This window comes from Polaromonas sp. P2_G11 (genome assembly GCF_056403595.1).
The window spans coordinates 57,672-167,308 of sequence record NZ_JBFUFE010000005.1 but is presented as its reverse complement, the minus strand read 5'-3'; the positions used below and the strand labels follow the sequence as shown (position 1 = coordinate 167,308).

The window sequence follows — 109,637 nt, the reverse complement described above, 5'->3', positions numbered from 1 at the left end:
CGTTGATGAAGATTCGCTCAAGGCCCGCATCGGCAAGGCCATGCACCGCCTGCTGGAGTGGGGTGGTGCGTTGTCAGACCCTCAGATCAAGGCGGCGGCGCGCGAGTTTCGCCTGAGCCCTGCACAGGCAGCCGAGGCCGCCGGCCTGGCCGGGCGCATTCTGGCGGGTGAGGGCGCCTGGGCCTGGAGCCCGCAAGCCGTGGCCTGGCAAGGCAACGAAGTCGGCCTTGTCTACGCCGGGAAAGACTTGCGGCTGGACCGCCTGGTGCAGCGCAAGGACGCCGGCCACGAAGGCCACTGGTGGGTGCTCGACTACAAATCCGCCGTGGCGCCGGAGCTGCAGCCCGCGCTGGTGGCGCAGCTGCAGGACTACCGTGCGGCGGTGCAGCTGATTTACCCCGGCGCGCCGGTGAAAGCAGCTTTCCTGACGGGGCGGGGAACTGTTGTCGAGCTGGATTGATCTCACACAGCCCGCGCTCTACCCCATGTTATTCGCCGACCTGAAGAAAGAGACAACCATGTTCAAGCAACTTGCCGCCTCGCTAACCTTCCTGGCCGTCCTGCCACTGGCATGGGCCCAAACCCCGGCACCGACTAACCCCACGGTGCGCCTGCGCGCGACGATTGAAAAAGTCGATGCGACCAGCCTCACCATCAGGGAACGCAGCGGCGAAGTGATCACGCTGGTGCGCCCGGCCGAGATGGACGTGTCCGAGGTGTACCCGCTGTCGCTCGCCGACATCAAGCCCGGCAGCTACATCGGCACCGCCGGCATGCCGCAGCCCGACGGCAGCCAGCTGGCGCTGGAGGTGCTGGTGTTCCCCGAAGCAGCGCGCGGCGCCGGTGAAGGCCACCGCCCCTGGGATTTGCGGCCCGACAGCACCATGACCAACGCTACCGTGGCCGACCTGGCCGCGGCGCCAACGTCGGTGCCCGGCGGGCAAAAGCTCACGTTGCGCTACAAGGACGGCGAGAAAACCGTGATTGTTCCGCCGGATGTGCCGGTGGTGTCCTTCAAGCCCGGCAAGGCCGACGAAAACGCCTTGCTGGTGCCGGGTGCCAAGGTGATGATCACGGCGCAGGAAAAAGCCGGCAAGCCGACCGCGCTGCGTGTCATCGTCGGCCGCGATGGTTTTGCGCCGCCCATGTAATGCAATGCGCCGCGCAGGCCGGCAAGTGCGGCCTGTGATAATTGGCGCATGCCGCCAATCGGCGCCAAACCTGTACCTGGCCCCTGTTTTTAAGCGATTTAGCCCTGCAGGCCAATCGGATCGGGCGCAAGCAGCTATCAAAAACAGAGCAAACACATTCGCCTGCGAAGCGCTATCTTTGATGCCTTTCAGGAAAGCGGCTGCTGTTTGGCCTTGATTTCTCCCATCTCACCATACCTCGCCTCCGCGAGCAGACGGAACACCTTTTGAACGATTCAGCCTCTCCCGTGAAACCGCCGCCTGTCGGCCCCCTGCGTATTGCCGTCATAGGCGGCGGACCCGCCGGCCTGATGGCCGCCGAGGTGCTGGCCGCTGCCGGTGCGGCCGTGAAGGTCGAGGTGTACGACGCCATGCCTTCGGTGGGGCGCAAGTTTTTGCTGGCCGGCAAGGGCGGGCTCAACCTCACGCATTCCGAAGCACCCGAGGCTTTTCTGAGCCGCTATGGCGAGCGCGCTGCGCAGCTGACGCCGTTGCTGGCCGCGTTCGGCCCGGCCGAGCTGCGTGCCTGGGCTGAAGCGCTGGGCGTGGAAACCTTTATCGGCAGCTCGGGCCGCGTGTTCCCCAAAGACATGAAGGCTGCGCCGCTGCTGCGCGCGTGGCTGCACCGCCTTCGCCTGGCCGGCGTGCAGTTTTCCATGCGGCACCGCTGGCTGGGCTGGGCCGATGACGGCGCGCTGAAGTTCTCAACGCCCACCGGCGAGGTGCTGGCACACGCTGACGCCGTGGTGCTGGCTTTGGGCGGCGGCAGCTGGGCGCGGCTGGGCTCTGATGGTGCCTGGGCGCCGCTGCTGGCTGAGCGCGGCGTGGCGGTGGCACCGCTGCAGCCGTCCAACTGCGGCTTCGACGTGGCCGCACGCGCGGACAGTCCGGCGCAGCTTGAAGAGGCGGCAGCCGACGCCGGCGAGACCCGCCGCGAATTCCTGCAGGAACTCATAGGTAAAAGTCCACAGCCGCACATCGGCTGGACAGAGCATTTCGCCAGCCGTTTTGCCGGCCAGCCCTTCAAGTCCGTGGCCATCAGCTTCACCGATTCACATGGCCGCAGCTTCAGCCGCAAGGGCGAGTTTGTCGCCACTGCCACCGGTGTCGAAGGCAGCCTGATCTATGCCGCTTCCTCCTTGCTGCGTGACGAGATTGCTGAACACGGCAGCGCCACCTTCCTGCTCGATTTGCTGCCCGCCAAGACCGCCGAGCAGGTGCTGGTGGAGGTGCGCCACCCGCGCGGCTCACGCTCGCTGTCCAGTCACCTCAAGAGCCGCCTGAACCTGGATGGCATCAAGGCCGCGATGTTGTACGAACTGCTGGGCAAGGACGCGATTGCCGATCCGGTGCGCCTGGCCGCCGGCATCAAGGCGCTGCCGGTGCGCGTTACTGCGGCCAGGCCGATGGATGAAGCCATCAGCACCGCGGGCGGCGTGATGTTTGAGGGCCTGAGTGCACAGCTACAGCTGGGTGCTGCGGCTGCAGTGCCCCAGCCCGTGTTCTGCGCCGGTGAAATGCTGGACTGGGAAGCCCCCACGGGCGGCTATCTGCTCACGGCCTGCTTTGCTGGCGGGCGCGTTGCCGGGCAGGGCGTTTTGAGTCATTTTGGCCTGTAGACCAATAGGGTCGGGCGCAAGCAGCTATTGATTTTGTAGCATTTTTTTTGAACCATTCGCAGTTGCGCGAGAGGAGCCGCCATGATCGTCCGTTTTAACATCGACTCTTTTGACAAGACCCAGTACGAATACCGCGTGACCTACGAAGGTGAAGACCTGTTCGGGGACGCCGGGCTGGGCGGCATTGAAGAATGCATCATCGCCGCCACTGAAGGCCTGGGCCAGGACGCCGTGGCCGCAGAAGTCGCCTTCAGGGGCATCATCAGCGGCACCTACCCGCTGGCGTCACTGGCGCTCATGTCGGCACAAATCGCCATTCATGCCTTGCAGACCACCGAGGCGGTTGAAGAAGTGAGCCGGTAGTACCGAGGCCCACAAAAGCCCTGGAGGTGGACTTTGCCGGGGAACTTTCGTTTGTGCGGTAGCGCACATACCGGAGGGCCGTTAGTGCCTATACTTCGAAGACGGTGCGAGATCTCTGCCAGAGGCCCAACTCGAAGCCAGATCCGCCCCGGAGTGTCTCGATGGCCCATTCTTCCAACCCCAAAGACAACGAGCTGCTTGCCGCATTGCCGGAAGCAGAGTGGCAGCGCTGGCTGCCGCAACTGGAATGGGTCGACATGCCGCTGGGTCAGGTGCTTTATGAGTCGGGCACCACGCTGGACCATGTGTACTTTCCCACCACGGCCATCGTCTCGCTGCTTTATGTGATGGAAAACGGCTCTTCGGCCGAGATTGCAGTCGTCGGCCATGAAGGTGTCGTGGGCATTTCCCTCTTCATGGGCGGGGAGTCCACACCCAGCCGCGCCGTCGTGCAAAGCGCCGGCCAGGGTTTTCGCCTCAAGGCACAGGCCATCAAGGACGAGTTCAAGCGCGCGCCGGTGCTGCACCTGCTGCTGCGCTACACCCAGGCACTGATCACGCAGATGGCACAAACCGCGGTGTGCAACCGCCACCATTCGCTCGACCAGCAGCTGTGCCGCTGGCTGCTCCTCAGCCTTGACCGGTTGCAGAGCAATGAGCTGGTGATGACGCAGGAGCTGATCGCCAACATGCTGGGCGTGCGCCGCGAAGGCGTGACCGAAGGCGCGACCAAGCTGCAAAACCTCGGGCTGATCCGCTATTCGCGCGGCCGCATCACAGTGTTGGACCGCCCGGGCCTGGAGCAGCGCACCTGTGAGTGTTATGCCGTGGTCAAGAAAGAATACGACCGCTTGCTTCCCGAAAAACTCGCCTCCTAGCATTCCGGTGTGCGGCCTGTTGTGTGCTGTGTGCGCTGGCACACGGTGGCGTTGGCGACACGTCGTGCATACTGAGGCACCGAATTGAACTGACGACAGTAGCGCGGCCTTGTCCATGACCCGGCACTCCCCGGGGTCCGCCTACACCGGAGAGCCGCTTTGGCCCCTGTCGAAAACCACCTCATTGAGCTTCTCCCTCGCAAGGATCGCCTGCGCCTGCTCGCCGTCTGCGAGCCCGTCGAGCTGTCGCTAGCTGAAGTGCTGTGCGAACCCGGCAAACCCACACGTTACGTCTATTTCCCGGTCGAAAGCTTCATTTCCCTTGTGGCCCTGGTGGAAGGCAGCCCGGGGGTGGAGGTTGGCATGGTGGGGCGTGAAGGCATGCTGGGTGCGCAACTGGTGCTGGGCGTTGTCACCGCGCCGGTGCATGCGGTAGTGCAGGGCGCGGGGGCGTCCTGGCGGATCAGCACCGCCGTTTTCCGGCGCGAGCTGGCGCGCAGTGCTTCGTTGCAACGCGGCCTGAACCGCTACCTTTATGTCTTGATGGCGCAGCAGTCCGCATCAGCCGCCTGCCTTCGTTTTCACCTGACGAGCCAGCGCCTGGCCCGATGGCTGCTGATGAGTCAGGACCGCGCGCATTCCGACAATTTTCATGTGACGCACGAATTTCTGGCCTACATGCTGGGCATGCGCCGCGTCGGCATCACGTCGGCCGCCAGCGCGCTGCAGCGCGGTGGATTGATCGAATACCACCGTGGTGAATTGAAGGTTCTTGACCGCGGCGGCCTGGAAGCCGCGGCATGCAGCTGTTACGCGGCTGACCGGAAAACCTATACCCAATTGCTGCATTGAGGGGCGGCTTTGGGATGGCGGGGGCCTGTCTGTCAGGCAAAAGCATCGGTTTACCTGTTTCAGCTCAACTGCGGCCCGCGACACGGCCTGAAAACCTTTTGCGGCCGATGTGCGTTACCGCACGGACGGATCGCCTAGGGCCGCCTAGAAAGGAGCGTACGGCGATATTGCGAACCTTTGAAGGCGCAGCGCCCAACCGCTGTTGCAGCGCCATGCAACTCCTTTAGCGAGGGTTCTGAAATGATCCGGCTTGCTTCCTCACCCCCTCCCAATATCAGGCTGCTGGCGCGCTCGGCGCTGACCATGCTGAGCTCTCCTGAACTCATGAAGGAGTCCCGATGCGAGCTGCCCGCCACCAGTGCCGCTGCGCTGGATGTTCTGCGCGACTGGGCCAAAGGAGGCGGCGAGGGCGCTGACGACGCCCATCTCGCCTCGCTTCCCGAGCGGCAGCTCGAAGCGCTCACACCCGACCACCCGCTGGACATCGCGATCGCCGACTGGGACGCGCTGTTTGGCGCCGTCAAGGCCAGGCTCATGCTCAGCGTCGGTGAAAAACTCGCAGCAGCACCCAACTCGCAGGTCGGCGAGGCCGCGGAGCTGGTCCAGTCCACCGTGTTGGAGTGTGTGGGCGCCTTGCACCAGCTTCACCTGGCACTGACGCAGGAGCGCGGGCAGCGTGCTCATCCGGCAGTTCCAGGCGCGCAGGCCACCCAGCCTATGGCGCCAGGTTAACGCCGGGTTAGCGCCGGGCTAACTTCTCTGCCTGCTTTTTGGGATGTCCGTGAAGCCGTCAGGCCGGCTTTGACGCAACCGGCACGGGCTGAAAAGTTTCCAGGTGGGCGATGATCAGATCGGTCACCTCCATCCCGCTCAACGAACTCAACGCAAAAAACGCCACAGAGTCGGCATGGCCGGCCCGGGGATCGTAGTACTGCGACGGCACCTGCCGCAAATAACGCGCACGCGGCCTGCTGCCCTGTACGTCATACACCAGGGCGTCGTCGGCAATTCCTACTTGCAGCCCGTGAAGCGGGCCTCCTATGCAGGTCATCAGCATTGCATGGTTGTCTCCGTCAATGGACTGTATACGGATGGGGTGGCTGTGGCTATGGGCCGTCTGGCCTAGTGGTGGCTTTGTCGGCTGGATGGGCGGTGGCAAACCTAAAATGGTTCTGGCAGCCCAAGGCCGCATGTTCTTTGGGTCTTCCATGGCGAATTCCGGCCCAACCTTCAATCCATGAAACCCTATTCCATTCTCTTTGTCTGCATGGGCAACATCTGCCGCAGCCCCACAGCCCATGGCGTGTTCCAGCAGAAAGTCATGGATCGCGGGCTTGCCCATCAGATCCAGGTTGATTCAGCCGGCACGCACAACTACCACCCCGGCAACCCACCCGATGAGCGCTCGCAAGCCTACGCCGTCAAGCGCGGTTATGACCTATCCGGCCTCAGGGCCCGGCAGATTTCGGATTCAGATTTTGAGCGCCACGACTTGATTCTGGCCATGGACTGGGACAACCTGGCCTTGATTCAGGAGGAATGTCCCGCCGAACATCTCGGCAAGGTACGCAGGCTCACGGAGTTCTGTTTGAGGCATGACAGCCCGGTGGTGCCTGATCCTTACTACGGTGGCAAGGATGAGTTTGAGCATGTGCTGGATTTGGTTGAGGATGCTTGTGAAGGGCTGCTTCGGTATGTTGAAGGTCAGCTGAAGCTGGCGAATTGAGCGTGCGGTGGCTACTTTCATGTCGTTGCTCTTAGCCGGTTACGCCATGGTGCTTCTTTTGATAAAGATGTAACTTGTATTTGAAAAGGCGTTTCGATGTCCACCGAGTGCCCCAATATCTCCCAAACACTTGTCATCGGGGATGATCCAATCCTGCTCGCGGAGGTCTCTTGCGTGTTGGCAAAGCAGGGCTCTTATCTCCCAATTTTGGAGGGGCCACGTATGACTCGACCAGACGCAGATGGCGAGATAGTGCGTCGGAACAATGTGGCGGCCCGACTGCAACCGACTCGTATTGTTTTGGCAGGGCTCAGTGCCGAAGCATGCGATCAATTTGTTGGGCGATTTCCTGCTAAAAAGACGCTGAAAATCTCTTCTCTCGGAGAGTTGATCGCCGCAGGTGTTGTTAATGCTGTAGCTAAAAATCAAACCTTTACCTGGGGTCGGAACAACATTGGCGTAGGACTCTTGCTCGCACTACGGGCAAAAAAACTCATTACCTTCACTGATGATTCAACGCCCCAAAGTGTGGTCGCATCTCAATCCGGACATCTTGTGGTTTGTGAACAGGGTGACCAGTTGGCTCAAGTTATTGCTGCCAACTACGCGTTTTCCCTTGGCGCTGGTTTCTGCCTTATTCCCGAAATGAGCGAGGAAGAAACTGACGTCATTCTCGATCAGCTCTATGGGCTGTATGACCATCATGAAGAATCACCAACTGATGTTCTACAGGCGGTGCGTCAATCGCTGCGGTCTCACGCCGCAAATGTTTCTCTTGCTGGTATTCGCTCAATTACCTTCGTAACTCAAAAATTGCCTTGGGGGTTTGCTTTTCCAGAAGTTCCAACAACGCACCTTTTCGCATACCCCGATCTTGGGACGTGCATAGCGAGCGGACTTCAGGCTGAACAGCGCGGATCGCCCGGTATACGCGTCGCTATGCTAATAGACCCAGGCGAGGTGAATGCGGGAGAGATAGACGCCGCAGTGGATGCCCTGAGATCACGGTCAGTGTTTATACGAGGCGTTTGCAGTCGAGCTGCAACGGTCTATGAGGTAACGCGGGCGGTCGAGCTCTACCCATACGATCTTTTGCTTGTATCGACTCATTGCGGCGATGCGTCAGGTTGGAGATGGACCTACGAATACACTGACAGCGAAGGACGTGATCGCACGTTAGTGATCGATGTTGCTATCAGCGTTTCAGTAGTTCCCGGTAGTGAAAAGCTTGACGTCATGCAGTTCACGCGATTCGTGTCACTGGATGGGGTTGATTGGAATGATTCGGAGAAGAAGAAGTCGCTATACGTTGGGACTGCGATCAATGACTACATAGAGCGCACAAGAGATCCGGAGCGCCTGCAGCCAGTCAAGAAAGAACTAATTAATCGTGTTGTGGGTTCAGCTGCACTGAAAATGTCTGATGGAAATTTCATTGCCGTGCCTCGATCTCTAGCCAATTATGGCTGCCCGATTGTGCTAAATAACGCATGCGCATCCTGGCACAGACTTGCTGGAAACTTCGTCTTCGGAAACGCCAGAGCCTACGTAGGTACATTGTTTAGTGTGTCTGATGTTGAGGCGCAAGAGGTGATGACAAAGCTTATGGCGAAGTACTTTGGGCGACCCTTGGCTATCGCGCTTTGGCATGCGCAGAACGACGTTTACGGGGATAGCCCGCGTCGGCCGTACATCATTGTGGGTACGCATATGCAGCGACTTCGCGCTACTTCCTCGGACGCACCAGTTGATATTTATAAGCAACTTGTGACTGCCCGTGATCGGTGGAGGCGAGACCTAGAGAAAACAGGGCCAAGTGAAGAGCAAAGACATCTAACGGCTCGCGACTATGCGAGTTACCTCGATAAAGAGGCTAAAGGCGTGTACAAGCGTTGGATTGCACCGCGAGGAGAAGGTGTCTAGGTGTCCCGAAGATCATTTGGAACCAGGATTCTGACGCACCACCGGGAGCCCCGGAGGTTCAATCCTTCGACTTGAGCCATGTCTTTTCCTACTTCATAAATTAATGAAGTGGCACACTCAAGTGATACAAAACCGCAGCGGGAAGCCGCTCTAGGCATAAAACCCGCGAGAAGCGCGGATTTGAGATGAATAAGGTGACGAGCCTTGACCCCGGCACTGACTCCACAGTTAGGGCTGCTTGGTTCCCCACCTGACCCGGTTGGCCGCTTTACCATGCGGGAAGGCCCGTCACCCTCGATTGTAAGGGACTTGGGAATGACCCCTCTGGCATACCCCCATCAGTGAAAAGGGCACCGAGCGATCTATTCCAGCCGGGGCCGCGGGACTGGCTTTGCCAGACCGCAGGCGCAGCGGCCCCCTCGGGGGGCAGCGCATTACACGAAGTGAAAAGCGTGGGGGCCATATCCTAGAATGGGCGGATGTCCTATCTCGTTCTTGCCCGCAAATACCGTCCCAAAAATTTCTCGGAAATGGTGGGGCAGTCGCATGTGGTGCAGGCACTGGGCAATGCCCTTGCAACTCAGCGTTTGCACCATGCCTACCTTTTTACCGGCACGCGGGGCGTGGGCAAGACGACGATTTCGCGGATTCTGGCCAAGTCGCTCAATTGCGTGGGCCCGGACGGGCAGGGCGGCATCACGGCCACGCCCTGTGGTGTGTGCCAGGCCTGTACCGACATCGACAGCGGCCGTTTTGTCGACTACACCGAGCTGGACGCTGCGTCCAACCGCGGCGTCGATGAAATTGCGCAGTTGCTGGAGCAGGCTGTTTACAAACCTGTCGTCGGCCGTTTCAAGGTCTTCATGATCGACGAGGTGCACATGCTCACGAACACGGCGTTCAACGCCATGCTCAAGACGCTGGAGGAGCCTCCTGAATACCTGAAGTTTGTGCTGGCTACGACCGACCCGCAAAAAGTGCCGGCCACCGTACTGTCGCGTTGCCTGCAGTTCAACCTGCGGCCCATGGCGCCCGAGACGGTGCTGGAGCACCTGATACAAGTGCTGGGCGTTGAAAACGTTCCGGCCGAGCAGCAGGCGCTGCGCCTCTTGGCGCGTGCGGCGCGCGGCTCCATGCGTGACGCCCTGTCGCTGACGGACCAGGCCATTGCCTTTGGCTCTGGCAAGCTCGAAGAAGCCAGTGTGCGCACCATGCTGGGCAGCGTGGACCGCAGCTATGTCTACCGCCTGCTTGATGCCCTGGCGCGCGGCGACGGCAAAACCGTGGTCGAAACCTCCGAAGCGTTGCGGCTGAACGGCTTGAGCGCGGCTTCCACCCTGGAGGAAATGACGACGGTGCTGCAACGCATGGCGGTGTTGCAGGCCGTACCCGAGATGGGGGCGGGCGACGACGGAGCCGACCCGGATATCGCGGAGACGGCGCGGCTGGCCCAGGCGCTGCCCGCCGATGAAACGCAGCTGCTTTACAGCCTGTGCCTGCATGGCCGCGGTGAACTGGGCCTGGCGCCCGACGAATACGCGGGCCTGACCATGGTGCTGCTGCGCCTGCTGGCCTTCAAACCCTCGGCTTCGGCTACCACCCATGCGGGGGGTGCCGCCGAGCCCGGAAAAAAGCCCCAGCCTGAGGTGGCGCGGGCCCATGCGCCCGAGGCTTTGCCTGAACGGCGTGCGGCGCCGGCGCCTGCCGCTGCACGCGAACCTGCCCATGATGAGCCCGTGCCCGCTGCGCCGCGTGTTTCACAAGAACCACCCACCGCTCAAAATTTTGAGAAAAAACAGCCTGTAGCCCAGACGGAACGGGCGCAAGCAGCTATCAATTCAGTAGCGACTCCCGTGACGATGCCGGAGCGGCCAGTGCCGCAGCAGCGCCCGCAGCCGGGCATGCCAGCTGCTGCCGTCGCGCCTCTGGTGCCTGTTCCGCACGGCGAGGGCTGGAGCCAGACCGTCAACCAGCTGGTGGCCGCCGAGGCCGTGGCGGCACTGACGCGTGAACTGGGCCTGCAGTCTGAATTGCGCAGCCAGGCCGATGGGCTGTGGACGCTTCGGGTGGAGCGCGAGTCGCTGAACCAGGCGGCAGCGCGTGAAAAGCTGCAAGCCGCGCTGCAGGCGCATCTTGGCGACGCGGCCCTGCGGCTCGCGGTGGAAGTGGGGCCCGTCACCGACACCCCGGCGCGCCGCAATGCGGCGGCGCAAGCCGAGCGCCAGCGTGCGGCCGAAGAAATGATCCAGAACGACCCGTTTGTGCAGGACATGATTCGCGACTGGGGCGCCAAAATTGTCCCCGGCAGCATCCGGCCGCTGGCCGCGAAGTCGATATGATCAAAGGCAGGTTTTAAAACCAATTTCTGCCCCCAATTTCGACGCAATTTCAGACGCAAAGCACACCTCGATTTCAAGTTTTAAAGGAACTACCATGTTTAACAAAGGACAACTCGCGGGCCTCATGAAGCAGGCGCAGGCGATGCAGGACAACCTCAAGAAAGCCCAGGAAGAACTGGCATTTGTGGAAGTCACCGCTGAGGCCGGCGCCGGTCTGGTGAAGGTCACCATGACCTGCAAGCACGATGTCAAACGCGTTGAAATTGACCCCAGCCTGCTGACCGACGACAAGGACATGCTGGAAGACCTGGTAGCCGCTGCGTTCAACGCGGCCGTGCGCAAGGCCGAAGAAGTGAGCAACGAGAAAATGGGCAAGCTCACGGCCGGTATGCCCGGTCTGCCTGGCGGCATGAAGCTGCCCTTCTAAAGTTGTGAGCCCCCACGGTCGCTCACTGCGTGTAGCTCCCTGCCCCCCGAGGGGGCCGCTGCGCCTGCGGCCCGGCAAAGCCGGTTCCGCGGCCCCTGCTTGCGAAAGCGGGTACAACGCTCGGTCGCTGCTGCCACATGGCTGACTCCAACGCTCTCGAAGGCCTTACCCAGGCCTTGCGCAAGCTGCCGGGCGTGGGCGCCAAGTCGGCCGCGCGCATGGCTTTTCATTTGCTGCAGCACGACAAGCCCGGCGCGCTGCAGATTGCCCGTGCGCTGGAGCACGCCGTCAATAGCGTGCGGCATTGCACCTTGTGCAACACGCTGACGGAGCAGGAGGTTTGCACCACCTGCGCCAACCCGCAGCGTGACCGCAGCAAACTGTGCGTGGTCGAAACACCGGCCGACCAGGCTGCCCTTGAGCGCACGCTGGCCTACAAGGGCCTTTATTTTGTGCTCATGGGCAAGCTGAGTCCGCTTGACGGCATAGGCCCCAACGACATCGGCTTGCAAAAACTGTTTGACCGCGTGGTGCCCAAGAACGAGCGCGGCGAGGCATTGCCGCCTGCATCGCGCGAAGTGCAGGAAGTCATCCTGGCGACCAATTTCACGGCCGAAGGTGAAGCCACTGCACACGTGATTGCACAGGCGCTGAAAAGCCGCGGCGTCCAGGTGACGCGCCTGGCGCGCGGAGTGCCGGTGGGCAGCGAACTTGAATACGTAGACCTGGGCACCATTGCCCACGCGTTGGTGGACCGCAGGTGAGGGCGGTGTTTTTAGTTTTATCTTGACAGCTTCATGCCCGCAGCGGGCGACCATAACGAAAGGAACTCACCATGACATTCGCACGCTTCACCATTGCCTACTGGTGTGTTCTGATTGCGGCCCTGTTGCCCATTGTGTGTGCCGCCATTGCCAAATACGGCACGATGAGCACCCCGCGGCGTGATGGTGGATATGACAACCACAACCCGCGAGGCTGGCTGGCGCAGCAAACCGATTGGCGTGCCCGGGCCAACGCCGCGCAAGCCAACACATTCGAGGCGCTGCCCTTTTTCTTTGCAGCAGTCATCATTGCGCACGTCCTGCAGGCGGGGCAGACACGGCTGGACATCCTGGCATTGCTCTTTGTCGTGCTGCGCATTGCCTACATCATGATGTACATCGCTGACCTGGCCAAAGCCCGCTCTGCCATCTGGGCGTGTGCACTTTTTATCAATATCGTCATTCTTTTTTCCGGCTTTCGTTGACACATGCGTCGGGCGTGTGAAAGTTACCTCTGGTAACGCGATCACCTTCGGTAAAAACCCGCACGGGATGACCCCGATGCGGGTTTTTTTATGCCTCGATAAGCTTGTGACATCAAAAAAAGAGAGAGGCTTGCATGAATCGCCAACCCCTGATTTCCCGCCGGGCTTTTGCCGGTGGCACCGCACTGGCAGCAGCAACGCTGGCATTGCCGGCGCTTCGCGCGCAACCCAGGCTCGAGAAAACAAAAATTGCGTTGGCGGTCGGCGGCAAGGCGGCGTTCTATTACCTGCCTCTTACCATTTCAGAGCAACTGGGGTATTTCAAGGCCGAAGGCCTGGACATTGAAATCAGCGACTTTGCCGGTGGTGCACGCGCGCTGCAGGCCGTGGTGGGCGGTTCTGCCGACGTCTGTTCGGGTGCTTTCGAGCACACCATCAATCTTCAGTCCAAAAACCAGATGTTCCAGGCTTTTGTGCTGCAGGGCAGGGCGCCGCAAATTGCTTTTGGCGTGTCAACAAAAAACATGCCCAACTACAAAACGGTCGCAGACCTGAAGGGCAAGAGAATCGGTGTGTCTGCGCCGGGCTCGTCCACCAACATGATGGCCAACCTGGTACTTTCGCGCGCGGGGCTCAAGGCCGGCGACGTGAGCTTTATCGGAGTCGGCACTGCGGCGGGCGCGCTCACTGCGCTGCGTTCGGGGCAGATCGATGCCATGAGCAATACCGACCCGGTCATGACCATGCTCGAGCAAAAGGGCGAGGTGAAGATCATCAGCGATACGCGCACGCTCAAGGGCACGATCGAAGTTTTTGGCGGTTCCATGCCGGCGGCCTGCCTGTACGCCCCGATAGAGTTCGTCCAGAAAAATCCCAACACTTGCCAGGCACTGGCCAATGCGATCGTGCATGGGCTCAAATGGCTGCAGACTGCAGGCCCCGGTGACATCATCAAGACCGTGCCCGAGAGCTACCTGCTGGGTGACCGGGCGCTGTACCTTGCGTCATTCAACAAGGTGCGTGAGTCGATTTCGCTTGACGGCATCATTCCTGATGACGGCGCGCGCACGGCGCTCAAGGCACTGGCAAGCTTTGACCCCAGCATCAAGGCCGACAAGATCGACATCGCCAAGACCTATACCAACGAGTTTGCGCGCAAGGCCAAGGACCGATTCAAAGCTTGAGCCCCCACGCTTTTCACTTCGTGTAATGCGCTGCCCCCCCCGAGGGGGCCGCTGCGCCTGCGGTCTGGCAAAGCCAGTCCCGCGGCCCCGGCTGGTGAAGATAGAGGCCCTGCGCAAGCACCTTGCTGTAAGCTCCCGCCATGCCAGAACCCGACGACGCCTGTGCCCTGGAGCTGATCAACATCAGCTGCACCTTTCGCTCGCGCGACGATGCGGGCCAGCGTTATGCGGCGGTAAGCGACACCACCTTGCGCATACGGGCCGGTGAATTCGTTTCGGTTGTCGGGCCTACAGGTTGCGGTAAATCCACGTTACTCAATATTGGTGCCGGTTTGCTGGAGCCGTCTTCCGGTGAGGTTCGGGTGTTTGGCCAACCGCTGGGCGGCATCAACACCCGCGCCGGCTACATGTTCCAGACTGAAGCCTTAATGCCGTGGCGCAGCGCCATCGCCAATGTGATGATGGGCTTGCAATACCGTGGTGTTCCGGATACCGAGGCCCGCCGCCAGGCGCAGGACTGGCTTGAACGCGTGGGGCTGGGCGAGTTCGGCGACCGCTATCCGCACCAGCTTTCGGGCGGCATGCGCAAGCGCACCGCACTGGCCCAGGTGCTGGCGCTGGATCCCGACATCATCCTGATGGACGAACCTTTCAGTGCGCTTGACATTCAGACGCGCCAGCTCATGGAAAACGAGGTGCTGGACCTGTGGGCCGCAAAAAAGAAGGCCGTGCTGTTCATCACCCACGATCTTGACGAGGCCATTGCCATGAGCGACAGGGTGGTGGTGCTGTCGGCTGGACCCGGCACGCATCCCATCGGCGAATTTGCCATCGATCTGCCTCGTCCGCGCGATGTTGCCGAGGTACGCAGTCAGCCGCGGTTTGTCGAGCTGCATACGCAGATATGGAATGTGTTGCGCGATGAGGTCCTTAAAGGTTACGCGCAGCAACTGAAGAAAGCGGCTTGAGCATGTGGCACCGCCTCAAACCTTCAGAAAACAACCTGCGCGCCTGGCAGCTGGGCTTGTTGGTACTCGTGCTGTTGGGCTGGCACCTGGCTTCGCGCGACCAGAAAATTGCTTTTTTCCTGGGCGAGCCCATCAAGGTCGCCGGCAGGGTGTGGAGCTGGTTCATGCCTTTTGGTTTTGGTGAAAGCCGCATGTTCCCCGATGGCTTGCCGGGCAATGCCGACATCTACCTTCACCTGGGCACCACGTTGCTGGAAACCGTGCTGGCCTTCGGCATAGGCACCGTGCTGGGCCTGGCGTGCGGCCTGTGGCTTGCCCTGGCCCCTACAGCCAGCGCCATCCTGGACCCCTACATCAAGGCGGCCAATTCCATGCCCCGTGTGATCCTGGCACCCATTTTTGCGCTGTGGTTTGGCCTTGGCATCTGGAGCAAGGTGGCGCTGGCGGTCACGCTGGTGTTTTTCATCGTGTTCTTCAATGTTTACCAGGGCGTGAAAGAGGTCAGCCCGGTGGTGCTGGCGAATGCCCGCATGCTGGGCGCCAACCAGCGCCAGCTGCTGCGCACGGTGTACCTGCCAAGCGCGACCAGCTGGGTGTTTTCCAGCCTGCATACCTCTGTGGGCCTGGCGTTTGTCGGGGCCGTCGTGGGTGAATACCTGGGCTCTGCGCGCGGAGTGGGCTACCTGATTTTGCAGGCCGAGGGCACGTTTGACGTGAACACGGTGTTTGCCGGCATCGTGGTGCTGACGGCATTTGCCCTGGTGCTGGACGGCATTGTTGGCAAGCTGGAGAAGCGGCTCATGAAATGGCAGCCGCGCACTGGTGAGACAGAAAAACTCTGACGTTTTCCCTGTACCGCAACTCTTCCTGTCGTCCTACAGCCTGCGGCCGGGTGGCTCCTTAAAGTCGTGACTGCCTGCACCGCTTCTGCCATGCGCAGCAGCGGCAAGCCGGCTTCACTCCAAGGACACACCATGAATCTTTCACTCAGCATCGGCCCCATCGTGTCGCTCATCGCGGGGATCCTTATCCTGCTGATACCGCGGCTGCTCAATTACATCGTGGCGATTTACCTGATCGTTATCGGCTTGATCGGTTTGTTCGGCAGCGGTTCGTTCAAGCTGTAGCAGCAGCCCCGCAGCTGGTGACTGCTGGAGCGCGTGATCCGGAACGTCAACGTTTTTTGGACTTGACGACCGTCTTGGTATTGCTGCGTTTGGTCACTTTGGCGGAACTGCCGCGACTGCGGCTGGAGGCTGAGGCCTGGCTTTTTGAGGCATGGCTTTTGACCGGAAGAAAAACCACCACCTGATGGCCCAGCTTGAACGCGCTGGAAGTGCTGACATTGTTCCATTCGGCAACGCTGGCAACGCTCAGGCCGTAGCGCTTGGCAATGGTTGCAACCGACTCGCCCTTGCGGGCCTTGACGGTGGTGCGGCGTGTCACGACTTCAGGAGAAAACGAGACTTGCGCGGTATCTGCAACGTGGCTGGTAACGTCGTTTTCCACCTTGGCGGAACGCGGCACCAGCAAGGTCGAGCCTGCCTTGATGAGCATGCGCGGCGGTATGTTGTTGACGCTGCGCAGATCGGCCTCACTCATGCCAGTGCGGCGTGCTGCTTCGGCCGGGTTCATGGTGCTGGGCGCCGACCAGGCGGTCCAGCTGGCATATTGCCCCTGGGTGTAGGCCTCGAAGTTGCGCTGAAACACCGTGGCGTTGTCCCAGGGAAGCAGTATCTGGGGCGTTCCTGCTGCGATGATGACGGGGCGATGTGCTGAAGGGTTCAGTGCCTTGAAGTCTTCAATCTTGACGTCCGCAAGGCGTGCGGCCAGGGCTACATCAATGTCACGTGTGATCAGCACCTGCTGAAAATAAGGGTGGTTTTCGATCAGCGGCAATTCCGTGCGGAATGCCTGGGGATTGGCCACAATGTTTTTGACGGCCTGCAGCTTGGGCACGTAGAGCCTCGTTTCTGCCGGCATGTTCAGGTCGGTGTAGCTGGTGCCCAGCCCTGCTCTCTGGTTTTTGGCGATGGCGCGGCCCACGCTGCCCTCCCCCCAGTTGTAGGCCGCCAGCGCCAGATGCCAGTCGCCAAACATGCCATGCAGCTTTTGCAGGTAGTCCAGTGCCGCACGGGTGGAAGCCAGTACGTCGCGCCGGTCGTCGCGGAAAGCGTTTTGCTTCAGGTCGAAATATTTGCCGGTGGCCGGCATGAACTGCCACATGCCGGCGGCTTTGGCGCTGGAAACGGCCTGCGGGTTAAAAGCGCTTTCGATGAACGGCAGCAATGCCAGTTCCGTCGGCATCTGGCGGCGCTCAAGTTCTTCAACGATGTGAAAAAGGTATTTGCTGGAGCGCTCGGTCATGCGCTGGATATAGTCCGGCCGGCTGGCATACCACTGCTCGCGATCCGTCACCAGTTCGTTTTGCAGGTCGGGCATGGCGAAGCCGCGGCGAATACGGTCCCAAAGTTCCTTGGGAGGTTCCGTGGAGGCGATCTGGTAAGAGCCGATCTGACCTGGTGTGATGGCTTGAAGTGGGCCGCCCGGCACTTGCGGTTTGGCGGCGGGGCCTGTTCCTGTTGTGAGGACCGGGTCACCCGGCATGCCGGGTGGCTGTGTGGCGCAGCCCGCCAACAGTGTCGCCACAAGCAGAAACGCCAGCGGAACAATACGGAAATTGATGAGATTGGGAAGAGGGGATGCTGCAGTGGTTCGGTCGTGTGGCGTCATTTGAATTGGTTTTTCCACTGCCGGATGGCGGCAAATACGGTGTTGTCGTCGCGGGCCGACGCATCAAAGTGCCGGGCAGCCGCCATGATAGTGGGTTGGCGGGTCCGCAAGAAGGGGTTGATCAGCAATTCCTGGGCCACAGAGGTCGGCAAGGTTGGCTTTCCCTGGGCGCGAAGTGCAACGCATTGCGCCTGATATGCCGCCAGGTCGGCATTTTCTGGCTCGACTGCCACGGCAAAGCGGAGATTGCTGAGTGTGTATTCATGGGTACAACAGACGACGGTGTTGCCAGGCAACGCAGCCAGCTTGTCGAGCGAGGCCAGCATTTGCGCCGGTGTACCCTCGAATAAACGTCCGCAGCCTCCCGAGAACAGTGTGTCGCCGCAAAACAGCAGCGGCCTGCCGTTCACGGCAAGGCCATCCGGCGCCGGGCCGCCCCAAGCCGGATGAGCCCCCTCGGGGGGCAGCGCATCACGCGAAGCGGAAAGCGTGGGGGCAAGGTAATAGGCAATGTGACCTGCGGTATGCCCGGGCACGTCGATCACCTGGAAATCCAGGCCGAGGGCCGTGAGGCTGTCACCTCCATTGAGATGTGTGTAAGGCTGCGGAATGCGTTCGGTGGCAGGGCCCCAGACTTGGGCGCCCGTCGCTTCGCGCAGGGCATCGACACCGCCCGTGTGGTCGGGATGGTGATGCGTGACTAGAATCGACTCCAGTTGCAATGCGTGCTGCTCCAGGGTGCGCTGCACCGGCCCGGCATCTCCCGGGTCCACGACCAGGGCACGCCTGCCGTCATGCAACAACCAGAGGTAGTTGTCGTCGAAGGCAGGAATGGGAATCAAATACATACAGTGGTCTCAATGAGCTCTGAAATTATAGGTTTGACGGACTGGCTGAAGACCCCTCCCGGTGGTTATCTTCTGGACTGGGAACGCACGCATTTTGACCAGGCCGTCAGTGACGTGTTTGGTTACCACGCACTGCAATTGGGCCTGCCGGAGCTCGACGCCCTGCAAGCCAATCGCATGCCGCACAAATGGCTGGCACTGGATTCCCTGCCGCCGTCGTCTGAACCCGGAAAGTCCCCGGCTACAGATACGAGCGGCCGCACGGCCGCAAGTTCCCGGCGCGCGGCGCTCCTGACCGATGCAGGAGCACTTCCCTTCCCGGAGAACAGCCTGGACCTGGTGGTATTGCCGCATACGCTCGAACTCAGCAGCGACCCGCATGCCAGCCTGCGCGAGGTGAGCCGGGTGCTTGTTCCGGAAGGTCGGGTGGTCATCAGCGGCTTCAACCCGACCAGTTTGTGGGGGCTGCGCCAGCGCCGCGGCCACATCTACCAGCGCTGGGGGTATGACAACCTGTTTCTTCCCAAAACAGGCGAGTTCATCGGCTACTGGCGCCTTCGCGACTGGTTGAGGCTGCTGGACTTTGAGGTAGAGTCGGGGCGCTTCGGCTGCTACCGGCCGGCGCTCACAAGTCAGGCCTGGCTGGACCGGTTCGAGTGGATGGATGCGGCGGGCGAACGCTGGTGGCCTATTTTTGGCGCTGTTTATTTCCTCGCGGCGGTCAAGCGTGTACGTGGCGTCCGGTTGCTTGAGCCCGCCTGGAAGGCGCGAAGGGCGCCGGCAACGGCACCCGCCGCGATAGCCAACAAGGAGCTGCTCACCCGTTCATCCCGCTCACAGCCGCCTGCCTGATTTTCTTTAACCACCGGCTGCTCTTTGGAGCTTCCCGGGAGCATTTGTAACGCATGACCGACACACCAACAGGCACAACGCCACAACCACAACACGTCGTGATCTATACCGACGGCGCATGCAAGGGAAACCCCGGCCCCGGAGGTTGGGGGGCGCTGCTGGCAATGGGCGGCACCGAAAAAGAGCTATTTGGCGGCGAACTTGGCACTACCAACAACCGCATGGAGATGACTGCCGTCATCGAGGCGCTGGCGGCGCTGAAGCGGCCCTGCAGCGTGACGCTTTACCTGGACAGCGAATACGTGCGCAAGGGCATTACCGAGTGGATTCACGGCTGGAAAGCCCGGGGCTGGCGTACAGCGGCCAAGGCGCCGGTCAAGAATGTGGATCTCTGGCAGCGCCTGGACGCCCTGGTCGTCTCCAGCGGCCACAAGATCGACTGGCGTTGGGTCAAGGGGCATGCCGGCGACCCGGGCAACGAGCGTGCCGACGCACTGGCCAACAAAGGTGTGGAACGCGCGCTCGGCCGCTTGTAACAAAGACCTGGCTGGGAGTCTGAAGACGGGGCGGGAACGCGCGCGCAAAAACACGCACCAAGCAGCCAAGGCCCACGTAAAAATTGCAAGCCCCGGGCGCACCATAAGCGTACATAGCATCCGTGCCGTTTTGGTCGCCCAGGGCGTTTGGTAAAGCCGTTGTAAAGCTACCGCGCTTACCCTGTGCAAAGGCCAGAAAAAGGCTGCGCGCGCCATGGTGTCCTGCTACATTGGAAGTTTGTATCTCTTTGTATAACAAGTTTTCCTCCCCATGGCATCAAAAGCAATTTACACAGCGGTCGCGATAGCGGGCATTGCGGTCGCCTCGGGTGCTGCCTGGTGGGTGCAAAAACCCAAGGCGCAGGGCGGTGCGGCCGAGTCTTCGCCGGTTGCCTCGACGGGCCAGGGCGCCGGCAATGGCACCAACGGCGCCGCCGCCGGAAAACCGGTGACCGTGGAAGCCGCGAAGGTGGAACTCGCCAGATTGTCGGATGACACCTCGGCCGTGGGCAGCCTGCGTTCGCGCCGTGGCGTGGTCTTGCGGCCCGAGGTCAGCGGGCGCATCACCCAGCTCAATTTCACCGATGGCCAGCGTGTGCGCAAAGGCCAGGTTCTGGTGCAGTTCGACGACCAGTTGCCGTTGGCGCAGGTGCAGCAAAGCCAGGCCGAACTGTCGATCGCGCGGGCCAACCAGAAGCGCAACCAGGAACTGGTGGCGCAAAACTTCATCAGCCAGCGCTCGCTCGATGAAAGCGCCGCCAACCTGCAGGTGGCCGAGGCCAAGCTGTCGCTGGCCAAGGCCACTGCCGCGCGGCTGAAGATCGTCGCACCATTTGACGGCATTGCCGGCATCCGGCTCGTCAACGTGGGCGACTACCTGAAAGACGGCGCGGACATCGTCAACATCGAGGACATCGAGGCCATCTTTGTCGACTTCCGGCTGCCTGAACGCTTTCAGAGCAAGGTCAAGCGCGGCCAGACAGCTGTGCTCGACATCGATGCCTTGCCCGGACGCAAGTACAACGCGCAAATCCAGGCCATAGACCCGTTGATCGACGCCAATGGCCGCTCCATTGGGATCCGGGGCTGCATCGACAACCGCCAGCTGCAGCTGCGGCCCGGCATGTTCGCCCGGGTCAACACGGTGTTCGGCGTGCGCGAGAACGCGCGCGTGGTGCCGGAGGAAGCGATTGTTCCGCAGGGCGGCCGGCAGTTCGTCATCAAGCTGCTGGAAGGCCCGAACGAGCAGACCCGCACCACCAAGCGCGTCGAAGTCAAAGTCGGTCTGCGCAGCCCCGGCAAGGTCGAGATCCTCGAAGGCCTGGAGTCCGGCGACGTGGTGGTTGCGACCGGCCAGCAGCGCGTACAGCGTGACGGCACTGTGGTGGCAGTGGTGGACCTGGCCGCAAATGCTTCTGCCCGCGCGGGCAACGCAAAAGCGCCTGCCGCTGCCGGTACTGCGCCCGCGGCAGCTGCCGCAACGGCCCCTGCGGCTGAGGCCGCGCCGGCCAAAGCTGTGGCCGCCGCCGCGCCGCAAGCACCACCGGCCGGCCCCAACCCCTGTGGCGTCGTGGTATCGGAAGCCCCGGGGGGCCTGGTGCCGGTGCGTAGCGTGGCCCCAACCGAGCGCCGCCCGGCCGGCCCGCCAGCCCGCGATCCCACTTGAGCGGCAGCCGCGCCGTAGCCCCCACAGGCCCTTATGCAACTCGCTGAAGTTTCCATACGCCGCCCGGTCTTTGCCACCGTGCTGTCTTTGCTCATCGTTCTGGTCGGTGCGGTGAGCTTCAACCGCCTTTCGGTGCGTGAATATCCCAAGATCGATGAACCCGTTGTGACCGTGAGCGTGCGCTATGCAGGCGCATCCGCGGAGGTCATAGAAACGCAGGTGACCAAGCCGCTGGAAGATTCCATCGCAGGCATTGATGCTGTCGACGTCATCACCTCCATCAGCCGTGCCGACCAGGCGCAGATCAGCGTGCGTTTCAGGCTCGAAAAAGACGCTGACTCGGCTGCCGCCGAAGTACGCGACCGCACGTCGCGCGTGCGCAACCGGCTGCCTCAGGCGATTGAAGAGCCTGTGATCGCCAAGGTCGAGGCCGATGCCTTTCCGGTTATCCAGGTGGCTTTTTCCAGCGATTCACTGACGCCGCTACAGATCAACGACCTGGTCAACCGCATTGTCAAGCCGCGCCTGCAGACCGTGACCGGCGTGGCCGACGTGCGCGTCTTTGGCGAGCGCAAGTACGCCATGCGCGTCTGGCTGGACACCGACAAGCTCGCTTCCTACAAGCTGACCACGCAGGACGTGGAAGACGCCATCAGCCGCAGCAACCTGGAGCTGCCGGCCGGCCGCATCGAGTCCCAGCAGCGCGAATTCAGCGTGACCTCGCAGACTGACCTGGTCAGGCCCGCGCAGTTTCGCGAGATCGTCATCAAGAATGTGAACGGCTTTTCCGTCAAGGTGCGCGACGTCGCGCGCGTGGAGGAGGGCGCAGCCGACGAGCGCACGGCGGTCAGGCTCAACGGCCGCTCCGCTGTGGCAGTCGGCGTCATCCGCCAGGCAACGGCCAACCCGCTGGACCTGTCCAGGGGGGTGCGGGAGGCCTTTCCCAAGCTGAAGGCTGACCTGCCGTCCGACATGCTGATTGACGTCGCCAACGACAACTCGGTGTTCATCGACCGTTCCGTGAACAACGTGTACCACACCATCGCCGAGGCGATCGTGCTGGTGGCCCTGGTGATCTTTGTGTTCCTTCGCACCCTGCGCGCCTCCATCATCCCCATCGTCACCATCCCGGTGAGCCTGATCGGCACCTTCGGCATGATGGCGCTGGCGGGCTTCACCATCAACACGCTGACCCTGCTGGCGCTGGTGCTGGCTATCGGCCTGGTGGTGGACGATGCCATCGTGATGCTGGAAAACATCTTCCGGCACATTGAGGAAGGCATGGACCCGTTCTCGGCCGGCATCAAGGGCGCGCGTGAGATCGGCTTTGCCGTGGTCACCATGACGGCCACGCTGGTAGCCGTGTATGCGCCGCTGGCGTTTACGCCGGGCCGCACCGGGCGGCTCTTCGTGGAGTTTGCCCTGGCGCTGGCCGGTGCGGTGGTGGTGTCGGGCTTTGTGGCGCTGACGCTCACGCCCATGATGTGCACCCAGCTGCTCAAGCACAATCCCAAGCCCAATCGTTTTGACCGGTTCATGGAGCGGGCGTTGACGTCGATTTCCGACCGTTACGGCTCGGTGCTGCGTTGGGTCGTCACCACACGTTACGTACCCGCGGCGGAGGAAGGCGCTGCCGGCCGGCCCTCGCTTGCCCAGCGACTCAAAGGCATGGCCTTGCAGGCCCGCTGGATTGTCATCGGCGTGATGGTGCTCAGTGCCCTGGCCATTGCGCTGGTGTTCCCGAGCATGAAGCAGGAGCTTTCGCCCATTGAAGACCGCGGGGTGATTCTGGCCAACGTCAATGCCCCTGACGGCGCCACGCTGGACTACACCAACCGCTATGCCAGGGCGCTGGAAAAAATGGGTGAGCCCTTTCCCGAGTTCGACCGCATTTTTGCCAACGTGGGCAACCCGACGGTGGCGCAGGCCAGCGTGGTGTACCGCACTGTTGACTGGGACAAGCGTACGCGCTCCACCATCGACATGGCACGCGAGCTGCAGCCCAAATTCAATGCGCTGCCCGGCGTTACCGCCTTTCCGATCACGCCGCCGTCCCTTGGGCAGGGCTTTCGCGAACGGCCGCTCAATTTCGTGATCCAGACCTCCGACAGCTACCAGAACCTGAACACCGTGGTGCGCCAGATGCTGGAGGAGATCGCCAAAAACCCTGGCATCGTCTCGCCCGACGTAGACCTGCGGCTGAACAAGCCAGAACTGCGCATTGAGGTGGAGCGGGACAAGGCGGCCGACCTCGGCGTCAGCATCCAGGTTGTCGCAAAGGCCATCGAGACTCTGCTGGGCGGGCGCAACGTGACGCGCTACAAGCGCGATGCCGAGCAGTACGACGTGATCGTGCAGACCGAAGCCAGCGGCCGCACAACGCCTGAAGACATCGACCGCATTTATGTGCGGGGCCGCAACGACGCAATGATTCCGCTGTCGGCATTGGTCAAGGTGCGTGAAAGTGTTTCCCCGCGCGAGTTGAACCATTTCGGCCAGCGTCGCTCGGTGTCCATCACGGCCAGCCTTGCGGGCGACTATTCGCTGGGCGAAGCGCTCAAGTTCATGGACCAGACCGCCGCCAAGGTGCTCAAGACCGGCTACAGCACCGACCTGAACGGCACCTCGCGCGAGTTCAGAAACTCGCAGGGCGCCCTGGCCATTGTGTTTGTATTGGCACTGGTGTTTATTTTCCTGGTGCTGGCCGCACAGTTTGAAAGTTTTATCGATCCGCTGGTCATCATGCTGTCGGTGCCGCTGTCCATGATCGGGGCCTTGCTGGCGCTCAAATGGTCGGGCGGCTCTCTCAATGTGTATTCCCAAATTGGTCTGATCACGCTGGTTGGCCTGATCACCAAGCACGGCATCCTGATTGTGGAGTTCACCAACCAGTTGCGCGGGCAGGGCATGGAAATGATCGACGCGCTGGTCAAGGCGTCATCGCAGCGCCTTCGCCCCATCATGATGACGACTGGTGCCATGGTGCTGGGAGCCTTGCCGCTGGCCCTGGCCAAGGGCGCGGGTGCCGAAAGCCGCACGCAGATCGGCTGGGTTATCGTGGGGGGCATGTCGCTGGGCACTTTGCTCACTGTGTTTGTGGTGCCCACGATGTACACGCTGTTTGCCCGCAAGGCGGTCCCAGGGGCCAACAAGGCCATTGCCAGGGAGCAACCCGATGAACACCTTGAACACCCGGAGTACGTGGCGAAATGATCGTGAGGAACCGCTTGCCCCAGGCCGGGTCCCTGGCATGCTGATGAGAAAACCGGTTTGACCGCAAACCCAGCGGGCCGAATCCGTACAGTTGCTTCTTTCTTCCTGATTCCGTTCCTGCTTGCGCTGGCCCATACGGCTTCTGCGCAAGCCCAGGAAGCGCCTGGAACGGGCGCATATGGCGTGCAGTTCTTCTGTTCACCGTCCCAGCTGGAGCGGCTCGGCCCCCACATGTTTCGATATCTCCAGCAGCTCGGCATTCCAGCCCGCCTGGTTCAGGAAACTGTCGACAAGCCGCGGGGCACCATGACGTATTCCCTGCTGGGCTCAGGCGCGGCCGTGAGCACCCTGTTTTTGGCGCAACGCCCGGAGCTGGCGATCAAGGACGAGGTAGTGCTGGTGCCGGTGAGAAACAACAAGACACGCAAGCTCAAGACGGTTTCCAAAAAAGAAATCCTGTTGGCCCTGTTGCACCCGGGCCGATTGACCGAATTCAGAGGAAAAGCCTGCGATGTGCAGGCTCTGGTCGACCATGTCGGTATTCGCCAGAACACCGTGATATGGGCAGAGGTGCTGGAATGGGGGTGGCCCGAGGGCGGCCCTGCCAGATGGAATGCCCGCTACTGGATCAATGGAACGCCCCGGCTGCGCATGCCCTTGCACAAGGCTCTCAACGACATGTTTTTTGAGCAGGGGAAATACGACATAGGCTGCTACGCCGCGACCAAGGTGGTGTTTGCCCAGGGTGCGCTGGATTACTTCCGCCGCGTCAAGAAGGACGTGGGCAGGGCGCAAGGCGTGGAGCGGCGATTACTGGCCGACGGTGAGCCACTGGTTGACCTGGAACCCGGCCGCATGTGGAGTTTTGAAACGGATTTTGATCCGCTGGAGCTTGAACGGCCAGGCAAGGTCTTGCGCATGGTGGGCGGTGTGGCCGCCGGCAACTTTGTCCCTGGCGATTGGGCTTATTTTCTGAACACCGACCAGCGCACCAGCCAGAAAACGGGGTATGAAGGCTCGAATGCCATCTACCTGGGCGGCAACCGGTTTGACGACTATTACAACGACAACGACCACCACTACACCTACGAGGAGAAACTCAGTGAGGTCTATCAGTGGCGTCACGATGTTTTCAGCCGGCAACGCGATGCCGAAAAAATACAGCACCTGGCCGCGCACGACTATGAACGCCTGAACGCAACGCCGGAAAACGGCGGCTTGCTGATGAGCTTTCGGGTTGTGCCCTATTTTTTCGGCTATGAGGACCTGCCCCCGCTACCGGCTCCCCGAAGCGACTAGTACTGCAACCCGCAAGTAGCGAAACAAAATGAAAGCGATGGATTCGCGCCCAGGGCAAGGCGCAAGCCGTAACGAAGGCTGAACGCCTTCGCAAGGATTGCAACGCAGCCATGGGTGCGAAGACGCGCTTTCATGTTTCGATATTTTCGGGTTGCAGTACCAGGGCCTGGCGGCGCCGAGGATTCAATGGATTTACAGGGCACCCTCAAACATGAGGACGTCAACCATGTCCCCTGCAGCGACATTGCCTTGCGCATGGTGAAGCACCATCAGGCCGTTGGCCTCGGCCATGGAGCGCAGCACGCCCGAACCCTGGCTGCCGGTAGTCCTGACCTCCAGGGAACCGTCGGGCGCGGTGGATACCCAGCCGCGCTGGTATTCGGTGCGCCCCGGCTTCTTGCGAATGGGCTCCAGGCTGCGTGCCTTGAGCAACGGCGCCGGCGCGGCGCTGGCGCCCATCATCTGGAGCAGGGCGGGGCGCACAAAGGCCAGGAACGTCACCATCACCGCCACCGGATTGCCGGGCAATCCAAACAAAATGGCGCCGTCGGGGTTTGGGAACGTTTTTTGAGTGCTACTATTTTCATAGCTGCTTGCGCTTGTCCCTATTGGGATAGAGCCTGATTTCTCTATTGAAATCCGTCCCACGGCCATGGGCCGGCCGGGCCGCATCGCAATGCGCCAGAAGGCCACGTCGCCCAGCTTTTTCATCATGGCCTTGGTGAAATCCGCTTCACCCACGCTGACACCGCCAGACGTGATGACCGCGTCGGCCTCGGCTGCCGCTCGTTTGAATGCAGCCTCCAGAAGTGCCGGCTCATCGCGCACGACGCCCATGTCGAGCACCTGGATGCCCAGCCGGCTGAGCATGCCGAAGACGGTGTAGCGGTTGCTGTCGTACACAGCGCCTTCGCGCGGTGTTTCGCCCAGCGACAAAATCTCATCACCGGTGGAGAAGTAAGCCACCCGCAGCGGCCGCCAGGTTGACAAGGTTTTAAGACCCAAAGAGGCTGCCAGGCCAAGGCGGGCGGGCGTAATACGCTCACCTTTTAATAGCGCCGGCCGGCCCTGCATGAGGTCCTCGCCGCGCAGCCGGCGGTTGTCGCCGGGCTGGAGCAAACCCGACGGGATACTGATGCGTGTGCCCTGGCCATCCTGGTGCAGGGTGACAAACTCCTGTGGCACCACGGTGTCCAGGCCGGAGGGCATGATGGCGCCGGTCATGATCTTGACGCACTGGCCTGGCCCGGCGCTGCCTTGCCAGGCCTTGCCTGCCAGCGCTGTTCCGTCGGCCACCTGCAGCTCAAGCGCCTTGCCTGCAGCCAACTGCCCACCATCGAAGGCATATCCGTCCATGGCCGAGTTGTCGTGCGGCGGCACGTCAAACGGCGAGACCACATCCTGGGCCAGCACCCGCCCGAAAGCCTCCATCAAGGGCAGCTCGAGCTGCTCCTGCACCGGCATGACCAGCCGCGACAGGAAGTCCAGTACCTGGTCGGCAGACAGTGACTGTGGGTCGTAGCCTTGCAGCTCCGCGGCAATCTGGTCGAGTGTTTTCACGGCTGGCGGGATTCCAGCTGGTGCAGCTCGGCCAGCGTATTGGCATTGAAGAAACTGCGGCTGTCGTCACCGGGTTTGTCGAACGGCACGATCGCTGTTTTGTGCTGCGCCGTCCATGCGTCTATCTTGCGGCCGCCACTGTGGGTGAAGCGCACCAGGCTTTCCAGCATGTGGGTACCCATGAGGCAAAACACCGGTTGGGGCCTGAGCTGCCCATCTTCTTCGGGCGCCGCCGCCACGGCAAAGTCGGCGCCGTCCTGCGCAAGTGCTTCGGCAAGCCGTGCCACCAGGTCGTCGGGAAATAGCGGGGTGTCGCAGGGCACAGTCAACAGGTAAGGGGTTTCACAACGCTCCAGGCCCGTCAGGAATCCCGCCAGTGGCCCGGCAAACTCGCCCAGCCCGGTACTGTCGGGCCACACCGGAACGCCGAATGATTCATAAGCGGACAGGTTGCGGTTGGCATTGATCATCACGTCACCGACCTGGGGCGACAGCCGCATCAGCGTGTGCAACGCCAGGGGAACGCCGTTGAAGTTCTGCAAGCCCTTGTCGACACCGCCCATGCGCGAACCACGGCCACCGGCCAGGATCACGCCGGTAATGGCTTCGGCGTGGATGGGCATGGTGTTGTGGTCGTGGGTTGTCAAATCAGCCGCCTATGTAACTCATCTCGACCCGTTTCATAGTTGAATCGGGGGTGCTTGTGTCGGCGGGCATCGCAGCACGCAACTCCGAATAGCGGTCGTCGCGCCCCTGCCAAATATGGGCCACAGCCGCTGCGATCTGGTCGTCGCCGTAGCCGCCGCGCAGCAGGGCGCGCAAGTCCTGGCCCTGGCTGGCAAACAGGCATAAAAACAGCTTGCCCTCGGTCGATAGCCTTGCCCGGTTGCAGTCGCTGCAAAAAGCCTGGGTCACGCTGCTGATCACGCCAATCTCGCCAGCGCCATCGGCATAACGCCAGCGCTCGGCGGTCTCACCAGCGTAGTTGGGGTCTATGGCTACCAAGGGAAATTCGGCGTTGAGGCGTTCCACCACCTGGGCTGAAGGCAGGACCTCGTCCATGCGCCAGCCGTTGGTGGCGCCCACGTCCATGTATTCGATGAAGCGCAACACCGCCCCGCTGTGGCGGAAATGCCGGGCCATGGGTACGATCTCGGCGTCGTTGGTGCCGCGTTTGACCACCATGTTGACCTTGAGCGGCGCCAGGCCAACCTTTTGCGCCACTTCAATGCCCTTGAGCACATCAGCCACCGGAAAGTCCACATCGTTCATGCGACGGAAGATGGTGTCGTCCAGCGCATCAAGGCTCACGGTGACGCGCTGCAGTCCAGCATCCTTGAGGGATTGGGCTTTTTTGGCGAGCAGCGAGGCGTTGGTGGTCAGCGTGATGTCCAGCGGCTTGCCCTGCGGCGTTTGCAGCTTCGCCAGCATTTCGATCAGTATCTCCAGGTGCTTGCGCAGCAGCGGCTCGCCGCCCGTCAGCCGGATTTTCTCGACCCCATGAGCCACAAAAATCTTCGCCAAGCGCGTGATTTCCTCAAAACTCAGCAGCGAGGTTTGCGGCAGGAAAGCGTAGTCCTTGTCGAATACCTCGCGCGGCATGCAGTAGCTGCAGCGGAAATTGCAGCGATCCGTCACGCTGATGCGCAAATCCCGCAGCGGCCGGCCCAGCGTGTCGCTCAGCAGGCCCGTCGGGGCAGACAACCGGGCAGGGATATGCGGTACGCGGCTTGCGTAGCGAATATCTGCCAGCGGAATGATTTTGTCGGTCGTCATCGTGAGGAGCCCAAGGGGAGAATTTACCCCATTGGCCCGGCTGGGGCACTAAAACCAGGCCTTATCCCCAAAGAGGGATTGGCTCACCCCCGTCCAGGCTCACTTCGTGTAGCCCGTTCCCCCCTCAAGGGGGCGGCGCCTGGGGCCGGCGAAGCCGAAAAATTGGCACACCCCTATCGAGCTCACTTCGTGTAGCCCTTTTCCCCTTGCAGGGGACGGTGCCTGCGGCCCGGCAAAGCCGGTTCCGCGGCACCCATTGGTGAAATACCTCGCACTGGTTACGCACAGAACTCTTAAACCCAGCATGAGCCGCGGGACTGGCTTTGCCAGACCGCAGGCGGGCGGCCCCCTCGGGGGGGCAGGGAGCTACACGAAGTGAGCGACCGTGGGGGCTCTACACACACCGGGCGCCGTCTACTTCCAGGCATACACCGCTGATGAAGTCCGCTTCGTCGCTGGCCAGGTAAAGCGCGGCATTGGCCACATCCAGCGCGGTCGAAAAACGTCCCAGCGGAATGCTCGCGCGAAACTTCGCCTTGCGTTCTTCATCCAGCGGGCCACCCGCGAATTCGGCCGAGAGGCCTGTGTCGGGGTTGAATACCGGGTTGATGCAATTGACCCGGATGTTGTCGGGGCCGAGCTCGGCAGCCAGCGACTTGGAGGTCGTGATGACGGCCCCCTTGGAGCCGTTGTACCAGGTCAGGCCAGGACGGGGGCGTACCCCCGCCGTCGACGCAATGTTGATGAAACTGCCCCCGCCTTGCTCGCGAAATACCGGCGTGGCGTGGATGGTAGCCAGGTAAATGCTCTTGACGTTGATGGCGTAGCACTTGTCGAAATCGTCTTCGCTGACATCAAGTGCTGGCTGGTTGCGGTGCGTCCAGCCGGCGTTGCTGACCATCACGTCGAGCCGGCCGTAGCGCTGCACAGCGGCAGCCACCAGCGCCTTGACCTCGGCGGACTTTGTGACGTCGGCGGCAAAGAACGAAGCTGTGCCGCCGGCCTTGACGATGGCGGCCACGACTTTTTCGCCCAGCGCCACATTGATGTCGTTGACGATGACCCTGGCGCCCTCGGCCGCCAGCCGCCGCGCGATGCCTTCACCGATACCGCCTCCGGAGCCGGTCACGATGATGGATTTGTCCTTGACCCGCATGATTTTGTCTTTCTCGTAAAGGTTGCTGCCGGCGCACGCTGCCGTACGGTGGCGTGCGGCTTCCATTGCTTATTGTTGCTGATCACGGTGGTGCGGGTTTTCCCTCTGTCTCTCTCGCTTGACGGGATTCGTGAAACATGAAGTTACATCTACAATGCGCTTTATAAAAGGGAGGGATTTCATGAGTTATCAATTTGCCCGCACCGGTGCGGGTGCAGCCTTGTGTGCGCTGGTGCTTTTCGCGGGGACAGCGCACGCGCAACAATCCAGCAAGAACCTGGCACCCGGATTCTCGGAACGCGCGGCGGCCTCGAAGCTGGTTGTCGTGCCCGCAGACCTCGAGCTCTTTTCCATCGGTGCCGGCGGCGTGCAGGAGCCCAGGGCCGACTGGACCATGGCTGCCCAGAAAAACGTCAAGTCCGGTCTGGCTTCGAGCAAGCTCAAGTTGGGTTCTGACGTGATCGGGCTTGAAGAAAAAGACATGGACGAACTCGCGGACATCAACTCCCTGCACGGAGCTGTCGCGCAATCTGTTTTTCTGCACCACATGATTGGTGGTGTACTCAAGCTGCCCACCAAGAACGATGCCCTGAACTGGTCACTCGGAGATGCCGTCAAGCCTCTCAAGGATAAAACGGGGGCTGATTACGCCCTGTTCATCTGGATGCGCGACAGCTATGCCAGCAGCGAGCGCAAGGCCGCGATGATCGCCATGGCTGTGCTGGGCGTGGGGATTGCCGGGGGCGCGCAGATTGGTTATGCCTCGCTGGTCGATTTGAATAACGGGCGGATTGTCTGGTTCAATGATTTGCGCCGGGCCTCAGGTGACCTGAGGGAACCCGAGCCAGCCAAAGAAACCATCGAAGCCCTTCTCAAGGGTTTTCCGGTCGCCAGATGATAGGCATACCGGCTGGCGGGCGCCGTGCTTTTTTGCGGACGGCCTGCAAGCACTGCCTGGGTATGGGCGCCCTGTTGCCAGGCTTGTCAGCCTTTGGCCAGGAGAACCCTGCAGCTGCCTCCATCTCGCCTTTGCCCGCGGAGCGCTTTGCCCGCCCTGCGCTGGAAACAGATGAAGGCGGCTTGTGGGGAATGATGGACCGTGAAGAAACGCGTCTGCGGCGCAGTCCATTTACCGTACGCGACCCGCAACTGAGCCAATATCTGCAAGACTTGGTATGCCGTCTCGCGGGAGACCACTGCCCTGACATTCGTGTACATGTGGTGCGCACGCCGCTCTTCAACGCCAGCATGGCGCCGAACGGCATGATGCAGGTCTGGACCGGATTGCTGCTGCGCGCGGAGAATGAAGCGCAACTCGCTGCGGTACTGGGCCATGAAATCGGTCACTACCTCGAACGGCACACGCTTGAGCGCCTGCGGGATCTGAGAAGCCGGGCCGCCTTTGCGCAGTTCATCGGCATGTTCGGCCTTGTCGGCGCCATTGGCCAGCTTGGTGCTCTGGCCGGTGCTTTCGCTTTTTCCCGGGACCACGAGACGCGGGCCGATCGTCTGGGCATGCGCCTTATGACCCGGGCGGGTTATGACGGCAGGCAGGCTGCACAAGTGTGGGACAACCTGCTGGGCGAACTCAAGATCACCGGCGGTGAAGACGTTGGCAAACGCAGTCCCATGATGGCGACGCATCCCCCGCTGGAGACGCGCCGTGATGATCTGCTCCGCCTGGCGGGCGACGGCGGCGGTAAAACGGGTGCAGTGGAATACCAGCAGGTGATGTCACGGCACCGCTTCGGGTGGCTGCAGGATGAAATCCGGCGTGGCCAGTTTGAAGAAAGTCTGGTGCTGTTCAATCGCTTGCTGTCGCGCAATCCGGAGGACGGCCAGGCGCTGTACGCGCGCGGTGAGGTGTATCGGTTGCGGGCAGGCAAGGAAGATCTTCAGGAGTCCCTGAACGACCTGACGCGCGTGACCGCTCTTGAACAGGCTCCGGCCGAGGCTTTCAGGGCGCTCGGCCTGGTGCAAAAGCAGCGGACCGACACCGCCTCGGCCGTACAGGCCTTCGAAAAATACCTCACCGCCGCGCCTGAGGCGGCGGATGCGGGTCTTATTAAAAATTACATTGCGGAACTTAAACCATGAAAAAACTCCTGATCCTTCTTGCCTTCGCTTTCCTGTCGGGCTGCATGTCCATCACCAAGGTTGAGGGTGAGCAACTGGTCAATAACCGGCTGGCCGTCAAGGTGACTGATGCCTGGAACAAGGTTGCCCCACCCGGCACCCAGCAGCCTTTTGACATGTGGACCCAGGAGGGATTGACGCTGGATCACCTGCGCCTCTGGGCGGCCGTCAAGCCAGGCCAGGCGCTGCTGGTCAGGCCTGCAGGCAGCGTGCCGTCCGGGCAGAAGGCAGCCCGTGTTCCAACTTACCAGGCAGGCATGCCGCTTGACCAATTGGTCAACCTTTTCGAGATCATGTATTCGGCAGACGGTTCCATCGTCAACATGACAAAGGTTGAACCTTCGGTATTTGCGGGTGAGAAAGGTGCGCGGTTCGAATTTACCGTGACGAGAAAGGGCGATGATGTCCAGCTCAACGGCGTAGGCTGGCTTAGCCAGCGAAATGGCGAATTGTTCGCTGCCACCTTCCTTGCTCCCAGGCTTTCATTTTTCCCGCGGCTTCTGCCAAAAGCTGAAAGCGTTGTGAAGACGGCGCAAATCAAGGGCTGACTGCAGGGCGGCCGTGGCGAGGGGCACGAACCCGAGACCTTGCGGCCGGGGTCGGCTTAACCGTGTCGTATGGCCACTGTTTTCAGCGTGGTGAAGCCATGCAAGGCCTCAAAGCCTTTTTCACGGCCGTAGCCCGATGACTTCACGCCGCCGAAAGGTAATTCCACACCACCGCCGGCGCCGTAGTTGTTGATGAACACCTGGCCGCTTTTCACTCGCCTGGCCATGCGGAACTGGCGTGCCCCATCGCGCGTCCAGATGCCGGCGACCAGGCCGAACAGCGTGGCATTGGCAAGTTCCACTGCGTGATCCTCGTTTTTGAAGCTCATGGCGCACAGCACCGGGCCGAACACTTCATCCTGCGCCAGCCTGTGCGTTACCGGCACGTCGCGCAGCAGGGTGGGGGCCTGGTAAAACCCGGTATCGGGCGCCTCGTCGACGATCTGGCCCTGGGCCACCATGGGAATGTTGGCAACCTGCGCATCGCTTAAAAAGTCCCAGACGCGCTGCTGCTGGCTTTGCCGGATCAGCGGGCCCACGTCCAGGTCCATGGCGGCGGGGCCGACGCGCAGGTTTTCAAAGGCTTCGCCCAGGCGCAGCAGCAGGGGCTCGTAAATCGCCTGTTCTACCAGCAGGCGCGAGCCGGCCGAGCAGGTTTGCCCGGCGTTCTGCACGATGGCGTTGATGATGGCCGGTATGGCGACATCCAGGTCGGCATCGGCAAACACGATTTGCGGACTTTTCCCGCCCAGCTCCAGCGTGACGGGGCAGTGGCGCTCGGCGGCGACCTGCTGGATCAGCGTGCCCACGGCGGGGCTGCCGGTAAAGCTGATGTGGTCGATTTCTTTGTGGCGGGCCAGCGCGTCGCCGACCTCATGGCCGTAACCGGTCACGATGTTGATGGCGCCGGCCGGAAAACCCACTTCGGCCGCGAGTTGCGCCACGCGAATCAATGACAGGCAGGCATCCTCTGCCGGCTTGACCACGCAGACGTTGCCCGCGGCCAGCGCGCCGCCGACGCTGCGGCCGAAGATCTGCATCGGGTAGTTCCACGGAATCACGTGGCCCGTCACGCCGTGCGGCTCGCGCCAGGTCATCACACTGTAGCCGTCCAGATAGGGAATGGTGTCGCCGTGCAGCTTGTCGCAGGCGCCGGCATAAAACTCGAAGTAGCGCACCAGGGCCGCCGCGTCGGCGCGTGCCTGTTTGGTGGGCTTGCCGCAGTCGCGCTGCTCGATCATGGCCAGCTCTTCGGCATGCTCGGCCACCTTGGCGGAAAGCCGCATCAGCAGTCGCCCGCGCTCGGCGGCGCTGAAGCGGCTCCATACCAGTTCCAGACATTCGTGGGCACTTTTCACCGCGGTATCAATGTCGTGCGCGTTGCTGCGCTGAATCTCGTCAAACACCTGCCCGTCGGACGGATCGATCATTGGGATGGTTTTGCCTGAAGAAGATGCGACAGAGGTATTGGCGATGTAGTTGAGTTGCATGGCGCTATTGTGCTGAATTTGCCCCCGGCCGGAGGTTACCGCCTCCCACGGGCAGAAATGAGCCATGGGGGCAGGGCCTCCCGCGAGGTAACGCTCCCCAAAAGCGTGCGTTTGTCACAGCCACAGCGTTGTGTCTCGGCCAATTTACAAATCCTTTGCTGCGCCACGATTGGCATATATGTAGGATTGAACCTACACATGCACCTCGCCAATTCCTACAGGGAATGGTGCTCATGTTACGCAACGGCCCGGCCGTATTGGCGTGACGACAGCGGCAGGCAGCCGGCAACTGCGGGTCCGCATTTTTGACGCATTACCGCGATGACTGATCCCACCAAAAGCCCAGCCGATATTCCGCCCGGCGACGACGCGCCCACCACCAGCCTGCTGGCCTGGTTTAAAGCCTTTATGGCCCGTTTGCGCGACTGGTTGTCGATTCAGACCTTTGGCATGAAGTTCGCCGTACTGGCCGTGGCATTGATGATTCCGGCAAGCGCCTATTACGCCTGGTCGACCCTGGAGCGGCAGGAAAAAATGGCGCTGGAAGTCAAGGCCATGGCAGCGTCGGGGCCGGGTGTTGAAGCGGCCTGGACTTACAACACCGCATTGCCGGTCGTCTTCGGAAGCGGGTCGGTCCTGAGCTTTCTCGAAGCCCATCCGGTCACGCGCATCACCATCATTTACCGGCCCATTTTGTGGACCGTTTCCGAGCGCTTTGTGCTGATTGAATCGGAGGGCAGGCAGTACGCCTATTACCCCTCGGACATGGAAACCAAGATATTGGCCGACAAGGCCGTCACGGCACCGTGGGGTGGCAAGCTCACCTTCGTGCCCCGGGGCGCGCTTGATGACGCGAGCAAGGACATGCTGGCGCGCCTTGAACAGCGTTTCGGTGACGCCCGCCCGCAATCCGAACAGGACGCCTGGAAAGGCGGCGCCAGCGCGCTGGTATCAGCGACCTTGACGCTGGGGCTCATCGCCTTCCTCTGGTACCAGACGGGCGGGCAGCGCAAATCCCTCAAGTTCATTTCGCCGGCGCAAATCAGCGGTGACATGGAGGACCTGGTCGGCATGGACGATATCAAGGCCGAGGTTGCGCAAATCCGCGACCAGTACGAACGCCGCCTCGAATACGCCGCTTATGGCGTGAACAAGCCTTTCAACGTGATGTTCAGCGGCCCCGCGGGTACAGGCAAGACCAAGCTGGCCAGCTACCTCGCCAAAGAGCTGAACCTGCCAATTCTTTTCCATTCAGCCGCCAACCTCGAGACCGGCTATGTGGCCGGCGGCTCGAACACCTTGTCGCGCATTCTTGCGCTGGCCAAGCGGCGTAAACGCTGCATCGTCTTTCTTGATGAAGCGCAGGACCTTTTCATGCGGCGCGGCGGCAACCGCAAATATGACGATGACACGCAGAACATGTTGCTGGCCATCCTGGACGGTGTGCGGACCAAATCGGATACTGAAATCATCTGGATCGTGGCGTCCAACTTCAATTCGGCCAACCTGCAGATGGATGAGGCCATGCTGCGCCGCTTCCAGATGAAGGTCGACTTCCGCATGCCCAACCAGCAGGAGCGCCTGGCCATCACCGGCCACTACCTGCGCCAACGTGCCGACAAGGTGCTGCCCGACATGGACCTGCGCCATTTTGTCGAACTGACGGAAGGCTGCAGCCCGGCAGACCTCGAAACCATGGTCAACCAGGCCGGCATCATCGCGGTGCAGGCGGGCCAGATGATAGGCGCGCACACCCTGATGCAGGCCGCCGAGCGTGTGCTGGTGGGCAATGTCAACGACAACACCACCAAGGAGCGCGAGCGTGACCGGCGCATCATCGCCGTACATGAGTGGGGCCACTTCCTGATGGATTTCCAGCATCGGCGCAAGCTGACCGGCGACAACTGGAACACGCTGCTGGCCGACATGACCACCATCAAAATTTCATTGAAGGCCAACCCCCGCAACAATGCCCTCGGCTTTGTACTGCACAAGCAGGACAGCAACCTGCTGCAGACCAAGGGTGACATGGAGCATGAGGTGCGGGTGCTGCTGGGCGGCATGGCGAACGAGGAGATCTTCTTCGGCGAAGACGGAACCACGGGCGGCGCCCACAATGACATCACCCGTGTCACGCGGCTGCTGCACCATGCGGTGGCTGAAATGGGCATGTACCGCAAGACCCGGCTGAATTACGCCGCGCTGCTCAAGGACGGCGGCACGGCACCGCCGGACGAGGAAACCCGCAGCATCATGGAAGCCCAGAGCGAGCGGCTTTACAGTGAGACGAAGGCCACGCTGGCCCAGTACACCGCCCTGACGGAGTATCTGACCGGCTGTCTGATGAATGCAGGCGAGATGACATTGAGCGAAGCACTCCGCGAAATCAGGTACTTTGAAAGCCTGACTGCCGCACCGGATCTGGCGCTGCCTGGGCCGGGTTCCAGCCGGTGGATGCCAGCCTGAGTCAACGAACCTTTTTTTGCAGCTTCGTCCTCACAGGACGCCCAAAGAAAAAGCCCTGCAACGCAGAGCTTTTTGCATGGGCCGGAGCGGTCTAGCGTGAGGCCGGTGCGGCTGGCGTTGGCGTTGCTGCGGCATTGGGCGCCTGCGTGGGCGCGGGCGCCGGCATGGCGGGTGCAGTCGGTGTGGCGGCCGGTGCACTCATGGCAGCAGGCGCGGCCATGGGTGCCACCGGGGCCGCTGCGGCTTCACCGCCGTGGAACTTCATCACCAGGGGCACGATCAGCAGCGCCACGATGTTGATGATCTTGATCAGCGGGTTCACGGCCGGGCCGGCTGTGTCCTTGTAGGGGTCGCCCACGGTGTCGCCGGTCACGGCGGCCTTGTGTGCCTCGGAACCCTTGCCGCCGTGGTGGCCGTCTTCAATGTACTTCTTGGCGTTGTCCCAAGCGCCGCCGCCGGTGCACATCGAGATGGCAACGAAGAGGCCGGTGACGATGGTGCCCATCAGCAGGCCGCCCAGTGCCTGGGGGCCGAGCGCCAGGCCGACCACGATGGGCACGACCACGGGCAGCAGCGAGGGGATCATCATTTCCTTGATGGCAGCTGTGGTCAGCATGTCGACAGCGGTGTCGTACTCGGGCTTGCCCGTGCCGTCCATGATGCCCTTGATGTCGCGGAACTGGCGGCGCACTTCAACCACCACGGCGCCGGCAGCGCGGCCCACGGCTTCCATCGCCATCGCGCCGAACAGGTAGGGAATCAGGCCGCCGATGAAGAGGCCGACGATGACCTTGGGATTGCTCAAGTCGAAGCTGATCACGTTGCCGTAGGCTTCGAGCTTGTGGGTGTAGTCGGCAAACAGCACCAGCGCGGCCAGGCCGGCGGAGCCGATGGCGTAGCCCTTGGTCACGGCCTTGGTGGTGTTGCCCACCGCGTCCAGCGGGTCGGTGATGTCACGCACGCTGCTGGGCAGTTCGGCCATTTCGGCAATGCCGCCGGCGTTGTCGGTGATGGGGCCGTAGGCGTCCAGCGCAACCACGATGCCCGCCATGCTCAGCATGGAAGTGGCGGCGATCGCGATGCCGTACAGGCCCGCCAGCGAGTAGGCCGTCAGGATGGCGATACAGACAAAAATCACCGGCCATGCGGTGGAGCGCATGGAGACACCCAGGCCGGCAATGATGTTGGTGCCGTGGCCGGTAGTCGATGCCTGTGCAATGTGCTGCACCGGCTTGTACTGCGTGCCGGTGTAGTACTCGGTGACCCAGCACAGCGCGCCGGTCAGGATCAGGCCGACCGCGCAGGCGCCGAAGAGGCGTATCTGCGTGCCGCTTGCCGTGACGGCGTTGTCGGGCATCAGCCACATCGTGACGAAATAAAACGCGATAAGCGACAGTACGCCGGCAATTGCCAGGCCCTTGTAGAGGGCCGGCATCACGTTCTTCATGCCGGGCGAGGCCTTGACGAAAAAGCAGCCGATGATGGAGGCGATGATGGACACGCCGCCCAGTGCCAGCGGGTAAACCGCCGCAGTGGCGCCTGCGCCCGAGAGCAGCAGGGCGCCCAGCACCATGGTGGCGATCAGCGTGACCGCGTAGGTTTCAAACAGGTCGGCGGCCATGCCGGCACAATCGCCCACGTTGTCGCCGACGTTGTCGGCAATCACGGCCGGGTTGCGCGGGTCGTCTTCGGGAATACCTGCTTCGACCTTGCCCACCAGGTCGGCACCGACGTCGGCGCCCTTGGTGAAAATGCCGCCGCCCAGCCGGGCGAAGATGGAAATCAGCGACGAGCCGAAGGCAAAACCAATCAGCGGGTTGAGCAGGTTGGCCAGCTTGAGGTCGGGTGTGTAGTTGCCATTGCCCACCAGAAACCAGTAAAAGCCGGTCACGCCCAGGAGGCCCAGGCCCACGACCAGCATGCCGGTGATGGCGCCGCCGCGAAAGGCAACGTCAAGCGCGGGGCCAATGCCTTTGGTGGCGGCTTGGGCGGTGCGCACATTGGCGCGAACCGACACGTTCATGCCGATAAAGCCGCAAGCGCCTGACAGCACGGCGCCAACGACGAAGCCGATGGCGGTTTTTCCGTCAAGGAAAAAGCCGATCAGTACCGTGAGGACGACGCCCACCATGGCGATGGTTTTGTATTGCCGTGCCAGGTAGGCGGCGGCGCCGGTCTGGATGGCGGCTGCAATTTCCTGCATGCGCGCATTGCCTGCATCCTGGGAAAGAATCCAGCTGCGAGCCCAGATGCCGTAACCCACGGCGACCAGCCCGCAGACGAGCGCAAGAATAAGCGCTGAGTTGCCTGTCATAGAAATCTCCTACGTTGTTTTTCGCTTGGAGGGGGTTTCAACGCTAGCAAATGGTGTCTTGACCCCCGCTGCGTTGCTTCCTCGTTGCTTGGTCTACGTAGAGACAAGACGATTGGCCAACTCGCGCAATTTACAGTGAAAACATGACAACTTTAAGAACCGTAAGGTGTGAATCAGTAAAATGAGGGTAAATACCGAGCAGTTGGCCTGTGCCGCGGCTGCGCAGGTAGCCCATGTGTTTTAAGAATCTTCTTTTCGCCCTTCCTTCCCTTTCTTTCTTCTTCCTTCCATAAAGAACTCAAGCGACCATGTCCCTCGATAAAGTTTCCCCCGGCAAAAACGTTCCCGAATCCTTCAACGTCATCATCGAGATCCCGATGAATGCCGACCCGGTGAAATACGAGGTGGACAAGGAGTCCGGCGCGATTTTTGTGGACCGCTTCATGAGCACTTCCATGCACTACCCGACCAACTACGGTTATGTGCCCAAGACCATCAGCGGCGACGGCGACCCGGTCGACGTGCTGGTGATCACCCCGGTGCCCCTGATTCCCGGCGTGGTGGTGACCTGCCGCGCCATCGGCATCCTGAAAATGACGGACGAAGCCGGTGAAGACGGCAAGGTGCTGGCGGTGCCCATCGACAAGAAATGCTCGCTTTACACCCAGTGGCAAAAACCTGAAGACATGAATCCGCTGCGCCTGAAGACCATTGCGCATTTCTTTGAGCACTACAAGGACCTGGAAGAAGGCAAATGGGTCAAGGTGCTGGGCTGGGAAGGCCCGGATGCGGCCAAAAAAGAAATCACGGACGGCATTGCCAACTATGCAAAGGCCGGCAAGGCCTGAAACCTGGCCTCTGGCACGAAAACGTAAGCGTTTTTGTGCTGAAGGTGGCTCAGGCCGTGCGCAAGCAGCTATAAAAAATATAGCAAAGGCATTGAGGGAAACTTAAAAAAGCGCCTGCAGCGTGGTCTGCAGGCGCTTTTTTTATGCCTGGGTGGAATGGTGTGCACCGCCGCCCGGCGCTACATTGAAGCGTTACGCTTTTCGCGCAGGGTCCGGGAACACCAGGCCGTGCAGCTTGCCTTTATCTCCGCGCGAAAACGGCTTCCACTGGCCTTCGGCCTGCGCCAGCCGGTCGGCCACGGCCCACCAGGCGCTGGGGTTCACGCCCATGCCGATATGGCTGGCCAGCACTTCGATGTTTTCGGTTTGCGGATGGGCGGCGCTGGGCGCCTGGATGCTGGCTTGCCAGGCCACCACGCCATCGCTGCGCGAATAAATGCTGGTGGTCGGCACAGGCGGGGCGGCCGGCAGATCGTAGCTTTCGGATTCGCGCTCGACGTTGCGGCCGCTGGTGAGTTCATAGATGCGCCAGGCATTGGTGGCCTTGTGCGAGCCCGCGAAGGGTGTGCCCAGCGTGATCACGCCGCGCACCATGTGCGGCAGCTCCTTGGCCAGCTCGCGCGCGTAGACGCCGCCCAGGCTCCAGCCGATCAGGCTGACCTTGCGGCCCGTGGTTTCGAAGGTGCGGGCGAGGCTGTCGCGGGCTTCTTCCAGCACGCCGGCGCGCGGGCCAAAGTTAAACCCCTGTTCCCAGCCCCAGGGCCTGTAATTGAGCGACTGCAGGTATTGGCGCAGCGGCACCGTGGTGGCGTCATTGGCCGACAGGCCTGGAAACACCATCACGGCATGGCCGTCGCCGCGTGGCGCGCGGGCCAGCAACGGCCAGGCGGGCAGCAGGGCGCCGAACTCCCAGAACGCACGCAGCTCAAGCGCCAGCAGCCAGGCGCTGGGCGGAACATCGTGTGGGGACGGTTTTGCTTGATCTTGGGGGGAGGAGGAAGACGGATTTCGCCTGGATGACGGGCTTGCCATGGCTTGGAGCATTGATTGTCTTGTTGGAGTTCCGACTCAAAGAGTATGGAGGCGCTTACGGTTTTTTACAGAGAGAGGTCTCTCTAACGTGGACGCTTCGCTGCGGTTTTCGTCGCGTTCGTGACAGCGGCTTTGCGGGTTTTTACCGGGGCGGCCTTCACGGCGGTTTTAACGGAGGCCTTCTTTGTCCTCTTTTTCGGCGCGGGCGCTGTGGCGGCGGATGCAACAGGCGCTGCGCTCACCATCAAGGTTTGGGCCTGAGTGAAGGCCTCCTCGATTGCTTTCGCCAAATCCTTCGCATGCGGCAGCGCCTTCTTGTCAGCAACGATGCCGAAATCCACATGGCCGGCATAGGTCTGTATGGTGATATTGAGCGCCAGCCCGTGCATGACGATGGACAGCGGGTGGAAGGTCAGGAACTTCGCGCCGGCCAGGTACAGCGGCACCGGCGGGCCCGGCACGTTGGAGATGGCCAGGTTGGCCACCATGGGCAGGCGGCTGGCGATACCGCTTTTGCCGTAGGCGTTCAGCGCCATCTTGGCTGCGCCGCCCACCAGCCACGGTGCCAGCAGCGAAGGGTAGTCGGTCGGCAGCAGGCCCTTCAGGCTTTGCATCGACGTTTTCACCTTGGCGGTCGATGCCATGATGGCGTTAATGCGCTTGAGCGGGTGGGCCAGCTGCGTGCCCAGTTCCACCAGGCTCATGCTCACCTGGTTGCCCAGGTTGCTGGCGTCGGTGGCGCCGGCTTCGCGCAGCGACACCGGCATGGCCGCCACCAGCGATTTTTTCGGCAGACTGTGGTGCTGCGTGAGGTAGCTGCGCAGTGCGGTCGAGCAGATCCACAAGACCACGTCGTTGAATGAGCCGCCCACCGCCTTGCCCATGGCCTTGCATTCGGCCAGCGGCAGGGTGGCCGTCACAAAGACGCGATCCGTGGTGATGCCGGTATTAAAGGGCGTTTGTGGCGCCAGCTTCATCGGCATCTTGGGCTTGATGCCGGTGGCCGAACTGGTGGTGGATTGTTTTGCCAGCGTGCTGCCAAAGGTGCTGGCCGCAGACGGCAGCGCCTTGGCCAGTTTGGCCAGCTGGCCCAGCGAACTCGAAAACACCGAGCCGATCATCTTGCCCAGCTTCAGGTCAGCCTCGGTTTTGCGGCGGCGGGCAGGGTCGGGCGGCGGCACCTCGCGCGGCACCGGGCTGAAATCGAGCAGGGCATTGGCCAGCATCACGCCGCCCTTGCCGTCCAGCGCCGCATGGTGAATCTTCGAGAAAAATCCGGCCACCACCTTGCCGCCCTGCGATGCGGGCAGCTGGATGCGGTCAAAAATATAAAACTCCCAGAGCGGGAAATTGCGGTCGATGACCTCGCTGTGCAGTTGCGCGCACAGCTTGTGTACCTCGGCCAGCGTCATGGGCGCCGTACCTTTTTTGGCAGAGTCCGCGCGGCGGATGTGAAAGTCGATATCCACCGAGTCAGCGTCGACCCACAGCGGGTGGCCCAGATCCAGCGGCATGAACACCAGCTTGCGGCTGAACACCGGCGCCAGGTGCATGCGTCTGGCGATGTGCGCTTTGACCGCCTTGTGAAAACTGCCCTTGAAGCCCTCCGGCAGTTCGCACAGGTTGAGCGAGCCCACATGCATGGGCATCTCGGGGGTTTCAAGGTAAAGAAAGGTTGCGTCGAGTCCGGTCAGGGATTTCATTGTTGTTGTCTCCGTGAGGGAGACATTAACCGAGCGGGACGGGTTGCGGCACTAGGGTTTGCCGTAGCGGCAGCTGTCACGCCAGGCTCAGCGCGCGGCCGTGATTGCGTTCAAGCTTCGCAGTCGCCCAGCATTCCTTGCTCATCGTCGTTGAGTCCGGCGACAGGCGTCGCCTTGGCCAGCACCATCCATACGCCCAGCGGTAGTTGCTGGCGCGTACGCCGCGGTGCGGCCCTCGCAACGGCCAGGCGCGTGTTCTCCAGCACCATCACACCGCACTCCAGCGGCACCTCGCTGGCATCGCCAATCGGCCGGCCTTTGGCGTCGCAACCGAGCACATACCAGCACTCCCCGCCCAGGTCGAGGTAGGCGGCGCGTTTTTCGGGGCGGCGCAGGTCGCCCAGCAGGTCGGAGCGGTGCACCTTGATCTCGTGCACGATCGGCTCGACATATTCCTGCACCGTGGTGTTGCGGATGGAAAACACGTCGGGCCGGGCGATGCACCAGCGGGCCTTGCCACCTTCTTCTTCGGGCGGCAGCTGGGCGCGCAGGCCCAGGCCGCGCCAGGTGATGCGGCCGGCCCGCACCATTTCGCAGGCCACCTGCTCGACCAGTGCCTCATGCTTTGAAAGCGCCGAGCGGTTGCGCACGAGCACGGTGGCCAGATAGGCCACGCCGGCATCGGTCACGCGCAGGGTTTCGTGGCCTGCAGGGCCGGCCACGCGCTGCAGCATGCCGGTGGCCAGCAGTTCGATTTCCAGCAGGTCCTGGCAGGGCCAGCCGGCGGAGCGGTAGACCTCACGCAGGCGCCGGGCGTGGGGGCGGCCCAGCGGAGGCGCAGGGTCGGCGGTCTGTGTAGCGGTCGCGATAGTGTTCATGGGGACATGGCGGCCTGGGCCGGGGGCAGGGTGGCTGCAAGCCTTGAAACCGTTCGGAAACAGGTCTGGAAGACAGAGCTTAAAACAAAGCTGGGTTTAAGGAAAACAGGCCACTGGCGCAATGCTGACGGGCGCGGGCAGCTATCAATACGATAGCGATTCCGCGCCGGCCGCACCGCGAAGCAGGCCGCCCGCCGGGCAAACGGCTTGAGGGGTCAAAGCGGGAGGATCTCGAATCGTGCGTTGTCCAGGTTGTCTCCCAGCGGCCGCATCGCCGCCAGAATCGCGTCGGTCTCGGCGTGTTGCCAGAGCGCAATGACCTGTTCTTCTGCCTCCGAGGCGTTCTCCAGCGGCAGGCCTTCGTGCAGCGTTTGCGTCAGCATGTAGGCCTGCAGCGAGGGCAGTACATATTCGGGGCCACCCAACGCGAATTCAAGCGCCATGCGAAAACGCAGTTCGGCCGCTGCGCGCTCGTCGGCGGTCAGGGTTGGGCATTCGACGAGGTTGACGGTGTACGTACGTTCGTTGGCGCGGTTGTTGTTGCTCATGGAAATTCCTTTGAACGGGCTTTATAGCAAATAACGCTTGCCCGTGTGATGACAGGTATGACGGGGGTTGCAGGTAAGGGGTGGGAGCGCGGCCAGTTCATGTTTTGCACAGAACATTTATGGAAAAAGTCCATGAAGCCCAATATGGACAAGCGCAAGCAGTTATGAAAAACGTAGCGCCTGCGGCCGCCGAAAGCCAGCACTCAAGCCGAAGTGCCCGGCGCAGCTTGCCTGAAAGGGCTGCGGCGTTCCAGGTCTTCCATGTAGTTGTCGATGCCGGCGCCTTCGCGCTCCAGGAAGCGCTCGACCGCGTCGGCGAACGAGGGGTGCGCCAGCCAGTGGGCGCTGGTGGTTTTGACGGGCAGCAGGGCGCGGGCCATTTTGTGCTCCCCTTGAGCGCCGCCTTCAAAGCGTTGGTAGCCGTGTTCGATGCACCATTGCAGCGGCTGGTAGTAGCAGGCCTCAAAGTGCAGGCAGTCAACACGGGCGAGGGCGCCCCAGTAGCGGCCGTACGCAACCAGGGACTGGTTTTCGGCACTTTCGTCGCCGTGATCCCTTTCAGTACGGGCGCTGACGGCGATCAGGCTTGTCGCGATGGGCCGCCGCTGGCCGTCGGCGTTGTGCTCCGCCACAAACAGCAGCCAGTTCTCCGGCATGGTGTCCTGCATACGATGGAAGAAGTCGCGGCTGAGGTAGGGAGCGTTGCCGTGTTCGTAATAGGTGCGCTCGTAGCAGCGGTAGAAAAAGTCCCAGTCGGCGTTGCTGATGTCTTTGCCCAGCGACCAGCGGAAAGTGATGTTTGCCTCGGCGACCTTGCGGCGCTCCTGGCGGATCTTTTTGCGTTTTTCCTGGCTGAGCGACGCCAGGAAGTCGTCGAAGTCGCGGTAGCCTGCTGGTGGTCCTGTCCAGTGGAACTGCACCGAATGACGCAGCATGAGGCCCGCCTCTTCGCAGGCCGCCACGTCTTCATCGGCGGTAAACAGCAGGTGCAAGGACGAGAGATCCTCTTGCGTGCACCAAGCCACCAGCGCCTTTACCAGCAGGGCACGTTCGACCGGCGTGCGGGCCAGCAGGCGGGCGCCGGGTACGGGGGTGAAGGGCACGGCGACCAGTGCCTTGGGATAGTACTCAAGCCCATGCTGCTGGTAGGCATTCGCCCAGGCGTGGTCGAACACGTATTCGCCGTAGGAATGCTCCTTGAGGTAAAGCGGAGAGGCGCCTGCAAGCACCTTGCCCTGCCAAAGGGTGACAAAGCGCGGCGTCCAGCCGGTTTCGGGCGTGGCGCTGCCGCTTTCGTGCAGTGCGGCCAGGTATTCGTGGCGCATGAAAGGGTTCGCGGGCTCGCCCGGGCTTTGCGCCGCCAGCAGGGCGTTCCACTCGGCCGCATTCACCTCCAGCGGTGAATTCAGCACGCGAATGACATAATCGTTTGAGTTCTTTTTCACGTGTTTTCGGGGTTCTACTTCAACATGCCACTCAAAATCTGCGTTGCCCAATTGAACTATTGCGTCGGCGATATGCCGGGTAATGCGCAAAAGATCATCGACGCTGCCCGCACGGCCTATGAGGGCGGCGCCCGGCTGCTGCTGACGCCTGAGCTGGCCATTTGCGGCTATGCGGCAGAAGACCTGTTCTTGCGCCCATCGTTCATCCAGGCCTGTGATGATGCCGTGAATCTGGTGGCCCGCGAGCTGGCCGGGTTAAAAGGCCTGACAGTGGTGGTGGGCACGCCCACCCACGGCGACAACGGCAAGGGGCTGCGCACCAAAAGCGTGGAAGTGCAGCAGCGCCACAACGCGGCCAGGGTGCTGCGCGAGGGCCGCGTCGTCGACACCTATGCCAAGCGCGAACTGCCGAATTACCAGGTGTTTGACGAACGCCGCTATTTCACGCCGGGGCAGGGCACTTGCGTGTTCCAGGCCGGGGAGGGCGATGACGCCGTCAGCGTCGGGCTGCTGATCTGCGAAGACGCCTGGTTTGAAGAGCCGGCACGCCTGGCCAGGGAAGCGGGGGCCGAACTGCTGGCGGTCATCAACGCGTCGCCGTTTCATGTCGGCAAAGGCGGCGAACGCGAGCAGATGATGCAGGTCCGGGCCCAGGCTACCGGGTTGCCGCTGATTTATGCGCACCTGGTGGGTGGGCAGGACGAAATCGTATTTGAGGGCGCGTCTTTTGCCTTGCAGGCCGATGGCGCGCTGGCCGGAAGGGCTGAAAGCTTCAAGGAAAATCTGTTTGTAATTCAGGCAGGACGAGCGCAAGCAGCTATTAAATTAATAGCAAGTACGGTGCCTGAACGCAGCCATGAGGCGGACCTGTGGGACGCGCTGGTGCTGGGCGTGCGCGACTACCTCGGTAAAAACGGCTTTCCGGGTGCCATTCTGGGGCTTTCGGGCGGCATTGATTCGGCACTGGTATTGGCGATCGCGGTGGATGCGCTGGGCGCCGACAAGGTGCGCGCGGTGATGATGCCTTCGCCCTATACGGCAGACATCTCCTGGATCGATGCGCGCGAGATGGCCGAGCGCGTGAAGGTGCGTTACGACGAGATTTCCATCGTGCCGGAGTTCGAGGCCTTCAAGGCTTCGCTGGCCGGTGAGTTCAAGGGCCTGAAGGAAGATACGACCGAGGAAAACATCCAGGCGCGTATCCGCGGCGTGTTTTTGATGGCGCTGTCGAACAAGTTCGGCTCCATCGTGCTGACCACCGGCAACAAGAGTGAAATGGCTACCGGCTATTGCACGCTCTACGGCGACATGGCCGGCGGCTTTGCGGTCATCAAGGACCTGCTGAAGACCACGGTGTTTCGCCTGGCGCGCTGGCGCAACGAAAACGACCCGTACGGCACGGGCAGCAACCCGATTCCCGAGCGCATCATCACGCGGCCGCCCAGCGCCGAGTTGCGGCCCGACCAGACCGACCAGGACAGCCTGCCGCCCTACGAGGTGCTGGATGCCATCCTGGAGCGCTACATGGAGAACGACCAGGGCGTGGATGCCATCGCCGCTGCCGGGTTTGACCGCGCGCTGGTCGTGCGCGTGGCCCAGCTGATCCGCATCAACGAGTACAAACGCCGCCAGGCGCCCGTGGGTATCAGGGTCACCCACAGGAGCTTTGGCAAGGATTGGCGCTATCCTATTACCAGCAGATTTCGGCAATGAGGCCCCCACGGTCGCTCGCTTCGCGTAGCTCCCTGCCCCCCGAGGGGGCCGCTGCGCCTGCGGCCCGGCAAAGCCGGTTCCGCGGCCCCTGCTGGTGAAGTCACTTGCACGTTGTACGCCGCTAAATGCCTTTTTGACGATATTTAGAATTAATGGAGATATTCAGTGAAACAAATTACCGCCGTCCTCAAGCCCTTCAAACTCGAAGAAGTCCGTGAGGCCTTGGCCGAATGCGGCGTGACTGGTCTGACCGTCACTGAAGTCAAGGGCTTTGGCCGCCAGAAGGGCCACACCGAGTTGTACCGTGGCGCCGAATACGTCGTCGATTTCCTGCCGAAGGTCAAGGTTGAGGTTGTGGTGAAGACCGAAGACGTGGAGCGTTGCGTGGATGCCATCGTTCGCGCTGCACGCACCGGCAAGATCGGTGACGGCAAGATTTTCATCACCAGCGTCGAGCGGGTGGTGCGTATCCGTACGGGTGAGGAAGACGAAGCGGCGGTCTAGATAGGCCCCCACGGTCGCTCACTGCGTGTAGCTTCCTGCCCCCCGAGGGGGCCGCTGCGCCTGCGGCCCGGCAAAGCCGGTTCCGCGGCCCCTGCTGGCCTGAAGAAAAGTCCCTGCGACCGGTGTCAGATTTGGTCGAGGCGGGTGTTGCCTGGCGTCATGCCGGCTGCCTGTACCAGCGTTTCCAGCAGTGATTCGGCATCGCTGCTGGTTCGGATCAGGTCCATCAGCCAGTCATTCATGAAGCCGGTTTTTACCGAAGATGCCAGGAACGCGAGCAGGGCGTCGTAGTAGCCGTTCATGTTGAGCAGGCCGACCGGTTTGTCGTGGTAGCCGAGCTGGCGCCAGGTCCATACCTCAAAAAATTCCTCCAGCGTACCGATGCCGCCGGGCAATGCCAGGAACGCATCGGCATGCTCGGCCATCAGGTATTTGCGCTCATGCATGTTTTCCACGATGTGCAGCTCGGTGCATCCGGTGTGGGCCCATTCCTTCTCCACCAGTGCCTTGGGGATGATTCCCACGACACGCCCGCCGGCCGCCAGCGCAGCGTCGGCCATGATGCCCATCAGGCCATTGCGGCCACCGCCATAGACCAGCTGCCCGCCGCGCTTGCCAATCCAGGTGCCCACGAGGGCGGCAATGGCGGCGAATTCGGGCTGGTTGCCGGGACGGGATCCGCAGTAAACGCAGAGGGAAAAAGCAGGTTTGGAGGCAGGTTTGGAGATATCGGTCACTTTGTTGATGCTTGCGTTCATGCGGCAAATCGCTGGAACAGCGCCAGGGCCCAGGTACCTGCGCACAGCAGCAGGCTGAGCAGTACGGCGGCACTTCCCATGTCCTTGGCGCGCTTGGAAAGGTCATGCCATTCGGGGCCGATGCGGTCGATGGCGGTCTCGATGCCCGTGTTGAGCAGCTCCACGATCATGATGAGGATGACGGTGCCGGCCAGGAGCACCGTTTCGACCCAGCTACGGCCCAGCCAGAAAGCGGCGGGGATCAGCACAATCGACGCGATCGCCTCCTGACGGAAAGCGGTTTCATGCCAGCCGGCGCGCAGGCCGGCAACGGAATAGCCGGTGGCGTGCCAGACGCGGCTCAGGCCCTTGCGGTGTTTTTGGGGGTTGACGGGCTCATTGGAGCCCAGTCGGGAGGTGGCGCCAGCAGCAGCGACATCAACATCAGATGGCGGCGCTGGCACAGACATGGGAAACGGAACTTGTTCGGGCATGGTGCCATTGTCGCGCAGCTTTATGGCACATTGATGTTAGGGCTGATGGGGCGCAGTATCGGCGATACCGGCCTTGTTTTTCCCCTTGCGCCCGGGTTTTTCGGGTGCGACCCAGGTGATGAGCCGCGTGCCCGCCCAGGCGTCGTGCCAAAACTGTTTTTGCGGATGAAAGCGCGCCAGGATGGCCCAGATGGCGACCCACCCCAGCGTCAGTACGGCGCCTTCCCGCCCTGGCAGCGCCATTGCCCAGCTCACGGCCAGGGGTGGCAGGAACCAGAGCCAGCTCAGCGCATAGCGCAGCAGCGCACGTTTCTGGGTGACGGGTGCACCGTTGAGGTCGACCACGCGGATGTTCCAGGTCTTCATGGCCAGGGTCTGGCCTTTGGCCCAGAACCAGACGAAGTAGATACCGAAAATCACAAACACGAACGCCTGCAGGGCATGGCGATTGTCCAGGGCATTTCGGGTCTGGCTCAATGTACTGAAGAGGTAACCGGCCAGAAAAACCACGCCGAACATCAGCATGCCTTCGTACATCCAGCAGGCCATGCGGCGGGGAATGGATGGAATGGGGAGGGTGTCTGTGACTGTCAAAGATGTCGCGATAAAGGTTGGCCACAGTGACGGCAGCAGGCATGGGCCAAGCCCAGCCGCTGCGGTAGCGTTTAGCGTTGGGGCGTGGCGCTTGTTGCGGCACCGCTTGCGGACGGCGCGGCGGGCGTAGCAGCTGAGGCAGGTTGCAAAGCAGTGATTTTAGGGCCAGGTTTGCTGGCTGCCTTGACCGGGTGCGGTGTCACGGGCGCCAGCTTTTGCGGTGCCACCGGTCTCACCGCTGTTGCCGCTCCGGTAGGCTTTGGACTGGCCTTGGCGGCCAGCTTCTGCTTTTCTTCGGGGCTGAGAGCCTGGTAGGTTTCCCATTTGGCTTTTTTCTCTTCAGGCGTGAGCTGCTTGGAGAGTTCCTTGGTCTTGCCGAAGTTCAGCCGGGCTTGCGCGCGCTGCTGGGGGCTCAAGGTGACCCATTCATTCATGCGGCTGTGCAGGTTGGCCTGCCCTTCCGGTGCGAGTGAGGGGTAATTTTTGGAGATTTCCAGCCATTTGCGCTTTTGCGCCTCGCTGACGGTATCCCAGCTTGACGCCAGCGGTTTGAGCGCCTGCTGTTGCATGGGCGTGAGTTCAGCCCAGGTCGGCTTGGCCACGACGGGCTTGGCAGGGACGGCCGGGGGCTTCACAGCTGCACTGGCAGGGCCTACGGGTTTAGGCGCCTGTGCAAGGCCCAGCATGGGCCAGGCCAGCAGGGTAGCCGTCACAAGCCCGAACGACAGCCATTGCAGTCTCAACCGCATGGAGCGGCCATCGACAGATGGGGCGCGTCGGGAGATTGCGCGCGGGATCATTGGGCCGTGGGGGCTTGGCGTGTGGCTTTGAGGTACTGGACAAAACCCGGGTCGGCAAAAGCAGCGGGCGGGAGTTCGTCAGTAAGCAACGCCACATCGACTTCTGCCAGTTCCTGGGCGCGGTTGTCGTTCTGGATCGAATTGATGGCCAGCAGGCCTACAACCAGTGCAACAAGTGGAAGGACCGAACCAATCCGTGCCCACCAGCTCAGGCCGTCATCAGATCCCCATGAAAGGGCGGCACTTGTGCCAACGCCGACGACGCTGGTGGCGGTTTGTGTTTTGGCGACTTTACGTTTTGAAACAGCTTGAGCGCGTGCGGCGCGCAGGCGCTCGGAAATGTCGTAAGGCAGGTCGGCAGCTCCCGCGGACAGGTAGGACGCGGTCTTCAGGCCAAAGCGGTCCTGCAGGATTTCGGCTCTTTTTTGTAGTGAGTTAGTCATAGTTTTATACCTTTGGCACTCAGGGCTTTGCTGAGGGCGTGAACTGCGCGGGAACAATGTGTTTTGACACTGCCCTCCGAACAGCCCATGGCGGCTGCTGTTTCAGCGACATCCATTTCCTCCCAGTAACGCATCAGAAAGGCTTCCCGTTGACGGCCCGGCAATTCCTTTACCTGCAGTTCGATCTCATGCAATATTTGCGCCCGCTCAGTAGCATCCTGGGCGCTCTCTGTACCCTCTGAGTTGGTAAGGCTCTCTAAAGTTTCCAGAAGATCGAAATCTCCGTCTTCTCCCTGCGATTCAAAGTCGCTCATGTTGGAGAAAAGCGCGTTCCGGGTCTTGCGGCGCCGGAACCAGTCCAGCGTGGTGTTGGCCAGGATGCGCTGGAACAGCATGGGCAGCTCGGCCGCAGGCTTGTCGCCATAGTGCTGGGCCAGCTTCATCATGCTGTCCTGAACGATATCAAGGGCAGCTTCTTCATCCCGCACGTGGTAGATGCTGCGCTTGAAAGCCCGTTTTTCAACGCTTTTCAGGAAATCCGAGAGTTCTTGTTCAGTTGCCAACGGTGTGGGGTTCCGGTTCGTCCAGCGCTGCACAGGGTGGTCTGCGGGTACTCGCAGGGCCGATGCCGATAAGGCATGCATCCAAGGATACAGCTGGAAAATTATCGCATCCCGGCCGGTACCGGATGCGATTTTTCACCGCTTGCAGCCATTGCGCAACGCGAAATGCCATAATACGGCCTGCAATTCAAAGGCAAACGGGTCACGACTCGGCGGTTTATGTTTCCGCTTATGGTTTTGGCCTCAAGTCTCGATGCCGCTTCACAAGAGTGGGCAAAGAGGCACCCAAGGTATTTCGTTAGAGAAATTCACAAAGGTTCATCATGGAAATCTCCAAAGCGGAAATCGCTTCCGCGGCAGCTGCGTCTGCACAAACAAATTCTCAAGAACTCCGCGGCGCGGAAATCCTCATGAAGTCCCTTCAGGCTGAAGGCGTCAAATACATGTGGGGTTATCCGGGCGGTGCAGTCCTGCATATTTACGACGCCGTCTACAAACAGGACTCGATCCAGCACATCCTGGTGCGTCATGAGCAGGCAGCTGTGCACGCAGCCGACGGTTATGCTCGCGCCACAGGCGAGGTGGGCGTGGCGCTGGTCACTTCCGGCCCAGGCGTGACCAACGCCGTGACCGGTATCGCGACAGCGTACATGGACAGTATCCCGATGGTCATCATCACGGGACAGGTCCCCACCCACGCCATCGGCCTGGACGCCTTCCAGGAGTGTGACACCGTCGGCATCACCCGGCCCATCGTGAAGCACAACTTCCTGGTCAAGGATGCGCGGCACATGGCCGAAACCCTGAAAAAGGCGTTTCATATCGCCCGCAGCGGCCGGCCCGGCCCCGTGGTCGTCGATATCCCCAAGGACGTGTCCTTCAACAAGGTGCCCTACAACGGCTATCCGCAAACCGTTGAGATGCGCTCCTACAACCCGGTGCGCAAAGGCCATGGCGGGCAGATCCGCAAGGCCCTGCAATTGCTGCTGGCGGCCAAACGGCCCTATATCTACACCGGCGGCGGCGTATTGCTCAGTAATGCCTCGCAAGAACTGCGCACGCTGGTCGACATGCTGGGCTACCCCTGCACCAACACCTTGATGGGCCTGGGCGCCTACCCGGCCAGCGACAAAAAATTCCTCGGCATGCTGGGTATGCACGGCACCATCGAAGCCAACAATGCGATGCAGCATTGCGACGTGTTGCTGGCTGTCGGTGCGCGTTTTGATGACCGCGTGATCGGTAACCCCAAGCATTTCGCGCAGAACGAACGCAAGATCATCCACATCGACATCGACCCTTCCAGTATTTCGAAGCGCGTGAAGGTTGATATTCCGATCGTGGGCGACGTGAAGGACGTGCTGACCGAACTGATTGCCATGATCAAGGAATCCGGCCTCAAGCCTGACGCGAACGCCCTGGGCGGCTGGTGGGACACGATTGAAGGCTGGCGCAAACGCGACTGCATGAAGTACAGCATGGGCAAAGGCGATGTCATCAAGCCCCAGCATGTGGTCGAAACGCTCTGGAAGCTGACCAAGGACGCGGACACCTACATCACGTCGGACGTGGGTCAACACCAGATGTGGGCTGCGCAGTACTACAAGTTCGACGAGCCGCGCCGCTGGATCAATTCAGGCGGCCTGGGCACCATGGGCGTCGGTATTCCCTATGCCATGGGCATCAAGCTGGCCAAGCCCGACTCGGAAGTGTTCTGCATCACCGGTGAAGGTTCGGTGCAGATGTGCATCCAGGAGCTTTCCACCTGCCTGCAATACAACACGCCGATCAAGATCGTGTCGCTGAACAACCGTTACCTGGGCATGGTGCGTCAGTGGCAGGAAATTGACTATGAAGGCCGCTACAGCAGCAGCTACATGGACGCACTGCCCAATTTCGTGAAGCTGGCCGAAGCCTACGGGCACGTTGGCATGTTGATCGAAAAGCCGCAGGACGTAGAGCCGGCGCTTCGCGAAGCCCGCAAGCTCAAGGACCGCACTGTGTTCATGGACTTCCGCACGGATCCGACCGAAAACGTGTTCCCGATGGTGCAGGCCGGCAAGGGCATTACCGAAATGCTGCTGGGGTCGGAAGACCTCTAGGCCTCACGCCACCACACCCATTCATTCACCGTCACCTGACGAATCTATTGTCTGCCGAGCCTGCGCATTACCGTGCGCAGGGGAGGGCAGCGAAAAGAGGAATCTTCTTATGAAACACATCATTGCAGTTTTGCTGGAAAACGAGCCGGGCGCTCTTTCCCGCGTGGTCGGCCTGTTCTCGGCACGCGGCTACAACATCGAAAGCCTGACCGTCGCCCCGACGGAGGACCCGAGCCTGTCGCGCATGACGATACAGACCACCGGTTCTGACGACGTCATTGAACAAATCACCAAGCACCTGAACCGACTGATTGAAGTCGTCAAGGTTGTCGATCTGACCGAAGGCTCCTACACCGAGCGTGAACTCATGATGGTCAAGGTGCGCGCAGTCGGCAAGGAGCGCGAAGAGATGAAGCGCATGGCTGATATATTCCGCGGGCGAATCATCGACGTGACGGAGAAAAGCTACACCATCGAGCTGACTGGGGACCAGTCCAAGAACGATGCATTTCTGGAAGCCATAGACCGCAGTGCGATCCTGGAGACGGTGCGAACCGGCTCCAGCGGCATCGGCCGTGGAGAGCGGATTTTGCGGGTTTGATTTAAGTCGTCCGTGCGCGCGTTTCGACAGGCTCAACGCGAACGGATTTTGAGTGGCGATATGCGTTTACCGTTCGCCCTGAGCCTGTCGAAGGGCATTTTCGCCAATACCTATTCTGGAGAGAAAAATGAAAGTTTTTTACGACAAAGATTGTGATTTGAGCCTGATCAAGGGCAAAACAGTCGCCATCATCGGCTACGGCAGCCAGGGCCACGCACACGCGCAAAACCTGAACGACAGCGGCGTGAAAGTGATCGTCGGCCTGCGCAAGGGCGGCGCTTCGTGGCCCAAGGTCGAAAAGGCCGGCCTGAAGGTCGCTGAAGTCGCGGACGCGGTCAAAGCCGCTGACGTGGTCATGATCCTGCTGCCCGACGAGCAAATCGGCGCGGTCTACAAAAACGACGTGGCTCCCCACATCAAGCAGGGCGCTTCCCTGGTTTTCGCCCACGGCTTCAACGTGCACTACGGCGCCGTGATTCCGCGCGCCGACCTCGACGTCTGGATGGTCGCCCCCAAGGCACCTGGCCACACGGTGCGCAATACCTACGCCCAGGGCGGCGGCGTACCTCACCTGGTTGCTGTGCACCAGGACAAGTCCGGCAAGGCCCGCGACCTGGCTCTCTCCTATGCCATGGCCAATGGCGGCGGCAAAGCCGGCATCATTGAAACCAACTTCCGCGAAGAAACCGAAACCGACCTGTTCGGCGAGCAGGCCGTTTTGTGCGGCGGTACCGTCGAGCTGATCAAGGCCGGCTTCGAAACGCTGGTGGAAGCTGGCTACGCCCCCGAAATGGCGTACTTTGAATGCCTGCACGAACTCAAGCTGATCGTTGACCTGATCTATGAAGGCGGCATCGCCAACATGAACTACTCGATCTCGAACAACGCTGAGTACGGCGAATACGTGACAGGCCCGAACATCGTGACCTCGGCCACGAAAGACGCGATGCGCAAGTGCCTGAAAGACATCCAGACGGGTGAATACGCCAAGAGCTTCCTGTTGGAAAACCAGGCTGGCGCGCCAACCCTGCTGAGCCGCCGCCGCCTGAATTCCGAGCACCAGATCGAGATCGTGGGCGAAAAGCTGCGCGCCATGATGCCCTGGATCGCAAAAAACAAGCTGGTCGACCAGACCCGCAACTGATCGAAGCCCGTCAGGGCTTTGTCCTGCAAAAAGCCGCGCAAAGGTCCTGCGCGGCTTTTTTTCTGACCAAGGCAGACTGGGCGGGGTGAGGTGAAAGTTTCTGCCGGGGCCGATCTTGGTATCCTTGGCGGCTTGAGTCGACGGCTTATTCCTTCAAGGAGGCCCGGCTTCTGGATGGCATCTACAGGTGCTATGAATTTGATAGCTGTTTGCGCGCACCAGTTGTGCCTCAGGAGTGTTTTTATGCATGATGGTGAAGATTCGGCGTTCCCTACCGAAGCGGTGGTGATACGCAAGCGACGCAAGGGCATTTACATATTGCCCAATTTATTCACGCTGGCCGCCCTGTTTGGCGGCTTTTACGCCATCGTCATGGCCATGAACGGGCGCTTCGACCAAGCCGCCATTGGTGTGTTTTGCGCCATGATTCTCGACAGCCTGGACGGCCGCGTCGCCCGGATGACCAACACGCAAAGCGCTTTCGGCGAGCAGATGGATTCGCTCTCGGACATGGTGTCTTTCGGCGCCGCACCGGCGTTGATCGCCTACGTCTGGGCCTTGACCAGCCTGGGGCGGTGGGGTTGGATAGGCGCTTTTGTGTATTGCGCCTGCGCTGCGCTGCGCCTGGCTCGCTTCAATGTGAACACGGCCGTGGTCGACAAGCGCTTCTTCCAGGGTCTGCCGTCGCCCGCCGCGGCGGCATTGGTGGCCGGCTTTATCTGGCTGATGACCGATGCGGGAGTCAGTGGGCTGGAAGTGCGCTGGGTGACCTTCGGCCTCACGCTCTATGCGGGCCTCACGATGGTCACAAATGTGCCGTTCTACAGCTTCAAGGACGTGCAGATGAAGCGCAGCGTGCCTTTCGCCGCCATTGTGTTGATTGCACTTGGGATCGCCGTTATCAATATTCATCCACCGACCGTGATGTTCGGCCTGTTTGTGCTGTACGGTTTTTCGGGCTATGTGCTATACGGCTGGCGCAAGGCCAAGGGCCAGCAGACCAGCGTGATCTCGACGTCCACCGACGAACCCGACGAGCGCGGCCTTCACAAATAATTGTGGTACATTGAGCAGATGAAACAAATTTCGCTAGCACTACTGCTATCTGCCAACGGGCGGAGACGGTAGCGCACGCGTACACCTGATTCAACGGCCCGTTTGCACCAGCAACGGGCCGTTTTTCTTTGGGTTGCTGGTTTTTTTGTAATCTTTGGGGTTGACGAAATGACCATGTTGAAAACACCTTCCAGCAAATACCAATCCTTCGCGCCAGTCCGACTGGCCGACCGCACATGGCCCGATGCCGTGCTGACGCAAGCGCCCATCTGGTGCAGCGTGGACCTGCGGGATGGCAACCAGGCGTTGATCGAGCCCATGGATATTCCTCGCAAACTGAGGATGTTCCACACCCTGGTGAAAATCGGCTTCAAGGAAATCGAGGTGGGCTTTCCGTCCGCGTCCCAGATTGAATTCGACTTTCTCCGCCAGCTCATCGACGGCAATCTGATTCCCGACGACGTCACCATCCAGGTGTTGACGCAGGCGCGCGAGCCGCTGATCCGTCGCACTTTCGAATCGCTCAAGGGCGCCAAAAAAGCCATCGTCCACCTCTACAACGCCACCGCCCCGGTTATGCGCCGCGTGGTGCTGGGCATGAATGAGGACGAGATTGTCCAGCTCGCGACCGACAATGCGCGGCTCTTCCAGCAACTGGCAGCGGCACAGCCTGAAACGCAATGGACGTTCCAGTACTCACCCGAGATGTGGTCGGGCACTGAGCTCGCGTTTTCCAAGCGCGTGGTTGATGCCGTGACCGAGGTCTGGCAGCCGACGCCCAAGCGAAAATGCATCATCAACCTGCCGTCCACTGTGGAGCATTCCACGCCGAATATTTTTGCCGACATGATGGAGTGGATGCACCGCCACCTGGCCAGGCGCGACGCCATCGTGATCTCGGTTCATCCCCACAATGACCGCGGTACGGGCACTGCGGCCGGCGAGTTGGCCTTGATGGCTGGCGCCGACCGCATTGAAGGCTGCCTCTTCGGCAACGGCGAGCGCACCGGCAATGTGGACCTGGTGAACATCGCGCTCAATCTCTACACGCAAGGCGTGTCGCCTGGGCTGGACTTCTCGGAAATCGACGAAATTCGCCGCACGGTGGAGCATTGCAACCAGCTGCCCGTGCATCCCCGCCATCCTTATGCAGGCGACCTGGTCTACACCTCGTTCTCCGGCTCGCACCAGGACGCCATCAAGAAGGCTTTCGCTGCGCGCAAAGAAGGCGACGTGTGGGACATGCCTTATTTGCCCATCGATCCTAAGGACCTGGGCCGCAGCTATGAAGCCGTGATCCGCGTCAACAGCCAGTCCGGCAAGGGTGGCATCGCCTACTTGCTGGAAAGCGAGTTCGGCCTCGAGCTCCCGCGCCGATTGCAGATCGAGTTCAGCCAGGTGGTGCAATCGGTGATGGATGCGACCGGCAAGGAGTTGACCGGCAAAGACATCTTTGCGCTGTTTGAAAAGGAATATGGCGTGCAGACCATCGCCGCACCCCAGCGCCTGGTGATTGAAGAAACCGGAAAGACCGGTGGCGAGTCCTTCCACATTAAAGCCGAGGTCGAGTTTGCGGGCCGCCATCACGCCGTTGAAGGCACCGGGACGGGCCCCATCGATGCTTTCGTGGGTGGCCTGGCCGCAGCGACAGGCCACTCCGTTCGCGTGCTGGACTATCACGAGCATGCCATCGGAGCCGGGGCGAGCGCGCAGGCCGTGGCCTACTTGGAACTGCGGATCAACGACCAGACGCTGTTCGGCGTCGGTATGGATGGCAACATCATCTCCGCATCGCTCAAGGCCATAGTCTCGGGCCTGCAGCGCAGCAAGGCCAGCCAGCCTGCAGGCGTTGCTACCATTACGGGTTAACCGCTTCAGATACCTCAAAACACAGAGCGCCCAACGCATCAGGAATCCCACCATGACCGACAAACTCATTATTTTTGACACTACCTTGCGCGACGGCGAGCAATCGCCCGGCGCCTCCATGACCAAGGACGAAAAGCTGCGGATTGCCCGCCAGCTGGAGCGCCTGAAGGTCGATGTGATCGAAGCCGGGTTTGCTGCCAGCTCCAATGGCGATTTCGAATGCGTGAAGGCTATTGCGGAGGTGGTGAGGGACTCCACCATCTGCTCGCTGGCGCGTGCCAACGACAGGGATATCTCCCGCGCTGCAGAAGCCTTGAAACCTGCGGCATCGGGGCGTCTGCATCTGTTCCTTGCAACCAGCGCCCTGCACATGGAAAAGAAACTGCGCATGACACCCGATCAGGTGTTCGAGCAGGCCAAGCTCTCCGTGCGTTTTGCCAAAAATCTGATGGGCGATATCGAGTTCAGCCCTGAAGACGGTTATCGCTCCGACCCGGATTTCCTGTGCCGTGTGCTGGAGGCCGTGATCAAGGAAGGCGCGACCACCATCAACGTGCCCGACACGGTAGGCTACGCCATCCCCGAGCTCTACGGCAACTTCATCAAGAACCTGCGCGAGCGTATCCCCAACAGCGACAAGGCTGTCTGGTCCGTGCACTGCCACAACGACCTGGGGATGGCCGTGGCCAACTCTCTGGCCGGTGTGAAGATTGGCGGCGCGCGGCAGGTGGAATGCACCATCAACGGGCTGGGCGAGCGTGCCGGCAACTGCTCGCTTGAAGAGGTGGTGATGGCGGTCAAAACCCGCAAGGACTACTTCGGCCTCGAACTTGGAATCGACACGCAGCACATTCTGGCGGCCAGCCGCATGGTGAGCCAGACCACCGGTTTTGTGGTGCAACCGAATAAGGCCGTGGTCGGCGCCAATGCGTTTGCGCATGCCTCCGGCATTCACCAGGACGGTGTGCTCAAGGCGCGCGACACCTATGAAATCATGCGCGCCGAAGACGTGGGGTGGAGCGCCAACAAGATCGTGCTGGGCAAGCTGAGCGGGCGCAATGCGTTCAAGCAGCGTCTGCTGGAGCTCGGTGTCGCCATGGAAAGCGAAGCGGACATCAACAACGCCTTCGCCAAGTTCAAGGAACTCGCGGACCGCAAGAGCGAGATCTTTGACGAGGACATCCTGGCGTTGGCGAGCGATGAAAGCGCTTCGCATGACAACGAACAGTACGGCTTTGTGTCCCTGTCGCAACACAGCGAAACCGGCGAACGCCCTCAGGCCAGCGTCGTGTTCACTGTGGCCGGCAAGGAAGTCAAAGGCGAATCCGACGGCAACGGCCCTGTTGATGCCTCCCTCAAAGCCATCGAGTCACACGTCAAAAGCGGTGCGGAGATGGTGCTTTACTCTGTGAACGCCATCAGCGGATCAACAGAAAGCCAGGGAGAAGTCACGGTGCGTTTGCAAAACAGCGGGCGGGTGGTCAATGGCGTGGGCGCCGACCCCGACATCGTGGTGGCGTCGGCAAAAGCCTATTTGAGCGCGTTGAACAAACTCCAAAGTAAAGCTGACCGCGTGGCGGCACAGGGATGATGTAACAATTCGGAAAATAAAATCCTTTGTATTCAATGACTTAGCGTTGAATCTGGGTGCGAATGGGGCTTTGACCGTTAAAAACGTCACAAAGTGAGTGTGTTTTTAGGAAAGTCGCGCAAGTTTTTGATATTGCGTGACTTTTTCTATTTGTATACACTCCAGCCATCCCATTCATTGCAATCCCACGCAGGCAAGACCACCATGTCTCATCAGATTTTCAATCGCGCATTAAAAATCGTTGGATTCATGGCCCTGATCGCCGCCTTTGCAGTGCCAGCCGCGAATGCGGCAACCGCCAAAAAAACCATTGTCAAAAAGCAGCACGCCTCGTCCAAGGCGTCGGTTTCCCAAAAAGTTATTTCCACACGCAAGAGCGTACGTTTTGTTGCAGGTACAAAACGCAGAAGCATCATCCGCGTGTCCATTCCGGCCAAACCATCCTTCGGTCAGATTGCCGGTTTGCACGGTTCGCAAGATCCCCTTGAACTGAAGTCCAGCGTCGCGCTGGTGATCGACCAGGACACACGTGAAGTGCTGTTCAGCAAAAACGATCACGCTGTGTTGCCGATCGCATCCCTCACCAAATTGATGACCGGCGTCATCGTCAGCGGCGCCAAGCTGCCCATGGATGAGCTCATCACCATCACGCAAGACGACGTGGACACCGAAAAGGGCAGCAGTTCACGCCTGAAGGTCGGCACCACGCTCACGCGTGGTGAGCTGCTCCACCTGGCCCTGATGTCCAGCGAGAACCGCGCAGCGCACGCCCTGGGCCGTACCTATCCCGGTGGCATGGGCACGTTTGTCAACCTGATGAACGCCAAGGCAAAAATGCTGGGCATGACGGACACCAGCTATGTGGAGCCCACCGGCCTTTCAAGCCGCAACCAGTCCAGTGCGCAGGATCTGGCGACGCTGGTCAACGCAGCACATGGCGACCCCATGTTGCGTGAGCTCTCCACATCGACGGGTTATCAAGTTGCAGTCGGCACCCGCACGCTGCAGTACAACAATACAAATCGCCTGGTGAAAAACCCCGACTGGGATATCGGCCTGCAAAAAACCGGCTACATCTCTGAAGCTGGCCAGTGCCTGGTCATGCAGACCAAAATCGCGGGCCGCAAACTGATCATGGTGTTTCTGGATTCCGCCGGCAAGCTGAGCCGTCTGGGTGATGCCGAGCGCGTACGCCGCTGGGTGGAGTCGAATCCGGTGGCCGAACCCAAGGTGAATGTCAGCACCTCTATCAAGCAGGTGAACGGCTAAGCCTTCCCGAGGTGCGCAACCTGCTATCTTATTTATAGCTGCTCGCGTCCAATCTGATTGGGCTGTAGCCTCTTTTACCTGGGTTTGTAACCCAGCGCGGCTGAAATCTCATTCGCAGTCGCCTGCAACTTGGGCAGCCAGTGTTCGTCCAGCCGGTCAGCCGGGGCCGAAATCGACAAGCCCGCTACCAGCTGGTTCTGGTCATCGTAAATACCTGCAGCCATGCAGCGCACTCCCAACTCCAGTTCTTCGTTGTCGCGCGCGATGCCGTATTGGCGTGCTTTGGAAAGCTCGCGCTCCAGAATTGGCAGCTGCGTGATGCTGTTGCGTGTCTGCCCCGGCAGGCCGGTGCGTGTCGCGTAGGTGCGCAGGCGCTGCGGGTCGTCAAACGCGAGGAACAGTTTGCCCACAGACGTTAGATGCAGCGGCGCACGGCCCCCGATGGCCCGCACCACCTGCATGCCGGAGCGTTCACTGTAGGCGCGCTCCACGTACACGATTTCGTCGCCCTGGCGCATGCTCAGGTTGACCGGCTGCTGCGTGAGCTTGTGCAGTTCGCGCATGGGCAGCAGCGCAGCGTCACGGACGTCCAGGCGGGCCTTGACGAGGTTGCCCAGCTCCAGCAGTCGCATGCCCAGCCGGTAGCTGCCCGCTGCGGGGCGATCCACAAAACGGCCCGTGGCCAGATCGTTCAGGATGCGATGTGCGGTAGAGGGATGGAGCCCCGACTTCTCGCTGATTTCCTTGAGCGAAAGCGCTTCTTCGCGGTTCGCCAGGATTTCGAGCAGCGTGAACATCCTTTCTATGACCTGAACGGTCGGTGTCGCGGGAAGGGCTGAATCGGGCTTTTTCATGTGCAGGCTTTCTGCTGCAAATTTTACCCTGTGAAATCCTGATGCGCTGGATGATGCGCCTGGTGGGGCCGATGCCTATGCCTTGTCGGATGGCCTGCCTGTATTTTCTGCCGCAGGCTCTGCGGAAAGCACCCACTGCCCGTCGACCAGCACTTCGTTGGGCCTGAATCCGGCCTTGTAGTTCATTTTTGGGCTTTCCGCGATCCAGTAGCCCAGGTACACATAGGGCAAATCGAGGCGCCGGGCCTGCTCGATCTGCCACAGCACGCTGTAGTTGCCGTAGCTTGCGCGGCCATCCGGCTCGTAAAACGTATAGACCGCGGAAATGCCGTCCTCCAGCACATCAAGGATGGACACCATCTTCAGAGCGCCTGGCTCGCCGTCAGGCAGGCTTTCGCGAAACTCCACCAGGCGTGAATTCACGCGGCTTTGCAGCAGGAACTGGGTGTATTGGTCAATGCTGTCATGGTCCATGCCGCCGCCTGCGTGACGGCCGTTCTGGTAACGCAGGTAGAGCTGGTAATGCTCCGGCATGAAGCAAAGCTTGAGGATGCGGGCCTGTAGCGTCTGGTGCCGCTTCCAGGCGCGGCGCTGGCTGTTGTTGGGGCTGAAGCTGCCAACAGGCACCCGTAGCGGGACGCAGGCCTGGCACCCATCACAGTAGGGGCGGTAGGTAAACATGCCGCTGCGCCGGAAGCCGTTGGTCACAAGGTCCGAATAGGCGTCGTTGTGGATGAGGTGGCTGGGTGTGGCAACCTGCGAGCGGGCCTGCTTGCCCGGCAGATAACTGCACGGGTAGGGCGCCGTTGCGTAGAACTGCAAGGTTTGCAGGGGCAGGTCTTTGAGATGTGTCACGGTAGGTCCAGGGTTCCCTTCGTTCCCGTCGTCAATATCTGATTCCAGTATACGGGTTCAAAGTGCCAGTCGGGCCCCGTTTTACCCACGCTTTGTCCGAGGTAGGCAACAAATTCCGCCCGGCTGATTTCTCCCGCGCCCAGGGACGCCAGGTGATGGGTATTTTGCTGGCAATCAATCATGGTGATGTGCTGTTCACGGCAAAAAGCCACCAGTGCCGCCAGTGCGATTTTGGATGCATCGGTCTGGTGTGCAAACATCGATTCGCCAAACACCATGCGGCCCAGATTCACACAATACAAGCCGCCTGCCAGCGCGCCGTCGATCCAGGTCTCCACGCTGTGCGCATGGCCTGCCTTGTGAAGGGCGCTATAGGCCTGCACCATGTCAGGGACTATCCAGGTACCGGGTTGGCCGGAACGGGGCTTGCTGGCGCAGGCGTCGATGACGCGCTCAAAGGCGCTGTCGAATCTGATTTCGCAGCGATGCTGTTCCTGAAAACGAACTACCGTTTTGCGCAGCGACCGGTGCAGCTTGAAGTGCCGGGTCTGCAGCACCATGCGAGGGTCAGGGCTCCACCAGAGCACGGGCTGGCCTAGGCTGTACCAGGGGAAAATTCCCTGCGAATACGCATGAACCAAGGTCGGCACATCCAGGGCGGCACCAGCCGCGAGCAAACCGGGTGCCGGGTCATGGGGCCCCCATGCGGTATCCAGCGAGGGAAAGTTTTCGCCGGCGGCAAGCCAGGGCACGGGGCGCGGGAGTTTACCCATGTCTTAAAAATGGACAGTCATAAAGCCATTAAAACAGCGGGCCGTGAAGGACATGCGCAAATGGTAGCCGAGCAGGCTGCTGCGGCGTGGCCAAAGCGTTGTCGAGACCAGTTATCCATCGAGATGCTATTGATTTGATAGCTGCTTGCGCACATCAAACAAGGGCCGAGGGCCAATACGCCGCTGTGCTTTTTGCCCACGCAGAGCCGGCCGCTTGCCATTCAGCGGGAACAAGGCATTGACAGAATTCCGCAGGCTTAAAAAGCCAGAAAATTGACGCTATAATCTAAGGCTGTATTCCTCAATAGCTCAGTTGGTAGAGCGCCGGACTGTTAATCCGTAGGTCCCTGGTTCGAGCCCAGGTTGAGGAGCCAATAAATTCAAGGCCTGCACGCAAGTGCGGGCCTTTTGTCTTTCTTGGCGCCGCGAAACATGATGAGGCGCCACGTCTCATACCATTTCCCCGCGTCAGCTCGATCCTGGTGGTCTGCCGTTAAGTGCCCTATCGTCAGGCGGGGTACCTAGTACCATCGTCAGGAAAATCTTCGAATACCTTCGAATACACAAGGCGACGAGTAGTTGATGGCGCCCTCACAGACCGTAAACATGCAAAACCTAGAAATCAAGCTGCGGATATTCGGCACCCTCCTGGTGCTCTTGCTATTCGTGCCAGCCAGCCATGCGCAAGTCTATAAGTGGGTAGATGCGAAGGGGCAAACGCATTATTCTTCGCGAAAGGACGATGCCGGTGCGGCCAGGGCAGATGAAGTGAAACTGCCGCCTCAGCCAGCACCGTCTCCAATCGCCAAACCTTCAGCCGAATACTTGCGTGGACAAACCAGGCAACCGCAACCACGACTGGTGCCGGAGAAGGTGGCTGACAGTCCACCCACACCAAAACCGCCCAAATCGCTCTCGGGGGGAAAAGAAGATGGCACCGATGCGTCACGATGTGCTCTGGCCCGGGACGTTCTTAGCGGCGCTGTAAGGCACCGCAATGGGCAACCCACGGACAAATATGATCGTGACGTTGCCCAAAATGATGTCCGGGCATTTTGCCGCTAGTGGCACCTCTGCTTGAATTTGCAGGGTGTACCTGAGGGCTACGGAAAACGAATGACTGCACTCATGACTGAAACTGCTTTTGACCACGAATACCCCCGAGTGCTGAGCATTGCAGGGTCCGACAGCGGCGGCGGCGCCGGCATCCAGGCCGATCTCAAGACTTTCGCCGCGCTGGGCTGCTACGGCATGACCGCCATCACAGCGCTGACGGCCCAGAACACGCGCGGCGTTCGCGCCATCCACGGCGTGCCGCCGCAGATGCTGCGCGACCAGATCGATGCCGTGATCGAAGACATAGGCACGCATGCGGTGAAGATAGGCATGCTGCACGCGCCCGACATCGTGCGGACCGTGGCGGAGGCAATTGACCGGCATGCGCTGCAGAACGTGGTGCTGGATCCGGTCATGGTCGCCACCAGCGGCGCGGTGCTGATCGACAACCCGGCCATTGCGGTGCTGGTGCGGGAGCTCTTCCCACGTGCCATGGTGGTCACCCCAAATCTCGACGAAGCTTCGCTGTTGGTCGGCCGCCCTCTGGGCGATGAGCAGGCCATGCAGGCCGCCGCACAGGAGTTGCTGACGCAGGGCGCCCGCGCCGTGCTGCTCAAGGGCGGGCATTTGCCCGGCGACGTGGTCAGCGATTTACTGGTCACGCAAAATGGCGAACTGCACTGGATGCGCGGGCCGCGCATTCCCAGCCCCAACACCCACGGCACCGGTTGCACGTTGTCGTCTGCGATTGCCGCGCACCTGGCGTTGGGGCACCCTCTGCTGGAGGCCGTGCAGCTCGCACGTGCCTATGTGCGCGCAGCGCTGGAGGCCGGTGCGCGGGTGCGTACAGGTGCCGGTGGCGGGCCGCTGAACCACGGCCACGCGCCCATCGCGATGCGGCTCAAGCCGCTGCGGTAATACCGGAGCGGCCGCTGCGGGTGAGGCGTGCCAATGCAAAAGTCAGCACCAGCGTTGGTAGCGCTGCACCCCACTCGGGCGCAAATTTCGCGCACAGGTGATAACACGCAATGCCCAGCACCCAGATCGCGACGGCGCTGGGATTCACCTTGCGTTCGGCCACCAGCGAAGCGATATCGGACGTGCCGGCCAGCCGCGCCAGAATCACGCCGTACAAGGGCACAAAGACCGAACTGAGCATCAACAAAAAAGGCTCCAGGCTGTGCATGGGCAGCACCAGCGCCAGCGCAGTGCACAGCAGGGCCAGCCCCACGCCCCAGCGCCGCACGCTCCAGGCCGGTTTCAGGCTGTGGCCGGCCACCGAGCCCGAATAGAGATCGCCATACGCGTTGTCGACCTCATCGATCAGGATCAGCCCCAGCGCGATCAGGCCGCCTTGCGCCAGCAGCAGCGCGGCGACCAGGTCGGTACTGGGCGCCGTGATAGCGACGAGCACGCCCAGCGCATAGCACCAGATATTGGCGACGGCATAGCCCATCCAGGTGCCGCGCAGCGCGGCTTTTCCATCGCGTCCATGGCGCGCGAAATCGGCCACGAGGGGTAACCACGACACCGGCATTGCGATCACCAGGTCGAGTGCGGACAGCGTGCTCATGCCGCCTTCGCCGGGCCGCATCCACAGCGCGCTCAGTCCTTGGGCATTGGCCTTGGCCAGGAATTGCCAGCTCAACCACAGCAGCGAGGCGATGACCAGCGGCAGGCCATAACGGCCTATGAATTTGCGCACCAGTTTCACCATGGAGCCTGAGAGCAGCGTCAGCAGCACCGCACCCCACAGCAGGGTAGCGAGAAGGGGCCACAAGGCTCCGGTAAAGCCGCCCGACTGGCGCGCAATGGCCATGGTGCCGTCGCGCATCACCACAAGCTCAAACGTGGTCCAGCCGATGAGCTGCACGATGTTGAGCAGCACCGGCAGGCGCGCAAAGCTGCTGCCATAGGTGGCATGCATCAGCCCGGCGCTGGAAAGCCCGCTGTCGCAGCCGATCCTGGCCGTCCAGGCCAGCAAGCCGGCGCCAAGTACCGAGCCGCAAACGATCACCAGCAAGGCTGTCTGGGTGCCAACGGCCGGCACCAGGTAGGCGCCGATCTGCATGACCAGCAGGCCCACCCCGAGGCTGAGCCAGAGCGCAGCATGGTCGCTCCAGCCGAACAGGCGGTCACTGGAGGGCAATGGCGCAAGCGCGGTGTTGCCGGCGGCGGCAGAAGTAGAAGTCGTGGTCATCAGCAGTTCCGATCATCGATGCCAGGTCGGCCTGCTTGAAGCCCGAAAGAACAGCGGGCATCCGGAACATGCTTCCCTGCGCGAGGATTACCTCAAATCAGGTTCAAAGGGACTTTCTCAGCCACCGCAATTCGCGCGACGAATTGCAGCAACACTCCCAGCGAAAGCGCCTATGCAGACGCCAGCCAAATTGTAGGGTGATTCCGGGGCGGGCCTATTGCGTAAGCCGTACAGGCAACAAAAAGCCCGCACGCGGCGGGCTTTCAGGTGGAGCGAGCCAGTTCGGCTCAGTCGTCAAACACCGGCGATTCAACGCCCAGCACCTTGTGCAGTTTCGGGCTGGTCGTGGTGTATTGCAGGTGGATCTTCTTGTCCGGGAAGATCAAGGGAGCCGCGCCAAAAGCTGCCAGCGCGCACTCATGGAAGCCGCTGAGGATCAGCTTCTTCTTGCCGGGGTAGGTGTTGATGTCGCCGACTGCAAAAATGCCCGGAACATTGGTGGAAAACTTCTCGGTGTCTACCTTGAGCTGCTTGCGCTCGATGTCCAGGCCCCAGTTGGCGATCGGTCCGAGCTTGGGTGACAGGCCGAAGAACACCAGCAGCACGTCCAGCGGGACGACACGCGTCACGCCGTCGGAGCCGGTGACCTTGGCGCCGGTCAGCTTGCCGTCTTTTTCTTCGTAGCCGGTGATCTGGCCCACGATGAACTGCATCTCGTAGGCGTCGCAAAGCTCGCGCATTTTGGCCACGCTGGCAGGCGCCGCCTGGAAGCCGTCGCGGCGGTGGATCAGGATCACGCTCTCGGCCTTGTTCGGGCCCTCGGCGACAAAGTTCAGCGTCCAGTCAAGCGCGGAATCGCCGCCGCCCACAATCACCAGGTTCTTGCCGGCAAAGTCGGCGGGGCTCTTCACGCGGTAAAACAGCTGGCTTTCGTCAAATTTCTCCAGGCCGTCCACGCGCAGCAGCTTGGGCTGGAAGGCACCCACACCGGCTGCGATGAAAATGGTTTTGGTCAGGAAGCGCGTGCCTTTTGACGTTTCGACAAAGAAGCGGCCGTCCTGCTGCTTTTCAACCACGCTGACTTCCTGGCCGAAATGAAAGGTCGCGCCAAAGGGTTCGATCTGCTTGAGCAGGTTGTCGGTCAGCTCCTTGCCGGTGCACACGGGCACGGCCGGAATGTCGTAAATCGGCTTGTCGGGGTAAAGCTCAATGCACTGGCCGCCCGGGTAGGCCAGCGAGTCGATCACATGGGCCTTGATCTCAAGCAGGCCGAGCTCAAACACCTGAAACAGGCCTACGGGCCCGGCGCCCACAATCACCGCATCGGTTTCGATGGGGCCGTCGTGCTGCGCTGCGGTATTGATCACTTCTTGGTTCAGTTGAGGTTCCATGGTTCCTGGGGCGCTTTGCAACGCGCGTGGCGGCTCGGGGAGGGCGAGGTGCCGGTGGCTTCAGGCCGGATAAGCCGAATGAACCGGCTTAGTAGGGCTTAGCGGACCAATTCGGACAGTTTGCCCGTCTTGTCTTTCCATTCCTCGGCGTCGGGCAGGGCATCCTTGCGCTTGGTGATGCTTTTCCAGCCTGCAGCGCGGCTCAATTCCACATTGAGCTGAATGAATGCAACCTGGTCGGCCGGCACGTCTTCCTCGGCGTAGATGGCATTGACCGGGCACTCGGGGATGCAGACGGCGCAGTCGATGCATTCGTCCGGATCGATCACCAGCATGTTGGGGCCTTCCCGGAAGCAATCCACGGGGCAGACATCCACACAGTCGGTGTATTTGCAGCGGATGCACGATTCGGAGACGATGTGAGTCATGTTATTTGGGGCTAATCGGTGGAAACCCTCAATTTTAAGAGGATTCCGTGAGCAGGGTTAAGTCGTTGAGGGCGCGGGGCTTGATCCTGGTCAAAGGATCAGCACGGCACCTGAAGTCTTGTTCGAGGCGGTGTCCACCAGGACCAGCGAGCCCAGCATGCGCGACCGGGCATAGGGCAGGGTGGCCAGCGGCTCCTGCAGGCTCAGCTCGATGTGGCCGATGGCATTGGGCGGAAGCTCGCTGGCGTCTTCCTCGGCGAGGGTGTTGACGTCGAGCTTGTGAACGATGCGTTTGACCTTGGCCTTGACCCAGCGGTGGCCATGCAGCGCCCAGTAGACGCGTCCGGCGACCAGCGGCTCATCGTCCATCCAGGCCACGGTGGCCGAGATCTCCCGCGAGGGCTCAAAGGTATCAGTGGCCAGCAGCCAGTCGCCGCGCGACACATCGACTTCCCGGTCCAGCACGATGCCTGCACTGTGGCCGGCCAGGATGGCCTTGGGCTGGCGGGCATGGTCCAGCACCTGCGCCACCACGGCCGTCTTGCCGCTGGGGAGTATGGTCACGCTCTGGCCCGGCTGTACGCCGCCCGAGGCAACGCGGCCCCAGAAGACGCGCCGTCCTTGAGAGGTATCGGATGAAGATGAAAACTTTTCAACCCATTGCACCGGGAAGGCAAAGGCTTCGGTGGTCTCGGCGGGCGTAACGGGCAGGTGTTCCAGCAACTGCAGCAGCGACAAGCCTTCATAACCGCACCAGCCGGGTTGGGCATCCACCACGTTAAAGCCTTTGAGGGCGGACACGGGCACAGTCGCTTTCACCGGGATTTTCCCGGCCCGGGCGAATGCTGCCAGCGCTGCTTCAATGTTCCTGAAAGCCAGCGTCGGGTCTTCCACGGCGTCGAGCTTGTTCACGGCGAACACGATGGACGGCACACGCAGCAGGTTGACCAACAGCGAATGGCGGCGGGTTTGCTGCAGCAGCTCCAGCGCAGGGTTTTTCCAGTCGAGCTTGGTCGCATCCACCAGCACGACGGCGGCGTCGGCACTGGAGGCGGCCGTCACCATGTTGCGGGTGTATTGCTCATGCCCTGGGGCATCGCCAATGATGAATTTGCGGCTTTCAGTGGCGAAATAGCGGTAGGCCACGTCAATGGTGATGCCCTGTTCGCGCTCGGCTGAAAGGCCGTCCGTCAGCAATGCCAGGTCGGTTTCACCCTGGCGCTGCACGCCGGCCAGATGGTCCTGCAGCACGGCCTTGCTGTCCACCAGCAGGCGGCCGATCAGGGTGCTTTTGCCGTCGTCGACCGAACCGCAGGTGATGAACTTCAACGCAGGTTTCAGGTCGTTTTGGCCTGCAACCGTTTCTGGCTGTGCGCCACCAGCTATCAAATCAGTAGTGTGGGTACTTGTAGTCATCTCAGTCTCAAAAATGGTGGCAAGGTCTTTATCAGTGGGGGCCGCGGGTCCGGCTGTGCCGGTCCGCAGGCGCCGCCCCCTGGGGGGAGCAGGCGAAGCCTGCCCGGGGGAGAACTAAAAATACCCGTCTTTCTTGCGCTTTTCCATGGAGGCGTCGGAGGTCTTGTCGTCCATGCGCGTGGCGCCGCGCTCGCTCACGTCGGCGGCCAGCGTTTCAATCACGATCTCGGCCGCCGTGGCGGCCGGGCTGTCCACCGGGCAGGTGCAGGTGATGTCGCCGACGGTGCGAAAACGCACGGTCTTTTCCACCACCTGTTCGCCGTCGCGCGCGGGCGTGAGCTCCGTCACCGGCACCAGCAGGCCCTTGCGCTCAACCACCTTGCGCTGGTGCGCGTAGTAGAGCGATGGCAGGGCAATCTTTTCGCGCTCGATGTACTGCCACACGTCGAGTTCGGTCCAGTTGGAGATCGGGAAAACGCGAAAGTGCTCGCCAGGCTGCAGACGCGTGTTGAACAGCGTCCAGAGTTCGGGGCGCTGGGCTTTGGGCTGCCACTGGCCGAAGCTGTCGCGGTGCGAAAAGATGCGCTCTTTGGCGCGCGCTTTTTCCTCGTCGCGGCGCGCGCCGCCAATCAGCGCGTCAAAGCGGAATTCGTCAATCGCCTCCAGCAGCGTGACCGACTGGTGCACATTGCGCGATTCGCCCGGGTGTGCCAGCCGCACGGTGCCGCGTTTCATCGAGTCTTCGACATTGCGCACGATCAGTTCGGCGCCCAGCTCTTTGGCGCGCAGGTCGCGAAAGTCGGTCACTTCATGGAAGTTGTGACCGGTGTCGATCATCAGAAGCGGGTAGGGAATGCGACCCACGCCGAACGCTTTCTCGGCGCACTTGAGCATCACCAACGAATCCTTGCCGCCCGAAAACAGCAGGGCCGGGCGCTCAAAGGCGGCGGCGACTTCACGCAGGATGAAGATGGTTTCTTCTTCCAGCGCGTCGAGGTGGGAGTTGGACAGCCGCGCGATGGAGGTCGCCGGGTCGGCTGGCAGCAGGTGGGATGGGGTGCGGGCGTTCATAGGTCAGTCAGTGCGCAAGGTGCAGGCCGCATTCGCGGTTGTCTTCGCCCTTGGTGGGGTCCACATAGTCAAAGTTGTTGGGCAGGCCGTTGATCTCACAGTACTGGTAAAGGTCCTTGGACGACCAGTGCAGGAGCGGCGCGACCTTGATCAGGCCGTCGGGGTTGACGCTGACCGGATCCATCTGGGCGCGTACCGCGGTGTCGGTGGCGCGCAAGGCCGTGAACCAGACCTGGGGCGCGGTTTCACGCAGAGCGCGGGCAAAGGGCTCGAGTTTCACCTCCTCAGTGAAGGCCGCATGGCGTGGATCGTCCAGCGCCGGGGTCGGACCCTCCACCGCCTCGCGGTGTGCACGGGAGCGGCGCGGCAGGTAAATATGCAGGTCCAGCTTGAGCAGCCTGGTCACTTCGTCGGCAAAGCGGTAGGTGGCCTCGGTGTTGTAGCCGTTGTCCATCCAGACCACGGGAACGCGGGAATTGGCGCGCGTCACCATGTGCAGTATCACCGCCTCGAAGGGACGGAAATTGGTGGTGACGATGGCGGGCCGGCCCAGTCCCACGGCCCAGCCCACCAGGCCCTGTGCGTTGTGGCCGAGTTCTGCGTTGATCTTTGCAAGGTCGAGGCTCATGGTGTTCAGGCGCAAGCCGCCTCCTTGAAGTGGGGTTGCACGTCCACCGCGTCGCCCTGGTATTTGCCTGCGCTGTAACCGGGGTAGGACGCCAGCACGCGCTGGGCCACGGCCATGTCCTGGTCGGCGCGCAGCACGGCGGTGTCAAAACCGCTGCGCTCCATCTGCGCCAGCTGGTCCACCAGTACGTCGCCGGTGGCGCGGATTTCACCCTTGAATTCGCGGCGGCGGCGCAGCAGGAAGGCCTGGCTGTAGGCGCGGCCGTCGGTGAACTTCGGGAAGTTCAGGTCAATGCGAGAGATGCCGTCGAGTGAGACCTCGAAGGGATCGGCGTCGTTCGCAAGGACCAGGGTACCGGGCTGTTCCGCGCCGCTTTGTTCGCTGAAAGGCAGTAATTTCATGGTCAGTCCTTTCAGTGCGCGACGGTGTTGGGGGCAAAGCGCGCAGCCTTGGCGGCGGCCTTGTACGGTTCAATGCCGACGCGACGGAAAGTCGCAATGAACGTTTCGCCGTCCTCGCGCAGCTGGCGATAGGTGTCCAGCACCGCTTCAATGACTTCGGGCACTTCGGCGCCGGTAAACGAAGGGCCGACCACCTTGCCGGGCACCGAGGCACCGCTCAGCGTGGAACCATCGGAGCCGCCCAGCGAGACCTGGTACCACTCCAGGCCATCCTTGTCCACACCCAGGATGCCGATGTGGCCGCTGTGATGATGGCCGCAGGAGTTGATGCAGCCGCTGATGTGCAGGTCAATCTCGCCCAGGTCGTGCAGCTCGTCCATGTCCTGGTAGCGCTCGGTGATGGCTTCGGCGATCGGGATGGAGCGCGCATTGGCCAGCGAGCAGAAGTCGCCACCGGGGCAGGCGATCATGTCGGTCAGCAGGTGGATGTTGGGCTTGGCAAAACCGGCCTTGCGGGCGGCACGCCAGAGCTCGGGCAGCTCGTCGCAGCGAACCCAGGGCAGCAGCAGGTTCTGGTCGTGCGTCACACGCACTTCACCGGCGCTGAACTGGTCGGCCAGGTCAGCCGCGATGTCCAACTGGTCGGCCGTCGCGTCGCCGGGCGCCTGGCCCAGGCGCTTGAACGACAGCGTCACGGCGCGCAGGTCGGGGTTCTGGTGCGGGGCCACATTGCGCTGCAGCCAGCGGCCGAACTCCACGTCGTCTTCGGCGGCGGCGCGCAGGATGTTGGCAATTTTTGTATCGGCGCTCTTGCGGTCGCAATTGAGCGCGGGCGGCACAAAGCAGGCTGTCACCCGGTCGAGTTCTTCCTGCGTGATGGTGTGCGGCGCGCCGTCGTGTTCCAGAATCTGCTTGTATTCGGCCTCGACGTCGTCGATGTAGCGCTGGCCTTCGGCCTTCACCAGAATCTTGATACGGGCCTTGTAGATGTTGTCGCGGCGGCCATAGCGGTTGTACACACGTACCACGGCTTCCAGGTAATTCATGATCTGGTTCCAGGGCAGGAACTCGCGGATCACGGTGCCGATCACCGGCGTGCGGCCCATACCGCCACCCACCAGCACCTTGAAGCCCAGTTCGCCTTCGGCATTGCGGATCAAATGGAGGCCGACATCGTGCCAGGCCGTGGCGGCGCGGTCTTCGCGGGCGCCGCTGATCGCGATCTTGAACTTGCGCGGCAGGAAGGCGAACTCGGGGTGCAGCGTGCTCCACTGGCGCAGGATTTCGCCGAAGGGACGCGGGTCGGCGATCTCGTCAACGGCGATGCCGGCGCGTTCGTCGCTGGTGATGTTGCGGATGCAATTACCGCTGGTCTGGATGCCGTGCATGGCGACGCTGGCCAGCAGGTCCATCACCTCGGCCGACTTGTCGAGCGGAATCCAGTTGTATTGCACGTTCTGGCGCGTCGTGAAGTGGGCGTAGCCGGTGGTCAGCTTGGAGCTGACCGACAGGCCGTTTTTCAGATTGACGGGGCCGAGCTTGTCCTGCTTGGCTTGGGCTTCATTGAACAGCGCGGCGTTGGGCTGGTCGTATTCGCGGGCGATTTTGGCCAGCACGCGCATCTGCGCGCTCGACAGCTCGCCATAAGGCACGGCCACGCGCAGCATGGGCGCATAGCGCTGTACATACCAGCCGTTTTGCAGGCGCAGCGGGCGAAATTCGTCTTCAGGCAACTGGCCTGCCTGCCAGCGGGTCAGCTGGTCACGGTACTGGTTGGCGCGGGCCTTGACAAACTCGCGGTCAAATTCTGTGTATTGGTACATGGCTGTCGGGATTCAAACGTCGTGGGATTTTTATAAGGAGAGGGTCAGATCGAAATCAGCTTCACGCCGGCATAGGCCAGCAGCACGGACAAAAGCGAACGGATCACGCGGTCAGGCGTTTTGTGCACCAGGTGCGAACCCAGCCAGATGCCGGGCAGCGAGCCGGCGAGCAGCTTGATGAGCAGCGGCCAGTCGACCGAACCGATGGAGGCATGACCCAGGCCCGCCACCAGCGTCAGGGGCACGGCGTGGGCAATGTCGGCCGCCACGATGCGCGGCAGCGGCAGGGTGGGGTAGAGCAGCATCAGCACGATCACGCCGATGGCACCCGCGCCGACTGACGTCAAAGTGACCAGCGTGCCGATGACCGCGCCAAACAGCAGCGGCAGCGACCAGTGGCGCGCACGCGTGGCCTGGCCTATGAGTTCGGGCGCGATGGTGGTAGGGGCGGCCTTGCCGCGCAGCACCTTGTAGGCCGTGGCGCCAGCCGTCAGCAGTAACGCCAGGCCGAGGGTGGTGGTCATGATGGCTTGCGTAGCCGGGTTGGCCGGGCCCATGCGCTGCAACATATAAAGGGTGGCCAGGGCCGCCGGAATGCTGCCGGCTGCTGTTTGCCCGACGATTTTCCAGTCCACCACCCGGGCGCGGGCCAGGCTGACGGTCCCGCCCATCTTGGTAAAGGCCGCAAACAGCAGGTCGGTGCCGATGGCAAGGTGCGGTTTGATGCCGAAAAAGAAGATCAGCAGCGGCGTCATCAGCGAGCCGCCGCCCACCCCTGTCAAACCCACAACCAGGCCGACGGCAAAACCAGCAAATACAAAGGCAAATTCATGCATAGCGGGAAAATGTAAGTGCCCGACTTATAAAAACAAACTACACATTTGTTCTGCCGTTATGCAGATAAGCTTATTCGCCAATAAATATGCGGGTTTCGGGCGGTTTTTTCGTGCCAGCGGCATAAGGCTTGCGTTGAGGCTGACCATTCACCAACCGACCCGTCACAAAGCGCTGGTACAGTCCCTGCTCTTTCGGATGAGCCGCCCTGTTTTGGGCTTGCCAAATTAACCGAATTGCCCATTTTTGGAGAAAACCCGTGAAATTGATGAAGTCCGTCCTGATGGGTGGTTTGTTTCTGGCCTGCGCCACGGCGGTGACGCTCGCCCAGGGCAGCCCGAAACCTCCCATCAAGATCGGCGAAATCAACAGCTACTCCGCCATTCCCCAGTTCGCCCAGCCTTACCGGCAAGGCTGGCAGCTTGCGGTCGAGGAAATCAATGTGGCCGGCGGCCTGCTGGGCCGCAAGATCGAAGTCATCTCGCGCGATGACGCCGGCAAACCCGAGGAAGCCCTGCGACAGGCCGTCGAGCTGACCTCAAAAGAAAGGGTGGATGTGCTGGCGGGCGGGTTTTACTCCAGCGTCGGGCTGGCGCTGGCCGGCCATGCCCAGGCGAGCCGACGGGTGTTTATCGCCAGCGAGTCGCTGGCCGACGCCATCGTCTGGGAACAGGGCAACCGCTACACCTTCCGCCTGCGGCCCAGTACTTATATGCAGGCAGCCATGCTGGTCGAAGAGGCATCCAGGTTGCCGGCCAAACGCTGGGCCACGATTGCCCCCAATTACGAATACGGCCAGAGCGCGGTCACTGTGTTCAAGGAGCTGCTGAAAGCCAGGCGACCGGACGTCGAGTTTGTGAGTTACCAGTGGCCGGCGCTGGGCAAGATAGAAGCCGGCCCGACGCTGCAGACGGCCATGCAGGCAAAACCTGAGGCGATTTTCAACGCGACTTTCGGGGCCGACCTGACCCGGCTGGTCCGTGAGGGCAACCAGCGCGGCATTTTTCCCCGCATACCAGTGGTGTCCATGCTTTCGGGGGAGCCCGAGTACCTGGAGACGCTGAAAGACGACACGCCGAAAGGCTGGATCGTCACCGGCTACCCCTGGGACCAGATCGACTCCCGGGAACACGCCAGCTTCGCGGCCAACTACTATCGCCGCTTCAACGAATACCCCAAAGTCGGCTCGGCGGTGGGCTACGCCACCATGCAGGCGATTTTTGCCGCCATCCGCAGGGCCAATTCCACCGACAACGAAAAGCTGGTGGTGGCGCTGCGCGGACTGAAGTTTTCCACGCCTTTCGGCCCCGCCGAATTCCGCGCCATTGACCACCAGTCCACCATGGGCGCCTACGTGGGCAGGCTGGATCTGCGCGGCCACAAGGGCACCATGGTGCAATGGCGCTATGCCGACGGCAAGGCCTATTTGCCAAGCGATGCGTATGTCAAGGCCCGCCGGCCTGCCGCGGCCATGAAGTGACGTTTTGACAACGCAGGCGCTGAATTCCTTGAAGCCTCCCCGGTGATCCCCCCATAATCGGGCGCAATGACGAATACGGGTGGTGAGGCTGTCAAGCGGGTTTTTGTAAAAGTGTTCGGGTTTGATGACGTTGAGCGTCATGCCCTGAACGCAGTGTTTCGCATTTCCGAAACACGATCCATCGCCTACACCCCCTGGACGCCCGACGCGCCCGAAGAGGCCTTGATGGCGTTGATTGACGGCGACAGCTGGGAAGCTGCGCTGGAGCTGGCCAACCCCGCGAATGACGACTTCACCCTGATCTGGATCGGCGACAACCCGCCGGCCAGGGCGCGTCTGGTGATCCCGCGCCCGCTGCAGTGGACCGCCGTGATTGACGGTATGGACGAATTGCTGGCCGCTGAACGGCGGCAGGCCGCGCAGGCCCTGCAGCCGGGCAAAGCACATGGTGAGAAGGGCCTGGATCTCGACCTGCTGTCCGAATCCACTGCGCTGCTGGACCTCGATCTCGACTTTGATTCGCAGGCGCCTACCGCGCCGGCGCCGCTGGAAGCCCCGGAGCCCCTGCCGGAGCGCCCTCAGGTGTTGGTGGTGGATGCTGACCGCGACGCGCGTCTTTACCTGCGTGCCAGGCTGGCCATGGCCGGTTTCGTGAAGATAGACGAGGCGACCACCGGCACCGAAGCGCTCAAGCTGATTGACACGCATCTTTACAAGCTGGTGATTCTCGACATGGAGCTCCCCGACATTGAGTCCTGGGAAATGGTCAAGCGAGTGGAGGCATCGCGCCCTGCCATCGCCTACCTGATCCTGACCGGCAACCGTCTCTCCCCGCTGGACACCGTGCGCGGATGGTTCGGCGGCGCGCGCGGCAGCCTGCGCAAACCGCTGCACCCCGGAAAGCTCAAACGCCTGCTGCGCAGCGTGGAGTGAAGGCGCTCACTACGCCTTGAATGCTATCTATTTGATAGCTGCTTGCGCCCGTTCCCCTTGGTTTCAGCCCTGTTTTGCTTAAGAATCTCAGGTGTTGACGATCGGTGCGGGCGCCGCATGCTGCGGCACCAGCGCCTCCGCCAGCCGCTGTTCAATCGGCAAAGGTTCGGCGTGCAGCTTCGCCGCCAGCAATTCCCCGCAAAGCGCGGCAAACGTCAGCCCGCGCGACCCCATGCCGCTGCACACCCACAGGCCCGGGCTTTCTTCCAGCGGACCCAAAGCGGGTAAACGGGTGGGTGTAGCGCAGCGCACACCCGCCCAGGACTGAACCTTCCCTGGCTCAAACTGTGCGGCCAGTGCACGGGCGGTTTGCGGCAGCAGGGTTTGCAGCCGGCTGAGATTGTGCTGGTCGTCCTCGGGCCGTGTTTCGGCCTGGGTGTTGTCGCGTTCAAAGCTGGAGCCCATGACCCAGGCCACGCCGCCGGCCTTGCTGGGCAGGGGCACCGCGGGCACCAGGCTGCCATGGCCGTTCACGGGAAAGGGCGGCAGTGCGCCGACCGCGCCGGGCTCGTGCAGGCCCCAGCTCACCTGGCCCCGGATGGCCTGCAATGCCAGTTCGCCAGCCTTGTCCGTACCGGCGCCGGCTGCCAGTTCCAGGCTGGCATAACCGGCAGCTAGCACCACGAGTTCGGCGCGAGCCAACTCCCGGCCCTGCGCATCCAGAACCTGCCATTGGCCCGAGGCCTGGTTCAGGCGGTTCACTATTGATCGGCCGTGCGATTGCACACCCGGCCCCGCCAGCCAGGCGTCGACCAGGGCGGCCGGCCGGATCCAGCCGGCCCGCGCATGCCACAGCGCGGGCGTATCCGGCGGCAGGCCGCATTGCCTGAGCTTGTCGGCGTCGGCTGGCCCTGTCCAGTCGCTAGCGGCGTCGACCCAGTCTGTTTGCCACGCCTCGGGCCGTTTGCGCGGGTGCTCCACCGCGTGCTCCAGCACGCCGGTGCGGCCCCAGTCACCGGCCTGCAGCAAGGCCTCAGCTTGCTGTAGCGTGGCACGAATGCCATGGCGCGACAGGCGCGAGAGCGGGTTGTCGTCGGGCGAGACATGCGGCGCCAGCAAGCCGGCGGGCAGGCCGGACGCCCCGGTGGCGGGCTCTTCGGCAGCATCCAGCACCACGACCTGCCAGCCGCGGCGCGCCAGGCTGGCCGCCACGGCCGCGCCGGCCAGGCCAGAGCCAATCACCACGCAGCGGGCAGGTGGCCGGCGTGTGGGCGAGGGATGTGTTTTTTTCGGCTCCCACGCCGGGTTGAACTCACCCTGCAGGTTGTCGCGCTTGGGCGGAATGCCCGGTACCTTGTTCACCACAAATCCGCATTGCGCCAAGGCGTCGCGCACGCTGCGCGCAATTGTCCAGGTGGCTATACGCGTGCCGCGCCGGCAGCAGCGGGCTACCGCCTTGAAGGTGTGCACGTCCCAGATGTCCGGGTTGCGCTGCGGGCTGAAGCCGTCCAGGTAGACCGAATCTGCCTCAAACGACTGCTCGCGCAGCATGGCCTTGGCGTCGCCGATGCACAGCGTCAGCAAGACCTGGCCGCCTTCAAACACCAGCCGGTGAAAGCCCGGCAGCAGCCCCCATAGCTGGCGCTGCAACTGTTCGGCGAAAGGCAGCAATTCAGGATGGGTCCTGGCGCTGCGCAGCACATCTTCGGCGCTCGCCGGAAAGGCTTCAGTCGAGACGAAATGCAGCAGGCCAGGGCGCTTCGGGTCGGCCTTCCAGGCGGCCCAGGTCACCAGGAAATTCAGGCCCAGGCCGAAGCCGGTTTCAAGAACAGTCCATTGCGGCTGACCGGCCCAGGCCCCAGGCAGGCCGCAGCCCTTGAGGAAGACTTCTTTAGCCTGATCCAGCCCGCCCAGCTCGCTACGGTAGCGGTCGCCAAAGCGCGGGCTGTAGGGGCTGCCGCCGGCGGTGCCGTCGTCCAGCCACTCAATGCGCTCGGGCATGCGGTCAGGTCAGGGCGTGGGTGTCGTGGGTGGGACGTAGCCTTGCACTGCGTCGGCGCCGTCGCCGAAGAAATGTTTTTCCATCTGCCGTGCCAGGTACTGGCGGGCGCGGGCGTCGGCCAGGTTCAGGCGGTTTTCATTGACCAGCATGGTTTGCTGCTTCATCCACTCCGCCCAGGCTTCCTTGCTGACTTCTTCCCAAAGGCGCTTTCCTAGCGGGCCGGGGTAGGGCGGGAAGTCCAGGCCTTCGGCTTCTTTGCCGAGTTTGATGCATTTGACGAGGCGTGCCATGGGGTAGTTCTTTCGTAGGGCTAAGTTGTAGCTGAGATGTCTAAGGATGTTTGTGGAATAAAGAACTGATTTTTTATTCGTTCCAGTTTCTAAGGTCTGCTTCCAGAATCCATTTTGTTCGCATTTACACGCAATTTTTTGGAAAAGAGAGCAACCATGACTTCACGCCGCAACTTTATCAATGTTTCCGCCCGCACTGCCGTGGCGGCCGGTTTGGGTTTGACGCTGGCAGGGTCACTGCTGACCGCCCAGGCCCAGCAAGCGCCCGTCACGCTGCTCAACGTCTCGTATGACCCAACCCGTGAGCTTTATGTCGAATACAACGCGGCCTTCAGCAAATACTGGAAAGCCAAGACCGGCCAGGATGTGACGATCAAGCAGTCGCACGGCGGCTCCGGCAAGCAGGCCCGCTCCATCATTGACGGCCTGGACGCCGACGTGGCCACGCTGGCCCTGGCCGGCGACACCGACGCGTTGGTCAAAAACGGCGGCTGGTTGTCGGCCGACTGGCAAAAGAAGCTGCCGCACAACTCGTCGCCCTACACCTCCACCATCGTGCTGGCCGTGCGCCAGGGCAATCCCAAAGGCATCAAGGACTGGGATGACCTGATCAAGCCCGGCATCAACGTGATCACGCCCAACCCTAAAACCTCGGGCGGCGCCCGCTGGAACTACCTGGCCGCCTGGGAATTCGCCAAGCGCAAATACGGCAGCGACGCCAAGGCCAAGGAGTTTGTCGCCAAGCTCTATGGCAACGTTTCGGTGCTGGACACCGGCGCCCGCGGCTCCACCATCACCTTCGCCCAGCGTGCCCAGGGCGACGTGCTGATCGCCTGGGAAAACGAAGCGTATTTGCTCGAAAAAGAATTCGGCGCCAAGTTTGACGTGGTCGCGCCTTCCCTGAGCATCCTGGCCGAGCCCGCCGTTGCCGTGGTCGACAAGAACGTCGACAAGAAGGGCACCCGTGCTGTGGCCGAGGAATACCTGAAGTACCTCTACTCTGAAGAAGGCCAGGACATTGCCGGCAAGAACTTCTACCGCCCGGCCGTTTCGCAAAGAGCCATTGCCAAGTACGCCAAGCAGTTTCCCAAGCTGAACCTGTTCACCATCGACCAGGCCTTCGGCGGCTGGGCCAAGGCTGATAAAGAGCATTTCGCCGACGGCGGCTCGTTCGACCAGATCTATACCAGGAAATAGGCCCCCCCGAAGCGGCCTCTGGCCGCCTCCCCCCAAGGGGGCGCCCGCTGCGGCCCGGCTGAGCCGGTTCCGCGCCGGCACTGGAATGGGAGAGCTGGCACACGCCGCTTGGTAATCAATGCAACTCAGAGAGCTCCACAAATAATGTCCTCGCAACAATCCGTATTGCTGATTGCCGGCAGTCCTTCCGAACAGTCCCGCTCGGCGGCGCTGCTTGACTCCGTCAGCGACAGGCTGGCCCTGCGGGGCGGCGTGGTGGTCGACCGGTTGAACATCCGCGAGCTGCCGGCCCAGGCCTTGCTGCTGGCTGAGTGGGGCCATCCGGCCATCGTCAAGGCGATTGACCAGATTGCCCGCGCGCGTGCGATCGTGGTGGCCACGCCGGTCTACAAGGCGGCTTACAGCGGCCTGCTCAAGGTGCTGCTTGACTTGCTGCCGCAAACGGCGCTGAAGGAAAAAACCGTGCTGCCACTGGCCACCGGCGGTAGCCCCCACCACATGCTGGCGATGGACTACGCCCTGCGCCCGGTGCTGCAGGCGCTGGCGGCCCGCCACATCCTGCCGGGCGTATATGCCACCGATTCGCAGGTGCCGAAGTCGGCCGACAAGCGCTATGAAGTGGGGCCCGAGATCACCGTGCGTCTGGACGATGCGGTGCTGACGCTGTTGGCGGAAAGCTTCCGGATGCCGGCCACCACGGGCTTTGAGCCTGTGCATTTTTCGCGGGTGCGATGTAGCGTCTGAGCTGAGCCGCCCGCCGGTGCTGAATTCAGGCCACTGAATTCATCGATTTTCAGTTCAACGTTTTTACCCAAGTTCCAGGAGAACCTTTATGTCCATCCAAGCCATCAACGTCCGCAACCAGTTCCGCGGCCGCGTGAAAGAAATCATCCGCGGTGACGTGGTGTCTGAACTCGACGTCGAAACGCCCTGGGGCATCGTCACCTCCGTCATCACCACGCGGTCGGTCGACCAGCTCGAGCTGGCCGTCGGCAGTGAGGTGGTGGCACTGGTCAAGTCGACCGAAGTGTCCATCGCCAAGCTGTAGGCATGCCAGGGCGGGTTGATTGCAAAATTGCTGCCTGGCGCTTTATTGACGGGCGCAAGCAGCTATTAAAACCATAGCAAATTCAGGGCCGTCCCGTTGTGATGAACAGCAGGGCGGCCGCCTGTGTGTGTGCCTTACTGCAGTTCGACGCCCGCCTTTTTCACCAGCTGCGCGTACTTCACCAGTTCACTGCGAAAGTACTGCGCGGCGGCTTCCGGGCTGCCGGGGTTGATGGTGTTGCCCTGCTTGAGCATGGCTTCCTTCACTTCGGGCGTGGCATAGGCGGCAACCACCGCGTCGTGGATGCGTTTGACGTCGGCCGCCGGCAGCTTCGCGGGGCCTATCACCGCGAACCAGCCTTCCATGTTGTAGTTGGGCAGGCCTTGTTCCGCAATGGTCGGAATGTCGGGCGCCGCGGGTGAACGGGCGCTGCCGCCCACACCGATGGCGCGCAAGGCGCCGCTCTTCAGGTGCGCCTGCACGGCAGGGAGCGCCAGCACGCCCATGTCCACCTGCCCGCCGATCATGTCGGCAACCATGGGGCCTACGCCCTTGTAGGGAATGTGTTTGGCCTTGACCTGTGCTTCGTCCAGAAACATCTGCGCGGCCAGGTGCAGGATGGTGCCGTTGCCCGACGACGCATAGTTGTAGGCATCGGGTTTAGCCTTGAGCAGGGCGACCAGTTCTTTCACATTGATGGCTGGCAGTTTGGCGGGGTTCACCACCAGCACCATCGGCGTGGTGCCAATGACGGTGATGGGCGTGATGTCCGCCACCGGGTCGAACGGCAGCGACTTGTACACGCTGGGGTAGATCACGTGGTTGTTGGACACCACGCTCAGCGTCATGCCGTCGGGGGCAGCCTTCACAAGCGCGGACGTGCCGACAATGCCGCCTGCGCCGGGCTGGTTTTCAATCACCACCGGGTTGCCCAGCGCCTTGCCCAGCGCAACACTGGCCGTTCGCACGATGGTGTCCACGCCCGAGCCGGCGCCCACCGGCAGGATGAAGCGCACCACCTTGTCGGTGGTCTGGGCCAGCAATCTGCGTGGCGATGCCAGAAAGGCGCCGCCGGCAAAAAGGGTGCCCAGCCCCCGGAGAGCCTGGCGCCGGGTTGCGGGTTTGTTGCTCAAGGCTGAGGTATCGGTACTGCGGATCATCTTCATCTTGGGGGTCATTTTGTCTCCTTCGTTGTCGTGAGTCGCGCAAATCGGCCGGCAGGTTCAACTCACTGCCTCAACTGACTGCCGCTTGCCGGTGCAGGTCATCCATTTCACCTGCGCTGTAGCCCAGGCCTGCCAACAGCTCGCGGGTGTGCTCACCCAGCGTGGGCGGGTGCAGGCGAACCCCCAGGCGCTCCCCCTGCATGGTGATGGGGAACAGCGTGGTTTTTACCATCTGGCCGGCCTTGGGGCCATCGGGCAGGCGCACGTCGGCCAGGCCGCCGGTGGCCAGCAGGTGCTCGTCGTCGAACAGGTCTTCGGGCCTGCGGATAGGGGCAAACGGCAGGCCGGCTTTTTCCATCATGGCTGAAAGCTCGCCGGCGCTGCGCGGGGCCAGCCGCGCCGCAAGGTCCTTGAGCAGGGCGGGGCGCACCGCCACGCGCTGGTTGTTGGTGGCCAGCGAGGGGTCGGCCTTGAGGTCGGGAAACCCCAGCACGGTGCAAAAGGTTTGCCACTGCGCGTCGCTCACGGCCGCCAGGAAGATTTGTTCACCGTCCCGTACCGTGAACACGTCGTACACGGCCCAGGGGTTGTCGCGCGCGGGCATGGGGGCCGGGTGTTTGCCCGTCATGGCGTACTGCAGCATGTGCTGGCCCATCAGGAAGACATTGTTTTCATACAGCGCCGACTGCACTTCCATGCCCTTGCCGCTAATGCCGCGCTGGATCAGCGCGCCCAGCGCACCGATGGCGCCGAAGAGCCCGCCCATGATGTCGTTGACGCTGGTGCCGGCGCGCAGCGGGTCACCGGGCCGGCCCGTCATGTAGGCCAGGCCGCCCATCATCTGTACCACTTCATCGAGTGCGGTGCGGTGGTCATAGGGGCCGGGCAAAAAGCCCTTGTGGCTGATGTAAATGATGCGCGGGTTGACGGCGCTGAGCGCGGTGTAGTCCAGGCCGTACTTGGCCATGGTGCCGGGCTTGAAGTTTTCGGCCACCACGTCGGCGCTGGCGCAGAGCTTGCGCGCCACTTCGGCGCCCACCGGGTCGTGCAGGTCAATGCCGATGCTTTTCTTGTTGCGGTTAAAGAGCGGAAAGAAGCCCGAGCCGGCGCCCAGCAGGCGGCGGGTCCGGTCGCCGTCGATGGGCTCGACCTTGATGACTTCGGCGCCCATGTCGGCCAGCACCATGCCGCAGGTGGGGCCCATGACCATGTGGGTGAACTCCACCACGCGCAAGCCGGCCAGCGGCTGTGGGGTGGTGGATTCGGGGATGGGTTGCATGCAGTGTTCCGGAAGAAAAATAGTTCAGGCCGCAGCGGCAGCGGAGGCAGCAGATAGGCGCATGGTTTTGGGCAGGCCCGCACGCCACAGCGCGCCGTGCAGGGTTTCGCCTTCCAGCCAGCCCGCCACCCGGGTGCGCAGCGCCATCAGCTTGTCAAAGTCAATGCCGGTTTCAATGCCCATGCTGGCCAGCATATAGGCCAGGTCTTCGGTGGCCACGTTGCCGCTGGCGCCGGGCGCATGCGGGCAGCCGCCTATGCCGGCCAGGCAGGCGTCAAAGCGCGTCACGCCGGTTTGCAGCGCGGCATACACATTGGCCATGCCGAGTCCGCGGGTGTCATGAAAGTGGCCGCAGTCAAGCCGCTCACCGGCCACCTCAAAAGCCTGCTCAAACAACAGCCGCACCATTTCCGGGTCGGCATAGCCTACGGTGTCCGCCAGGCCCACGCGGTCGGCACCGGCGTCCAGCACGGCGCGCAGCAGCCGCAGCACCTCGGACGGCTCGACCCGGCCCTGCAGCGTGCAGCCAAAGGCCGTGCTCATGCCGACTTCGATCACGATGGGCGAGCCCGACGCATCACGCAGTTCGCGGATGCGGGCGATTTCCTCGACCACCTCATCGGGCGTCTTGCGCAGGTTGGCCAGGCTGTGGGCGTGGCTGGCCGAAATCGGCAGCAGCATCAGGTCGGCGCCGGTTTCGATGGCGCGTTCGGCGCCCTTGAGGTTGGGCACCAGCACCGATGTGACCAGGCCGGGCAGTGTTTTGGCAAAGGCCACCAGCCCGGCGGTGTCGGCCAGCTGCGGCAGCAGGCGCGCCGGCACAAAAGAGCCAACCTCGATTTCGCGCTGGCCGGCGTCGTAGGCCGACTGGATCCACTCCAGCTTGTGCGCGGTCGGCATCACGGCGGCAATGCTTTGCAGGCCGTCACGCAGGCCGACTTCACGGATCGTTGCCTGCCGGGGGAGGGCAGGCCTTGAAGGCAGGTTCACTGTTGTCTCCGTTGTCGTCTGTTCATTTTCGGGGCGCAGCTGCAGTTTAGAATTTCCCAAAGGGTTTGATTGGTCAATTTTGGAAGCACTGACGTTCCGATTGGGAATATCAAATCTGCGCCGCTTTTCCAGGCGAGTTGTACGTGTACCCAGGAGCCGCCCATGAGAGACCTCGACATGACCACGCTGCGGCTGTTCGCGGCAGTGTGTGATGCGCGCAGCATTGCCCGCGCGGCCGAGCAGGCCAACATCGTCGGCTCGGCCATCAGCAAGCGGCTGGCCCAGCTCGAAGACACCGTCGGCACGCCGCTGCTGGTGCGGCGCCGCCGCGGTGTGGAGCCCACACCTGCTGGCGAAAGCCTGCTGGAGCACGCGCGCACCATGCTGGCCAGCGCCGAGCGCATTGAACGCGACATGGCCGCCTATGCCCAGGGCGTGCGCGGCCAGGTGCGCATCCTGGCCACGGCTTCTGTCATGGCCGAGTCGCTGGCCGACGACGTGGCGGCTTTTTTGCAGGAGCCGGCGCACCATGACATCCAGGTCGACATGGAAGAGCGCGTCAGCCCCGATGTGATTCGCGGCATCAAGGAGGGTGTGGCCTCGGTCGGCATTTGCTGGGACGCTGCCGACCTGAGCGGCCTGCAGTCGCGCAGCTACCGCACCGACCACCTGGCCATCGTGACCCACCCGTCGCACCCGCTGGCAGGCGAGAAAACCCTGCACTTTGAGCAGACGCTGGATTTCGAGCATGTCAGCCTTCCCGCGCACAGTGCTGTGCAGGTGCTGCTCTTGCGGGCTGCAGCGCTCAAGGGCAAGGTCGTTGTCCACCGCGTCATCGTGTCCAACTTCGAGGCCGCCTTGCGCGTGGTGCGCGCCAACCTGGCCATCAGCGTGGTGCCGCGCGAGGTGGCTGAGCCTTATGCCGCCACCTATGGGCTGCGTGTGATGCCGCTCGCCGACCCCTGGGCCCGCCGGCGCTTTGCCATCTGCTTTCGGGATGAGGCGGGTTTGTCGGCGGCGGCCAGGCTGCTGGTGGCCCATCTGGCGGCAAAAGGGTTGCCCGATGGAGGGTAAAAAGTACCGTAGACGCTCTGCGCGGTATTTTTGGTGCTATCAAATCAGGAGCTACTTGCGCTTACCAGCATTGGTCTGCAGCTACTTTTCATCCATTAAACAGCGTTCAAAAGACGTTTGGTAACACCTGCAGGCACGCCAAATGGCCTCTGGAAGCCCGGGGAAAGCTTCCGGGCCTGCCGTTTAGAGGTAAAATAGGCCTCCAACCCACAGCAGACAAGCGCGAGCAGCTATAAAAAATATAGCGCGCAGGGCTGATCCAGGCTAGCCCGAAAGGGGGCCAGCAACCGCCGAAGGGCGGTTACCTGGTCCGCAAAGTGCTTGATTTAGGGGAAGGAAGCCCCAAATTCACTGCATGAACGCCACCCAACCCCATCCCCACAAAACCGACCTCACGGTCACCCACGTACTGGCCGAGCTGCTGGAACGGCTTGAGCACAGCGCGGTGCCGGTGGGTGCCGAGCAGTACCGCTCCGTGGTGCTGCACCTGGTCAACGAACTGGGCGATGTGGAACCCGGCATGGCGCTGGGCGCGCTGCTCGACACGCACCCGGCTGCGGCAGAGCTGTATGAAAACGTCAATTACCAGTATGCGGGCCTGTGCCGGTCTGCGCTGGACGCCTCGCTCGCTGCCGAGCTGAAGGCCAAAGAGGCCATTGAAAAGGCCATGAAACCCATCAACCCCCAACTGAAGGAAGACCCCAACCATGGCAAGAGCTGACGCCAAAACCGCCGTACTCGCTGACGGCCTGCGCTACAAGTCCAAGGTGTCGGGCTCACCGTTTGCTGCCACCACGTCATTTGGCGCTGCCACGATGTCGTGTTTCATGTGCGGCAAGCACCGCGCCCGCTCCCTGATGGGCACCCGTAAAGTGCTGGGCAAGTCCCAGGCCGTGTGCTCGCCCTCGTGCAAGGCACTCGACGAAGCCCTCGAAAACGCCGCCAACCAGGCCTGAAGCTGAGCCACGGGGCCGGCACCGCCGGCTCTGCCTGGCTATTCATGGCCATCCACGGCTACCCACAACGCCGATGGGGCCGTACGGCTCCTTGATCACCGCGCACACCCGGGCGCATACTGTGCTGAAGACATTTTTCAATGTCTGAACACACAGCAAAAAGGTGATTTTCATGGCCGATTCGTCCCAACCCGACCCGTTTCTCGAACCCGACGATGCCATCGACCATATCCATGGCCCGGCGTCGGCCCCGGTCACTGTTGTGGAATACGGCGACTTCGAATGCCCGTCCTGCTTTCAGGCCTACGGCGCCCTGAAGGTGATGCTGCCGCACTTCGGGCGCCAGCTGCGTTTTGTCTTCCGGCACTTTCCGTTGCGCGAAGTGCACCCCCATGCCGAACTGGCCGCCGAAGCGGCGGAAGCCGCCGGCGCACAACACAAGTTCTGGCCCATGTACGAGTTGCTGTTTACCAACCAGCATCACCTCAAGGACAAGCACCTGCTCGACTATGCCGCCCAGGCCGGCCTGGACATGGCCCGCTACCAGAACGAAATGAACGACCATGTCTACCTGCAGCGCGTGCAGGAGCACATGCAAAGCGGCCGCCACCTGGGCGTGCGCTCAACGCCGGCGTTTTATGTCAACGGCGTGTTTTGTGATGTGTCGTTTGGCCTGCAGCATTTGCATGAGGCCATCGACAAAGTGTTGACCAGCCAACAGACTTAACCGTCAACAGGCTGCAGCGGCGTCTTTAAGGTCTTCTGCAAAAACGCCAGGTCCAGCCAGCGGCCAAACTTGAAAGCCGCCTGTTTGATCGTGCCGCTGTGCTCAAAGCCCAGGCGCTTGTGAAGTGCAATGCTCACAGCGTTGTCCAGGTCAATCGCGCCGACCAGAACGTGCATGCCTTGCACTTCAGCCCTGGCCACAATCGCCTCCAGCAGCTTGCGCCCCAGGCCCAGGCCGCGGCTGTCTTTCTCCACATAGACCGAATGCTCGACCGTGTACTTGTACGCCGGAAATGCGCGGAAGGTGCCGTAGCTCGCAAAACCCAGCAGCTTGCCGCTGTCGTCTTCCATCCCGACTACCGGAAAACCGTTGGCACGTTTGGTGGCAAACCAGGTCACCATGCTTTCGGGTGCGCGTGGTTTGTAGTCGTACAGCGCCGTCGAGTTGACGATCGCCTCGTTAAAAATGGCCAGGATCTGGCCGGCATGGCGCTCTTCGGTGCATTCGACGAGGTGCATGGGGATTCCTTTTGAAAGGGAGAATGATTTGTCTACTATAAGAGATTATTTGTCCCTTATGATAGACGAATGCTTTTTCTGAAGGACACCCCATGACGATTGATGCCCTGATCGCGTCGCGGCTGCTGGCATTGCGCCAGGCCCAGGGCCTGAGCCTGGCGCAACTGGCCGAGGTGTCGGGCGTCAGCAAAGCCATGATCTCCAGGGTGGAGCGCGTCGAAAGCAGCCCGACCGCCATGATCCTCGGCCGGCTCGCAGCCGGCCTGGGTGTGCCGCTGGCGCAGCTGCTCACCGAAGACAAGGAAGAAGAGGCAGGCCGCAGGCTGCGGAAGAAGGCAGGGCAGGCGGTGTGGCGCGACCCGGAAGCCGGCTACCTGCGGCGCCAGGTGGCAGAGCGCGGGCCCGACCAGGGCGTCGAGATGGTGGAAGTCGAGCTGCCGCGGTCGGCCAGGGTGGCTTACCCGCGATGGAGCGGCCAGCCGTATCGGCAGCGCCTCTGGCTGGTCGAAGGCGGCTTGCGCGTGGAATATGGCGACGAAGTTTTCAAGCTTGAGCCCGGCGACTGCCTGGACTTCGGCGTTGACCGCCCCGTGGCCTTTAAAACCCTGGGGCGCAGCGCCTGCCGCTATTTGCTGGTCGTCTGGCCCGGCTGAATTTGTCGCCCCTTACCCATTAACTGGCAGCAGCAGACCCCGGCACAGCCGCGACGTCAAGCGCCGCATGGCGCGCGCGTATGCGCCGCACCTGCAGCGCCGCCCCAATGATGTACAGCAGCAAAAGCACACCCGTGGCGGCCTTGAGTTCGGGCGCATCGGCGTTGGGCAGCAGTGGCGCACCCAATGGCAGGCGCGTCGAAGTCTCGGTGATGGCCGGAATCATGTGGAATAAAAAGGTCATCGAATAGCCCAGCGTCTCCACATACGGCGAGGCACGGCCCAGCACCTTGGTGGTGCCCGCCACCCAGGCAATGCCCAGCACCAGCAAGGTGATGATGCCCAGCGCATGCGGTTTGCCGAAACCGCCATGCTGGAAGATGCCAAAGCCCGTGAGGCAGGTGAGCACCGTGGTCCAGATATAGACCTTGCCCAGTGTGGACGCGGCAATGATTTCCTTGTCGCGAAAGAAGGCGATCACGGCAGCCGCAACGGCCACCAGGCTGATGGCGGTGTGGATCACACCGAGGTAGGTCAAACCATAGATCATCGGAATCTCCTTGTGCCCCTGCCAGGTGAGGGACGTGGGGTTGAACAAGCTGACATGGGTACCCATGCAAACGCCGTGCCGCGCAGATTGTTGCTGGTGACGCCGCTTTTGCCCATGACTTTTCGGCTTGCGCGGCCACGGCCCGATAATCGGTAGTACACCGTGGCCGCAATGCGCCGCTCCTTAGACCAGAAGTACTCATGAAAAAAACCTACCAACTCAATATCGAAGGCAAAAACCGCGACCGCCTGCTCGATGCCGCCAAACACGACATTCGCAAATACCTCAAACGCGAACGCGCCAAAGCCTTGCCCAAGGGCGTGGACTACTGGGACTTTGACTGCAAGTCTGGCGCGAGTGATGCCGCTGCTTCGGAGGTGCCGGTGGCAGACCTCATCAAGTCGATTGACGAGATCGTGAAAGACGGCGCGCCGCAGTTCTATGTGGAAGTGGTGGCCAAGGGCGGTGTCAAGGTGCCCCGTGCGCGCAATGAGGGTGACGACGATTTCGCCGACGTCGAATAAGCATGCGCAGACTCTTTGTGCTCCTGCTGATGGCCGCAGTTGCCGCGTCAGCGTATGCGGACCCGAATCTTGTCGGCCAGTGGAAGTCTGACTCCGAAATCAGCATGCGCTTCAATAACGAGCGCGCAAAGCTGGACAGCAAGACGGCCCTGTTTCTTTCGCAGGTGATGGGTCATATGACCCTGACCTTTACGGCGGACGCCATGACTTCCGAGCTGCCGGATCTGGAGACGAAAACGCAGGAAGGCCGAAAGAGGCCACTGACAGGCTTTCGCGAAACGCATCCGTACCGTGTCCTGGGCGTTGCTTCGGATTCGGTTGCAGTCAAAACCGTTGCGCCAGTGACCGGCAGGGACGCCATCGTTCTCTATAACTTCATAAGCCCAGACATGTTGTGGGTGTACGCAGGAGGGGAAGACAACTCGCAGAGTCTTCATCTGCGTGAATACTATGTACGGGTGAAGGACGCGCCCAAGCCCGATGTGCCCAAGCCGGATGCGCCGAAGAGCGCGCAGCCCTAGGAACATCACTCCCGCAGGGGGTGACACCCGCTCCATCACAACATTCAGGGCCCCCTACCAATGCCCAAAATGACGGCCACAGACTCAGGAGAACAAAAGCTGCTCGATAACATTCGCAAGTTCGGATGGCATTGCATGCAGGTTTTTGGTGACGACCAACACGAAGCGTTCAGCTACACCGTTGGTTTATTTCATACATACGGCCACCCCGAACTGCTGATTTACGGCTTGCCAAGCGAGGTCGCCCACACCATCTTGAGTATCGCCGTCGATGCGATTGCAAATGGGAAAGCCATAAATCGGGGTGAACCAACAGACGCGCTGCTTGAAGGCTATTCCTGCGTATTTGTACCCGTACCGTCCACTGAGTATCCGGAGCATGTCGGGTTCGCCCGCTGGTATTACGACGGAGACAGTTTTCCGGTTGAGCAAATCATATGGCCTTCCCGGGCAGGTCTCTTTCCCTGGCACCCGGAGGCCTCGCTCGAGTTCCGCACCAAGCAGCCCGTTCTTGGGCAGCATGAAAGAGGCTCCTGACCCTCATGGATAGAGACCCACAAGCTCCATCAAGCCCGTTCCCCGACACCATCAAGCAGGGTGACGTGTTCTGGATTGAAGCGGACCCCTCGCGTGGCTCCATCCCGGGCTCCCCGCATCCCCATGTCGTCGTGCAAGACGACGTGTTCAACCGCTCCCGCATCAGCACGGTGATTGTTTGTGCGCTAACTTCCAACCTGAACCGCGCCACGGAGCCAGGCAATGTCTTGCTGGAGCCTGGTGAAGGCAATCTGGAAAAGCAAAGCGTGGTGGTTGTGTCGCAGGTGTCTTCCGTGTACAAAACACGCTTGGGTGCGCATATCGGGACGCTGTCAGGTGAGCGGGTTCAGCAGATATTGGCGGGGATGCGGTTTCTGCAGGCATCGTTTCACAACCGATAGTCTCTCAACCATGAACGGTCTCTGTATGCAGAAAAAAACACTGATTGCCGCGTTGCTGTTTGCCTTCGCATCAATGCCTGTATTGGCATGCAAGCCCACGCTGGTAGCCGATGCCTTTTTTGCCAACGGCGCCGTGGCCTTGGACGAAAAATCACGGGCAATGGTGATCGCCCTTGTGGAAAAAGCCATTCCCCATCCCGTTGAAAACGCGATCGTAATGGGCTTCGCCGATATCTCGGAAGGCGACCCGAAGTCGATCAAGCGCATTGCAACCGCTCGTGCTGACTACGTCAAATCCTTGATGGTCAAGGCCGGATTTCCTGCCTCACGAGTCTTCGTAGAGAGCCGGCAGTTGATAGGCCCCTACTACGGATCGCCAGATGCCGCAAAGAACCGGCGTGTGGAGCTGGAGGTTCTTTATTTGCCGCCAGGCGCGTGCGGCGGGCCACTGCGGAAGTTTCCCTGAGGGAATTGCAGCAGGATTTTGAGTGAAGTTGATGTGTCCTGCACCTGATCAGCTTTTAGGTAGCTTCATGCCAAACTCTCCGCAGCACATGAAACTATTTTTAAGTGCGCTCGGAAACTCAAAGAAATGACCTGAAGGCCCACACCATGCAAGCGCCAAGTGCCTCCACCATCACACTGCTTGTGCTTCTTCCGTTGATCGCGTGGCGCGTTTACGCGCGCTTTCGTCGCATGGTCGGGCGCCAGCGCCTGTCGAGAATTCGCCCCTGGATTACCTTGGCCATCTTTCCCGTCCTGCTTGTGTTGCTTGGCTTCGCCGCGCATGAACACCCCGAACGGCTTTGGTGGCTGGCCGGTGGCCTGGGCCTCGGCGCATTGCTCGGCATCTTCGGTCTGGGCAAGACGCACTTCGAACCAACACCCCAAGGCCTGTTCTACACGCCCAACGCGCATCTAGGTATCGCGCTTTCGTTGCTGTTCGTCGGGCGCATCGCCTATCGCCTGTTTGAGGTCTATGCCGCTGAGCCGGCGGTGCAGCACGGAATGGGCGACTTCGCCCGCAGTCCGCTTACGCTCGCTGTCTTTGGGCTGCTTGCGGGGTACTACATCAGCTACGCGATCGGTCTTGTGCGTTGGCGATTCCGTGTTCTGCGGGCCAAGAGGGAGCGGGACGCGCTGGGACCAGATGCTTAGCTTCCATTAGTTGCCGCCGACGCCTGACGGGGGCATCGGGTTCATCGCCACACCCCCTGCGGCTGATCGCTGCTCAACCCTTGGGTACAAACCCCGCTTTGGTCAGCTCATCAACAACGACTTTGCTGATGCGGGCGGCCGTGCCGTTGTCGGAGTCGGCACAGGCATGAGCATCCAGCTCGCGATCGGCCCTGACCCGCCGGTGCGGTCTTCACTTTTGGCGCTGGACTTTCCATGTTCCGTTTTCTGCCAGGAGTTTGAGGCCCGCCTGCGGTGTTTCAATGCGGGTTTCCTGGACAGAGGCATCAAGTGCAAATGTCTGCCCGGGTTTTTCCAGGGTGAACCAGAAAGAGCCGGAGCGCACCAGAGGTTCGCCTTGAAACCAATAGTCGTTTCCTCTGAAGCTTTGCGATTGAATGCAACCGGGCCAGATCAAGCCTGAGCAACTACTGAAACGCTCGGCTGCTGTTCTGGGCACCACCAGCACAATGGCAGGTGAGACCGTGAGCAGGTGCATCTTGTAAGGAAAGTCCCGCCCGTCCTTGCCATGCTCGACCTTGTTCAGCCAAGGCCTTAGCACCGGCAACTGCTCCGTAAATGAATCAAGCTCCCCAAGCAAAGGCCAGATGTGAACGCGTTTTCCAGAGGAATCCGTGAATGCATAGTCGCACGTTGGGCCCGCAAGAAAACCGCTGGGGCCGCATCTGTAAACAACGTTTGGCCTCGCACCCCCTGTATTCAACGCTCCGGGTACGGTCTTTGACCGGGGTGCATCAAGCTCGTGCCATGGTCCGGCGAGTGGGGCACAGGCCACCAGTGCGAGCAAGGCAGACAACGAGACAGCAGTCCGGGCGAGATTGATTTTCATGAGGGTGACGAGATGGATGAGAAGGCGTTGAAGGCGCTTGTGCGGGCGGCTGCGGCTCTGAACAAGGCGTAGACGACGCCTCCTGGCGCGGTGCAATCCGTGTTTTGAGGCGAAAAAGTTGACTATTTTTTGACGTACTTCCAAACTTCATCGGCAAGTGCAATTAGTGTGCACCCGGCTAAAAATATTGTGCCTGCAACTACACCCCATGCTAGCCATTCCCTTCCTTTAACGAATGGGAGTTGCATCGCGTATGCAGTGCCGTAATCCCAGGCGATACCGATAAGCCCGAACGCCGAAAACACCAACGCCCACACCAACACTTTTGCCACGGAGAGTTGGGCTTCTTGCTTGCCACGGATTCGGTACTCTTCATCCAGCTTTGCTTCCAAAGCCAACAACCTCTCATCAAGTGCTACCCGCCGCGCATACTTCCCCGCTTGATGTACTTCTTTCTGTTCATCACTTAATTCGTCCCAAGTCGGCTCAAGTTTTTTCCATTCAGCGTTTTCTATCTCGTCGGCGGCCTCGCGCTCTCGCTGCAGAACTTGCCAAGGTATGTCGAGTTCCGGTGGGCCAAACCAAATTTCGCGCCAAGGTTTTTTATCACTCGCTGTGCGAAACGAAAGCACTGCAACACAAAAAACAATGGTGGTAATGAGAATTGTCCAGCCGATGTTCTCGTTGATGTGCTTCAACTCTTGGTAGAAGAACGCGATCAACCAACCGCCCGCGAGGAAAAGAAGGAATACCCCGGAGTTTATGAATGCCTTCTTCTTGTCGGTGGTGAAAACGATCCACATCTTCTTCCAGTTGAGGAAGATAAGGAACGGAGGTAAAAGGACACTGATTGCCATGCCAGTTATCCGCTCCCATTCAGCTTTTGGGTACTCTGCGTAGTACCAAACGCAGCAACCAATGAAGGCCATCCATGCAATGAAAAGACCGCCGGCAAATACGGCCATATGGATAGTCTTTGCTACGCCATCAGCCGCAGCCTTGTTCGATGAAACCATGGCAACCAAAATCAGTGCCAACAGTATTGCGATTACCCAGCCCATCGCGCCTCCCTATTTGTCTTGTAGTGTCGGATACTACATTTTTTGAGGTGAAGATGGGCCATAGGCCGTTTGACCAGACTATTTGCTGCTACGCGTCCTCAAGAGTCTTTGTTCAATGCCGCCCGCAACTTATCCTTCTTGCTCGGCCGCTTCCCCTTGATACCACCGGTTCCCGCAGGGTCCACGGGATTCGGCGACAACACCTCCACAGGCTCAAACCCCACCACTTGCTCGCGCGCCACCTTGATGCCCTGGCGCTTTTCGATCAGTTTGAAGTGCGCTTCGGTGGCAGCACTCACAAAACTCACCGCCAAACCTGACTCACCCGCACGCCCAGTACGGCCTATGCGGTGGGTGTAGTCGGTGGCTGATCGGGGCAGGTCGTAGTTCACGACTACGGGCATTTGCGCGATGTCGATGCCGCGGGCGGCGACGTCGGTGGCCACGACCACTTGCACGGCCTTGATCTTGAAGTCTTGCAGCACTTGCGTGCGTTTGCCCTGGCTGAGCTCGCCGTGGAAAGGTTCGGCTTCTATGTCTACTTTGCGCAGTTTGTCGGCGACGATTTCGGCGGCGTGTTTGGTGGCGACGAAGACGAGGACGCGCTCCCATTTTTCGGTTTGCACCAGATGGCGCAGCAGTTGGGTGCGGCGGGGTGCGTCGACTTCGATGGCGCGTTGGGTGATGTCGGGTATGGCTTGCTCTACCGGTGCGACTTCTACGCGTAGCGGGTTGCGCAGCAGGCTGGACGCCAGCGCTTCGATGGCGGGCGGGAAGGTGGCTGAGAAGAACAGCGTCTGGCGTTTAGCGGGCAGCAGGGCCAGGATGCGATTCAGTTCTTCGCCAAAGCCGAGATCGAGCAGGCGGTCGGCTTCGTCGAGTACCAGCGTGCCGGTGTTGGTCAGCGTCAGGGCGTTATGGTCGATCAGGTCAAGCAGGCGGCCGGGCGTGGCGACGAAGATGTCGGCGCCGCCGCGAAGGTTCATCATCTGCGGGTTGATGGAGACGCCGCCGAACACGACCGCGACTTTCACGCGCTGCGGCAGATATTTGGCAAACCCGACGATGGCTTCACCGACTTGCGCGGCCAGCTCACGTGTGGGCACCAGGATGAGGGCGCGCACCGGCCGGTGCTGGCGTTCTGTAGGCACCGGTGCGTTGACCAGTTGCTGCAGCAGCGGCAGCGAAAACGCCGCCGTCTTGCCCGAACCCGTCTGTGCCGAGCCCAGTACGTCGCGCCCTTCCAGAATGGCGGGGATGGCGGCTGACTGGATGGCGGTCGGGGCGGTATAGCCCTGTTCCTCCATCGCGCGCAAGAGTGCGGGCAGCAGTGCGGGCGAAAAGCCCAGTGAGGAAAATGGCATGGGTGGGTGTGGAGGAGGGTGAGAGAGAGGGCGGAGAGCAAGCGCGTGGGGCGGTTTTGCGTTGCCACTTGAAGCCGCAAGTTTAAGCCTCGAGCCTTTGGCGAGGCCCAGGGCGGGTGGCACGAGGCTGCACACCGCTTTGCACCGATCAAGCCCGCAAGCTGCTTGCTATCAAAAGTAGAGCTAGAAGCCAATGACCTGCCTGGGCTGGAGGCCTTTTTTGCTTAATATTTTGGGCGAGAGCCGCCAAACCCCGAGAAACTCATGGTTGAGGCTGCCTGGCCGGCGCCAGAAACAGCAGCGCGCACGCCGACGCCCCCAGCGCACACAGCACACAGCCCAGCACCACCCAGCGAAACGCGTTGATCAGCACTTCGGGCGCCGCCGCCTGCACCGGCCCCTGCAGGCTGACGGCAAACACCACACCCAGCACCGCGACGGCCAGCAGGCCGGCGACGCGCGCCACGGCGTTGTTGATGCCTGAGGCAATACCGGCGTGGGCGGTTGGCACGGCGTTCATGACGGTGGTGGTCAGCGGCGCGACGGCAATCGTCATGCCAAGGCCCAGCACCACCATGGCCGGGAAGAAGCCCGCCCAGTAAGACCAGCCCACGCCGGGCAGCGCCAGCAGCGCAAAGCCGGCGGCCGCCACGGCCGGTCCGGCCATCAGCATGCGCCGCGCGCCAAATCGCTCCGTCAGCTTGGCGGTGCTGGACGATAAAAAGCCCAGCAGCAGCGACAGCGGCAGCAGCGTAGCGCCCGCGGCGGTGGCGGAGTATTTAAAGGCGCCTATCAATACAAAGGGCAGAAAAAACAACGCACCGCTGAGCGCAAAGTACAGCAGCAGCGTGAGCAAATTGGTGCCCACAAAGTCGCGCGACTTGAAGAGGCCCAGCGGCATCATGGGGGCGTGCGTGCGGGCTTGCACAACGACGAACGCCACCAGCAGCGCTGCGCCCAGCGCGATACAGCCCAGCACAGCGGCCGCGTTCCAGCCGCGCTCGGGCGCCAGCGTGAGTCCGTAGGTGAGTGCGCCCAGCCCGCCGGCCACCAGCAGCACGCCCGGCCAGTCCAACTGCTGCGGCGCGTCCGGGTCGCAGCTGTCGGGCACGGCATAGAGAGCCAGCCACACGGTGGCCACCGCCATGGGCACATTCAAAAAGAAGATGGCCCGCCACGACACCGCATCGACCAGCCAGCCGCCCAGCACCGGCCCGGCCGCCCCGGTGATGGCGGCCCATGCCGCCCAGGTGCCAATGGCCTTGCCGCGCGCCTCGCCCTCAAACACATTGCCGATGATGGCCAGGCTGGCCGGCACCAGCAGCGCCGCGCCCACGCCTTGCACGGCGCGCGCAGCAATCAGTGCCAGCGGGCCGGGTGCAAAACCGCAGGCCACCGAGGCCGCCGTGAAGATCGCGATGCCCAGGATAAAAATCGTGCGGCGGCCAAAGCGGTCGCCCAGCGAGCCGCCCACTAGCACCAGCGAGCCCAGCGCCAGCAGGTAGGCGTTGATGACCCACTGCATGGCCGCCAGCCCGTCGGCCGAGCCGCCCGTCAGGTCGCGCTGGATGGCGGGCAGGGCGATGTTGACCACCGAGCCGTCGATAAAGGCCATGGACGAGCCCAGCACCGTGGCGGCCAGCGCGAAGCCGGGGTGCGGGGCGCTGTCGGCCTTCTGATGTTGGGCGCGGATGATGCCTTCGTCGCAGGGGGCGTGCGGGTTGCCGGGCATGAGGGCTCCTGGTGTTGGGTAGGTGGCGGATAGATGGCGGTGGATGGTTGTCCGGTATTTGACAATTAGTCTAATTATGGATAATATTTCCAGATGACGACACATACCGTGACCGCGCAGCCACCCATGCCCCATCCTGCCAGTTCCCCGCCATCCAAGGCAAGCATGCCGGCTGATGCCCAACTCCTGCTGCTGGACAAACACGCGGTCGAGTCCCTGCTGCTGCCCGCCGATGTCCTTGCGGCCACGCGCGAGGCCTTTGTGCTCCACAGCCAGGGGGAGGGCCGCGTGTTCTCCCTGGTGCGTGAAAGGCTGGCAACCGGCGGTGTGTTCGGCATCAAGTCGGGCGACGTGGGTGCGCAGTCGCTGCTGGGCTTCAAGGCGGCCGGTTTCTGGCCTGGCAACCTCGCGCGGGGCGCTGATGCCCACCAGGCCACCATCATGCTGCTAGACCCCGCCACAGGTCGGCCGACCTGCCTGATTGACGGCAACGCCGTCACCACCGAGCGCACCGGCGCCGCCGGCGGCCTGGGCCTGGAGCTGGCGCGGCAGGACAGCCGCACGATGTGCGTCTTCGGCACCGGCGTGCAGGCGCAGGCGCAACTGCGCTTTGCCCTTCGCCAGCTGCCCGGGCTGCGCCAGGTGTTTTACGCCACGGCCAATGGCGGGCCAAAGGCCGCGTTTGAAGCGATGTTTGCCGGCCAGTGCGCCATCTCGCATGCGGCAGACGTGAATGCCGCCGTGGCCCAAAGCGATGTGGTGATCACGGCCACGACCGGCAAGGGCCCGTTGTTCGAGCTGGCTGCTCTCCGGCCCGGCACCCACATCAATGCCGTGGGCAGCGACACCAAAGGCAAACGCGAGCTGCCCGAAGGCCTGCTTGCCAAAGCGCGCGTGTTTGTGGACGATGCAGCCCAGTCGCGCAGCATCGGCGAGCTGCAATGGGCGCCCGAAACCGCGTGCACTGAAATCGGCGATGTGCTGTCGGGCAAGGCCACCTTTTCGCGCGGCGCCGGCGATATCACCTTGTTCGACATGACAGGTATCGCCTTGCAGGACCTCACGGTCGCCCGTCTGCTGGAGCAGCGCGCGCGCCTTGCCGGCAAGGGCCAAAGCATTGCCTGGCCCTGGTGAGTTTGACGCCCATATCGTTCTGGAGACTCCCTTGACCACCAACCAGCCCAACCCCCTGGCCACACTCGACACGCCCGCCGCGTTGATTGACCTGCCGCGCATGCAGCGCAACATCGCGCGCATGCAGCAGCGCATGAATGCGCTCGGCGTGCGCTTCCGGCCGCACGTCAAAACCAGCAAATGCACACCCGTCGCGCGTGCGCAGGTAGCCGCGGGTGCGCAGGGCATTACCGTGTCTACGCTCAAGGAAGCCGCGCAGTTTTATGCCGACGGTTTCACCGACATCCTCTACGCAGTGGGCATGGTCGCCACCAAGCTGCCGCAGGCGCTGGCCCTGCGGCGCCAGGGCTGCGATCTGAAAATCATCACCGACAGCGTGGCGTCAGCTGCCGCCATTGCCGCCTTCGGCCGCGAACACGGTGAAAAGTTTGAAGTCTGGATAGAAATCGACAGCGACGGGCACCGCTCCGGCATCAAGCCCGGTGAGGCCGCCTTGGTGGACGTTGCCCGCACGCTGCACGAAGGCGGCATGCACCTGGGCGGCGTGATGACGCATGCCGGCTCCAGCTACGACCTCAACACCCCCGAAGCGCTGGTGGCCATGGCCGAGCAGGAGCGCGCTGCCTGTGTGGAAGCTGCCGAACGCGTGCGCTCTGCGGGCTTTCCGTGCGCTGTTGTCAGCGTGGGCTCCACACCGACGGCGCTGTCAGCCGCGCAGCTCAAGGGCGTCACGGAAGTGCGCGCCGGCGTGTATGTGTTTTTCGACCTGGTGATGCACAACATCGGCGTGTGCGGGGCAGACGACATCGCGCTCAGCGTGCTGACCACCGTGATCGGCCACCAGCCCGACAAAGGCTGGGCAATTGTGGACGCAGGCTGGATGGCCATGAGCCGAGACCGCGGTACGCAAAAGCAGCAGCATGACTTCGGCTACGGCCAGGTGTGCCGTACGGATGGCACGGTATTGCCGGGCTATGTCCTCAGCGGCGCCAACCAGGAGCACGGCATCCTGTCGCGCGAGGGCGCACCCGACACCGACATTGCCGCGCGCTTTCCCATCGGCACACAGCTGCGCATCTTGCCCAACCACGCCTGCGCTACCGGCGCGCAGTATCCGGAATATCACGCGCTGGCTGAAAACGGTGAACTGGCAACCTGGAGCCGCCTGCACGGCTGGTGACCTCTGGCTTCCATGTGGCCGGATGCTATTAAAAGCATAGCTGTTTGCGCAATAGGCTATTGGGTTTCAGGCCTTTTTGCTTGAGAATTCCTTGAGCTGACTCACTTGCACATGCTGTAGCCGCCGGTCTCCAGGTGGAAGTGGTCCTTGTGCGCGGCGTTGTAGTCGGGGCCCAGCACACCCTTGAAGTATTTGCAGGCCCCTTTGTGGGCGTCGCGCAGCAGCAGTGCCTCGGGCCCCGGCGGTGTGGTGTCGTCTTCGTCAGGCCAGTGTTTCAGCACCGTGACACGCTTGCCGCCCGCCAGCGTGAAGGCAGAAATGTCCAGCGCATTGGCAGTGGCATGGCGGCTGCGGGAACGGGCCGGTGCATTGGGCGGCGCACCTTCGCCGCTGTTGATGTTGCGGCAGGCATAGCTGCCCAGGTGGTCAATGCCCGCCACGCGCTGGCCAAAATGCAGCTGCGCCGCCGGCTGCAGCGCATTTCTTTCCCACATGAAGAACGACAGCGCCATGGGGCAACTGAGCGGCAGGGCCGCGCCTATGCGTACCGGCGCCGTACGCAGCCGCACCGCATTGCTGAACCCGCAGCCGTCGCCCGTGCTGCGGTCGGGCAATTCGTCGTACTGCATGCCGGTGGTTGCCAGCGCGGCCAGGCAGCGCGCCGGGTCGTTGCGGGCGCGTGACAGTTTGTAAAAGGTCAGCATGTTGGGTGGCGCCGTCACTTCCAGTGGCGCCCACGGGTTGACGTGCGTGGGAATCTGCAGGGCGCCGCTGTAAACCCCGTACGCCGCCGTGAGCAGGCCGCTCCATGCGGCCAGCCATACCCAGCGGCCCCAGCGCAGCCGCCTGGCAGGCGCTGCGTCGGGCGGAAGGCCGGAGTCTGGGGGAAGGGGCATGGTGTTCGTTGATAAGCGAGGGGTGCAGCCATGAGCGTACAGGCCTGCTAGCCCAAGATGGTCGGATTTGTTCTCTTGCGCCGAAATCCCGACTGCTGCAGGAGGATTCGACATCCAATTCGTCGTTTAATGGCATCGTCTGACTGATGCCAAAGCCCGCGCGCACAAGCCGCAGGCAACAGGCTTAACGGAGTATTTTGATGGCCGACAACGCAACCCACACCCCAGCCCAATCCCCGCTGGCTGCCGACACCAGCCGGCACCACCAGATGTTTCCGGTGCTCAGCGCCGCTGAAATTGCACGCATCCAGCGCTTCGGCAAGGTGTTGCAGTTCAAGAAAGGCGAGAGGCTGTTTGCCGCCGGTGAGCCCGGCCCCGGCATGTTTGTGATGCTCAAGGGTTCGGTCACCATCACCCAGCGCGACGGCCTCGGCCACGTGGTGCCCATCGTCAACCAGGGGCCGGGCCAGTTTCTGGCGGAAGTTGGCCAGCTGTCGGGCCAGAACGCGCTGGTGGACGGCCATGCCGAAGAAGATGTCGAAGCCCTGCTGGTGCCGCCCGGCCAGCTGCGCGCGCTCATCATTGCCGAAGCCGACCTGGGCGAGCGGCTGGTGCGCGCGCTGATCTTGCGGCGCGTGGCCTTGATCGAAGCCGGCGCCAGCGGCCCGGTGCTGATCGGCCAGCCCAACTCGGCCGGTGTGGTGCGTCTGCAAAGCTTTTTGAACCGCAACGGCGAGCCCAACCATGTGGTGGACATCGCCCAGGACGCGGGCGCCGCCGCGTTGATGGAGCAATACGGCGTGGCCGCCGGTGATGTGCTGGCGGTGTGCCCGGATGGCTCGGTGCTGGTGAACCCCGACGAAAACCAGCTGGCGCGCTGCATCGGCATGGTCGACACGGAAGAACACGACGAGCTGTTTGACGTGATCGTGGTGGGCGCCGGGCCCGCCGGGCTGGCCACGGCGGTATATGCCGCATCGGAAGGCCTGCATGTGCTGGTGCTCGACTGCCGTGCTTACGGCGGGCAGGCCGGCGCCAGTGCGCGCATTGAAAACTACCTGGGTTTCCCTACCGGCATCTCGGGCCAGGCGCTGGCCGGCCGTGCGTATGTGCAGGCACAAAAGTTTGGTGTGGAAATGCTGATCCCCGCGCAGGCTCAATCGCTGGACTGCGCCCACAAGGCCATCAAGGGCGAGCTGCAGGTGAATCTGACCGACGGCCGCACGCTGCGCGCCAAGACCGTGGTGGTGGCCAGTGGCGCCCGCTACCGCCGCCCCGAGGTACCGCGCCTTGAAAAATTTGAAGGCCGCGGTGTCTGGTATTGGGCTTCTGCGCTGGAAGCAAAGATGTGCAGCCAGACCGACGTGGTGCTGGTGGGCGGTGGCAATTCGGCCGGGCAGGCGGCGGTGTTTTTGTCGCAGCATGCGGCCAAGGTCAACATGCTGGTGCGCGGCCCCAGCCTGGCCGCCAGCATGTCGCGCTACCTCATAGACCGCATTGAAGCCGCACCCAACATCGAGCTGCTGCCGCATACCGAGGTGGTGAAGCTGCACGGCGATGATGATGATGGCGACGGCAATGGCGGCACAGGCCTTTCCGGTGTGACCTGGCGCAACCGCAAGAGCGGCACCGAACACGCGGCGGATGTGCGCAACGTGTTCCTGTTTGTCGGCGCCGATCCGGAAACCAGCTGGCTGACAAGTTGTGGCGCAGCCATTGATGCACACGGTTTTGTCCGCACCGGGGAGGCTGTTACCTGCAAGCACTCCGACTACAAACCCGCTCCGCTGGAAACGAATATTCCGGGCCTTTTTGCCATTGGCGATGTGCGCAGCGGCTCTGTCAAGCGCGTGGGCGGTGCAATAGGCGAGGGCGCTGCAGTTGTGGCCATGATCCACCAGCACCTGGCGGCGATGGAGAGCGCGGCTGTGGCCGTCTGATGGGAGTTTTTTATGCGTATCAAACCCTGCAGCCACGTCCCCTCCGAAGTCCACGCACCCAATGCCAAAGGTTGTGAAGAGTGCCTGAAAATGGGCGACACCTGGATGCATTTACGGCTGTGCGTGCACTGCGGTCATATCGGCTGTTGCGACGATTCAAAAAACCAGCATGCCAGTAAACACCATGCAGCGACGGGGCACGCGGTGATCCAGTCGTTTGAGCCGGGGGAAAGCTGGATGTGGTGTTATGAGCACGAGCTGCAGGTGGGCTAGGGTGCAGCTATTTCGCGTAGCTAAAGTCGTAAACAAGAGTTCTAATGAGCGCTGCGACAGGTATATTTAATGGAGCAGGAAGGTCATATGGAGCGGGCAATGGAAGCTGGTTTTGTGGGTGGATTTGCCACCTTATATTGCACCCATATGCGGTATAAATTACGTTATACGGTGCGCGACGTCGCGCTCATTTCCGCGATCGTCCTCTCGAGCTCATTTCTGCTGTCGCATGCTTGGGCGAACAGCACACCGCCCCCTGCGGGAACTGCGGGAGCGCGACTGGTGTTCGAAAAATCGACTGTTTCGATCTCAAACGAACAAAGGTCGGCGCTCGACCATGCAGCCGAGGAAATGGTGGCGAAGTGCGGGCCGGACTGGGCCGCAAAGTCTTGGGTACGCATCGAATACTCGGTTGCCCCTATGTCGCTTCCTCGGCGAGATTATCAACTCATTGGAACGCGGGCAGAGCGCGTTCGCGAGTACATGAAGCGGTTCAATCCCAAGCTCACGCGGGTGTTGATTGATATATCGGAGAGTCCATTTGACGACACTGCTGGTAGTAAGTTTGATCACTCGATCGTTGTGTCCATGATGTGCAGCCTGTGAATGCCCTGCATAACATGTCAATCGACGCGGACCCACAACAGCAGGAGGCGGCTCCGCCGCAAAGGGTGATGGTCCGGTCATTTTTACGTTAGGCAGCAGAAAAAAATGCGCGCACCTGGTCCTTCGAGCAACATTACTCAGTTGGTTTTTTGTCGCGAGAACGTTGATCCCGACGTCGTGACAAATCGGCTCGGGTTGGATCCATCGGAAGCTGTGAGGCTTGGTGAGTGCACAACGACGGGCGTTAGAGCGGGATCCGCGTCGCCGGTTGGTCTGTGGAAACTGGATCTACCAGAGGCTGGCGAAGATCTCACGGTGGAGCAGCAGTTGGCCAAGTGGATTGGACTCCTTCAGCCGAGGTCTGCGGCGCTAAGCAGCCTGCGGTGTGAGGGTTACTCGCCTTATCTGGACTGCCGGGCAGAGCAAGGCTCGTTGTCGCTTTGTATCGCGCCTGATGTACTCGCGTCACTTGGCGAACTGAATGTCTCACTTAGCATCTGGCTTTATGAGCAATCGTGATCGCCAACTGACTAACATGACAATCGACACGTACCCACAACATCAGAAGGCGGCTTCGCCGCAAGTTGTTGTGGTCCGGTCATCTTCACGTGAGGCCGTAAAAAAATACTCTCTGTCTGCCAATTTCCGTCAGCCGCAGCGTGACCAGTCCTAACCGGTTGCTGGTGTCTTTGCTTCGCGTTCACCAAGCCGCATGCAGATCGGTATGTTTACGACTTTAATTGCTCGGAATAGCAGCGGGCGGGGGCGCCGCCTTGGTGGTCTTGGTGAACTCCGTCGAGGCCACCATCACCGGGCTTGATTTCGGGCTGCGCTGCCAATGCTCGTCGGCTGCTTTTTCAATCGCGTCCTTGTCGTAAACGCCTTTTGAGAGGTCAGCCCATACATGCACATAGGCCCGGCACCAGGCGTTCCTGGCCTCATTGACCTTTTCTTCGGAAAGTTCCGGAGTGGCGCCAGGGTTGGGATCGGATTCGGTGGCCATGCAGCCATCGTAGCTGCCGATGGCTGGCGAGTCTACTGCTGTGAGGGCGCAAAGAGCCGGCCCGTGGCAGACGTTACCTTACCTCACGCAACCTATCCCCTCAAGCGCAACCCTGACATCCGCCGGCCCCCGCACCTGAACCGCCTGAAGCCCGGCGGCCCTGGCGCCTTCGACGTTGTCGGGGTGGTCGTCAAAGAACAGGATGGCGTTGAGCGGAACGCCCATCGCGTCAGCGACGTATTCAAAAGAGCGGCGCTCAGGCTTGCGGTAACCGATCTCGGACGACACAAAAATTCGCTCGAATGACTGCGCCAGGCGGGGGTAAAGCGCGGTCCATACCGCCTGATGTGTGGCGTTGGTGTTGGAAAAAACATAGCACGGGAGATGGTTACGCGCTTCCTGCACCAGGTCGAGCGTCTCGGTGATCTCGTCGCCGAAAATGGCGTTCCAGCCTGCGGTGATGTGTGCCGGATTGTCTTGAAGCTGCAAGGCCTCGGCCAGATGGGCGAAGTAATGCGCCGCCGTGATTTCGCCGCGCTCATGCTGCTGGTAGGGCAGATCGGCGCTGAAGGTGGCTTTCAGCTCTTCGAGCGATAGCCGGGAGATTGGCTGCCAGTGCTCAAGCACGCGGTTGAAATCAACATCGATCAACACGCCGCCTAGATCGAACAGCAGTGCCTGGACTTTGGTGGTTTGCATGTTGCTGGGTTTTATGGGTTTTTGTAGGTCTTGTCGCTGTGCGGCGCAGCCAGGAATTCAGGCAACTGTTCAGCCCGGGCAGAGAACTCACACAGGGCTGGGTAGTCAGCCGCGTTCACTACCTCTGGAATCATGGCCTGCGTGAAGTGCCATGTGATGCCCGTGGTCACGCCGTCCTGGCCCATGGTGCCGCTGGTCGCCGCCAGCGGTTTGCGCCGAAGTTCTGATTCCAGTTCACCATAGGCCGCCAGCAACTGGCCCGTCACACGAGACACCCAGGGCTGGTGCAGCTTTTCAGCGGGGCGCAGGTTGCGCTCATAGATGATCTGCACGCTTTTTTCACAGGCGGCCATGGCCAGGCCAATCACGCGCAGTGCCTGCTGGCGTTCGGCAATGGCCGCCGGCATCAGGCTTCTGGGCGGCGCCTGCTGCACGGCCAGCGCCTCGGCGTAGTCGATGATCAGGGTGGAGTCCATGAGCACCGTGCCGTCGTCACACACAAGTGAGGGCGCTTTGACAACCGGGTTGATCTGCCGGAATTTCTCAAAGGTGCTGAAGACCGAGACCGATTGATGTTCAAAGCGCAGGCCGAGGAGTTGCAGGGAAATGGCTACGCGGCGAACGTAGGGCGAGTCGAGCATTCCTATGAGTTGCATGGCAGTTCCTGTTCAGGGTTTACCGGTCACGACGGATTTGTCTTTATGAGGAAGAGGCGGCGACTGGACCATGAGGTCGCGCACCGAGCCAATGGCCAGCGCCAGAAAAGCGGCGGCGCAGAGTTTGTAAGTGACCTTGGCCCACCGCATGCCGGCGCGGCGAAAGATCCTGTCAACCACTGCCGCGCAGAAGAAAGCCCATACCACCGACGACACCATGAAGCCCACAAAAAAGATGCCGTAGTCGGTGGCCGTGGGTTCATGGATTCCCACGGCGCCCAAGGCGCTGCCGAGCGCGGCCCAGTAGGCAATGTTTTGTGGGTTGGTGATGGACAGGAGAACCCCTGCGCGCATGGCCTTTTGGGGTTCGGCCGTTGCCGGGTCCGTTAAAGCGAATTCCTGGCTGGCGCAAAGCCATGAGTCGCGCGCAAGCCAAAAGAGATACAGCGCCCCGGCGATACCGACGGGCCAGCGAATCCACTCCAGCTGAAGCAGCAGCCCGATCCCGACCAGCCCGAGCAGGGCCCACAGCGCGTCGCCGGCCAGTGAGCCGATTTGTACCGCCAGGGCAGGCCGGAAACCGCCGCGCACGCCCTGGCGCACCGTTTCGGCAAAAACAGCACCCGGCGCGGCATTGAACAATAGCCCGAGCAGGAAAGCGGAGATGAAAAGAGTGGTCATGAATGCGAAGGGAATATAGGAAGACCTGACGTTTATACCGCGCAAGCGGCATACGCGCAGGCCTTGTGCGGGCACCGGATGTGGCGTCCCCAAGCCGGCCGCCTCAGCGCGCCGGGAAGGTCGGGGCCAGTTCCCGGAATTTTTCGACCTGCCACGCGAACTCCCCTTCAAAAGCCGACGGGTCGTTGACCGCGTAGCCGCCGTAGCCATAGACGGCGGCATAAGCCGCGTAGCCGGCCGCATCCAGGGCCCGGCCAGCCAGTGCATTGGCCACGGCGTAGGTGGCAGAGACGGCTGCGTGGGCCGCACCGTCAATGGAATTGGATCCTCTGTGGCTGTTGGCCACCGCGGCGACTTCCTGCGCCGCCTGCGCCAGGGCGGGCCTTTCCAGTTTGCCGTCAACGAAAGCCTGAAGCTGTGCCAGGCAATCAACGGCCCTGGGGTCTTCCAGCAAATGCTGCACGCGGCTGGCACACGCCAGGCCAAAGGCCAGCCGGAAGGCTTCCTGACCCGGTTCATCAAGATGGATGCTGGCCGCCAGGCGCGAGAGCTCGTGGTTCATGGCAATTGTTTCGAGGTGCGGGTATTTTGCGGGACTGCCGGACTGAATTTTCGGGGCAAGAGCAGGGCCGCCAGGTATTGCTGGCGTTTCGCAATTTCCAGCACGAGCAGCGGCAACGCGACACCCGCAGCCAGGCTTGCCGCTCCAACGAGGTAGTCGTTGTGGCTGAAGCGGGAAAGCAGCAGGAAGGCCCGCCCCTGCGCGACGGGATGAAACACCAGGATGAGCAGGCTGCCGGAGCCGATGTAGGTCAATGGGCGCTGCAGCCGCGGATACCGCGCCAGCAGTGCAGAGATGCAAAGCACCATATAAATGCCCAGCGCGGCCTGCAGTGTCGCGATGAGCGGCTCGCCGTAGATGCGCAGATTCAGGTCCATGGTCTCGTTGAAGTGGTAGTGCAGCGCCGCAAAGGCAATGGCCGCGGCAAGCAGCCTGATGGCGTTGAATTTCACGGCCATGACCTGTTCGCGCAGCAGAAACCCGAGCAGCAGGCAGGCCGAGCTGATGAAGGTCAGATCAAGGCTCCAGGGCAACCCCGGCCAGCGGGCAAGGCCCATGAAATGCAGGCTGGCCGTGTCGATTTGCCAGAAGCTCCCAACCCAGCGGATGCCCGCGGCCAGCAGCATCGAGGCGGCCAGAAAAACCCAGCGTGCGCGGCGTTTGGCGGCCCTGGTGGCGCGCAGGATGGCCATGGCCGCCACCGACGCGACAAAGAGGTGCGGCAAAAACCAGAGCGGTGCCCACGCAATGGTGGGCGCGGTGGCATACAGGACGCCGAAAAAATAATCAGAGGCGCTTGTGTCGGCGGTAGGAACCATGCCAGGGTCAAGCGCCATCAGGATGCCGACCAGCGCCAGCACGACAAAGTAGGGCTTGAGAAGCGCGTCGGCCCGCGACAGCGCAAACTTGCGCAAGGAATCGGAATCTTTCAGGAACAGGCCGGAGAGGAAAAAGAACAGCGGCAGGTGAAACGCGTAAATCACCCGGAAAAGTTCGCCCTTGTTTTCCAGTACCAGGCTGTTGTGGCCAAGCACCACCAGGATGATTCCGATGCCCCTGGCGATGTCGACGGTGGCGTTGCGGTGCGTGTGTGTCATGGTGTGGATCAATCCGAAAATGACGGCCTCAGACCAGGCGCCTGATCGATTTTTTCTTCCAGACCAGCCGGTAATAAGCCGTCTGCAGACCCAGCATGGCGATGAAGGTGACCGGATAGGCCACCCAGATGCCGTTGATGCCGATGCGGTGGCTCATGAACCAGGCGACGGGCACCTCCACCAGCGCGATGCAGAAGATGGCGATGCCGGTGGGCACCAGTACCGAGCCGCTGGCGCGCATGATGCCCGAGAGCACCGTGGCCATGCCAAAGATGACGCTGCTCCATAGCATGATGTGCAGCAGCGTTTGTGCCACCTCAATCACCGGTTCGCTGGTGATGAAAAAGCCCATCAGGTGGCGCGAGAACAAATAGCCCAGCAGCACGAGTGAGCCGGTCAGCACCAGGTTCATCAGCAAACCGGTGCGCACGATGGTGCCCAGCTTGTCGGTGCGGCCCGCGCCGATCGCCTGCGCGCCCAGGATGGAAGCGGTGATGGCAATCGAAATCGCCGGGAACTGCACATACGCCACCACCTGGTTGACGGCGCCGTAGGCCGCTGTGGCGTTGGAGCCATAGCTGTTGACCAGCGAGAGCAGGGCGACTTCAGCCAGCGCAATGACAATCATCTGCACGCCGGTAGGCACGCCGATCTTGAGCACGGTTTTGAGGATGGGGCCGTTGATGCGCATGTGGCGTACAAATTCCGCATCAGGTGCCAAGGGACTGTGGATGCGCCGCAGCCTGAAGGCCAGCCAGGCCGTGGCCGTCACCATCGACAGCACCGAAGCCACTGCACCGCTGGCCACCCCCAGCTGCGGCAGGCCGAACCAGCCGCGGATCAGCGCCGGTGTGACGGCGAGGCCGACCACGGTTGAAATGCCCAGCGTGTAGAGCGGATTGACCG

At 61.7% G+C, this 109,637-nt stretch carries 111 protein-coding genes, 1 tRNA gene and 1 other RNA gene (2 of these 113 cut by a window edge); 61 read left to right on the top strand and 52 right to left on the bottom strand.

Translation table 11 applies throughout. The features are described from left to right. The 7 genes from AC1DWQ_RS18190 to AC1DWQ_RS18160 all read left to right on the top strand — a co-directional run. On the top strand, positions 1-460 hold the 3' portion of the coding sequence (locus AC1DWQ_RS18190; RefSeq protein WP_477670881.1) for a UvrD-helicase domain-containing protein. It extends 2,843 nt beyond the left edge of the window; 460 of the gene's 3,303 nt are visible here — the last part of the coding sequence; its start codon lies off the left edge, out of view; it ends in the stop codon at positions 458-460. 58 nt (positions 461-518) lie between these two features. Beyond that, positions 519-1,151: a hypothetical protein gene (locus AC1DWQ_RS18185; protein WP_457278648.1), complete on the top strand. Its 633-nt coding sequence runs from the start codon at positions 519-521 to the stop codon at positions 1,149-1,151. A gap of 266 nt (positions 1,152-1,417) precedes the next feature. After that, positions 1,418-2,809, top strand: coding sequence for a TIGR03862 family flavoprotein (locus AC1DWQ_RS18180; protein ID WP_477670880.1), 1,392 nt, complete (start codon positions 1,418-1,420; stop codon positions 2,807-2,809). 81 nt (positions 2,810-2,890) lie between these two features. Next, on the top strand, positions 2,891-3,172 hold the full coding sequence (locus AC1DWQ_RS18175; RefSeq protein ID WP_477670879.1) for a hypothetical protein: 282 nt from the start codon (positions 2,891-2,893) through the stop codon (positions 3,170-3,172). A gap of 161 nt (positions 3,173-3,333) precedes the next feature. After that, a complete protein-coding gene (locus AC1DWQ_RS18170; protein ID WP_477670878.1) occupies positions 3,334-4,050 on the top strand; it encodes a Crp/Fnr family transcriptional regulator in 717 nt (238 codons plus the stop codon). A 159-nt stretch (positions 4,051-4,209) separates the two neighbouring features. Continuing rightward, positions 4,210-4,902, top strand: coding sequence for a Crp/Fnr family transcriptional regulator (locus tag AC1DWQ_RS18165; RefSeq protein ID WP_477670877.1), 693 nt, complete (start codon positions 4,210-4,212; stop codon positions 4,900-4,902). A gap of 303 nt (positions 4,903-5,205) precedes the next feature. After that, on the top strand, positions 5,206-5,634 hold the full coding sequence (locus tag AC1DWQ_RS18160) for a hypothetical protein (protein ID WP_477670876.1): 429 nt from the start codon (positions 5,206-5,208) through the stop codon (positions 5,632-5,634). A gap of 58 nt (positions 5,635-5,692) precedes the next feature. Here the strand turns inward: AC1DWQ_RS18160 and AC1DWQ_RS18155 are convergent, their stop codons facing one another. Next, positions 5,693-6,244, bottom strand: coding sequence for a hypothetical protein (locus tag AC1DWQ_RS18155; protein WP_477671230.1), 552 nt, complete (start codon positions 6,242-6,244; stop codon positions 5,693-5,695). On the opposite strand from AC1DWQ_RS18155, the gene AC1DWQ_RS18150 reads away from it, so the two are divergent. After that, positions 6,140-6,628 carry a low molecular weight protein-tyrosine-phosphatase gene (locus tag AC1DWQ_RS18150; RefSeq protein WP_477670875.1) on the top strand — a complete coding sequence of 163 codons (489 nt, stop codon included), beginning with the start codon at positions 6,140-6,142 and terminating at the stop codon, positions 6,626-6,628. The genes AC1DWQ_RS18155 and AC1DWQ_RS18150 overlap by 105 nt on opposite strands. Positions 6,629-6,850: 222 nt before the next feature. Next, entirely contained in the window at positions 6,851-8,551 is a 1,701-nt protein-coding gene (locus AC1DWQ_RS18145; RefSeq protein ID WP_477670874.1) for a hypothetical protein, read from the top strand. 193 nt (positions 8,552-8,744) lie between these two features. On the opposite strand, the gene ffs is transcribed toward AC1DWQ_RS18145, so the two are convergent. Beyond that, an RNA gene (ffs, locus tag AC1DWQ_RS18140) (signal recognition particle sRNA small type) lies at positions 8,745-8,841 on the bottom strand. Positions 8,842-9,030: 189 nt separating this feature from the next. On the opposite strand from ffs, the gene dnaX reads away from it, so the two are divergent. The 8 genes from dnaX to AC1DWQ_RS18100 all read left to right on the top strand — a co-directional run bounded on the left by dnaX (position 9,031) and on the right by AC1DWQ_RS18100 (position 15,845). Further along, positions 9,031-10,890, top strand: coding sequence for a DNA polymerase III subunit gamma/tau (dnaX, locus tag AC1DWQ_RS18135; RefSeq protein ID WP_477670873.1), 1,860 nt, complete (start codon positions 9,031-9,033; stop codon positions 10,888-10,890). A gap of 94 nt (positions 10,891-10,984) precedes the next feature. Then, the gene (locus tag AC1DWQ_RS18130; RefSeq protein ID WP_457278639.1) at positions 10,985-11,317 is read left to right on the top strand and encodes a YbaB/EbfC family nucleoid-associated protein; all 333 of its coding nucleotides are present in this window, start codon (positions 10,985-10,987) and stop codon (positions 11,315-11,317) included. A gap of 137 nt (positions 11,318-11,454) precedes the next feature. Then, positions 11,455-12,081, top strand: a complete 627-nt coding sequence (recR, locus tag AC1DWQ_RS18125) for a recombination mediator RecR (RefSeq protein ID WP_457278638.1) — start codon at positions 11,455-11,457, stop codon at positions 12,079-12,081. Positions 12,082-12,152: 71 nt separating this feature from the next. Then, on the top strand, positions 12,153-12,566 hold the full coding sequence (locus AC1DWQ_RS18120; RefSeq protein ID WP_457278637.1) for an MAPEG family protein: 414 nt from the start codon (positions 12,153-12,155) through the stop codon (positions 12,564-12,566). A gap of 134 nt (positions 12,567-12,700) precedes the next feature. After that, on the top strand, positions 12,701-13,750 hold the full coding sequence (locus AC1DWQ_RS18115) for an ABC transporter substrate-binding protein (RefSeq protein ID WP_477670872.1): 1,050 nt from the start codon (positions 12,701-12,703) through the stop codon (positions 13,748-13,750). Between the two features lie 140 nt (positions 13,751-13,890). Continuing rightward, positions 13,891-14,718, top strand: coding sequence for an ABC transporter ATP-binding protein (locus tag AC1DWQ_RS18110; protein WP_477670871.1), 828 nt, complete (start codon positions 13,891-13,893; stop codon positions 14,716-14,718). Positions 14,719-14,720: 2 nt separating this feature from the next. After that, complete coding sequence (locus AC1DWQ_RS18105; RefSeq protein WP_477671217.1) at positions 14,721-15,560, top strand: ABC transporter permease; 840 nt, start codon at positions 14,721-14,723, stop codon at positions 15,558-15,560. Positions 15,561-15,692: 132 nt separating this feature from the next. Beyond that, positions 15,693-15,845: a DUF3096 domain-containing protein gene (locus AC1DWQ_RS18100; protein ID WP_348050368.1), complete on the top strand. Its 153-nt coding sequence runs from the start codon at positions 15,693-15,695 to the stop codon at positions 15,843-15,845. Between the two features lie 46 nt (positions 15,846-15,891). Here AC1DWQ_RS18100 and AC1DWQ_RS18095 read toward each other — a convergent pair whose 3' ends face one another. Further along, positions 15,892-17,451 carry a transglycosylase SLT domain-containing protein gene (locus AC1DWQ_RS18095; protein WP_477670870.1) on the bottom strand — a complete coding sequence of 520 codons (1,560 nt, stop codon included), beginning with the start codon at positions 17,449-17,451 and terminating at the stop codon, positions 15,892-15,894. After that, positions 17,448-18,299, bottom strand: a complete 852-nt coding sequence (gloB, locus tag AC1DWQ_RS18090; RefSeq protein WP_477670869.1) for a hydroxyacylglutathione hydrolase — start codon at positions 18,297-18,299, stop codon at positions 17,448-17,450. Before gloB ends, AC1DWQ_RS18095 begins: the two co-directional genes overlap by 4 nt. 12 nt (positions 18,300-18,311) lie before the next feature. Here gloB and AC1DWQ_RS18085 point away from each other — a divergent pair, with 12 nt between their 5' ends. The 5 genes from AC1DWQ_RS18085 to AC1DWQ_RS18065 all read left to right on the top strand — a co-directional run bounded on the left by AC1DWQ_RS18085 (position 18,312) and on the right by AC1DWQ_RS18065 (position 25,865). Beyond that, on the top strand, positions 18,312-19,151 hold the full coding sequence (locus AC1DWQ_RS18085; RefSeq protein WP_477670868.1) for a class I SAM-dependent methyltransferase: 840 nt from the start codon (positions 18,312-18,314) through the stop codon (positions 19,149-19,151). Positions 19,152-19,204: 53 nt separating this feature from the next. Next, the gene (gene rnhA / locus AC1DWQ_RS18080; protein WP_457278630.1) at positions 19,205-19,687 is read left to right on the top strand and encodes a ribonuclease HI; all 483 of its coding nucleotides are present in this window, start codon (positions 19,205-19,207) and stop codon (positions 19,685-19,687) included. 271 nt (positions 19,688-19,958) lie between these two features. Then, positions 19,959-21,353 (top strand): efflux RND transporter periplasmic adaptor subunit, encoded by a 1,395-nt coding sequence (locus AC1DWQ_RS18075; RefSeq protein ID WP_477670867.1) that lies wholly within the window; start codon positions 19,959-19,961, stop codon positions 21,351-21,353. A gap of 33 nt (positions 21,354-21,386) precedes the next feature. Next, on the top strand, positions 21,387-24,566 hold the full coding sequence (locus AC1DWQ_RS18070; RefSeq protein ID WP_477670866.1) for an efflux RND transporter permease subunit: 3,180 nt from the start codon (positions 21,387-21,389) through the stop codon (positions 24,564-24,566). A 57-nt stretch (positions 24,567-24,623) separates the two neighbouring features. Beyond that, complete coding sequence (locus tag AC1DWQ_RS18065; protein ID WP_477670865.1) at positions 24,624-25,865, top strand: hypothetical protein; 1,242 nt, start codon at positions 24,624-24,626, stop codon at positions 25,863-25,865. Between the two features lie 192 nt (positions 25,866-26,057). Here the strand turns inward: AC1DWQ_RS18065 and moeA are convergent, their stop codons facing one another. The 4 genes from moeA to AC1DWQ_RS18045 all read right to left on the bottom strand — a co-directional run bounded on the left by moeA (position 26,058) and on the right by AC1DWQ_RS18045 (position 30,357). Beyond that, a complete protein-coding gene (gene moeA / locus AC1DWQ_RS18060; protein ID WP_477670864.1) occupies positions 26,058-27,425 on the bottom strand; it encodes a molybdopterin molybdotransferase MoeA in 1,368 nt (455 codons plus the stop codon). Then, positions 27,422-28,048, bottom strand: coding sequence for a molybdenum cofactor guanylyltransferase MobA (gene mobA / locus AC1DWQ_RS18055; RefSeq protein ID WP_477670863.1), 627 nt, complete (start codon positions 28,046-28,048; stop codon positions 27,422-27,424). Before mobA ends, moeA begins: the two co-directional genes overlap by 4 nt. Before the next feature lie 25 nt (positions 28,049-28,073). Further along, positions 28,074-29,201 carry a GTP 3',8-cyclase MoaA gene (moaA, locus tag AC1DWQ_RS18050; protein WP_477670862.1) on the bottom strand — a complete coding sequence of 376 codons (1,128 nt, stop codon included), beginning with the start codon at positions 29,199-29,201 and terminating at the stop codon, positions 28,074-28,076. A gap of 394 nt (positions 29,202-29,595) precedes the next feature. After that, positions 29,596-30,357, bottom strand: a complete 762-nt coding sequence (locus tag AC1DWQ_RS18045) for an SDR family oxidoreductase (protein ID WP_457279763.1) — start codon at positions 30,355-30,357, stop codon at positions 29,596-29,598. Between the two features lie 181 nt (positions 30,358-30,538). Here AC1DWQ_RS18045 and AC1DWQ_RS18040 point away from each other — a divergent pair, with 181 nt between their 5' ends. The 3 genes from AC1DWQ_RS18040 (at position 30,539) to AC1DWQ_RS18030 (ending at position 33,041) form a co-directional block, all read left to right on the top strand. Then, positions 30,539-31,255: a hypothetical protein gene (locus tag AC1DWQ_RS18040; protein ID WP_457278623.1), complete on the top strand. Its 717-nt coding sequence runs from the start codon at positions 30,539-30,541 to the stop codon at positions 31,253-31,255. A gap of 62 nt (positions 31,256-31,317) precedes the next feature. Continuing rightward, a complete protein-coding gene (locus tag AC1DWQ_RS18035; RefSeq protein WP_477670861.1) occupies positions 31,318-32,454 on the top strand; it encodes a M48 family metalloprotease in 1,137 nt (378 codons plus the stop codon). After that, a complete protein-coding gene (locus AC1DWQ_RS18030; RefSeq protein ID WP_477670860.1) occupies positions 32,451-33,041 on the top strand; it encodes a hypothetical protein in 591 nt (196 codons plus the stop codon). Before AC1DWQ_RS18035 ends, AC1DWQ_RS18030 begins: the two co-directional genes overlap by 4 nt. Before the next feature lie 56 nt (positions 33,042-33,097). Here AC1DWQ_RS18030 and AC1DWQ_RS18025 read toward each other — a convergent pair whose 3' ends face one another. Beyond that, on the bottom strand, positions 33,098-34,531 hold the full coding sequence (locus tag AC1DWQ_RS18025; protein ID WP_477670859.1) for an aldehyde dehydrogenase family protein: 1,434 nt from the start codon (positions 34,529-34,531) through the stop codon (positions 33,098-33,100). A gap of 321 nt (positions 34,532-34,852) precedes the next feature. On the opposite strand from AC1DWQ_RS18025, the gene AC1DWQ_RS18020 reads away from it, so the two are divergent. After that, on the top strand, positions 34,853-36,997 hold the full coding sequence (locus tag AC1DWQ_RS18020) for an AAA family ATPase (protein ID WP_477670858.1): 2,145 nt from the start codon (positions 34,853-34,855) through the stop codon (positions 36,995-36,997). Positions 36,998-37,088: 91 nt separating this feature from the next. Here the strand turns inward: AC1DWQ_RS18020 and AC1DWQ_RS18015 are convergent, their stop codons facing one another. Continuing rightward, positions 37,089-39,311, bottom strand: coding sequence for a sodium-translocating pyrophosphatase (locus AC1DWQ_RS18015; protein ID WP_477670857.1), 2,223 nt, complete (start codon positions 39,309-39,311; stop codon positions 37,089-37,091). A gap of 308 nt (positions 39,312-39,619) precedes the next feature. Here AC1DWQ_RS18015 and ppa point away from each other — a divergent pair, with 308 nt between their 5' ends. Then, positions 39,620-40,159: an inorganic diphosphatase gene (gene ppa, locus AC1DWQ_RS18010; protein WP_457278617.1), complete on the top strand. Its 540-nt coding sequence runs from the start codon at positions 39,620-39,622 to the stop codon at positions 40,157-40,159. 192 nt (positions 40,160-40,351) lie between these two features. Here ppa and AC1DWQ_RS18005 read toward each other — a convergent pair whose 3' ends face one another. The 5 genes from AC1DWQ_RS18005 to AC1DWQ_RS17985 form a co-directional block, all read right to left on the bottom strand. After that, entirely contained in the window at positions 40,352-41,191 is an 840-nt protein-coding gene (locus AC1DWQ_RS18005; protein ID WP_477670856.1) for an alpha/beta hydrolase, read from the bottom strand. A gap of 83 nt (positions 41,192-41,274) precedes the next feature. Then, positions 41,275-42,894, bottom strand: a complete 1,620-nt coding sequence (locus AC1DWQ_RS18000; RefSeq protein WP_477670855.1) for a wax ester/triacylglycerol synthase family O-acyltransferase — start codon at positions 42,892-42,894, stop codon at positions 41,275-41,277. A gap of 110 nt (positions 42,895-43,004) precedes the next feature. Further along, positions 43,005-43,772 carry a hypothetical protein gene (locus AC1DWQ_RS17995; RefSeq protein ID WP_477670854.1) on the bottom strand — a complete coding sequence of 256 codons (768 nt, stop codon included), beginning with the start codon at positions 43,770-43,772 and terminating at the stop codon, positions 43,005-43,007. A 215-nt stretch (positions 43,773-43,987) separates the two neighbouring features. Further along, positions 43,988-44,320 (bottom strand): hypothetical protein, encoded by a 333-nt coding sequence (locus AC1DWQ_RS17990; RefSeq protein WP_477670853.1) that lies wholly within the window; start codon positions 44,318-44,320, stop codon positions 43,988-43,990. A gap of 203 nt (positions 44,321-44,523) precedes the next feature. Continuing rightward, on the bottom strand, positions 44,524-45,765 hold the full coding sequence (locus tag AC1DWQ_RS17985) for a GNAT family N-acetyltransferase (RefSeq protein ID WP_477670852.1): 1,242 nt from the start codon (positions 45,763-45,765) through the stop codon (positions 44,524-44,526). A gap of 24 nt (positions 45,766-45,789) precedes the next feature. Here AC1DWQ_RS17985 and AC1DWQ_RS17980 point away from each other — a divergent pair, with 24 nt between their 5' ends. Then, complete coding sequence (locus AC1DWQ_RS17980; protein ID WP_477670851.1) at positions 45,790-47,478, top strand: NAD+ synthase; 1,689 nt, start codon at positions 45,790-45,792, stop codon at positions 47,476-47,478. 165 nt (positions 47,479-47,643) lie between these two features. Beyond that, complete coding sequence (locus AC1DWQ_RS17975; protein WP_007869659.1) at positions 47,644-47,982, top strand: P-II family nitrogen regulator; 339 nt, start codon at positions 47,644-47,646, stop codon at positions 47,980-47,982. 125 nt (positions 47,983-48,107) lie between these two features. Here the strand turns inward: AC1DWQ_RS17975 and AC1DWQ_RS17970 are convergent, their stop codons facing one another. From AC1DWQ_RS17970 to AC1DWQ_RS17945, 6 genes are all read right to left on the bottom strand, one after another. Beyond that, positions 48,108-48,740 (bottom strand): LOG family protein, encoded by a 633-nt coding sequence (locus AC1DWQ_RS17970; protein WP_477670850.1) that lies wholly within the window; start codon positions 48,738-48,740, stop codon positions 48,108-48,110. Then, positions 48,737-49,213: a diacylglycerol kinase gene (locus tag AC1DWQ_RS17965; RefSeq protein WP_477670849.1), complete on the bottom strand. Its 477-nt coding sequence runs from the start codon at positions 49,211-49,213 to the stop codon at positions 48,737-48,739. The genes AC1DWQ_RS17970 and AC1DWQ_RS17965 overlap by 4 nt, the downstream gene beginning before the upstream one ends. A gap of 36 nt (positions 49,214-49,249) precedes the next feature. Then, positions 49,250-49,807 (bottom strand): RDD family protein, encoded by a 558-nt coding sequence (locus AC1DWQ_RS17960; protein WP_477670848.1) that lies wholly within the window; start codon positions 49,805-49,807, stop codon positions 49,250-49,252. Positions 49,808-49,878: 71 nt separating this feature from the next. Then, the gene (locus AC1DWQ_RS17955) at positions 49,879-50,556 is read right to left on the bottom strand and encodes a DUF3106 domain-containing protein (RefSeq protein ID WP_477670847.1); all 678 of its coding nucleotides are present in this window, start codon (positions 50,554-50,556) and stop codon (positions 49,879-49,881) included. 47 nt (positions 50,557-50,603) lie between these two features. Further along, positions 50,604-51,050 carry a DUF3619 family protein gene (locus AC1DWQ_RS17950; RefSeq protein ID WP_477670846.1) on the bottom strand — a complete coding sequence of 149 codons (447 nt, stop codon included), beginning with the start codon at positions 51,048-51,050 and terminating at the stop codon, positions 50,604-50,606. Next, positions 51,047-51,613 carry an RNA polymerase sigma factor gene (locus tag AC1DWQ_RS17945; protein ID WP_457279761.1) on the bottom strand — a complete coding sequence of 189 codons (567 nt, stop codon included), beginning with the start codon at positions 51,611-51,613 and terminating at the stop codon, positions 51,047-51,049. Before AC1DWQ_RS17945 ends, AC1DWQ_RS17950 begins: the two co-directional genes overlap by 4 nt. Positions 51,614-51,936: 323 nt before the next feature. On the opposite strand from AC1DWQ_RS17945, the gene AC1DWQ_RS17940 reads away from it, so the two are divergent. From AC1DWQ_RS17940 to pbpG, 7 genes are all read left to right on the top strand, one after another. Beyond that, positions 51,937-53,715 (top strand): acetolactate synthase 3 catalytic subunit, encoded by a 1,779-nt coding sequence (locus tag AC1DWQ_RS17940; protein ID WP_457278606.1) that lies wholly within the window; start codon positions 51,937-51,939, stop codon positions 53,713-53,715. A gap of 109 nt (positions 53,716-53,824) precedes the next feature. Further along, positions 53,825-54,316, top strand: coding sequence for an acetolactate synthase small subunit (gene ilvN / locus AC1DWQ_RS17935; RefSeq protein ID WP_011483239.1), 492 nt, complete (start codon positions 53,825-53,827; stop codon positions 54,314-54,316). Between the two features lie 127 nt (positions 54,317-54,443). Next, the gene (gene ilvC / locus AC1DWQ_RS17930; RefSeq protein WP_477670845.1) at positions 54,444-55,460 is read left to right on the top strand and encodes a ketol-acid reductoisomerase; all 1,017 of its coding nucleotides are present in this window, start codon (positions 54,444-54,446) and stop codon (positions 55,458-55,460) included. A 243-nt stretch (positions 55,461-55,703) separates the two neighbouring features. Beyond that, the gene (gene pssA / locus AC1DWQ_RS17925) at positions 55,704-56,516 is read left to right on the top strand and encodes a CDP-diacylglycerol--serine O-phosphatidyltransferase (protein WP_457278605.1); all 813 of its coding nucleotides are present in this window, start codon (positions 55,704-55,706) and stop codon (positions 56,514-56,516) included. A 174-nt stretch (positions 56,517-56,690) separates the two neighbouring features. Beyond that, on the top strand, positions 56,691-58,385 hold the full coding sequence (leuA, locus tag AC1DWQ_RS17920; RefSeq protein WP_477670844.1) for a 2-isopropylmalate synthase: 1,695 nt from the start codon (positions 56,691-56,693) through the stop codon (positions 58,383-58,385). Between the two features lie 52 nt (positions 58,386-58,437). Then, the gene (locus AC1DWQ_RS17915) at positions 58,438-59,976 is read left to right on the top strand and encodes a 2-isopropylmalate synthase (RefSeq protein WP_457278603.1); all 1,539 of its coding nucleotides are present in this window, start codon (positions 58,438-58,440) and stop codon (positions 59,974-59,976) included. A 204-nt stretch (positions 59,977-60,180) separates the two neighbouring features. Next, positions 60,181-61,245 (top strand): D-alanyl-D-alanine endopeptidase, encoded by a 1,065-nt coding sequence (gene pbpG / locus AC1DWQ_RS17910; RefSeq protein ID WP_477670843.1) that lies wholly within the window; start codon positions 60,181-60,183, stop codon positions 61,243-61,245. Between the two features lie 74 nt (positions 61,246-61,319). Here the strand turns inward: pbpG and AC1DWQ_RS17905 are convergent, their stop codons facing one another. The 3 genes from AC1DWQ_RS17905 to aat form a co-directional block, all read right to left on the bottom strand. Further along, the gene (locus AC1DWQ_RS17905; RefSeq protein ID WP_477670842.1) at positions 61,320-62,099 is read right to left on the bottom strand and encodes an IclR family transcriptional regulator; all 780 of its coding nucleotides are present in this window, start codon (positions 62,097-62,099) and stop codon (positions 61,320-61,322) included. A gap of 75 nt (positions 62,100-62,174) precedes the next feature. Continuing rightward, positions 62,175-62,954 (bottom strand): arginyltransferase, encoded by a 780-nt coding sequence (locus AC1DWQ_RS17900; protein ID WP_477670841.1) that lies wholly within the window; start codon positions 62,952-62,954, stop codon positions 62,175-62,177. Next, a complete protein-coding gene (gene aat, locus AC1DWQ_RS17895; RefSeq protein WP_477670840.1) occupies positions 62,951-63,727 on the bottom strand; it encodes a leucyl/phenylalanyl-tRNA--protein transferase in 777 nt (258 codons plus the stop codon). Before aat ends, AC1DWQ_RS17900 begins: the two co-directional genes overlap by 4 nt. Positions 63,728-64,025: 298 nt before the next feature. Between aat and AC1DWQ_RS17890 the strand changes: the two genes are divergently transcribed. From AC1DWQ_RS17890 to thiD, 3 genes are all read left to right on the top strand, one after another. Further along, positions 64,026-64,101, top strand: a tRNA-Asn gene (locus AC1DWQ_RS17890). A 232-nt stretch (positions 64,102-64,333) separates the two neighbouring features. Further along, positions 64,334-64,792, top strand: coding sequence for a DUF4124 domain-containing protein (locus AC1DWQ_RS17885; protein ID WP_477670839.1), 459 nt, complete (start codon positions 64,334-64,336; stop codon positions 64,790-64,792). Between the two features lie 63 nt (positions 64,793-64,855). Continuing rightward, positions 64,856-65,701, top strand: coding sequence for a bifunctional hydroxymethylpyrimidine kinase/phosphomethylpyrimidine kinase (gene thiD, locus AC1DWQ_RS17880; RefSeq protein ID WP_477670838.1), 846 nt, complete (start codon positions 64,856-64,858; stop codon positions 65,699-65,701). Here thiD and AC1DWQ_RS17875 read toward each other — a convergent pair. The 9 genes from AC1DWQ_RS17875 to AC1DWQ_RS17835 form a co-directional block, all read right to left on the bottom strand. After that, the gene (locus tag AC1DWQ_RS17875) at positions 65,685-66,983 is read right to left on the bottom strand and encodes a purine-cytosine permease family protein (protein WP_477670837.1); all 1,299 of its coding nucleotides are present in this window, start codon (positions 66,981-66,983) and stop codon (positions 65,685-65,687) included. The genes thiD and AC1DWQ_RS17875 overlap by 17 nt on opposite strands. Before the next feature lie 287 nt (positions 66,984-67,270). Next, on the bottom strand, positions 67,271-68,374 hold the full coding sequence (locus AC1DWQ_RS17870; RefSeq protein WP_477670836.1) for an NAD(P)/FAD-dependent oxidoreductase: 1,104 nt from the start codon (positions 68,372-68,374) through the stop codon (positions 67,271-67,273). A 98-nt stretch (positions 68,375-68,472) separates the two neighbouring features. Then, entirely contained in the window at positions 68,473-68,802 is a 330-nt protein-coding gene (gene fdxA / locus AC1DWQ_RS17865) for a ferredoxin FdxA (protein ID WP_457278594.1), read from the bottom strand. 90 nt (positions 68,803-68,892) lie between these two features. Next, on the bottom strand, positions 68,893-70,218 hold the full coding sequence (locus AC1DWQ_RS17860) for a sulfate adenylyltransferase subunit 1 (protein WP_477670835.1): 1,326 nt from the start codon (positions 70,216-70,218) through the stop codon (positions 68,893-68,895). A gap of 114 nt (positions 70,219-70,332) precedes the next feature. Then, positions 70,333-71,289 (bottom strand): sulfate adenylyltransferase subunit CysD, encoded by a 957-nt coding sequence (gene cysD / locus AC1DWQ_RS17855; RefSeq protein WP_477651623.1) that lies wholly within the window; start codon positions 71,287-71,289, stop codon positions 70,333-70,335. A 7-nt stretch (positions 71,290-71,296) separates the two neighbouring features. Then, positions 71,297-71,917, bottom strand: a complete 621-nt coding sequence (locus tag AC1DWQ_RS17850; RefSeq protein ID WP_477670834.1) for a phosphoadenosine phosphosulfate reductase domain-containing protein — start codon at positions 71,915-71,917, stop codon at positions 71,297-71,299. A 5-nt stretch (positions 71,918-71,922) separates the two neighbouring features. Beyond that, entirely contained in the window at positions 71,923-72,318 is a 396-nt protein-coding gene (locus AC1DWQ_RS17845) for a DUF934 domain-containing protein (protein WP_477670833.1), read from the bottom strand. 11 nt (positions 72,319-72,329) lie between these two features. Beyond that, positions 72,330-74,141 carry a nitrite/sulfite reductase gene (locus AC1DWQ_RS17840; protein ID WP_477670832.1) on the bottom strand — a complete coding sequence of 604 codons (1,812 nt, stop codon included), beginning with the start codon at positions 74,139-74,141 and terminating at the stop codon, positions 72,330-72,332. Between the two features lie 44 nt (positions 74,142-74,185). Beyond that, positions 74,186-74,977 carry a sulfite exporter TauE/SafE family protein gene (locus tag AC1DWQ_RS17835; RefSeq protein WP_477667269.1) on the bottom strand — a complete coding sequence of 264 codons (792 nt, stop codon included), beginning with the start codon at positions 74,975-74,977 and terminating at the stop codon, positions 74,186-74,188. Positions 74,978-75,243: 266 nt separating this feature from the next. Here AC1DWQ_RS17835 and AC1DWQ_RS17830 point away from each other — a divergent pair, with 266 nt between their 5' ends. Together AC1DWQ_RS17830 and AC1DWQ_RS17825 are read left to right on the top strand one after the other, a co-directional pair. Next, a complete protein-coding gene (locus AC1DWQ_RS17830; RefSeq protein ID WP_477671216.1) occupies positions 75,244-76,455 on the top strand; it encodes an ABC transporter substrate-binding protein in 1,212 nt (403 codons plus the stop codon). A 66-nt stretch (positions 76,456-76,521) separates the two neighbouring features. Then, positions 76,522-77,388, top strand: coding sequence for a response regulator transcription factor (locus tag AC1DWQ_RS17825; protein WP_477670831.1), 867 nt, complete (start codon positions 76,522-76,524; stop codon positions 77,386-77,388). A gap of 87 nt (positions 77,389-77,475) precedes the next feature. On the opposite strand, the gene mnmC is transcribed toward AC1DWQ_RS17825, so the two are convergent. Both mnmC and AC1DWQ_RS17815 read right to left on the bottom strand, forming a co-directional pair. Beyond that, the gene (mnmC, locus tag AC1DWQ_RS17820) at positions 77,476-79,389 is read right to left on the bottom strand and encodes a bifunctional tRNA (5-methylaminomethyl-2-thiouridine)(34)-methyltransferase MnmC2/FAD-dependent 5-carboxymethylaminomethyl-2-thiouridine(34) oxidoreductase MnmC1 (protein WP_477670830.1); all 1,914 of its coding nucleotides are present in this window, start codon (positions 79,387-79,389) and stop codon (positions 77,476-77,478) included. 9 nt (positions 79,390-79,398) lie between these two features. Continuing rightward, positions 79,399-79,680: an oxidative damage protection protein gene (locus tag AC1DWQ_RS17815; RefSeq protein ID WP_477670829.1), complete on the bottom strand. Its 282-nt coding sequence runs from the start codon at positions 79,678-79,680 to the stop codon at positions 79,399-79,401. 156 nt (positions 79,681-79,836) lie between these two features. Between AC1DWQ_RS17815 and AC1DWQ_RS17810 the strand changes: the two genes are divergently transcribed. The 3 genes from AC1DWQ_RS17810 to AC1DWQ_RS17800 all read left to right on the top strand — a co-directional run bounded on the left by AC1DWQ_RS17810 (position 79,837) and on the right by AC1DWQ_RS17800 (position 81,925). After that, entirely contained in the window at positions 79,837-80,877 is a 1,041-nt protein-coding gene (locus tag AC1DWQ_RS17810) for a sulfate ABC transporter substrate-binding protein (protein WP_477670828.1), read from the top strand. A gap of 144 nt (positions 80,878-81,021) precedes the next feature. After that, positions 81,022-81,621, top strand: a complete 600-nt coding sequence (gene ssuE / locus AC1DWQ_RS17805; protein ID WP_477670827.1) for an NADPH-dependent FMN reductase — start codon at positions 81,022-81,024, stop codon at positions 81,619-81,621. Positions 81,622-81,709: 88 nt separating this feature from the next. Beyond that, entirely contained in the window at positions 81,710-81,925 is a 216-nt protein-coding gene (locus AC1DWQ_RS17800; protein ID WP_477670826.1) for a TOBE domain-containing protein, read from the top strand. 134 nt (positions 81,926-82,059) lie between these two features. Here AC1DWQ_RS17800 and AC1DWQ_RS17795 read toward each other — a convergent pair whose 3' ends face one another. The 3 genes from AC1DWQ_RS17795 to AC1DWQ_RS17785 form a co-directional block, all read right to left on the bottom strand. Beyond that, the gene (locus AC1DWQ_RS17795; RefSeq protein WP_477671215.1) at positions 82,060-83,085 is read right to left on the bottom strand and encodes a Bug family tripartite tricarboxylate transporter substrate binding protein; all 1,026 of its coding nucleotides are present in this window, start codon (positions 83,083-83,085) and stop codon (positions 82,060-82,062) included. A 76-nt stretch (positions 83,086-83,161) separates the two neighbouring features. After that, entirely contained in the window at positions 83,162-84,370 is a 1,209-nt protein-coding gene (locus tag AC1DWQ_RS17790; RefSeq protein WP_477670825.1) for a CaiB/BaiF CoA transferase family protein, read from the bottom strand. A 24-nt stretch (positions 84,371-84,394) separates the two neighbouring features. Further along, the gene (locus AC1DWQ_RS17785) at positions 84,395-85,360 is read right to left on the bottom strand and encodes a hydroxymethylglutaryl-CoA lyase (protein ID WP_477670824.1); all 966 of its coding nucleotides are present in this window, start codon (positions 85,358-85,360) and stop codon (positions 84,395-84,397) included. 162 nt (positions 85,361-85,522) lie between these two features. On the opposite strand from AC1DWQ_RS17785, the gene AC1DWQ_RS17780 reads away from it, so the two are divergent. From AC1DWQ_RS17780 to AC1DWQ_RS17765, 4 genes are all read left to right on the top strand, one after another. Next, on the top strand, positions 85,523-86,434 hold the full coding sequence (locus AC1DWQ_RS17780) for a LysR family transcriptional regulator (RefSeq protein WP_477647799.1): 912 nt from the start codon (positions 85,523-85,525) through the stop codon (positions 86,432-86,434). Positions 86,435-86,789: 355 nt separating this feature from the next. Beyond that, complete coding sequence (locus AC1DWQ_RS17775) at positions 86,790-87,155, top strand: hypothetical protein (RefSeq protein WP_457278577.1); 366 nt, start codon at positions 86,790-86,792, stop codon at positions 87,153-87,155. Then, positions 87,142-87,390 carry a hypothetical protein gene (locus AC1DWQ_RS17770; protein ID WP_436154840.1) on the top strand — a complete coding sequence of 83 codons (249 nt, stop codon included), beginning with the start codon at positions 87,142-87,144 and terminating at the stop codon, positions 87,388-87,390. Before AC1DWQ_RS17775 ends, AC1DWQ_RS17770 begins: the two co-directional genes overlap by 14 nt. 172 nt (positions 87,391-87,562) lie before the next feature. Next, a complete protein-coding gene (locus AC1DWQ_RS17765; protein ID WP_457278576.1) occupies positions 87,563-88,117 on the top strand; it encodes a DsbA family protein in 555 nt (184 codons plus the stop codon). On the opposite strand, the gene AC1DWQ_RS17760 is transcribed toward AC1DWQ_RS17765, so the two are convergent. After that, on the bottom strand, positions 88,114-88,635 hold the full coding sequence (locus AC1DWQ_RS17760; RefSeq protein ID WP_477670823.1) for an N-acetyltransferase family protein: 522 nt from the start codon (positions 88,633-88,635) through the stop codon (positions 88,114-88,116). The two genes, AC1DWQ_RS17765 and AC1DWQ_RS17760, sit on opposite strands and share 4 nt — an antisense overlap. Before the next feature lie 92 nt (positions 88,636-88,727). Here AC1DWQ_RS17760 and AC1DWQ_RS17755 point away from each other — a divergent pair, with 92 nt between their 5' ends. Then, a complete protein-coding gene (locus AC1DWQ_RS17755) occupies positions 88,728-89,288 on the top strand; it encodes a helix-turn-helix domain-containing protein (RefSeq protein ID WP_477670822.1) in 561 nt (186 codons plus the stop codon). Between the two features lie 19 nt (positions 89,289-89,307). Here AC1DWQ_RS17755 and AC1DWQ_RS17750 read toward each other — a convergent pair whose 3' ends face one another. After that, the gene (locus AC1DWQ_RS17750; protein ID WP_477671214.1) at positions 89,308-89,838 is read right to left on the bottom strand and encodes a hypothetical protein; all 531 of its coding nucleotides are present in this window, start codon (positions 89,836-89,838) and stop codon (positions 89,308-89,310) included. A gap of 200 nt (positions 89,839-90,038) precedes the next feature. Here AC1DWQ_RS17750 and AC1DWQ_RS17745 point away from each other — a divergent pair, with 200 nt between their 5' ends. The 6 genes from AC1DWQ_RS17745 to AC1DWQ_RS17720 all read left to right on the top strand — a co-directional run bounded on the left by AC1DWQ_RS17745 (position 90,039) and on the right by AC1DWQ_RS17720 (position 92,979). Further along, on the top strand, positions 90,039-90,362 hold the full coding sequence (locus AC1DWQ_RS17745; protein ID WP_477670821.1) for a DUF6172 family protein: 324 nt from the start codon (positions 90,039-90,041) through the stop codon (positions 90,360-90,362). A gap of 2 nt (positions 90,363-90,364) precedes the next feature. After that, positions 90,365-90,883, top strand: a complete 519-nt coding sequence (locus tag AC1DWQ_RS17740; protein ID WP_477670820.1) for a hypothetical protein — start codon at positions 90,365-90,367, stop codon at positions 90,881-90,883. Positions 90,884-90,943: 60 nt separating this feature from the next. After that, positions 90,944-91,420, top strand: coding sequence for a DUF4262 domain-containing protein (locus AC1DWQ_RS17735; protein ID WP_477670819.1), 477 nt, complete (start codon positions 90,944-90,946; stop codon positions 91,418-91,420). A 5-nt stretch (positions 91,421-91,425) separates the two neighbouring features. Then, positions 91,426-91,821: a type II toxin-antitoxin system PemK/MazF family toxin gene (locus AC1DWQ_RS17730; RefSeq protein ID WP_477670818.1), complete on the top strand. Its 396-nt coding sequence runs from the start codon at positions 91,426-91,428 to the stop codon at positions 91,819-91,821. A gap of 25 nt (positions 91,822-91,846) precedes the next feature. Further along, the gene (locus AC1DWQ_RS17725) at positions 91,847-92,287 is read left to right on the top strand and encodes an OmpA family protein (protein ID WP_477670817.1); all 441 of its coding nucleotides are present in this window, start codon (positions 91,847-91,849) and stop codon (positions 92,285-92,287) included. 146 nt (positions 92,288-92,433) lie between these two features. Next, positions 92,434-92,979, top strand: a complete 546-nt coding sequence (locus AC1DWQ_RS17720) for a CcdC protein domain-containing protein (RefSeq protein ID WP_477670816.1) — start codon at positions 92,434-92,436, stop codon at positions 92,977-92,979. A 211-nt stretch (positions 92,980-93,190) separates the two neighbouring features. Here the strand turns inward: AC1DWQ_RS17720 and AC1DWQ_RS17715 are convergent, their stop codons facing one another. The 4 genes from AC1DWQ_RS17715 to AC1DWQ_RS17700 all read right to left on the bottom strand — a co-directional run bounded on the left by AC1DWQ_RS17715 (position 93,191) and on the right by AC1DWQ_RS17700 (position 98,004). Beyond that, entirely contained in the window at positions 93,191-93,847 is a 657-nt protein-coding gene (locus tag AC1DWQ_RS17715; RefSeq protein ID WP_477670815.1) for a hypothetical protein, read from the bottom strand. A gap of 122 nt (positions 93,848-93,969) precedes the next feature. Beyond that, on the bottom strand, positions 93,970-94,908 hold the full coding sequence (locus AC1DWQ_RS17710) for a hypothetical protein (RefSeq protein WP_477670814.1): 939 nt from the start codon (positions 94,906-94,908) through the stop codon (positions 93,970-93,972). A gap of 98 nt (positions 94,909-95,006) precedes the next feature. Continuing rightward, positions 95,007-96,272: a DEAD/DEAH box helicase gene (locus AC1DWQ_RS17705; RefSeq protein WP_477670813.1), complete on the bottom strand. Its 1,266-nt coding sequence runs from the start codon at positions 96,270-96,272 to the stop codon at positions 95,007-95,009. A 262-nt stretch (positions 96,273-96,534) separates the two neighbouring features. After that, a complete protein-coding gene (locus AC1DWQ_RS17700; RefSeq protein WP_477670812.1) occupies positions 96,535-98,004 on the bottom strand; it encodes an MFS transporter in 1,470 nt (489 codons plus the stop codon). Positions 98,005-98,169: 165 nt separating this feature from the next. Between AC1DWQ_RS17700 and AC1DWQ_RS17695 the strand changes: the two genes are divergently transcribed. Further along, positions 98,170-99,138, top strand: coding sequence for an ornithine cyclodeaminase family protein (locus AC1DWQ_RS17695; RefSeq protein ID WP_477671213.1), 969 nt, complete (start codon positions 98,170-98,172; stop codon positions 99,136-99,138). Between the two features lie 31 nt (positions 99,139-99,169). Next, positions 99,170-100,318: a DSD1 family PLP-dependent enzyme gene (locus tag AC1DWQ_RS17690; protein WP_477670811.1), complete on the top strand. Its 1,149-nt coding sequence runs from the start codon at positions 99,170-99,172 to the stop codon at positions 100,316-100,318. 101 nt (positions 100,319-100,419) lie between these two features. Here the strand turns inward: AC1DWQ_RS17690 and AC1DWQ_RS17685 are convergent, their stop codons facing one another. Then, positions 100,420-101,214 (bottom strand): extensin-like domain-containing protein, encoded by a 795-nt coding sequence (locus AC1DWQ_RS17685; protein WP_477670810.1) that lies wholly within the window; start codon positions 101,212-101,214, stop codon positions 100,420-100,422. Between the two features lie 200 nt (positions 101,215-101,414). Between AC1DWQ_RS17685 and AC1DWQ_RS17680 the strand changes: the two genes are divergently transcribed. From AC1DWQ_RS17680 to AC1DWQ_RS17665, 4 genes are all read left to right on the top strand, one after another. Beyond that, on the top strand, positions 101,415-103,154 hold the full coding sequence (locus tag AC1DWQ_RS17680; RefSeq protein WP_477670809.1) for an FAD-dependent oxidoreductase: 1,740 nt from the start codon (positions 101,415-101,417) through the stop codon (positions 103,152-103,154). A gap of 12 nt (positions 103,155-103,166) precedes the next feature. Then, positions 103,167-103,427: a UBP-type zinc finger domain-containing protein gene (locus AC1DWQ_RS17675; protein WP_477670808.1), complete on the top strand. Its 261-nt coding sequence runs from the start codon at positions 103,167-103,169 to the stop codon at positions 103,425-103,427. A gap of 69 nt (positions 103,428-103,496) precedes the next feature. Further along, on the top strand, positions 103,497-104,033 hold the full coding sequence (locus tag AC1DWQ_RS17670; RefSeq protein WP_477670807.1) for a hypothetical protein: 537 nt from the start codon (positions 103,497-103,499) through the stop codon (positions 104,031-104,033). 105 nt (positions 104,034-104,138) lie between these two features. Beyond that, entirely contained in the window at positions 104,139-104,552 is a 414-nt protein-coding gene (locus AC1DWQ_RS17665) for a DUF4279 domain-containing protein (RefSeq protein WP_477670806.1), read from the top strand. A 217-nt stretch (positions 104,553-104,769) separates the two neighbouring features. On the opposite strand, the gene AC1DWQ_RS17660 is transcribed toward AC1DWQ_RS17665, so the two are convergent. The 7 genes from AC1DWQ_RS17660 to AC1DWQ_RS17630 all read right to left on the bottom strand — a co-directional run. After that, positions 104,770-105,036 carry a hypothetical protein gene (locus tag AC1DWQ_RS17660; RefSeq protein ID WP_477670805.1) on the bottom strand — a complete coding sequence of 89 codons (267 nt, stop codon included), beginning with the start codon at positions 105,034-105,036 and terminating at the stop codon, positions 104,770-104,772. A gap of 78 nt (positions 105,037-105,114) precedes the next feature. Continuing rightward, entirely contained in the window at positions 105,115-105,735 is a 621-nt protein-coding gene (locus AC1DWQ_RS17655; RefSeq protein WP_477670804.1) for an HAD-IA family hydrolase, read from the bottom strand. Between the two features lie 11 nt (positions 105,736-105,746). Next, positions 105,747-106,391, bottom strand: a complete 645-nt coding sequence (locus tag AC1DWQ_RS17650; protein WP_477670803.1) for a glutathione S-transferase — start codon at positions 106,389-106,391, stop codon at positions 105,747-105,749. Between the two features lie 12 nt (positions 106,392-106,403). Beyond that, a complete protein-coding gene (locus AC1DWQ_RS17645; RefSeq protein ID WP_477670802.1) occupies positions 106,404-107,072 on the bottom strand; it encodes a LysE family translocator in 669 nt (222 codons plus the stop codon). A 103-nt stretch (positions 107,073-107,175) separates the two neighbouring features. After that, complete coding sequence (locus AC1DWQ_RS17640; protein ID WP_477670801.1) at positions 107,176-107,634, bottom strand: putative immunity protein; 459 nt, start codon at positions 107,632-107,634, stop codon at positions 107,176-107,178. Next, on the bottom strand, positions 107,631-108,731 hold the full coding sequence (locus AC1DWQ_RS17635; RefSeq protein WP_477670800.1) for an acyltransferase family protein: 1,101 nt from the start codon (positions 108,729-108,731) through the stop codon (positions 107,631-107,633). Before AC1DWQ_RS17635 ends, AC1DWQ_RS17640 begins: the two co-directional genes overlap by 4 nt. Positions 108,732-108,759: 28 nt before the next feature. Continuing rightward, on the bottom strand, positions 108,760-109,637 hold the 3' portion of the coding sequence (locus tag AC1DWQ_RS17630; protein WP_477671212.1) for an MATE family efflux transporter. 454 nt of this gene lie beyond the right edge of the window; only the last 878 of its 1,332 coding nucleotides appear in the window; the start codon falls outside the window, past its right edge — the gene reads right to left on this strand; its stop codon occupies positions 108,760-108,762.

Excerpts from the sequence above, each read along its gene's own strand:
- AC1DWQ_RS18185 (WP_457278648.1), top strand. The coding sequence starts at position 519 with ATGTTCAAGCAACTTGCCGCCTCGCTAACCTTCCTGGCCGTCCTGCCA.
- thiD (WP_477670838.1), top strand. The coding sequence starts at position 64,856 with ATGACTGAAACTGCTTTTGACCACGAATACCCCCGAGTGCTGAGCATT.
- AC1DWQ_RS17765 (WP_457278576.1), top strand. The coding sequence starts at position 87,563 with ATGGCCGATTCGTCCCAACCCGACCCGTTTCTCGAACCCGACGATGCC.
- AC1DWQ_RS17685 (WP_477670810.1), bottom strand. The coding sequence starts at position 101,214 with ATGCCCCTTCCCCCAGACTCCGGCCTTCCGCCCGACGCAGCGCCTGCC.
- AC1DWQ_RS18095 (WP_477670870.1), bottom strand. The coding sequence starts at position 17,451 with ATGACGCCACACGACCGAACCACTGCAGCATCCCCTCTTCCCAATCTC.
- moaA (WP_477670862.1), bottom strand. The coding sequence starts at position 29,201 with ATGACGACCGACAAAATCATTCCGCTGGCAGATATTCGCTACGCAAGC.
- AC1DWQ_RS17750 (WP_477671214.1), bottom strand. The coding sequence starts at position 89,838 with ATGATCTATGGTTTGACCTACCTCGGTGTGATCCACACCGCCATCAGC.
- AC1DWQ_RS17760 (WP_477670823.1), bottom strand. The coding sequence starts at position 88,635 with ATGCACCTCGTCGAATGCACCGAAGAGCGCCATGCCGGCCAGATCCTG.
- AC1DWQ_RS17885 (WP_477670839.1), top strand. The coding sequence starts at position 64,334 with ATGCAAAACCTAGAAATCAAGCTGCGGATATTCGGCACCCTCCTGGTG.
- AC1DWQ_RS17775 (WP_457278577.1), top strand. The coding sequence starts at position 86,790 with ATGAACGCCACCCAACCCCATCCCCACAAAACCGACCTCACGGTCACC.
- dnaX (WP_477670873.1), top strand. The coding sequence starts at position 9,031 with ATGTCCTATCTCGTTCTTGCCCGCAAATACCGTCCCAAAAATTTCTCG.
- AC1DWQ_RS17680 (WP_477670809.1), top strand. The coding sequence starts at position 101,415 with ATGGCCGACAACGCAACCCACACCCCAGCCCAATCCCCGCTGGCTGCC.
- AC1DWQ_RS18155 (WP_477671230.1), bottom strand. The coding sequence starts at position 6,244 with ATGGGCAAGCCCGCGATCCATGACTTTCTGCTGGAACACGCCATGGGC.
- AC1DWQ_RS17830 (WP_477671216.1), top strand. The coding sequence starts at position 75,244 with ATGAAGTCCGTCCTGATGGGTGGTTTGTTTCTGGCCTGCGCCACGGCG.
- AC1DWQ_RS18020 (WP_477670858.1), top strand. The coding sequence starts at position 34,853 with ATGACTGATCCCACCAAAAGCCCAGCCGATATTCCGCCCGGCGACGAC.
- AC1DWQ_RS18000 (WP_477670855.1), bottom strand. The coding sequence starts at position 42,894 with ATGAAATCCCTGACCGGACTCGACGCAACCTTTCTTTACCTTGAAACC.
- AC1DWQ_RS17715 (WP_477670815.1), bottom strand. The coding sequence starts at position 93,847 with ATGAAAATCAATCTCGCCCGGACTGCTGTCTCGTTGTCTGCCTTGCTC.
- AC1DWQ_RS18075 (WP_477670867.1), top strand. The coding sequence starts at position 19,959 with ATGGCATCAAAAGCAATTTACACAGCGGTCGCGATAGCGGGCATTGCG.
- ilvN (WP_011483239.1), top strand. The coding sequence starts at position 53,825 with ATGAAACACATCATTGCAGTTTTGCTGGAAAACGAGCCGGGCGCTCTT.
- AC1DWQ_RS17710 (WP_477670814.1), bottom strand. The coding sequence starts at position 94,908 with ATGGGCTGGGTAATCGCAATACTGTTGGCACTGATTTTGGTTGCCATG.
- AC1DWQ_RS17965 (WP_477670849.1), bottom strand. The coding sequence starts at position 49,213 with ATGCCCGAACAAGTTCCGTTTCCCATGTCTGTGCCAGCGCCGCCATCT.
- AC1DWQ_RS17950 (WP_477670846.1), bottom strand. The coding sequence starts at position 51,050 with ATGACTAACTCACTACAAAAAAGAGCCGAAATCCTGCAGGACCGCTTT.
- AC1DWQ_RS17840 (WP_477670832.1), bottom strand. The coding sequence starts at position 74,141 with ATGTACCAATACACAGAATTTGACCGCGAGTTTGTCAAGGCCCGCGCC.
- AC1DWQ_RS17825 (WP_477670831.1), top strand. The coding sequence starts at position 76,522 with ATGACGAATACGGGTGGTGAGGCTGTCAAGCGGGTTTTTGTAAAAGTG.
- AC1DWQ_RS18100 (WP_348050368.1), top strand. The coding sequence starts at position 15,693 with ATGAATCTTTCACTCAGCATCGGCCCCATCGTGTCGCTCATCGCGGGG.
- AC1DWQ_RS18045 (WP_457279763.1), bottom strand. The coding sequence starts at position 30,357 with ATGCGGGTCAAGGACAAATCCATCATCGTGACCGGCTCCGGAGGCGGT.
- AC1DWQ_RS17800 (WP_477670826.1), top strand. The coding sequence starts at position 81,710 with ATGTCCATCCAAGCCATCAACGTCCGCAACCAGTTCCGCGGCCGCGTG.
- recR (WP_457278638.1), top strand. The coding sequence starts at position 11,455 with ATGGCTGACTCCAACGCTCTCGAAGGCCTTACCCAGGCCTTGCGCAAG.
- AC1DWQ_RS17795 (WP_477671215.1), bottom strand. The coding sequence starts at position 83,085 with ATGATCCGCAGTACCGATACCTCAGCCTTGAGCAACAAACCCGCAACC.
- AC1DWQ_RS17870 (WP_477670836.1), bottom strand. The coding sequence starts at position 68,374 with ATGGAACCTCAACTGAACCAAGAAGTGATCAATACCGCAGCGCAGCAC.
- AC1DWQ_RS18110 (WP_477670871.1), top strand. The coding sequence starts at position 13,891 with ATGCCAGAACCCGACGACGCCTGTGCCCTGGAGCTGATCAACATCAGC.
- pssA (WP_457278605.1), top strand. The coding sequence starts at position 55,704 with ATGCATGATGGTGAAGATTCGGCGTTCCCTACCGAAGCGGTGGTGATA.
- AC1DWQ_RS17645 (WP_477670802.1), bottom strand. The coding sequence starts at position 107,072 with ATGACCACTCTTTTCATCTCCGCTTTCCTGCTCGGGCTATTGTTCAAT.
- AC1DWQ_RS17905 (WP_477670842.1), bottom strand. The coding sequence starts at position 62,099 with ATGAAAAAGCCCGATTCAGCCCTTCCCGCGACACCGACCGTTCAGGTC.
- AC1DWQ_RS17635 (WP_477670800.1), bottom strand. The coding sequence starts at position 108,731 with ATGACACACACGCACCGCAACGCCACCGTCGACATCGCCAGGGGCATC.
- AC1DWQ_RS17755 (WP_477670822.1), top strand. The coding sequence starts at position 88,728 with ATGACGATTGATGCCCTGATCGCGTCGCGGCTGCTGGCATTGCGCCAG.
- AC1DWQ_RS17705 (WP_477670813.1), bottom strand. The coding sequence starts at position 96,272 with ATGCCATTTTCCTCACTGGGCTTTTCGCCCGCACTGCTGCCCGCACTC.
- AC1DWQ_RS17640 (WP_477670801.1), bottom strand. The coding sequence starts at position 107,634 with ATGAACCACGAGCTCTCGCGCCTGGCGGCCAGCATCCATCTTGATGAA.
- AC1DWQ_RS17660 (WP_477670805.1), bottom strand. The coding sequence starts at position 105,036 with ATGGCCACCGAATCCGATCCCAACCCTGGCGCCACTCCGGAACTTTCC.
- AC1DWQ_RS18030 (WP_477670860.1), top strand. The coding sequence starts at position 32,451 with ATGAAAAAACTCCTGATCCTTCTTGCCTTCGCTTTCCTGTCGGGCTGC.
- AC1DWQ_RS17730 (WP_477670818.1), top strand. The coding sequence starts at position 91,426 with ATGGATAGAGACCCACAAGCTCCATCAAGCCCGTTCCCCGACACCATC.
- AC1DWQ_RS17915 (WP_457278603.1), top strand. The coding sequence starts at position 58,438 with ATGACCGACAAACTCATTATTTTTGACACTACCTTGCGCGACGGCGAG.
- gloB (WP_477670869.1), bottom strand. The coding sequence starts at position 18,299 with ATGTATTTGATTCCCATTCCTGCCTTCGACGACAACTACCTCTGGTTG.
- AC1DWQ_RS17810 (WP_477670828.1), top strand. The coding sequence starts at position 79,837 with ATGACTTCACGCCGCAACTTTATCAATGTTTCCGCCCGCACTGCCGTG.
- AC1DWQ_RS18160 (WP_477670876.1), top strand. The coding sequence starts at position 5,206 with ATGCTGAGCTCTCCTGAACTCATGAAGGAGTCCCGATGCGAGCTGCCC.
- AC1DWQ_RS18115 (WP_477670872.1), top strand. The coding sequence starts at position 12,701 with ATGAATCGCCAACCCCTGATTTCCCGCCGGGCTTTTGCCGGTGGCACC.
- AC1DWQ_RS17790 (WP_477670825.1), bottom strand. The coding sequence starts at position 84,370 with ATGCAACCCATCCCCGAATCCACCACCCCACAGCCGCTGGCCGGCTTG.
- mnmC (WP_477670830.1), bottom strand. The coding sequence starts at position 79,389 with ATGCCCGAGCGCATTGAGTGGCTGGACGACGGCACCGCCGGCGGCAGC.
- AC1DWQ_RS17955 (WP_477670847.1), bottom strand. The coding sequence starts at position 50,556 with ATGCGGTTGAGACTGCAATGGCTGTCGTTCGGGCTTGTGACGGCTACC.
- AC1DWQ_RS17835 (WP_477667269.1), bottom strand. The coding sequence starts at position 74,977 with ATGCATGAATTTGCCTTTGTATTTGCTGGTTTTGCCGTCGGCCTGGTT.
- AC1DWQ_RS17695 (WP_477671213.1), top strand. The coding sequence starts at position 98,170 with ATGCCGGCTGATGCCCAACTCCTGCTGCTGGACAAACACGCGGTCGAG.
- AC1DWQ_RS17990 (WP_477670853.1), bottom strand. The coding sequence starts at position 44,320 with ATGAGCAACAACAACCGCGCCAACGAACGTACGTACACCGTCAACCTC.
- AC1DWQ_RS17725 (WP_477670817.1), top strand. The coding sequence starts at position 91,847 with ATGCAGAAAAAAACACTGATTGCCGCGTTGCTGTTTGCCTTCGCATCA.
- AC1DWQ_RS17740 (WP_477670820.1), top strand. The coding sequence starts at position 90,365 with ATGCGCAGACTCTTTGTGCTCCTGCTGATGGCCGCAGTTGCCGCGTCA.
- AC1DWQ_RS17700 (WP_477670812.1), bottom strand. The coding sequence starts at position 98,004 with ATGCCCGGCAACCCGCACGCCCCCTGCGACGAAGGCATCATCCGCGCC.
- AC1DWQ_RS17670 (WP_477670807.1), top strand. The coding sequence starts at position 103,497 with ATGGAGCAGGAAGGTCATATGGAGCGGGCAATGGAAGCTGGTTTTGTG.
- ilvC (WP_477670845.1), top strand. The coding sequence starts at position 54,444 with ATGAAAGTTTTTTACGACAAAGATTGTGATTTGAGCCTGATCAAGGGC.
- ppa (WP_457278617.1), top strand. The coding sequence starts at position 39,620 with ATGTCCCTCGATAAAGTTTCCCCCGGCAAAAACGTTCCCGAATCCTTC.
- leuA (WP_477670844.1), top strand. The coding sequence starts at position 56,691 with ATGTTGAAAACACCTTCCAGCAAATACCAATCCTTCGCGCCAGTCCGA.
- AC1DWQ_RS18150 (WP_477670875.1), top strand. The coding sequence starts at position 6,140 with ATGAAACCCTATTCCATTCTCTTTGTCTGCATGGGCAACATCTGCCGC.
- AC1DWQ_RS18005 (WP_477670856.1), bottom strand. The coding sequence starts at position 41,191 with ATGGCAAGCCCGTCATCCAGGCGAAATCCGTCTTCCTCCTCCCCCCAA.
- AC1DWQ_RS17665 (WP_477670806.1), top strand. The coding sequence starts at position 104,139 with ATGCGCGCACCTGGTCCTTCGAGCAACATTACTCAGTTGGTTTTTTGT.
- AC1DWQ_RS17780 (WP_477647799.1), top strand. The coding sequence starts at position 85,523 with ATGAGAGACCTCGACATGACCACGCTGCGGCTGTTCGCGGCAGTGTGT.
- AC1DWQ_RS17845 (WP_477670833.1), bottom strand. The coding sequence starts at position 72,318 with ATGAAATTACTGCCTTTCAGCGAACAAAGCGGCGCGGAACAGCCCGGT.
- AC1DWQ_RS18015 (WP_477670857.1), bottom strand. The coding sequence starts at position 39,311 with ATGACAGGCAACTCAGCGCTTATTCTTGCGCTCGTCTGCGGGCTGGTC.
- AC1DWQ_RS18145 (WP_477670874.1), top strand. The coding sequence starts at position 6,851 with ATGACTCGACCAGACGCAGATGGCGAGATAGTGCGTCGGAACAATGTG.
- AC1DWQ_RS18105 (WP_477671217.1), top strand. The coding sequence starts at position 14,721 with ATGTGGCACCGCCTCAAACCTTCAGAAAACAACCTGCGCGCCTGGCAG.
- AC1DWQ_RS18040 (WP_457278623.1), top strand. The coding sequence starts at position 30,539 with ATGAGTTATCAATTTGCCCGCACCGGTGCGGGTGCAGCCTTGTGTGCG.
- aat (WP_477670840.1), bottom strand. The coding sequence starts at position 63,727 with ATGGGTAAACTCCCGCGCCCCGTGCCCTGGCTTGCCGCCGGCGAAAAC.
- pbpG (WP_477670843.1), top strand. The coding sequence starts at position 60,181 with ATGTCTCATCAGATTTTCAATCGCGCATTAAAAATCGTTGGATTCATG.
- cysD (WP_477651623.1), bottom strand. The coding sequence starts at position 71,289 with ATGAACGCCCGCACCCCATCCCACCTGCTGCCAGCCGACCCGGCGACC.
- AC1DWQ_RS17675 (WP_477670808.1), top strand. The coding sequence starts at position 103,167 with ATGCGTATCAAACCCTGCAGCCACGTCCCCTCCGAAGTCCACGCACCC.
- AC1DWQ_RS18130 (WP_457278639.1), top strand. The coding sequence starts at position 10,985 with ATGTTTAACAAAGGACAACTCGCGGGCCTCATGAAGCAGGCGCAGGCG.
- AC1DWQ_RS17815 (WP_477670829.1), bottom strand. The coding sequence starts at position 79,680 with ATGGCACGCCTCGTCAAATGCATCAAACTCGGCAAAGAAGCCGAAGGC.
- rnhA (WP_457278630.1), top strand. The coding sequence starts at position 19,205 with ATGACCGACACACCAACAGGCACAACGCCACAACCACAACACGTCGTG.
- AC1DWQ_RS17770 (WP_436154840.1), top strand. The coding sequence starts at position 87,142 with ATGGCAAGAGCTGACGCCAAAACCGCCGTACTCGCTGACGGCCTGCGC.
- AC1DWQ_RS17860 (WP_477670835.1), bottom strand. The coding sequence starts at position 70,218 with ATGACTACAAGTACCCACACTACTGATTTGATAGCTGGTGGCGCACAG.
- AC1DWQ_RS17720 (WP_477670816.1), top strand. The coding sequence starts at position 92,434 with ATGCAAGCGCCAAGTGCCTCCACCATCACACTGCTTGTGCTTCTTCCG.
- AC1DWQ_RS18170 (WP_477670878.1), top strand. The coding sequence starts at position 3,334 with ATGGCCCATTCTTCCAACCCCAAAGACAACGAGCTGCTTGCCGCATTG.
- AC1DWQ_RS17655 (WP_477670804.1), bottom strand. The coding sequence starts at position 105,735 with ATGCAAACCACCAAAGTCCAGGCACTGCTGTTCGATCTAGGCGGCGTG.
- AC1DWQ_RS17745 (WP_477670821.1), top strand. The coding sequence starts at position 90,039 with ATGAAAAAAACCTACCAACTCAATATCGAAGGCAAAAACCGCGACCGC.
- AC1DWQ_RS17650 (WP_477670803.1), bottom strand. The coding sequence starts at position 106,391 with ATGCAACTCATAGGAATGCTCGACTCGCCCTACGTTCGCCGCGTAGCC.
- AC1DWQ_RS18120 (WP_457278637.1), top strand. The coding sequence starts at position 12,153 with ATGACATTCGCACGCTTCACCATTGCCTACTGGTGTGTTCTGATTGCG.
- ssuE (WP_477670827.1), top strand. The coding sequence starts at position 81,022 with ATGTCCTCGCAACAATCCGTATTGCTGATTGCCGGCAGTCCTTCCGAA.
- AC1DWQ_RS17980 (WP_477670851.1), top strand. The coding sequence starts at position 45,790 with ATGCCACTCAAAATCTGCGTTGCCCAATTGAACTATTGCGTCGGCGAT.
- AC1DWQ_RS17875 (WP_477670837.1), bottom strand. The coding sequence starts at position 66,983 with ATGACCACGACTTCTACTTCTGCCGCCGCCGGCAACACCGCGCTTGCG.
- AC1DWQ_RS18070 (WP_477670866.1), top strand. The coding sequence starts at position 21,387 with ATGCAACTCGCTGAAGTTTCCATACGCCGCCCGGTCTTTGCCACCGTG.
- AC1DWQ_RS18035 (WP_477670861.1), top strand. The coding sequence starts at position 31,318 with ATGGGCGCCCTGTTGCCAGGCTTGTCAGCCTTTGGCCAGGAGAACCCT.
- AC1DWQ_RS18025 (WP_477670859.1), bottom strand. The coding sequence starts at position 34,531 with ATGCAACTCAACTACATCGCCAATACCTCTGTCGCATCTTCTTCAGGC.
- mobA (WP_477670863.1), bottom strand. The coding sequence starts at position 28,048 with ATGCCCATCCACGCCGAAGCCATTACCGGCGTGATCCTGGCCGGTGGC.
- fdxA (WP_457278594.1), bottom strand. The coding sequence starts at position 68,802 with ATGACTCACATCGTCTCCGAATCGTGCATCCGCTGCAAATACACCGAC.
- AC1DWQ_RS17940 (WP_457278606.1), top strand. The coding sequence starts at position 51,937 with ATGGAAATCTCCAAAGCGGAAATCGCTTCCGCGGCAGCTGCGTCTGCA.
- AC1DWQ_RS17995 (WP_477670854.1), bottom strand. The coding sequence starts at position 43,772 with ATGAACACTATCGCGACCGCTACACAGACCGCCGACCCTGCGCCTCCG.
- AC1DWQ_RS17850 (WP_477670834.1), bottom strand. The coding sequence starts at position 71,917 with ATGAGCCTCGACCTTGCAAAGATCAACGCAGAACTCGGCCACAACGCA.
- AC1DWQ_RS18085 (WP_477670868.1), top strand. The coding sequence starts at position 18,312 with ATGAGCTCTGAAATTATAGGTTTGACGGACTGGCTGAAGACCCCTCCC.
- AC1DWQ_RS18175 (WP_477670879.1), top strand. The coding sequence starts at position 2,891 with ATGATCGTCCGTTTTAACATCGACTCTTTTGACAAGACCCAGTACGAA.
- AC1DWQ_RS17735 (WP_477670819.1), top strand. The coding sequence starts at position 90,944 with ATGCCCAAAATGACGGCCACAGACTCAGGAGAACAAAAGCTGCTCGAT.
- AC1DWQ_RS17970 (WP_477670850.1), bottom strand. The coding sequence starts at position 48,740 with ATGAACGCAAGCATCAACAAAGTGACCGATATCTCCAAACCTGCCTCC.